Below are 115,343 nucleotides of genomic sequence, written 5' to 3' on the forward strand. Positions count from 1 at the left end.
CTGGAGAATAAAAAAATGGAAATGGAAAAAGAACTGCACAGAGTGGAATATTTACAGCTTAGTCAGCAAATCCAGCCCCACTTTTTATTTAACTCTTTGAATGCAATGCTCTCGCTGAACAGGCTTGGAAGGACAAAAGATTTAACGCATGCACTTGAGGAATTTTCAAAGTTTTTGCGTTACAAATATACGGAAAAAGATGCGCTTGTCGCTTTCGAAGAAGAACTGGCTTATACAAGTCACTATATTTCCATTCAACAAATCCGGTTCGGTAACCGCCTGAAAGTAAAGATAGATATTCAGGAAGATGCGAGGCGAACCTATATGCCTCCTTATATGATGCAAACCTTGGTGGAAAATGCTTTCAAACACGGGTTGGAGAAACAGCCCGGCGAGAAGTATTTGCAAATTGGATTGGAAAGAGAAGGAAATTGGGTGATACTGTTTGTGGCAGATAACGGGCCAGGGTCAGAAAATGCCAGTTTCGGCGTTTTAGGGGTAGGGCTTATCAATGTTAAGAGGCGATTAGAATTAATCTATGATTTACATTCAGAATTATCTATCAACAGAGAGGCTGGGAGTACGATTTTAACAGTCAAATGGCCGTATACACCGGAGGGAAAAGTATGAATATATTAATTGTTGATGATGAAATACTTGAATTGGAGCAACTCGTGTTTTTAATCCGGCAACGTTATCCAGAGTGGGAGCTGTTTGAAGCCGAAGATGCAGTGCAGGCAAAAAAGATGCTGGAAAATCATCCGATTGATTTATCTTTCTTGGATATCCGTTTGCCAGGGGAAAGTGGATTGGAATTATGTGCATATATAAGGGAGAATTATAAATCGGAATGTGTGATGATAACAGCTCATGCAGATTTCCAATATGCACAGCATGCCATTAAACTGCATGTTTTTGATTATCTTGTTAAACCGATTATCACAGAAGAACTGTACCGGATGCTTGAAAACTATGTGAATAAATATGGTTATATTGAAGGATTGTCCTCTGACATACAGGAAGTAATTCGAATTATCCGGGAAGACTTTCATTCAAAAATCAATTTGGCTGATCTTGCAAGCCAGGTGCATGTTTCCCCAAATTATTTAAGCCGGAAATTTTCCAAAGAACTTGGGATGAGTTTTCAGGAGTATTTGATTAAATACCGGATTGAGATGGCGAAAGTTTTTCTTAAAGCACACCCCGAATGGTCCATTCAAAAAATAGCGGAAGAAACAGGTTTTGCTTCGATTTATCATTTTAGCCAATCCTTTAAAAAACACGTGCTGGAAACACCAACACAATACAGGGAGAAATTGCATCATGATTGATTGGTACATCATTTTGTTTACATTTGCTGCGGTTATCGTTTTTAACCTTGAGGAAATTAACCGCCAGGGCTTTCTTCAATCAATATTTCCGGCCGTGGGTTTTGGCATGAAAAAAGGCACCGTTTTGTTGTGGATATCCTTATTTACGCAAACGTTGCTGGCTGTTCCGATCTTTAGCATCTTCCACTTTGGTTTCATTAATAGTTTCTTTGCTTTTACAATCATTTTATATTTGGCTTATCTATGTGTGCAGCATTTGACTAAACGTATTCAATTAAACAGCCGGAGTGTGCCGACATTATTGGACGCCTATAAAAACAGATTAACACCTAAAGGCTTTAAATTTGCATTCTTTATACTACTGGTTGCAAACCTTGAAGGGCTCATATTGCAGCTATCTATTGGTGGGCATATTTTTTTCGAGTATTTTCACATGCCTTCTTACATGCTTACCGGGTTTGCAGCACTATTTTGTTTTATTGTTGCCGGATTGGGCGGCATGCATGTTATTTACAGAACTGGCTATTCATTTTTGATCTTGTGCGGGTTCATTCTTTTTTTTATCCCATCGTTTTTCTATCTAAGGGAAGGGATTCACCATGTTTATCAAGACTACGGTACAATGCTTTTTCCGCATTCACCAAATATCTTTCTTTTTGCAGTAGCTTTTCTTATGGCCTTAATTGGATTGTTAATCTCCCATTTGTTTTTATGGCAAGTCATTTGTTCGACCAAGCAAAATTACAAGCAAAACTCAGTGCGGCTGGCTTTTTTCTGCTTTTCTAGTGTGCCGCTTTCGGCCATGATCTTTACCGTATATTTATTAAGCCGGTTTCATATCACGACATTAACAGAGCTGGGCCAAGCCATTTTTTCCGCTCCGTTTTCCCCTTTCATTCGGACAATGATTACGATTGTCTGGTTGTTCAGTATGTTAAATGAAACCATGATTTCGATCTTTTCTCTAGCTATTATATTTGTATATATTTTTGGGGAAAAATGGATCATTCAAAATCGCAAAAAATATTTTTTTGTTTTTCTCCTTTTTGTCCTGTTGGTTTTGCTCTGTTCAACCATATTGGTAAATCACATGGTCTATTTATGGAAATTTTACTTTTTGTTTTATGTAGCTGTATCGTTTCCATTTTATGCTTTGCTTGTCGGGGAAAAAAGGAGGACGGTCCGGGTTCCGGTATCCGGTTGTATTACCGGGATGCTTGGTTATGGAATTGCTGTCTGTACCGGTAAGTTTACTGCCGGGCTTGCAGTGACTGTAGCAGGCACCCTTATAACAGGCTTGGCAGTGTTTCTGACAGCAAAGAGTAAAGATTTAATAAAATAATGTAAAGATTTTATAAAAAATAATCTTCGAAATATTTTAAGATGTAACACAAGGAGGCTGAGAATATGGAACATCTACTTACAAAAGAGACGTATGTCTATTCAATGAGCGCAAAAAACAAACCTGCTCTGTGTGTTGAATCAGGAGAGAAGATTGTGGTGGAAACGTACGATTGCTTTTTGAATCAAATTGAAAGCGAAAAAACAGCTTATCATGCTATTGATTGGAATCAGATTAATCCGGCAACCGGTCCGGTCTATGTGGAAGGTGCAGCACCTGGAGATATTTTAAAGGTAGAAATTAAGAAAATTGAACTGGGTCAAGAAGGCACGATGGTAACGGGACCGGAACTTGGCGTTTTAGGGAATGAAATTACAGACTTTTCGATTAAAAAAATTCAAATTGAAAATGACATGGTAGCTTTTAATGAAAATATTCATTTCCCATTGAGGCCAATGATTGGTGTGATTGGGGTTGCCCCCCATGAAGGAGAAGTAAATTGTGGTACACCGGGAGAACATGGCGGCAATATGGATACCACTTTAATTACGGAGGGTGCAACGTTGTACTTCCCGGTATTCCATGAAGGTGCGTTGTTTTCTTTAGGGGATGTCCACGCTTCAATGGGAGATGGAGAAGTGTGCGTATCCGGCGTTGAGATTCCAGCGAGGGTAACCGTCGTTCTGACTGTCATAAAAGGGCAAACCATTCATACCCCTGTTGTTGAAAATCAAGACGGCTTTGCTTTTATCGTGTCAAAGCCGACGCTGGATGAAGCAGCAGAGGGGGCGGTAAAAGAAATGGTTCATTATTTGGCCAAGCGATCCGGCTTACCGGTTAGTGATGTTACGATGTTATTAAGCGCAGCCGGGGACGTACAGGTCAGCCAGATTGTTGACCCGCTGAGAACAGCGAGAATGTTCGTGCCAAAATTGATCGTTCATCAACTAGGAATAAAAGAAATCTTTTAGGAGGCGGGCAAATGGCAGAACAAGCAGTTGCAAGCTTGGAACAGCAGCCTGTTTATAAGCAGGAGCTGAAACGGTCTTTATCTTTCTGGGATTTACTCATATACGGTATGGTATTTATGGTGCCGATTGCGCCATTTGGCATTTACGGTTCGGTTGCTCAAGGTTCAAACGGTATGGTGGCGCTGACTTACTTAATTGGAATGGTGGGAATGATTTTTACCGCATTCAGTTATGCACGGATGTCAGAAGCTTTCCCCATCGCCGGGTCTGTTTACTCTTATGCACAAAGAGGCATCAATGATTCAGTGGGCTTTATTGCAGGCTGGCTGATTTTACTGGACTATATTTTTGTGCCGGCATTGCTATACCTCGTCAGTGCTTCTGCCTTGCATGATATTGTTCCACAAATTCCGATTGTAGTTTGGGCTGTACTGTTTATTGCAATTAATACGGTAATTAATGTTCGGGGGATAGAGTTCACAGCAAAAGCCAATAAAATTATTGTAATACTTGAATTAATTGTGCTGGCAATTTTTCTAGCGGTAGGCGTTACGGCAATTATTAAGGGCATTAACGGTGCGGACTTTACAATGAAGCCACTGTATGACCATAGCCATTTCAGCATGAATGTGGTAATGGGAGCGGTGTCCATTGCCGTATTAAGTTTTCTAGGATTTGACGGGATTTCCACGTTGGCAGAAGAAACAAAGGATGGAAGCAAATCGATTGGAAAAGCTTGTGTTTATTCATTGTTAGCCGTTGGTGCACTTTTTATCATCCAAACATGGGTGGCTGCTTTAATATGGCCAGATTATCATGCGTTTAAAAACCCCGATACAGCATTTTATCAAATCGCTGAGATTGCAGGCGGAACATGGCTCAAAGTATTGACGATTGTCGCAACCGCTTTTTCATGGGGGATTGCCAATGCGCTTGTTGCACAGGCGGCCATTTCGCGCATTTTATACAGTATGGCCCGTGACCGAAAACTGCCTGGTTTTCTTGCAAAGGTTCACCCGAAATTCCAGACGCCGTATCTTAGTACACTTTTGATTGCGGTCGTTTCTGTCATTGTCACGGCATTCTTTTCATCACAAATTGGAAAGCTATCTTCCGTTGTAAACTTTGGTGCACTTTCATCATTCCTGTTTCTGCATTTATCAGTCATGAATTACTTTCTGAGGAAGAAAAAAAGCAAAAACTATGTGGCACATTTGCTAATGCCGTTGATTGGGTTTGCGGTTATCGGCTATGTATGGATTAACCTTGATCCGCTCTCCAAGAAACTTGGCTTTATTTGGCTGGCAATCGGCATTGTCTATCTTATTGTACTGAAACTGTTTAAAAAAGACACTGCTTTAAATTTAGAATAACCATCTGTAAAAGAGCAGCTGCATGATGACAGCTGCTCTTTGTATGATTTTTCCATTTTTCACGCTTCCGTATACTCCGTTTCGTGGCAGTTCGGGCATGGAGGGAGCCTGTCCTTATCTTCATCGAGCGTAATCTGTTCCCCGCAGTTTTTGCATTTATACTCGCCTTTTCCCGGTGTTTCACCTGTATGTGGCATCGGCCATGCTCCTTTCGTTTCGTGTTGTCATTTGAATACCCGCGCGAAAAAGTTTCTAAACATCGGCCGTCATACGCGTGCAAAACCGCCCGTTCGCTACAGAGCTTCATCAAAACGTCCCGCCACGGGTTTTCCACCGAGTCATAATCCCACTGGCTGCCTGGAATCCTGCAATCGAACACAAAATCTGGCTATCTGCCATTTGGGAAGCGCCTTCAATTGCTTGCCGGAATCCTGTGACCGAAGACAAAACACCCCGCCGCGAAATGTCCGCAGCGGGGTTTCTGATTAAGGCACCATCCAGGAAAGGATGTTGGATTGCAGGAAGGTGAGCAGGCAAATGATGAAAAGCAAAAACATACTGTGCTTGACTGTGAATCTCAGCAGTTGTGCTTCCCTCCCAATCAGCCCGGTTGCAGCGCAGGCAACGGCAATCGACTGCGGAGAAATCATTTTTCCCGTGACACCCCCGGATGAATTGGCCGCAATGGCAAGCAGCGGGTTCATGCCGACAGACTGAGCTGAAACTTGCTGAAGCGTGCCAAACAAAACATTGGACGAGGTGTCCGATCCGGTAATGAAAACGCCGAGCCAGCCAAGTACCGGCGAGAAAAACGGGAACAAAGCGGCTGTTTTGGCGAGCGCCAATGCCAATGTAGTAATCATGCCGGAAGCATTCATGACATACGCAAAGCCGACAATGAACAAAATGGTAAGAATCGGAAACTTCAATTCTTTTAACGTTTCAAAGAATGCGGCAAACCAGGCTTTCCATGTAATTTTTAAAAGAAACTTCGTGACAATGGCTGCGATAAAAATCGCTGTGCCTGCAGTGCCAAGCAGATCCAGCTTATACATGGCCGCAATCGGGGTGTGCGAGCCATTGATAATATGATTGTTTAAAAATGGCACATTCCCGCTGAACGAAGCCGCTCCGCCGATCGGGTTTAGAGCCTTTAAAACCGGGTTCGCTCCGGCATACTGCCCGGTGAGCGCAAGTTTGATCTGCGGGATGCCCCAGATGGTGATCAAAACCGTCAGGACAATAAATGGCGACCATGCTTTCGCAATTTGCCCGCCTGTATTGGAAACAGGCGGCGTTTCGAGCGCGGCGGCAGCCTCTTCATGCTCAAAATAGAATATGTTTTTCGGCTTCCAAAATTTTAGGAAGACGGCAAGGACAACCAAAGATACGAGTGCTGATAAAACGTCCGGCAGTTCCGGCCCCAGAAAATTGGAAGCAAAGAACTGCGTCAAGGCAAAGGACAAGCCTGATACAATAAGCGCCGGCAGCACTTCCATTGCTTTTTTAAAGCCCGCCATGACAATGATGAGATAAAGCGGAATGAACATGGAAATAAGCGGCAATTGTCGCCCGATCATTTTTGAAATTTCCAGTGCAGAAACACCGGTCGGCCCTGCCATCGCAATTACAGGGGACCCGATTGCGCCAAATGCTACCGGTGCAGTGTTGGCCAATAAGCAGATGCCGGCTGCATAAAGCGGATTGAATCCGAGCCCGACAAGCAGGGCAGCGGTAATCGCAACCGGCGCGCCAAACCCGGCACAACCTTCCAAAAAAGCGCCAAATGAAAACGCAATCAATAAAGCTTGCAATCTCCTGTCTTCCGTGATCGATACGACCGAGTTGCGGATCACATCAAACTGGCCGGTTTTGACCGTCAATTTATATAAAAACACAGAATTGATAATGATCCAGGCAATCGGTAGAATCCCATACACAATCCCCTGGGTAGCTGACATAACCGGCAGTACGGCCGGCATTCTGTAAACGATTACAGAAATCAGCAGCGCAATCACCAGCGTGGCAAGGCTTGCAAGATGTGCCGCCATTTTTTTAATGGCGAGTGCCCAGAAGAAAAACAGAATCGGAAAGGCAGCAATCAGTGCGGATAAAAACAAATGCCCCTTAAGCGGAATAAAATTTTGTACGTACTCCAACAATCTCCACTCCTTTTTGAAAAATTTTCTCCAATCCATCCCAATTGCAATTTTTAAGGTCATTAGATGAAATAGTCATCAGATGATAAGGTTTACACGTTAAAAAGTATAAGTATAATAAAAAGAAAAAACAACTCTTTTTTTAAAATTTTTGTTTGCTATTTTTCCGGATTGCTGTTATTCATAAAATATAGAAAAGGGATAAGAGGAGAAAACATGAAATATAAAAAAATTAAACCTGCAAAAATTTATGAACAAGTGGCAAATGAATTGATAGAGATGATCCAAAACGGGGAGCTTAAGCCCGGGGATAAGCTTGATCCGGTGCCACTTTTGGCAGAAAAGTTTTCCGTGGGGAGATCGGCTATAAGAGAAGCGTTAACGTCACTAAGGGCGCTCGGCTATATTGAGCTAAAACAGGGAGAGGGAACATTTGTCCGTAACTTTGATGCGAGCGGGATTTCGTATCCCATTTCGCAGGCAGTCCTGATGAATCAGGAAGATGTGGCAAATCTGCTTGAAGTCCGGAAGATTCTCGAAGCCGGAGCAGCCGCCACGGCCGCTGTCAAACGGACCGAAGCTGATCTGGAAAGGATAAGGCAGGCGCTCGCAGATATGAAGCGGGCGACGGGGAACGAAGAACTCGGTGAAAAAGCAGATCTTGCCTTCCATCTTGCCATTGTCCAGGCTGTACAAAATCCGATTCTTGCCGGGCTGATGAACCAGGTTGCCGAGACGATGGAGGATGCAATGAAAGAAACGCGCAGAATGCTTCTTTTTTCTGATCCTTCCACATTGGGCGCCTTGTATGAGCAACATGAAAGAATCAGGGTAGCCATCGAAGAAAAGGACAGCGAAAAAGCGCGCAAGGCCATGATCGACCATTTGCAGTTTGTGGAAAACAGTCTAAAGGATTTTCTGCGTTAGCCAATCTGTTTTCATGAATGCAAATCCGGCCCTTATCTTCAGCAGGGGATCTGTTTTGGGGTAGTCCGGCTCCCTTGATATTGGCACCTGAGAATGAGAGGAAATTTAAAGCCTGTTCCGCTTTGAAAGATTTTTCAAGCGGGACAGGCTTTTGTATTGCGCCGATTCTTATGACTTCGGGCTTTCGATGACAGGATAATACCGAAGCACAACAGCTGGAAACATGAGGTGGTGTGAATTTCTCGGCTGATGTTCCGGGTGGATGACAAGGGCATGCGGCTTGGATATACTATAGCCTTGTCTTCTTGTCTGATTTCATGCTTTATTTTTTGTGTCACTTTCCTCCGCGCTTTCCCATATACATAGGGTATAGGCAATTTTTCAGCAAATGGAAAGCGGGGTGCGGCGGCGATGAAGCAAATGTTTTCAGCGTTGAGCGGCAAGATTAAAGAAAATGCGATTGATGTGTATATGGACAGCATCGAGCCGGCTGTCCGGGATCCGGTATTTTTCAGCGTCGGCATGCCAAATGGCGGCATGATCCCGAAAAAAGAACTGCAGCGCATCATGAATGAAATCTTTGAGGCAGACCCGGCACGCCTGTATGAGTATTGCAGTGCAAAAGGGTTTGGGCCGTATGTGGATGTTATCTCTAAAACGGAAAATATTCCGGAAAGCTATATCATGGCGACAAACGGCAATACACAGGGGGTTGACCTTGTCTGCAGAATGCTGCTGGATGAAGGGGACGGTTTTGCAATGGAAATGTACACGTATTCCATTGCCTTTTCGGCGGTGCACCAGTACCGGCTCAAGGCGGTCGGCATTCCGCTTGAACAAGACGGTTTGGATGTCGATTTTCTTGAAAAAACATTGCAAACAAGAAGATTGAAAGCGCTTTATATTATTCCGAATGCTCAAAACCCAACCGGCGTCACCACCTCTCTCGAAAAACGGAAAAAACTCATTGAACTCGCTTACCAGTATGATTTTATCATTATAGAAGATGATCCGTACCGTGATCTGCTGTTTCACGGCCGCCCTCCTTCCTTGTTCGAACTCGATCCCTTAAAAGAAAGAACCATATACCTGTACAGTTTTTCAAAAGTTATGGCGCCGGCGATGCGGACCGGCTTTATTCTCGCGCACCCGGCCTTTCTGAAAAAACTCGAACAGTTTAAGCAGGTAACAGACGCCTGCACATCGCCCATGAACCAGATGCTGGCGGGAAAACTCATTTCTTCCGAAAACTGGACGCAGATTCTTGCAAAACAAAAACACTTTTATGAAAAACGGAAAGACTGGACAAAACGGTTTTTACAGCATATGCACGAGACGGAGCAATGGGAAGGAGCTGAACCGGCCGGCGGGCTGTTTTACTGGATCGATGTCAAAAAAGGCGGTGTAACGGAATGGATGAAAAAAGCGGCACAGGACGGCGCCGTGTTTGTGCCGGGTGATGCCTTTACGCTTGAGCGGGGGCGAAACACAAAAATCCGTCTTTGTTTCGCCTACTGCAGTGATGAGGAAATGAAAAAAGGGTTTTCCCGTCTGGAAGAAAGTTTTAAAAAGTGGAAGAAAACAAGCACTTAACGGGGAGGAACTGCAAAAGGGATTTCCGGGCATGTAAAAGTTCCGGGCTCCCGGGTTCTCCAAGCTTACCTGGCTGTTTGTCATTCGTATATTGGGATTTTTTTTTCACGCTCTTTAAAAAGAGGGCGGCGTCTCCTTATCACCCGGCGGTCTTCAATATCCCGTGTATGCCGGAATGTTTTATCAGCGGTATTCAATCCCATGTATCCCTGGAATGTTTCATGAATAGGCGTTTTGGCGCCCTTTACGGCCCGGGCGGCGTTCCTTGAAGCTGCTGAGTTTCGCAAGCTCCTTACCGGTCTTCAAAAGGCAGGCGCAACGGGAGGAAGAAACTGGTGATTCGGTTTTTAACCCACTCCGCTGCTATTTGCGGGTGGTAATTCTTTTCAAACCGCCAGCCGCGCACAAACACGGTATAGGAAAGGTCGTTCTGTTTGTAAAAGCGCATCTTTTTTCTGCCGGCTTCCCGTTTGACCTGAGCGAGGCAGGATGAAATTTGCAAGAGCATTTGGTCCGTCGCAAAAAGATAAGGCTCTTTAAATTTTAACAGGCTTGCCCGGATCGCTCTCTGGTCCCGTTCCAGCGTCCTTTTGGCAAGCGGCAGGAGGATAAATGCCTCGATCAGCTTTTCTTCTTCCTCGGTTAAGATTTGCGGCATACGGATCACCTGTTTTCATTATATAAACAAACGTACGTTCCTGTCAATACTTACTTGGTTTTAAGGAGATGGGTTGTTATAATAATGTTCACCCTATTCGCCAACGAGGCGAATGCATCCTATTACTTAAAAAGGAAAATGAAGAGATGAATGGAAAAGACGGAGATTTTGCGAAAGGCTGTCTGATTGGCATTGGCTTGTCCATTCCGGTATGGGCTTTTGTAATATGGGTTTTGTTCAGGCTGTTTTGAGCGTTCCGTTTTCCGCGGCTGCTTTTGTAAAAGCAGGTTGCCTTCGCTTCGGCCGGGGGGCAAGTGCCGGCAACGATCTGCGGCAGGTAACAGGTTATATTGCCTTTGCTCCCGTTTGAATGGAAAGCCGGTAAAAGAGCAAAAGCGGTGGCCGGATCACCTTCCATCTAAGCCCCTGGTTATCCGTTGCAGCTATAGGGATCCATTGCCTTCGCTTGTCCGAATAGACATTTTTTGTTCCGCCAAAGCGGGCAGCCTCTCCCCTTTGTTTAGCATATGCAGTTACCGGGTATTTTTACAATAGACAAGCAGTGATGCTAAGGAACATTAATCCAACCGGGAGGAGGGCACCAAATGGATTACAACAAGGACAAAAAAGGCGACTCGCCGGAACAACAGGAAAAACAGCATCATAACAAAGACATAGAGCCGGAAAGATCTCCGGTAAAACCGCAGGAAAAGCAAAAATAAAAATTGAAAAGGGCAGGCTCCGGACAACGGGGCCTGCCTGTCTTTATTGTTCCATATTGGTCACCATGTTGTGGACCTTGTCGCGTTCTGCCTGGCTAACATTAAGATAGTAAATGCCGTCAATGGTTGTACTGTTGCCTTTAACTTCATAGTCTGTCGTATTTTGGCGGCAGTCGCGGTAGTTCATCGCAATGTTTTTCATATCATCAAGTGTCAGGTTTGTTTTGACATTGTTCTGGATCGCAGCCAGGATTTCCTGATAACGCGAGAAAGACTGGATGGTCGCCGCTTTGTTAATGACGGCCATAATGACGTCACGCTGGCGCTGGTTACGGCCAAAGTCACCTTGAGGATCAAGGTGGCGCATTCTTACATAACCGAGCGCTTTTTTGCCGGTATCCAATGTAATGTTCCCTTTGGCATAATAGTAGCCTTTTTTATAATACCCTTCGTCATGCCAGCTGATTTTATTGTAGACGGTTACACCGCCGACAGCATCTACAAGGTCAGCCAATCCTTCCATATTCAAGCGTATGTACTGGTCAAGGTTTAAATTAGCAAATTTGTTTACCGTATCCAGTGCCATTTTTGGCCCGCCGTAAGCATAAGCCGCATTTATCTTATTCAATGTTCCTTTGCCCACGATTTCTGTCCTCGTGTCACGCGGAATGGAGATCATCTGCATGGCTTTCTTTTGCGGGTTCAGTGTAAGAATAATGAGCGTATCGGATCTTCCTACATCTCCGGCCCGCTCATCTACGCCGAGTAAAAGAATGGAAATTGGTTTTTCACTTTTGATTTTTTCAGTGTTTTTCTCGGATGGTTTCACGGATTTGCTGTCATACATTTTATCTGCGGCATTTTGGACAGAATGGTAGACGTAATAGGCGAACCCTCCGCCCCCGATCACGATGATCGCTAAGAGAATCCCGAGTGTGATGAATATTTTCTTCTTCATTTTTTCGACCCTTTTCTTTGAATTTTTTATTTAATCTAATCGCTATCATATCATGGTTTTTCCAAATTGTTAACGGGGATTTTTCGTTTATGCAATGGTCCGGCCTTTCTCTTGTTATTTATGGGGAAAAGAAGAGGAATTGGGCGTGAATGAAATGTAGCGAAAATGGCCGCAAGAAAAACGGTTTGGATTGGGACGCGTGAGGGAACGAAAAAGAGGAGAGGCACGTATGGAGACATGAAAATGCCAGGCCCGGGCGAAGCAGAATAGATGTCTGTTTTGAGTGCAGGCATGAGAAGGGACTGGACGAAGGAAAAAAGGAGCACGCGGCCAAATGCGCCGATTTTTTTCACCTTTTGCCTGCGGGCTTCCGTTTCCCAAGTTTGCATGCATTTTTTCGCACTCTGTTTTACACGGGTGCTTCTGTATTGCTTAAGGCTTTCAATTTCGGTATGATAATGGCACGATATGAGACAGATTTGACCAGAGGGGGGCGCTTGTGGGAGAGCTTTTGAGAAATCGGTTTGTCCGGATGGTATTTGTATCCGCGTTGTTTTTGCAGGTGGGCATTTGGGTGCGGAATTTTGCCGTCCTGTTGTTTGTGACAGAAAAAACAAACGGCGACCCGTTTGCCGTTTCCATGATTTCAGTGGCGGAGTTCCTGCCCATTTTCATTTTTAGCTTTATCGGCGGGACATTTGCGGACCGCTGGCAGCCGAAGAAAACAATGGTTTGGTGTGATTTGCTGAGTGCCGTGTCCATTTTTGGCGTCATCGGCGCGCTTGTTTTTGGCTCGTGGCAGTCCGTCTTTTTTGCAACACTGATTTCCTCGATTTTGTCGCAGTTTTCGCAACCGTCCGGGATGAAACTGTTTAAAATGCATCTTGAGGAACGCCTGATCCAGCAGGCAATGGCCGTTTACCAGACCATTTTTGCTGTTTTTATGATTCTTGGCCCGGTGGTCGGCACGTTTGCCTATGAAAGGTTTGGAATCGATTATTCTATTTTGATAACCGGTCTCGCTTTCCTGTTTTCCGCCGCGAGTTTGTCATTTATCCCGAAAGACCAGGCCATGAAAAAGAAGGAAAAATTGTCGAATATTTTCCAGGAAATGACGAGCGGGGTTCGCTATGTATTATCTAAAAAGGAATTGCGGCTGCTGGGACTTGGTTTTCTGGCGGCAGGGCTTGGCGTCGGTTTTATCCAACCGATGAATATTTTCCTCGTAACGGACCGTCTCGGCCTGCCGAAAGAGAACCTGCAATGGCTTGTGATGGTGAATGGCATTGGGATGATTACAGGCGGGGCTTTTTCCATGGCCTTTTCAAAATCTGCTTCACCGCAAAAAATGCTGTTCACCGGTATGCTTGCAAATGCCATTGGGCTTGCGGTAATCGGTGCTTCGACTTCGCTTTGGCTGACACTCGCCGCCGAACTCGTTTCAGGCTTTTTCATGCCGAGCATCCAGATCGGCATTAACACCCTGATCCTGCAAAATACGGAATCCGATTTTATTGGCAGGGTGAACGGCATTTTGAGCCCGCTTTTCACTGGCTCCATGGTGGTGACCATGAGCCTTGCGGGGGCATTGAAGGAATGGTTTTCGATCACGGCTGTTTTCGAACTTGCTGCGTTGTTTTTCATTATCGGGCTGTGCTTTGTTTTTCCAATGTTGAAAACAGGCGTGTCGGGGAATGCAGAATCGAAGGGAGAATAGCGGCAGCATGTGCCCGTTTGCTGCCCGCTGCCGTTAACCGGAAAAATTTGATGCAAATAGGAATGAGCGGCGTGCCCGCGGCCATTCGCTGAAAAAGTCAGTGATCAAACAGCAGTGACAAGTATCTCGAACGCCAGCGGAAAAAATTCGGAGGGCGTGCCCGATCTGTTCGCGTACAAATTAGCCAATCAAAAGGCAATGAGCTGTTTTCTCATTGCCTTTATTTTTTACCTTTCCCCATACAATGGCTTGGCACATTAGGTTAAAGCGATATGCCGTTCATTCACCCTCTGAAAATCACCAAGTTGAACGTATGTTGTTTATCTTTACCTTGCTTGGCGCAGCGGGGGCAGCAACGGAATAAGAATCTGATTTTAAGGGATGATAAAGCATTTCATTTTCATGCTTATGGTAAAATGAATATAATTGGGAGCGCTTTAACGGAGGGGATTAGAATGAAAACATACCATATCGCGGCGATCCCGGACGACGGGATTGGAAAAGAAGTGGTGCCGGCTGCCATCCGTGTGCTGCATGCGGCAGCGGAACGGCATGGCGGAATCCGGTTCGAATTCACGGCGTTCCCGTGGAGCTGTGATTATTATCTTGATCAGGGAAAAATGATGCCGGATAACGGGCTTGAGATTTTAAAAGATTATGAGGCTATTTTTCTCGGGGCAGTCGGCAATCCAAGGCTTGTGCCGGATCATGTGTCGCTTTGGGGCCTTTTGCTGAAAATCCGGCGCGGCTTCGAACAGGTGCTGAATATCCGGCCTGCAAAGTATTTCAAAGGGCTGCAGTCCCCGTTAAGGGACCCGAAAGATTTTGATTTCATTGTCGTGCGTGAAAACAGCGAGGGGGAGTACAGCGAGGTTGGCGGCAGAATTCATCGCGGTGAAGACGAAATTGCGATCCAGAATGCAATTTTTACAAGAAAAGGAACAGAGCGGGCGATGCGATATGCGTTTGAACTGGCGCAAAAACGCGTCCGACGCCTGACCAGTGCAACGAAATCAAACGGCATTTTCCACACAATGCCTTTTTGGGACGAGGTGTTCAGCCAGGTAAAGGCTGGCTATCCGGATGTGGCTGTAAACAGCATGCATATTGATGCGCTGTCTGCTTTTCTGGTGATGAAGCCGGAGACTTTTGATGTCATTGTTGCGAGCAATTTGTTCGGGGATATTTTAACAGATATTGGCGGCGCGATTATGGGTAGCATCGGCATTGCGCCGTCCGCGAACATCAATTTGGACGGGAAATATCCTTCCATGTTTGAACCTGTCCACGGCTCGGCGCCGGATATTGCAGGAAAAGGCATTGCCAACCCAATAGGCCAAATTTGGACAGCTAAAATGATGCTCGATCATTTTGGCGAAACAGAAATGGGTGAAACGATAATGGATGCAATCGAATGGACGATTGAAAAAGGCATCAAAACCTCGGACATCGGCGGAACGGCAACAACAGAAGAAGTAACAGAAGCAGTTTGCCGGCGCATTTTACAAGCTTAAAGAAAGCGAAGCCTGTATAAAAATAATCGGTCTGAGCCGGGAGCCCGCGGCTGAGCGTTACCGGAAGATGAGTGAAGAAGTGAAATGCAGGCTTGGTGGGCTGCCTTCGTCGAAATATATCCTTTGCAGCGTGGATTTTGCGGAAATGGAGCAATTGCAGGTATGTGACTAAACAAATGAATAACGACCGGACCGGGAAATGATCCATCCGGAAAAAGGGAGGGGCTTGCACATAAGCCCCTCCCTTTCAGATCCCCTTCATCCGTTCCGGCAGGTTTTGGATCGATTCAATCACCGCATCAAGCTTGGCCTCAATCCGGTACAGCAAAAAGACGGTGACAGCGACCGGAAACCCGACTTCACTGATGAGCGACACCATTTCATGCATTTCTCCTCTCCCCCTGTAAAATCAAGAGCCCCCGTTCCGAAAACGGGAACCGGGGGCAAAAGATTACGCCAGTGTATATTCAGTAATGTTTTGCTCAATAAGACGTGCACCTTTCACGCTGGAGAGCGCCGTGCCGGATGAGCTGACCAGCACGCCCGAGCCGAGCATCTGAGCCATGGCGTTTTTCACTTTCACCGTATCGATGGGTTCTGCCGGCTCATCGACTGCAACCCTCACTGTTTTGTTATCCTGCGTTAAAAACTGAAGTTCCAAAGTTTTCATCTATCCATTCCCCCTTTTTTTATTTCACTCACTGATATCGTTCAAGTCAGTGCGCGTTACACGGACCAGCGCTTTTTGCTGCAGTGAAGCATATGCGTCTGCAAATTGCCGGATCGCATCGGGTGTTGCAGAGGCAGCCACATTGGCGAACGACTTCGCTTTGGTTACCGGTTTTCCATTTTCATTCACCCCGTTATCAAAGATTAATGAAATGCGGGAACTTGTTAAATGGACTTGTGCCATTCCCGCTCACCCCCTTTCACTCCTTATATAGCGGCTGAATAGAAAAAAGGGTACTTTTTTGTTGAAAAGAGAGAAACAGGGAGAGGAGGCGGGCAGTGCAACAGAGGCAGGACAATCGTTTTAGAAAATAATCCTCTTGGTTAAACAAAGCCGAACCATATGACAGGACTTTTGTAAATGAAATGGAAACAGTAGCGCCAGGGCTACAGCCGCGGCCGAAAACTCCACCATCCAGCGGGAATATGAAAAATTTCCCGCTGCTTTAACAGACATGCCCCCAAAGTGTGCAGGGCGGCCCTTAAGAAATTCTCCCAAAGGTTGCACAAAAAACGTCTTTTCAAAAAGCGGTACGGCCCCTGCTGTTGCAAAAGAATCCGCTCAGCAGGATGAAACAGCCAAGCAAATGGGAACAAGGACGGTTAAAAAACTCCGCTCTTCTTTTTCCTGAACCGGACAGCCAAAATTCGGCCTGCTGTGCTAGAATGAAAGAAGCAACTTTTTAAAATTGCCGGGTTGCCCGGACAAAGGTGCAGGAGGAATTTCATTGAGAATGTTCAGACGGGCATTATCCTTGCCTATTATACTATCGCTATTGTTTATACTGCCGGCCGGGGTATTCGGTGCAGGCGGAAGCGCGTCGGCTCAGGATTATTATAAACTTGTCAGCAACGAGTCTGCCTCAAGCCTTTCGACAGAGCCGACTGGCACCTTCAAGGTTGTGAACCTGGCAGCGCTCCGTCAAAAGTTAAAGAGCAACATTTACCGGATTGATTACCAGAAGCCATTTGATCTATTAAAATATTTAAGCCTTCGGAAGTATTCCGTTCGCATGGATACGAAAAGGGCCCGTCTTCCCCGGGTGGGAGATACGAAAAAATTCTGGGTGTCCAATCTTGCCAGCAATAAAGATTATCAAATAAGTGCTAAGCTTTTATACAGCGGTCCGCATGCGGATGTCTGGGTATACAATAACCAGCTGAACGACGCCCAGGCTGCCCAGCTTGGAAAAGAATTTGACAACCGTATTTATGCGCTCGATACAAAATATTTCGGCATGCCGTCCGATGTTGATGGAAATGGGAAAGTGAATATTCTTTGTTATGATATCCAGGACGGGTTTGATGGCTCAGGCGGATATGTAGCTGGCTATTTTTACCCGCTTGACCTTTTTGATGCCGACACTTCCAACAAGTCGGAAATCTTTTATATTGACACATACCCGCTGATGGGCACCGGAACATCGAAAAATGTAACCGAAGCGTATTCGACACTCGCCCATGAGTTTCAGCATATGATCTCTTTTAACCAGAAAGTGTTCGTCCAGCACCATTGGGATACGTTTGATACATGGATTGACGAAGGGATGTCCATGGCCGCAGAGCAAATTTATACCGGAAAGCCGCTTTCCGATCGGATTGATGATTATAACAACGATGCTTCAATCCCAAACGGCCACTCGCTTCTCTACTGGGATAGTAACGGGGATGTGCTTGCCAATTATTCCTTGTCCTATTTGTTCATGGAGTATTTGAAAATTCAATGCGGACAAGGCGATGCCATTTTCAAAAAAATCATGGACGATCCGAATACAAATGAAAAAGCTATCGAGGATGTGATCCGAAAATACATTGACCCGAACCTGACTTTCGGGCAGTTTATGACCGATTTCCGGGCCGCGCTCGTCTTAAAGCAGACAAACGGATTATACGGGTTTAAAGGGGATGCCGCGTTCAAGCCGCTCCGAATTAAAACTTACAACGGCAGTTCATTGAAGCTAAAAGGCGGCGGGGCGGTTGTGAAAAAGCTGTCTTCACCAAGCCGCTTTTCCGTTCCGTCTGGAAAAGGACGGGATATGACATATACGCTCTTGTCGGGAAGTATCGGCGGCAAGGCGCAGCAACCGAAAACACCGAAAGTATGGACTGTCGGCGATAATAGCACATCCATTTCCGGCAGCTCCGACCCGGGGATCGAAGTAGCCATTATGAAGAACGGAAAAATACTTGCCCGCGGCACAGCGGACGGGAAAGGATATTTTAAAGTCCCGGTTTCAAAGCAAAAAGCCGGAACCGTCCTCTATGTTTATACAGAGGCCGGTTTAAAAAGCAGCAAAGTAAAAGTTATAGTAAAAGACAAAACGGCACCAGGCATGCCGACTGCCGGCAATGTCACAACGAAGTCCACGCATGTTGTGGGTAAAGCGGAAAAATCAGCAGTTGTCTATGTATACCGCGGCAGCAAACAGATCGGCAAAGCCACAGTAAATGCCAAAGGCGCATACAGTGTAAGAATCAGCAAACAGAAAAAAGGCACGAAGCTTTCCATTTTCGCGAAAGACAGAGCCGGAAACAAAAGCAAAACAAGAACGGTTACGGTAAGGTGAAAGAAAGTAAAAGTTTTGCTTGGCCGAAAAAATTGCGTAGTGATTAAAAAACTTGATGCTTGCCGATTGGATGATTTATTGATGAATGGTAAGTTTTTATAGGAATACGAAAAAACGGCAGCTCATCCGGCTGCCGTTTTTTCAATCAGTCACCGCCGTATCCGGTATATTCACGGTCAGGCGTGTGATGGAAAAGATGGTGTAAATATTTATGGAAGAACCATTCGCCGGCTGCAATGACGATGCTCGAAGCCAGCGCCGCCCATAACAGATTGTCCATGTCCGGGGCGAGTGATCTGCCCATCAGCCACACGACAAGGTACGCCAGAACAAAATCGGCGACGGTCGCCATGATATTTCTTTGCGTATCCTCTTCCCGTTCATTTTCCCGTTTGAAAATCATTAAATCTCCCAGGACATATGCGAGAATGGTCAGTACTACACTAGTGGCGATCATATCGCCAAACGGCATGTTGAAAATGGCGGATAAAATGATGCCCAACACAACTGCGACCATAATAAACTTTATCACTAACGCCTTTGCATGATCCATAACGGTCCCTCCTTTTGGTGTTTGTACTATATCATTACCCGCTTCTGCAGCCGTTAATCGGGAAATGAAGGCATTCTGTACAGAAAATCTTTCCAATTGTAACTTTTAATGCGGGTTCTTAAAATGCTGCAAATTGCCTTCTGCTTGCCGCACTTTCCTTTTTTGAAATGCCAGGCCGGGATTGGTAAGTACGATAAACAAAAAGGTATGTCTAAAAGCTTGATGCCATGCTTTATTGAAAAAGCGGCAATCATGTTAATGGCGAGAAAGCAGAAACTTGATCCCGGATTCCTTTTTCCGTTACTTCATTTTTTCCAGTAATGATTTCCGTTGCGCTAAGGAAAGAGTTTAGGTTAAAGTGAAACCGTTTCCATATTAATATTGAATTAAGGCAAGCGGCTGATAAAGCGGAGCATTAAACAGTGTTTAAGGATTACAGCAAGTTACTCTTTGTGATCAACAGTAAGTAACAATGATGGATATTATGCGACAAAAAGGGTGAAGAAACGACAATTTTTAAACTAAGGGTGATGACATTGAACATAGAAGAAATCAGTTTTCAAATTATTTTAAATGGTGGAAACGCCCGAAGCTTAGCTGCGGAGTCCATAAATCATGCTAAAGCTGGTGAGTTTAAATTAGCTGAACAAAAAATTGAAGAAGCCAACGAAGCCATGACAATCGCTCATCGTTTTCAAACAGACCTAATAAAGGGGGAGGCCAGTGGGGAAAAATTTGAAATCAGTATATTGCTGATACACGCACAGGACCATTTAATGAATGCCATGACAGTAATTGACCTGGCAAAAGAAATCATTGAACTTTATAAAAAAACAAATGAACTTGAATGTCGAAAGTGCTAACAAATTTGCCAAGTTTGCTGTTTGAAAAATGGATGATTGGCGGCACAAGCGGGCCATTAAAAGCAACGGAAGTCATTAATTCATTGATAAGCAAGTTTAAATCACAATAAAAAACCAATTGGAGGCATTTATGATGAAAAAAGCATTAATTATTTGTGCAGCAGGTATGTCATCTTCTTTAATGGCGAAGAAGACAACGGAATTTTTTAAAACAAAAGGTAAGGAAATTGAAGTCGATGCTGTTTCAGCAAATGAAGGCAATAAGATGATTGAAAAGGGGGACTTTGATTTATATTTAGTCAGCCCACAAACAAAGATGTATTTTCAAAAACTTAAGGAAGCCGGAGAACGCGTAGGAAAGCCAGTTGTAAACATTCCGCCACAAGCCTATATTCCGATTCCAATGGGTGTTGAAAAATTAGGAAATTTAATCTTACAAGAACTGCCAAAAGATTGATTTGCTTATGAGAAAATGGGTCTTCGCTATTTACAATGCACTCACCCGGAAATGCCAAAATTTATGGATAGTCGGAAGGAAGGTGATCTTCAAGCAAGATACCCGTTAAGATGTCTTTTGGATTGGAGGTAATGGATTGCTTAAGCTTTAACGAGTAGCGGGGAGCCATATTTTTAATAAATGAGGGATTTTTATGAATGACGTAGAAAGAGCATTATTTGAAAAAAATCAAAAAAACCAGATGCTTAAATCGATGTACTATAACCGATATTTGCTTGTCAGATATGTTACCGCAATCTTTTTCTTTACGAATGTATATTGGTTAATTTCATTGGTTATGAGTCATTCGTTACTATACCTTCTTCCATTGGCGTTGATCATCGTTGTCATATTGAGCGTTGCGGAACAAGTAAAGATTTATAGCAGCCCGACAAATCATGCTAAATACACAAAGTTTTGTTTCATGACTTTGCTCATTGCAAATGTGATTTTGCTGTTGCCGAGTTGTTTTTCGTCATCTTTCGCTCATTTATATCCATTTTTAATCAATCAAAACAAGTCAAAAGTATTAATTTTAACTGTTTTGATTGCCGGGATATTTTTAAGCGCTTTTATCCTTTATCGGTTATACCAAATTACACATGATGAAGACAAGCATTTTCAACGCATCATGGAGTATGAAAAAGCGATTCGTTAATAATAGAAAAGAGGGGTCTTTATGTCAGAACAAAATAAGGCATTTACTTTTCTTGAAAAGTATCTGATGGGTCCTATGGGGAAAGTAGCATCTTTTCGATTTGTCCGGGCGGTAATGGCTGCCGGGATGGCTTCAATACCATTTACAATCGTAGGATCCATGTTCTTGGTGTTGAACGTATTGCCACAGACTTTAACATTTTTGCAAGGCTTTTTCGATAATACTTTCTTTAGAATTAGTGACTTGTATATGCTGGCAAATAAAGCAACAATGGGAATTTTAGCATTATATTTCAACCTTGTTATTGGTTATGAGTATACAAAAATATATGCTGAAGAAGAAGGGATAAATGTAAACCCGCTAAACGGGGCTTTATTATCCATGTTTGCTTTCTTTATGACGATTCCGGAATTGGTTGCAGGCAATGGAAAAATGTCACTTATCCAAAAAATGAATGATACGACTCATATTATTTTCGGTTGGGAAATGGGCGACAGTGGTGTAAGCCGTTTAGGTTCTTCAGGTATATTTACGGCCATTATTGTTTCTGTTATTGCTGTCCAGTTGTACCGGTTATGTGTAAAACAAAATTGGGTGATTAAAATGCCGGAAGCTGTTCCGGAAGGGGTATCCAGATCGTTCACAGCTTTAATCCCTGCATTTTTAGTCGCTTTTGTGATCTTAATCATCAATGGTATTTTTGTAGCTTTAGGTACAGATATATTTAAAGTTGTCGCTGTTCCATTTAGCTTTGTTACGAATATCGCAAGCAGCTGGCTGGGATTGATGGTGATTTACTTCTTAATCCATGCACTCTGGATCGTAGGTATTCACGGGGCGAATATTATCGGAGCCTTCCTGACGCCAATTACTTTGGCAAATATGGAAGCCAATATTCATGGGGCAAATATTCCATTCGCCGGCGAGTTCCAAAATTCATTTGTCATTATGGGCGGTTCCGGGTCGACTTTAGGATTATGTATCTTTATTGCATTTTTGGCCCGGTCACAGCAATTGAGAATACTAGGAAAAGCGTCCCTTGCTCCTGGCATCTTTAATATTAATGAACCAATATTGTTTGGATTACCAATTGTTTATAATCCATACCTGGCTATCCCGTTTTTCTTAGCGCCTATGGCTACAGCTACAATTGGTTATTTTGCAATTAAATTGCACATTGTTGCGCCACTTATTGCACAAGTGCCATGGCCAACGCCAATCGGTATTGGGGCTTTCATTGGAACAGGTGGGAGCATTATGGCGCCAGTTGTCTCACTCATTTGTGGTGTGGTCGCGTTTATCATATATCTTCCGTTCATCAGAATATATGATAAGAAGTTAGTTGAGCAAGAAAAAGGCGGAGAATCTGTACTCTGATCCTCATCTTGAAATAGAAAAATAAGATGTAGAAATATCCTATGAAAACGATGTTGCACTGCGGGTGAATGAAAGAAGGCGGTTCTTCATAGGAAAATCGCCTTCTTATTTAACTTTTCTCGTTCAGGAAACCAAATAAGATAAATGATGGAGGGTTTACAATGTCAAAAGGCGTTTTACCGGAAAACTTTTTATGGGGCGGAGCAGTAGCAGCCCACCAGCTTGAAGGCGGCTGGAATAAAGGCGGAAAAGGTGTAAGTGTTGCTGATGTAATGACTGCAGGAAGACATGGTGTTCCACGGCAAATTACGGATGGTGTATTAGGAGGTTACTATTATCCTAACCATGAAGCAATCGACTTCTATTCCCGTTATAAAAAAGATATTAAACTGTTCGCAGAAATGGGGTTTAAATGTTTCCGTACTTCTATTGCTTGGACAAGAATTTTTCCAAACGGGGACGATGATGAGCCAAATGAAGAAGGCTTGCAATTTTACGATGATTTGTTTGATGAATTATTAAAATATCATATCGAACCTGTTATTACCCTATCTCATTTTGAATTGCCTTATCATCTTGTGAAAAAATATGGGGGTTTTAGAAACCGGAAATGTATTGATTTTTTTGTGAAATTTTCTGAGACAGTCATGAAACGTTATAAAGATAAAGTAAAATACTGGATGACCTTTAACGAAATCAATAATCAAGCAGATACGAGCATGGATTTTGCAAGCTTCACAAACTCAGGAATTAAATATGAAGAAGGTGAAAACCGGAAACAAACCATGTACCAGGCAGCGCTTTATGAATTAATTGCCAGCGCAAAAGTCGTTAAATTAGGCCACAAAATTAATCCTGACTTTAAGATTGGTTGCATGCTTTCTTTCGTACCTGTATATCCATATTCTTGTCATCCGGACGATGTGATGCTTGCCACGGAAGCGATGCATAATCGTTGGTTCTTTGGTGATGTACATGTTCGTGGGACGATTCCTGATTATACGAAAAAATACTGGGAAAGAAACGGATTTGAAATTGAATATACAAAGGAAGATGAACAAATTCTTAAAGAAGGAACAGTAGATTACATTGGATTTAGCTATTATATGTCTAAAGTAGTCAGCGCCCGTGAAGTAGAAGACAGCCAGCCTGATGGAGAGTTTGGCCGCGTCGTTCGCAATCCTTATGTTCAAGCCAGTGATTGGGGTTGGCAAATTGATCCGGTCGGCCTTCGTTACTCGTTAAATGCTTTATATGAAAGGTACAATATCCCTCTATTTATTGTAGAAAATGGCCTTGGCGCGCGGGATGTCGTTGAAGAGGATGGCACGATTAACGATGATTACCGTATTCAATATTTTCGCGATCATATTCTGGAAATGAAAAAGGCGGTTGAACTGGATGGTGTTGATTTAATGGGTTACACACCGTGGGGATGTATAGATTTAGTGAGTGCTGGAACAGGAGAAATGGAAAAACGTTACGGTTTTATTTATGTGGACAAAGATAATGAAGGGAACGGAACTTTAGAAAGAAAAAAGAAAAAGTCATTTGAATGGTATAGGCATGTCATAAAAACAAATGGAGAAGAGCTTTAACTTTTAGGACGGTCGTTTTTCTAACGTTTACAATAAGAATCATATTCAATCATGGCGTGAAAAAATGGAGTTACAATAAAACTCCATTTTTTCATATACGGGAAGAAAATAGAAATCCCCGGTGAAAAAGCAATAGTTATAAGGAAAGCTACGATATGACAGGCTGCAAAGTATCAAGTATTGGTTTTTTCAACGATTACATCACAGCCCGAAAAAATGGTTGGTTTCCCGAAAACTACAGCTCTTCCTTTGCCAAAAATCTTAGTAATCCATGTAAAAGGGAGTTGTTGGCAGTGGCTATCCTATCAAAACGGCAGAAAGATATATTAATCCTTTTATCTAAGTCAAAAGAACCCGTTACTGCAAGCTGGATGGCAAGAGAATTAGGCGTCAGTGACCGAACGATTCGAAACGAAATTAAGCTCATGCAAAATAATACAGCATCACACGGATTTCAAATTGAATCAACCAGAGGATTGGGATATAGCGTAAAAGTATTAGATGCCGGGCTTTTTTCAAAAATACTCAATGAGATTTCTACGGAGGAACATCATTTAGCGGGTGACTTCACTGATAAAGATACGAGAGTTCTCTATATTTTACGCCGGTTATTGTTAGAAACCGATTTTATTAAAATTGAAAGTTTTATAGATGAGATGTTCGTCTCTTTATCGACATTGCAAAATGACTTAAAGATGGTAAAAGAAATTCTTGATCAATATCATTTAAAGCTAATCAACCGCCCGCACTATGGTTCAAAGGTTGAAGGCGATGAATATATGAAACGTTTGTGTTTATCTAATTTATTGTTGGAGCGGAACCAGGAGGCATTTTTGAAGGAGGATTGTTTACAACTCATTGATCCGGAACTATTTAAAAAGATTAAAGAAGTAATCGTCCAAAAGGTTAATAAATATAAAATTGAAATCTCTGATATATCTTTGGAAAATTTAGCAACGCATATTGCTATCGCCTGCAGAAGAATTCAGGAAGGCTTTGTTATTGAAGAGCTGGCTGATGTTCTGGTCGATGATCATCCATTTGAAAAAATTGTGGCGAACGAAATCATAAAAGAAGTTGAAGATTTTACTTCGTTAACTTTTCCTGAGACAGAAATCGATTATATTATTGTTCATTTATTAGGAACCAAACTTTTACACAAGAAGGAGCTGGCCGAGTTTAGTAAATTTGATGAAGCCGGAACAATTATAAATTGTATGTTAGCTCGTTTAAAGGCTGAATTGAATTGGGACTTTCGCCAAGACCGCGAGTTTATTCAGGCGCTAACGCTGCATATCCGTCCTGCAATGAACCGATTGCGGTACAAAATGAATATCCGGAATCCGTTATTAAACGATATAAAGAAAAAATACCCGGCTGCGTTTGAAGGCGCCATTATTGCCAGCAAATGTATAGAAGAGTATTTGCAAATGGAAGTGGTTGAAGATGAAATTGCCTATATTGCGCTGCATATCGGTGTTGCTCTTGAACGAATGAAATTAAACAAGAAAAAAATAAAAAAAGTACTAATCGTTTGCGCATCGGGCGTAGGGAGTGCAAAATTACTATCCTACCGATTGCAAAATTTGTATGGCCAAGAAATTGAAATTGCCGATACGATTAATTATTACAATTTATCATCATATGATTTATCTTTTATTGACTTGATCATTAGCACTGTGCCTATAAAGGAGGATTTTGGCGTCCCGGTCCAAGTTGTGAATACTTTTTTGGAAGACAAAGACATTCAAGCTATAAATGGTTTTTTATCTAGGACGCAAAATGTGGCAGAAAAATATTTACATCCTTCAAGAATTTTTCTCCAACTGGCATTGCAGGATAAGGAAAGCGTGATTCGATTTTTATGTGATGAACTGTATAAGCAGAAGCTTGTACCGAAGGATTATGTAAACCTTGTTTTAGAAAGGGAGTCGATTACGCCAACCTGTTTTGGAAATCTCGTAGCCATTCCCCATCCAATGGTGCCCGTAACGAAGGAAACGTTTTGGACAGTATGTACGCTAAAAAGCCCTATCCATTGGCATGGACAGCAAATGGTTCAATTTGTTTGTTTGTTGAATATTAAAGAAGGCACGCAAACGGATTTAGATGATATGTATAAAAAGCTCATTTCGATTATCGAAAACAGGTCTGTTGTGCAAAAAATCATCAAAAGCAAAACGGCTGATGAGTTAATGGCATTTATAAAATAATTGAGCCCCGTATCGCCACCATTTGTAAGAAGAATATTTTTCCCAGCCATTTCCCCGAAGGAGACTTTACCCGCCATCCGCGTTATAAAGCACAAAACTTGTCCGGTTTTGTGCTTTATATTTCCTGGAGAAAACCTTACATAAAAACAAAAAGTTTGTGAATATTCTTTACATCTTCCTTGCCCTGTGCGGTTTTCTAAAGGATAATATTTGTAACCTGCAGCAGAAGGAGTAAAGACACGTGAAAACTTAAAAATGAGGAGTGAGCAAATGAAAACGGTCCAACTGAACAGCCGGATAGCTTTCGGCCAACGTCTACCGCTTGTATTGATTGCCGGCCCGTGCGTAATTGAAAGTGAAACGATGGCCATGGAAACAGCCGCAACCCTTCAAACCATTGCCGGAAAACTCGGCATTCCTTTCGTTTTTAAAGCTTCTTTCGACAAAGCCAACCGATCATCCATTTTTTCCAAACGGGGCCCGGGACTGGAAAAAGGGCTCGAAATACTTGACCGGATTAAAAATGTATTTGGCGTACCGGTCACGTCCGATATTCATGAGCCGCACCAGGCAAAAGCAGCCGGGGAAGTGCTCGACATACTGCAAATCCCCGCTTTCCTTTGCCGCCAGACCGATTTGCTGCTTGCCGCCGCCGCGACGGGCAAAATCGTGAATGTCAAAAAAGGGCAGTTTTTGGCGCCTTGGGATATGAAAAACGTCATTCAAAAACTGGAGGAATCCGGCACCGACAAAATTCTTCTTACAGAACGCGGTTCGACATTCGGCTACAATAACCTGGTGGTGGATATGCGTGCACTTCCGGAAATGCGCAGATTAGGGTATCCGGTCGTGTTTGACGCCACCCATAGTGTCCAAATACCGGGCGGAAATGGGACTTCAACAGGCGGAAAGCGTGCGTTTGTCCCGTATCTCGCAAGGGCAGCGGCGGCTTGCGGGATCGATGCGTTGTTTCTAGAAGCCCATCCTGATCCGGACCAGGCCTGGTCGGATGGCCCGAATATGGTGAAACTGGATGATCTTGAAGAAATGTTAAAGCCAGTTATTGAAATTGATCGCATGATAAAAGAACAAACGGCAGCAAACATTCATTAACGGAGGTGAATAGGATGTTAAAAGATTTCAAACGAAGCATCAATTATGTCGAAAGCGTCCGTGAAGTGCTGGAAAAAGAGGCCAATGAGATTTTAAAGCTGAAGGACCGGATCAATTTTCGTATAAATGAAGGCATTGAAATGATATTGGCGTGCGAAGGCAGAGTCATTTTTACAGGAATGGGGAAATCGGGCATCATCGGCCGGAAACTTGCTTCCACATTTGCAAGCACCGGTACCCCGGCATTTTTCCTTCACCCGGGAGAAGCACTGCACGGCGATCTTGGAAAAATAACAAAAGAAGACATCCTCATTGCCATTTCCAACAGCGGGGAAACGTCGGAAATATTAAATATGATCCCTTCCATCAAAAGGATCGGCGCAAAAATGATTGCCATTTCCGGTTCACGCAAGTCGACACTGGCGCGGCGTTCGAATCTGGTGATGGATATCGGTGAAGTTGAGGAAGCGTGCCCGCTCGGCCTTGCCCCGACTTCTACAACTACCGTCACGCTTGCACTCGGGGATGCGATTGCGGTTGCCCTTTTGAAGGCAAGGGATTTTAAACCTGAAAACTTTGCGCTTTTCCATCCCGGTGGCTCGCTTGGCCGGCGTTTGCTTCTCACGGTTGGCCATGTGGCTAAACGGAAAAGGATGAACCCGGTTGCCGGAATGGACACCGGCATAAAGGAAGCATTATTTATGATGACGGAAGCGGGGGCGGGGGCTGTTTCAGTTATTGACGATCGGGGACGGCTGGCCGGCATTTTAACGGACGGCGATATCCGGCGTGAGCTTTTAAACGGCCATGAAGTACTGGATAAAAAAGTAGCAGATTTGTATACAAAATATCCGGTTTGCGTCAGTGAGCATCAGCTGGCAGCGGAAGCATTGCGGATAATGGAAGACCACGCTTTCAAAGTGCTTCCGGTTGTTGCCGGCCAGAACCCGGTTGCCATGCTCCATATTCAGGATTTGGTCCAGACTATATAAGCAAAAGAACAAGAAAAAAATTTTTTTGAATGGATAGAGCGGATTCATAAAGAATACCGCTTTTTTTGGTGTTTGCCGCCAATATTTGCGCAGCAGCAGTTTGTTTTTTCGGTGACACCACGCAAAAATTTCGGTGACAATGGCGCTGCGGCCTATTAAAATAGGTGATAAGATCTTGTGAATTAACGGGGGAGGGATTGTTTTGTTAAGGGTAAACAATGTGTCAGTAGAGATAGAGAAGACGAAAATTTTGGAAGATATAAGTTTCTCTGCTGAACCAGGGGAGATTATTGGCCTGGTTGCTCCAAATGGATCCGGCAAGACGACGCTTTTAAATGCGATATCCAACCTGATTCCTGCTTCAAAAGGCGAAATCAGTATTTACGGCATGAACTATAAGATGCATCGGGAAAAAATCCTTAAAAAAATATTTTTTTTGCAAGACCATACAGTATTGTATCCAAATTTAACAGGGAGAGAGCATTTAAAACTTGTACAAAGATTATGGGAGAGCAAACAAGAATGTGACGCTGTTATAGAAAAATTAAGCATGGGTTCCTATATCGACAAAAGGGTTTCAAAATATTCACTTGGCATGCAGCAAAGGCTGCTATTTGGGATGTGCTTGATCAGTTCTTGTGATTTGCTATTGATGGACGAGCCGATGAATGGGCTGGACCCATCCAATATTAAACTGATAAGCAAATCCATTAAGCAACTTAGAGACGAAAATAAAATTGTATTATTTTCTTCCCATATTCTGAACAATGTTGATGAATTATGTGATCGTGTCATCTTTTTAAAGCAAGGAAGAATGGTTTACGAAAGCAGAAAAAATAATCCGGACTTTAATAAATACATCATCATTAAGCTAGAGAATGGGAATGATGCAGATAAAGTTCTTTCCCTGTTTAAAGATGAAGAGATTAAAAATGCCACAGCCAATGAAGTATGGGCGGAGATAGATTCAAGTAAAAGCTCCTTTGTGGTAAATCAGGCATTCGAACAAGACATGAAATTTAAATCATTTTTCATTGGGCAAAAAGGCAGCCAACAAATTTATGAGGAAATATACGAAGGTGAAGATAAATGGGGCTAATCAAGTTAGAGACATTGCGATTCATTAGAAATAAAAAAAATATGACTGTTTTTATTGCTGCTATTTTGATTGTTTTCATTTTGTTTGCAATTACTTTTGTAGGAGCAAAGAGAACGGACCCGCTCAATGAATATCAGCATAACAAATCCTCACTGGAAAATGCCATTTCACACATGGAATCAAATCCAAATAAGAGTGAAGCAAAGAAGAAAGCGATTGCGGGTTTGCAGGAGGAATTACGCCTTCGAACCGAACAAATACAAGCTCATGAAGCAGGGGATTGGAAGCAAGAACTAAAATTGCAGATCGCTTTAGATAAAAAATTAATTGCCAATATTAATGCTGGAAAAATGGTTTTCAGTGATAAAAAAATTGTTCCGCAGACAGAAAAAGCAATACAGCTCAATACCATTCTGCTTCAACAAAATATTCATCCGGTAATAGAGTCATACGAAACCCCGGGTATTAACTTTACATATCGCATTCTTTTTTACGTATTCCCGTTCTTAATGCCTCTTCTCATTGCTGTTTTAATTGGTGATATTTCAACAAGAGACAAACAAGGCGGTATTAATCAATTTGTAAATGTTTTGCCAGTGAAACTCAAGAAAATATTGGATACGAGAATCTTCACTTCATTTGTTTACAGCCTTGCCATTACGATTGTTATCCTGGTTGTTGCGCTCATTATTGGTAGCATCATAAGCCATTTGGGCAGTTGGAAGTACCCTGTGGCGATCAATTTAAACGGGACAGAAGTATTGTGGATTTCAATAACCCGGTTTTTGGGCAGATCGCTTTTATTGATTCTATGTCTTCTATTATTTATTTCTGTTTTCACACAGTTTTTAAATACCTTTATTCGAAATCAATTGCTTCTGATGCTCGTTTTGGTGGCTTGTTTTTGTTTTGAGGAAATGATGAGCGGATTTAAGACAAAGTTGTATGCTGTTATGCATATTATCCCTTTTACATTTGTGGATGTGCCGAATATAGTGAATGGAGAAAGTGCAGCAAAATTCAGGAATGAGTATATCAATACTACAGACGGAGTCATTACGCTTCTCCTTTCATCATTGCTGTTTTATTTTCTCACCATATGGATTATCCATAAGAAAAACAAAATTTAAAAAAAGCTTGACGAATCCGAAAAAAAGGGATAAATTGAACGTAAGCAATTTTTAGGTTCGTTGTGTAATTTCTTTTGCGGCGTTGATGGCAAATTTCATATTGGTATTTTCTTATCAAGAGAGGTTGAGGGAATGGCCCGATGAAGCCTCAGCAACCTTCAATGCTTTTACGCATTGAAAAGGTGCTAAGTCCTGCAAGTTATGGGATCATAACTTGAAAGATAAGAAGATGGTTCATGCACGAAAGGAATGGCCTTCTTCTTATTGGAGAAGGCTTTTTGATTTTAAGTGAGGGAGTGTCCATCATGTATCATACAGAAACAAAACTTGCACAAATCGGAAATCGCAGTGACCGCGTGACAGGTGCGGTGAACCCGCCTGTTTATTTTTCTACCGCTTACCGCCACGAAGGCATTGGGCAGTCAACCGGTTTCGATTATTCCCGTACCGGCAACCCGACGCGCCAGTTGCTTGAAGAAGCGATTGCGGATCTGGAGGGCGGGGACCGCGGGTTTGCGTGCAGTTCCGGCATGGCTGCGATTTTCACTGTTTTATCTTTGTTCCAGGCCGGCGATGAGTGGATTGTGAGTGATGATTTATATGGCGGCACCTACCGCCTGCTGGAGCAGGGATATAAAAAATGGGGGCTTTGTTGTAAGTACGTGAATACGTGCAACCCGGAAAATATTGAACAAGAAATCACCCCGAAAACGAAAGCCATTTTCCTCGAAACGCCGACAAACCCCCTCATGCAGCAGACGGATATCGGCGCAGTGGCTGAAATTGCGAAAAGGCACGGAATCCTGCTGATTGTAGACAATACTTTTTACACCCCGCTTTTGCAGCAGCCGATTAAAGAAGGCGCTGATATTGTAGTCCATAGCGCGACGAAATATCTTGGCGGGCATAACGACGTGCTGGCCGGTCTGATCGTGGCAAAGGGTGCTGAACTTTGCGAGCAGCTTTTTCTGTACCATAACGGTGCCGGCGCCACCCTCAGTCCGTTTGATTCGTGGCTTCTGATGCGCGGCATGAAAACGCTGGCGCTTAGGATGGAAAAACACGAAAAAAATGCAAAAGCTGTGGCGGCATTTTTAAGCGCGCATCCGGATGTAAAAGATGTGCTGTATCCGGGCCGCGGCGGGATGCTTTCTTTCCGTGTAAAAGAAGAATCATGGGTCGACCCGTTTTTACGCGGCCTGTCTTTGATTACATTTGCCGAAAGCCTCGGTGGGACGGAAAGTTTTATCACTTACCCGGCTACACAGACGCATGCCGACATTCCGGAAGAAAAACGGATTGCTTCAGGCGTAGACAATTGCCTTTTGCGCTTTTCAGTCGGAATTGAAAATGAACGCGATTTGCTTGCAGATATTGAAAAAGCTTTTGCCAACATTCACGAAGGGGTGCAAACACGATGACAAATGAAGATTATTCTTTTCAAACGAGGCTTTTACATAACAGCCATAAAATAGACCCGGCGACCGGTGCTGTGAGTGTACCGATCCAGCATGCTTCGACATACCACCAGGCGGACATTGACCAGTTCGGTAAATACGATTACAGCCGCTCGCTCAATCCAACGAGGGAAGCGCTCGAGGATGTCATCGCCGAACTCGAAGGCGGTGTCAAAGGTTTCGCGTTTGCTTCCGGGATGGCGGCGATTTCAACCGCGTTTCTGCTTTTGTCGGCGGGCGACCATGTTGTCATCACCGAAGATGTGTATGGCGGCACGTTCCGGATGGTGACAGAAGTCCTGACCCGGCTTGGTATTGAACATACATTTGTAGATATGACCAACCTTGAAGAAGTGCGGCAGGCCGTCCGCCCGAACACGAAGGCTTTTTATGTGGAAACCCCTTCAAACCCGCTTTTAAAAGTGACGGATATCCGTGCGGTGAGTGAACTGGCAAAGGAAACCGGGGCGCTCACCTTTGTCGACAACACCTTTTTAACGCCTGCCCTGCAGCGCCCGCTTGAACTCGGGGCGGATATCGTGCTGCACAGCGCGACGAAATTTTTAGCAGGGCACAGCGATGTCGTTGCTGGGCTTGCGGTTGTAAAAGATGAAGCATTGGCAGCGCGCCTCGGATTTTTGCAAAATTCATTCGGGGCGGTGCTCGGCGTCCAGGATGCATGGCTCGTTTTGCGCGGGTTGAAAACGTTGCATGTGCGGCTGCTCCAATCGCAGCAGTCAGCGGTGAAAATCGCACATTTTCTTGATGCGCATCCGCTTGTGCGAAACGTGTATTATCCGGGGCTCGGGCACCATCCGCAGCATGCGCTTCAAAAGCTAGAGGCACAAGGGCCGGGCGCGGTATTGTCGTTTGAACTGGAAGATGAGGAAGCGCTCCGGACATTCGTCAGCCATGTGAAAATTCCGGTCTTTGCCGTCAGCCTCGGCGCTGTAGAATCGATTCTGTCCTATCCGGCAAAAATGTCCCACGCCGCAATGCCGCCTGAGGACCGAAGAAAACGCGGCATCTCCGACAGCTTGTTGCGCTTATCGGTTGGCCTCGAAAATCCGGATGATCTGATTGCCGATTTCGAGCAGGCTTTTTCGTACACGAAAGCGGGCACAACCGTGAAATAATGGACAAACGGCTGCAGGGAATCCGCCCTGATCGGCGGGATTCCCCGTTTCAAAATAGACGCCCGGGCTTATTTTGAAACGCGAATGGAGGCACGCCCCGTCCGTACGTATGACAAAAAACTGCACCACAGAAGCCGCTGAAAAAGCCCGAAAGAAAACATAAAAACGGCGGGAAACCACTGTAAAAAGTGTCCCGCCGCTTTTTTCTGTTTTTTGTGTAAAGGAAAGGAACGCCTGCATTCACAATCCGGAAATCGGCCGGGTAACCGTCCTGCCTGGTTTCAACGTTTCTGTACGGCCGCCTATATGGATGTCCAGCGCATCTCCTTCCAGCAATGTCACTTTAAACGCATGGCGCGCCACTTCCACCTGAAACTTGCGGTTTTGGTAGGTGAGGCGAAATAAATAGCGGTCCCATTGTTCCGGAATGGTAGGATTTAGAAAAAACCCGTTTTCTTTGATCCGGACGCCGCCGAATCCGTACACGATTGATAGCCATGTCCCGCCCATATTGGCCATATGCAGGCCGTCCTTTGTATTGCCATGTGTGTTATCAAGATCAAGGCGGGCTGTTTCGATAAAATAATGATACGCTTTTTCCGCTTCGCCGAGCCTAGACGCCATTATGCTGAAAATGCATGTGGACAGTGATGAATCGTGTGTCGTGACTTTTTCATAATAATGATACGAGTTTCGGATCGTTTCCGGATTTGCCTCGTCTTCCAGCAAAAAATGCGCGAGCACCGTGTCTGCCTGTTTGCATACTTGGTACCGGTAAATCGTGAGCGGATGGTAATGCAAAAGGAGCGGGTAATGGTCTTTCGGCGTATGTTCAAAGTCCCAGACCGCTTTATCGAGAAAGCTGTCATCCTGTTTGTGGATGCCGCGTTTTTCATCATAAGGGAGATACATCGCATCCGCCGCTTTCAGCCAGCTTGCCGCTTCTTCGTCCGTTAAACCAAGCCGTGCAGCAAATGCCGCAAAATAGGCATCATCTGTTTCTTTCAGCCAGTGATAAAATTTGTGAGCTGATTTCAAATTATATTTTGCCATCACATTTGTATAGTAATTGTTGTTGACGATGGCTGTGTACTCATCCGGCCCGGTCACATCTTCAATCGCAAATTTGCCGTCTTTTTCCCGGTAATGGCCAACCTCAAGCCAAAGCCGCGCCGTTTCCACGAGAATTTCGACGCCGTATTGCTTCATAAAGTCCTGATCTTGGGTGGCATACCAGTATTGCATATAACTGTAAGCGATGTCCGCGCTGATATGATACTGCGCTGTGCCGGCAGGGAAATACGGGGAGCATTCCGTGCCGGAAATCGTCCGCCACGGAAATAGCGCACCTTTTTGATGGCCCATCTCTTTTGCCCTTGCCAGTGCGTGGTCAAGGATATGGTAGCGGTACAGCAGCAAATGCCGCGCGAGTTCCGGATGGATCAACAGAAACACCGGGAAAATGTAAATCTCCGTGTCCCAAAAGTAATGCCCTTCATAACCTTCCCCGGACAGCCCTTTTGCCGCAATATTGCTGGCGGTGTCTTTTCCGACAGATTGCAGGAGCTGGTACAGATTGAAACGGATCCCTTCCTGCAGTTTCGGATCGCCGTCAATTTCAATGTCCGCTGCTTGCCAGTAAGTGGCTAAATATTGCTCCTGCTCCCGTAATAGTGCTGAAAAATCTTTGCCTTGCATGCTTTTTAGGATGGCCGCCGCCTTTTCTGCGATATGGTCCCCGTGGCGGAGCGTGTCCGTATAGATCGCAAATTTTGTAAGGGACACCGGCTCGCCGTGTTTGAAATCGATGATTGCGTGCACTTTTTGTTCGTCTTGTTCATAATGGCATTCGCAAGAGACGGAAACGGCGTGGGTTGCGGCACAAGCCATTTCAAGCCCGGAAGCAAATGTGCGGACACGCAGTACAATCGTGCCTCTGTCCTCTGCCACTTTTGTCACAGCCAGCTTTTTTGCATGGGCAGATCCGGTCCGCGGGTCGTTTTTATCGACATAATTTTGCACATCACCGTTGACAGTGGAAATCACCCGCACCGGCCCGGAAAAGTTTACCGGCTCCATTTTCACTTGAATCGCAAACAGTTCCCGCTGTGTAAAAGAAACCAACCGTGAAAAAGTGAGCTTGATTTCTTTTCCGGAAGGCGATTTCCAATGGATGGCGCGTTCGGAAAACCCGCGTTTCATGTGCAAAGTTTGGGAAAAACCGAGAACTTCCCCTTCAAAAAGAGAAAAGCGTTCTTTTTCTTCTCCAAGAAAAATTTCGATGGTCTGCGCATCGATCACATTCAGCATTTTCTGACCGGTTTCCGGGAATCCGTACGCTTTTTCCCCGTACTGGATTTCTGTAATGTCATAAAAAGCATTCAAATATGTGCCGCGGATAGAAGGGATTTCTTCCGGGTAGCCTTCTTCAAAGTTTCCGCGCACGCCAAGATAGCCATTCCCGAGTGCAAATAAGCTTTCATTGACCAGCAGCATTTGTTTGTCCAATTCGTGTTTCGTGATTTCCCATGTCATACGCTGTTCCTCCAAAAATTCCAAATTCGAAGATGGCATGGTGCCAAGCGCCCTTTTTTCTTATGGTCCGGCCGGGAAGCCCTTTTTTCGCTCATATCGGATCGACCGCCGGCTCATGTATTCATCCAGGGGTCACACACCGGCAGGCAGGATTCCGGAAAATGTCGCGCGTTATACCGAGGGAAAACTTTTCCACTGCCGGAAATTTTTATTCTTTCACCCCACCTGTTGTAAGGCCGGAGACGATTTGTTTCTGGAACAGAAGGACGATGATCAAAGTCGGGACCGTGACGACTGTGGTAGCGGCAGCGACCTGTCCCCAAAGTATTTCGAACTGGGTGCGGAGGAAAGAAATCGCGACCGGCACAGTATGATAATTAGCGTCCGAATTTAAGGTAATCGTCAGCAAAAATTCGTTCCACGCGGCAATGAATGTAATAATCGCAGTTGTAAAAACACCTGGCGCGGCAAGCGGGAAGACAATCCGGAACAGCGTCTGGACCGGCGTCGCACCGTCAATTTTTGCCGATTCTTCAAGTGCGAGCGGAATCTGGTTGAAATGCGTCACCAGGATCCATACCGCAGTCGGCAGGGTGATCGTCGAATACGGCAGGACAATCGCATACGAGTTCGTTAAATGCAAATGCAGGAACAAATTATAAATCGGCCCGGTGACAATCATTTGCGGGAACATCGAAACCGCCAGAATCAGCCCGAGCAACAGGTTTTTCCCTTTGAAATCAAAGCGTGAAATCGCGTAAGCCGTAAACGTGGCAATTAAAATAATGTAAACCGTTGTCGTTGTCGCAACGATAAAACTGTTTTTCACCGATGTCAGGATCCCTTTTTGGAAAATCTGCGTGTAATTTTCCCATGTCGGATGATGGGCAAAGACCCGAAAAGCCCCGTCGCCAAAAATTTCCCCGGAAGGTTTAAAGGAGGTGATAAAAATCCAGAAAAACGGAAATATCATCCCAAATAAAAATACGGCAATCAGGGCGATGATGAGCACATTCCATTTGCGGTTCGTTTTCATGGCCATCCCTCCTTAGTTTTTATCCATCAAATTGGCGCCGAGCACTTTAATGTAAATGGTTGCGATGATGGCGACGCAAATAAACATGATGATGACAATGACGGAGCCGTAGCCGAAGTTGGTTTGCCCGAACATCGTTTTGTAACCGTAGACAGACATGGTTTCTGTTGCCCCGCCCGGACCGCCGCCTGTCAGAACGTAAATCAGGTCGAAAACGCGAAAAGCGTCAAGTGTCCTGAACAGCAGTGCGACTAAAATAGAAGGCTTCAGCATTGGTAGCGTAATTTTGAAAAATTGCTGGATTTTTGTTGCGCCGTCAATGGATGCGGCTTCATACAACCCTTTGGAAATGTTTTGCAGGCCGGCAAGCAGCAAAAGGGCCATATAAGGTGTTGTTTTCCAAACGTCGGCTAAGATCGTGGATACCATCGCGCCGGATCCCGTTAATAGCAGAATGCGCGAATCGCTGATTAGCCCTATGGATTGGAAAAAATGCGCGACAACACCGCTTGTGCCGTCATACAAATAACTCCACATGAGCGCGGCAACCGCGGTCGGAATTGCCCACGGGATCAGCGAAGTTGTCCTTACAATGCCTTGCCCTCTGAACGCTTTGTTCATAATCATGGCGAGGCCGAGGCCGAGGACGAACTCAAGGAAAACCGAAACGACGGTAAAGAGCACGGTATTCCATAAGGCATGCCCGAGTCGTTTGTCATGCAATGCTTCTTTATAAGACTTGAAGCCGATGAAGTTGGAGGGTACAAAGCTGCTTTTAAAATCTTTTACAATTTTTGATAAATTTTTTCCGTTTTGCGTATTGTATTTGGCGTTGATTTCCTTTACCAGTTTGGATGAGTCGGTATAAAGGCCCATCAGCTTTTTCTGGTCGGCCTGGCTGATTTTTTGGACGCCTTTTCTGCCTTTATACTGCTTGGCAACATTGGCAACGCGATGGACCAGCTTGTCGACTTTTTGCCGGTCGGCCGGGTCGGTGATTTTTTCCCGGTCTTCTGTTAGAAACAGCCTGACATACGTTTGCGTTTCGTCAAATAAATCGAAATTATAGCGCGGGCTCATGTACAGCCCCGATTTTTGCTGGTTATTCAGCTGATAATCAAAAAAGGTATAGCGGAGTGACTGAAAAATCGGCCACAGCGAGAATACGCCGATAAACAGCAGGGCTGGAAGGATAAATAAAAAAGCCTGCAAGCGGTTCTTCTTCATGATGCTGGCACCTCTTTTCACTGTAATGTTTCTTCCCGTACGGAGGATGCACAGTTTATGCAGCGCCCCCTCATTTCTTTTTAAAAAAGGCTCTATGGAATAGAGCCTTTCGCCGATATCAAACCATTATGAAAAGCAGGCGCCCGGGGACGGAAAGGGAGTAAAACGCGTTCCCGGACGGTTGCTTATTCGCCTGTTGCGTCCTGGATCGTTTTGACTGCATCATCCAGATTTTGGCTTGTGCTTAAATATTTGTGGGCCGCAATTTGGATCGTGTCGGATACTTTGCTGTACTTCGCGGATACCGGGCGGGCAATCGTCGTTTTCAACGCTTTTTGGAAGCCCGGCATGGTCAGCATTTTGTTTTGTTTTTGGACATCAGGATCATTCAGCAAATCATTATATCCCGGCAGGTAACCGCCTTTTGTGGACATAATCTTCTGCCCTTTTTTGCCGGCTACGAATTTTACAAACTCCCATGCGCCTTCTACATGTTTTGAGTTTTTGTTGATGCCGAGAAGCCAGCCGCCGACAGCGCCGCCGTTTGGAAGCGGGGCAATGCCAACATTTTTGATGTCTACTTTTACGCCTTCTCCGCCTGTTTTAATGGTGCCATACTGGTACGGCCAGTTCCGCGCGAAGACAGATTTTCCTTGTGCAAAGCTGTCCAGCGTTTGTTGTTCCATATAGTTCAGCAAATCTTTTGGCGCCCATGATGCTTTTGTAAATTGATACATCGCCTCAAGGCCGCCTTTGATATCTTTGTAATGATTCGTGAATTCTGTCACATTGACGGTTAAGCCTTCATATTGTTTGGACTGATAAACAAAGCCGTTTGTCGTTCCGTTTTTGCCGGCATATTTTGCAGCCATATCCCCGAGTTCTTTATAGGTGTAGTCCCCGCTTTCGAGTTTCGCTGCATCTTCCTTGCTGACAATATCGGAACGGTAATACAGAATGCCGAGGTCCGGGAAGAATGGAAGTGTGTATTGTTTCCCTTCATAGTTTCCGGAAGCCATTGAGCCGGCATTGAACTGGTCTTTCGTCAAATTGGCATCCATCATTTTCTTGTCAATCGGGACAAGGTATCCGGCACCGGCAAATTCGCCGCCCCACACAACGTCCATGGACATGATGTCATATTCACTTGATCCACTGGAGAGCGATGTCAGCAATTGGTCGTGCATTTGTGCCGAGTCATTCGTCATTTGTACCCACTTCACCTGGTACTTTTTCGATTGTTTGTTAAAAGCCGCAATGACTGCTTTTGTCGCAGGTGTGCTGTCATTTTGTGCCGCGAATTTTAACACAATCTTTTTCGAGGAACTGCCGCTTTTGCTTGATTTCGAGTTTGAATTGCTGCCGCAGCCGGCCAGCACGCCGATAACAAGCGTAAGCGCTGCCAAAATCACGCCCGCTTTTTTCCACATACGAAAGCCCCCTTTAATTTTGATGATTACACTTGAATATTACCCTGTATGCGCATACAATGATATTAGAATCTTTAGATCTATAATAAAATTTTTAGGTATTGGGGCGGCTCCGATGAAACAGTCTGCCATCAGCAAATCCATTATTGAACGCTACCTTTCATACCGCGTTGAGCACCAGCGCGAGTATTTTCTTCATCCGCCTTATATGATGGAAAAGCAGTTGTTGAATGCCGTAAAAGAAGGGAGAGTGGAAGCAGCCGAATCCGTTTTGAAAACTATCAATACGCTGGAGCGGGCAAAACTTGCGGAAGAACCGATCCGCTCGCTCCGTAATTCACTCATCTGTATTTGCACGCTGTTTACAAGGGCGGCGATCGAAGCGGGCGTGCCGCCGGAAACTGCTTTTAACATCAGCGATGCGCATATTTTGGAGATTGAAAGGATAAAGACGCAGGAAAAGCTGTTTGAACTCGAGTACAGCATGCTGCGCAATTTTACGGAAGCCGTGCAGCAGGCAAGGAAACAAGAACATCGCTACAGCCATGCGATTCATATGGCTGTGGCATATATTCATGAAAATATTTTACAGGTGATCACGCTTGAATCGCTGGCGAAACATGTTTACCTGAATCCGAGCTACTTGTCCCACTTGTTTAAAAAAGAGACCGGCGTATCGGTGACGGATTATATTAATAAAAAGCGGATTGAAGAATCAATTTATTTTTTGCTCCATACAAATATTACTATTTCCGAAATTGCGCTTCTGTTCCATTTTTGCAACCAAAGCTACTATACTTTGCTTTTTAAAAAATATATGGGGCTCACCCCAAAAGAATTCAGGGAGCAGAACCAGCACTAGCTTTGCCGGCATGTATCCGTTTTTTAACGGTCGGCTGGCGCTTCCTTGCAATTTTCCAATGTTTAACACATGGCAGCACCGTTTCACGTCCGGATTTCCATCAAGTTCCTTTCCTTAGCCCGTCTACCGCACTCGAACAAAACCGTATATCGCCCTTGCTGCAAAAAACACGGTATCAGCAAAGGGCGCCTTTTTATGACCACAAGCCGGGTTTTCCCTTTTTGCCCAGGCATTGGCGGACCGGGATTTTACATTGCCGGCGGTGCACGGAACGTATATACTAAACATGGAAACATTTCACCGTGCTAAGGAGAAAATTGTTTTGAAAAAGGCATTTGGCAATATCGATTTGACCGTAATTACAGAAGAACAATTTTTGGACGAATTTGAGAGCCGGGTACACGAAGGGATCAAAACCAATGTGTTCTTTTTGAATGCGCACTGCTACAATATCGCCCAAACCGACCGCGACTACTACCGAATTATCAATGAAGCCGACTATCTGCTCAACGATGGGGTCGGGATTGAAATCGGCGCAAAACTGTTTGACATTCCGCTTGCCGGCAATTTAAACGGTACCGACTTGACGCCGAAAATATTAAAGCGCTGTGAAAAAAACGGCTTCTCCGTATTTGTGCTCGGTGCTACCGAAACGAATCTGCAAAGTGCGATACAACATTTCCGCAAAGATTATCCCGATTTGAAAATTGCCGGCTGCCACCACGGGTATTTTCAATCAAAACATGAGATTGTGGCGATGATTAACCGCTCGCATGCCGATGTGCTGCTCGTCGGAATGGGCGTTCCGCTGCAGGAAAAATTCATTGCCGGCTTCGATCAGGAACTTTCTTGCACAGCACGGCTCGGCGTCGGCGCATTTATTGATTTTGCATCCGGAAACGTACCGCGCGCCCCGTATTTGTTCCGGAAATTGCGGATCGAGTGGCTGTTCCGATTGTTGCGCGAACCGAAACGGCTGTGGAAGCGAAATTTCGGCAGCCTCATCTTTTTGTGCCGGATTTTGCGATATAAATGGAAACATTCATAGCCTCCTTTTTCCGGCGCTGAAAGGAACAGGGCGTGCAGGACGGGAATTCAGACACGTGCCAAAAAAAGAAGGAAATACCCGGTACTTGCCGACAATAAAAGATGTGCTATTTTTGTTTTACAAAAGGGAAAAGCGGGTACGATAATGAAATCATTTGTAAAAGAAAGGTGAGAAATATGGAAATTGATATCAAACCCGCTGCACTCTCCCAATTTAAACAAATTGAATTTCAAGAAGGCGAAGGCATCCGGATTGAGGCGGTCTTTGTCGGGAGCTGTACAATTGCCGCTGAACATTCTTTGAAAATTGACCATAAACGGGAAGATGACGATTTGTTTAACAGCTTTCCGAAAGAAGTCTCCCATCCTCAAGGAATGTGAAGGTGCGAATAGCACCAATGAGTAGGTGGGAGATGAATTTCGGTTGGCTTTAGCCAAAGTTATTTTTCCAATCCTTTTCTCAACAATTCTAAGATTGCGCCTGTTCTAGTTGGAATCCCATTTTCTTTTTGATATTGCTCCAATTTTTCTAATATCGTCTTAGGCATACGAATTTCTACACGTTCTTTCTCTTCTCTCATGATTATCACCTCATATTGATTGTACGGATTTTTTACGGTATAATCAATATATACGAAATTTTTCCGCACAAAGTGAGGTGAATTGATATGGCCAAGCAAAACAAAGCTTTCAAGTTTCGTTTGTTACCAAACAAAGAACAATCCGCATTATTAGCTAAGACATTTGGTTGTGTTCGCTTTGTCTACAATAAGATGTTAGCTGAACGCAAAGAAACGTATGAAAAGTTCAAGGATGATAAAGAATTGCTTAAAAAGCAAAAGTTTCCGACTCCTGCAAAATATAAAAGTGAATTTCCATTCCTAAAAGAAGTGGATTCTTTAGCTTTGGCAAATGCACAAATGAACTTACAGACTGCTTATAAGAATTTCTTTGAAGGAAATGCGGATTTTCCAAAGTTCAAAAATCGTAAAGCAAAACAATCCTATACAACTAATATGGTCAACGGAAATATTAAGCTAGAAAATGGTCATATCAAACTGCCAAAAATCAAAAAGCCAATAAAAATGAAACAGCATAGAGAGATACCTGCTGATTATAAAATCAAATCTTGCACTATTTCTAAAACAAAGACAGGCAAATACTACATTTCAATTTTGACAGAATATGAGAAAGATATTCGTCCAGTTAAAATACAGAAAGTTGTTGGTTTGGATTTTGCTATGGATGGTCTATATGTCGAGAGTGAACAGGGTAAGAAAGCCAATTACCCACGTTACTATCGGCAAGCCTTAGATAAATTAGCAAAAGCACAACGAATTCTTTCTCGAAGAAAGAAAGGTTCTGCACGTTGGAACAAGCAACGACTAGTAGTGGCTAAATTACATGAGAAAGTGGCGAACCAACGCATGAATTTTCTTCATCATAAGTCAAAAGAATTAGCTTCTAACTTTGATGCTGTCGTGATTGAGGACTTGAACATGAAAGGGATGTCTCAAGCCCTTCACTTTGGGAAAAGCGTTCATGATAACGGCTGGGGAATGTTCACTACTTTCTTAGCGTATAAGCTAAAAGAACAAGGGAAACAACTTGTGAAAATTGATAAGTGGTTTCCCTCCACTAAGAAGTGTTCATGTTGCGGCAAGGAAAAAGAAATGCCATTATCTGAACGTGTATATAAATGTTCTTGCGGCTTTGTATTAGATCGCGATCACAATTCAGCAATCAATATCAAAAATGAGGGATTACGCTTATTAGCGTTATCATAAGTAACAAAACTCTTGGAACAAGAGGGTTAGCTCGGTCAGTTTTCGTTGGCTAGTAAAAGCAACGATAAGTCGAGAAGCCCCCACTTCAATCAAACCGTAAGGTTGATAAGTGGAGGGTAGTTCACTGTTTATGGCATTCCGCTCCTTGTATCGAAGGCAAGCCAAAAACAGCTCGGTGAGAAAGTCATCATCGATTACAATCCGAATAAAGGGTACAAACTTTCTTCAGATCAGGAAGTTTACCAATACAATCTTGACTTGACAAGAGCCGAGTAAAAAGAGGTGCTTTGCATTGAAAGAAACTTTTCGTGCATTGGTCATGGAAAATGCATCACAGCCGGCACGCTCCGTACAGGAATGGGATACGGGCCGGCTGCCGGCAGCGGAAGTCACCGTAAAAGTCGCCTATTCAAGTGTCAATTACAAAGATGCGCTTGTTGGCGTGAAAGGGGACTTTGTCAAATCGTATCCATTTATACCGGGAATTGATTTGGCAGGGACGGTGCTTGCATCCGCTGACAGCCGCTTTAAAGAAGGCGATGAAGTGATCGTCACAAGCTATAAGCTGGGCACCGGGCATTTCGGCGGATTCAGTGAAATGGCGCGCGTGCCGGCTGCCTGGGTGGTACCGCTTCCGAAAGGGCTGACATTAAGAGAATCCATGATTTTAGGGACAGCCGGCTTTACGGCAGCGCTGTCCGTGCAAAAACTGGAAGACCACGGGCTCAAACCGGGACAAGGGCCGGTGCTTGTTGCCGGAGCAAGCGGCGGTGTCGGCAGTGTCGCTGTCGATATTTTGGCAAAAAGGGGTTATGAAGTCACGGCCTCAACCGGGAAAAAAGAGGCACACGCTTATTTGAAACGGCTCGGTGCGGCCCGCATCCTTGATAGGGAGGCCGTTATGGACCATGAAGACCGGCCGATCCGCAAAACGGAATGGGCAGCGGCTGTCGATCCCGTCGGCGGGAAAACGACACAATACATCATCAGCTCCCTGCAGTACGGCGGGGCGGTGGCAACGAGCGGCCTCACCGGCGGAAGGGAAGTCAAAACAACCGTAACCCCGTTTCTCGGGCGGGCCGTCAGCTGGATCGGGATTGATTCTGTTTTTTGCCCGATGGATCTCCGCGTGAAAGTTTGGGAAAAACTTGCTGGCGAATTCAAACCGGAACATTTGACAAGTGAAATTGTCCGGGAAATCAGCCTTGAGCAAGTTCCGGCCGCACTTTCGGATATTTTGGAAGGCAAGCTCCAGGGCCGGACAATTGTAAAAATGTAACAAAAAAGGATGCGTGGCACTCGCGCATCCTTTTTTACCATCCAGAAAAAGCGCTGGTTAAATGGATAAAGGCACCGGCTGGCGTGCTTTTATCCATTCCGGGTTTTACCTTTCCTTCGAATGCACCTCCATCACCGGCTGGCATGCATGCAGAGTCGGGTTTCAGCTTTCCGCCGGCTCTACATGCACAATGACCTCATATACTTCACAATCGCGGATCAGTGAATTCTCCACTTTTGTGGAAATGTCATGGGCATGACGCAAATCAAGAGACGGATCAACGCCGATGACAAGATCAATGACCGTATTGTTTCCGTACTGCCGCGCTTTAATATCCTTCACGCTTTGGACGCCGGCTACACTTAATACTTTCGCTTTATAATTTTCCAGCTCCGACTCATCAAATCCGTCTGTTAAAAGATGGGAAGTATCACGGAAAATTTCCCAGGCGGTTTTGCAAATCAATAAGCCGACAACAATCGCAGCCGCCGGGTCAAGCCACGGAAGATGGAACTGCGAACCGATGATGCCGATGCTCGCGCCGATACTCACCCAGGCATCGGACAAATTATCCATCGCGCTTGCCCGCACCGCCTGACTATTGATGCGCTTTGATAATCGTTTATTGTACAAATAGACAAAAAACATGACGGCGGCACAAAGGAATCCGGTCCATGCCGCAGCCATATCCGGGGATTCGGATTTTCCATGTATGATCGAGAGAATGGCATCATAGAGCACCTGGATGCCGACCGCCATCATAATGAGAGAAGCAACCATGGAGGCGACATTTTCCGCTTTCCAATGCCCGTAAGGATGGTCGCGGTCCGCCGGTTTCCGGGAGAGGCGGAGCCCGATCAGGACGGCGATCGAAGACAGGATGTCCGTAATATTGTTCAGCCCGTCTGCCTTCAGGGCGCTTGAATCCGTATAGAAGGCAATTACCAATTTCAGCACCGACAGGCTTAAATAGGCCGCCATGCTGACCATAATGCCATACTCGCCTAATTTTAAATTTTGGTATTTTTCTTCATTCATTGCATTCACTTCCAATTGGTTTACTTCTCTATCATAACAATGAAGGGCAGGGTGGGTCTACAGCAACGTTTTTTCCGGCCACTATAAAAGTTAGATGCGGGAAAATTCGCCTTCACATTCATTAAGGTCTGGGATTTCAACAAATTTATGCTAATATGGAAATAGAAAAATTTTTACAGGAGGCCAACATGAGCACTGATTGGAAAACTTCTTATGAAAAATGGAACCGCTTTGCAGAGCTGGATGCCGCATTAAAAGCAGAATTATCCGGTGTAAGCGGGGATGAAAAAAATCTGGAAGACCGCTTTTATAAAAACCTCGAGTTCGGAACGGGTGGTATGCGCGGGGAGCTGGGCGCCGGCACGAACCGCATGAATATTTATACAGTCCGGAAAGCATCAGAAGGGCTGGCAAACTTCATTCTCGACCAAGGGGAAGAAGCCGTAAACCGCGGGGTCGCGATTGCCTACGATTCAAGACGCAAGTCGCCGGAGTTTGCGCTTGAAACCGCAAAAACGCTTGGCAAGCACGGGATCAAAGCCTATTTATTTGATTCCCTCCATCCGACGCCGCTTTTGTCCTTTGCGGTCCGGTACTTGAACGCTTATGCCGGCGTTGTCATCACAGCGAGCCATAACCCGAAAGAATACAACGGCTACAAAGTTTACGGGCCGGATGGCGGGCAGATGCCGCCGAAAGAAGCGGACGAACTGACAGGCTATGTGAACCGTGTCGAAAATGAGCTGCTTGTCGAAGTCGGCGAAGAAAAGGATCTGATCGAAAAAGGCTTGCTCGTTTATATCGGCGAAAATGTAGACAAAGCTTACCAGGACCAGCTCATCAAACTCCGTCAAAACAAGGAAGTGATCAGCTCGGTTGCAGATTCTTTCAAAATCGTCTATACGCCGCTGCATGGGACAGGCAATCTCCCGGTCCGCCGCGGCCTTAAAAATTTCGGTTTTCAAAACGTCACCGTTGTAAAAGAACAGGAATTGCCGGATTCCGAGTTCTCAACAGTAAAATCGCCAAATCCGGAAGAACATGCCGCTTTTGAACTTGCCATCCGCTACGGCGAAGAAATCGGCGCTGACATTTTGCTTGGCACCGACCCGGACACTGACCGCCTTGGCGTTGCCGTAAAAAACCCGGAAGGAAAATACGAGGTTTTAACTGGTAACCAAACAGGTGCATTACTGCTTCATTATCTTTTAACACAAAAACAAAAGCAAGGGACATTGCCTGAAAACGGTATTGTCATCAAAACGATTGTGACGTCAGAAATCGGCCGCGATATTGCCCGGTCTTTCGGCATCCCGACGATCGACACTTTGACCGGTTTTAAATTCATCGGTGAAAAAATCAAAGAGTTTGAAAAAACCGGTGCCCATACTTTCTTATTCGGGTATGAAGAAAGCTATGGTTATTTAATCGGCGATTTTGTGCGCGATAAAGATGCGGTGCAGTCGGCGGTCCTTGCTGCTGAAGTGGCCGCTTACTATAAGTCGATGGGAAAAACATTGTATGAAGGCCTGCTTGACATTTTCGAACAGTACGGCTACTATAAGGAATCCTTAACATCGCTCACTTTGAAAGGAAAAGAAGGATCGGAAAAAATCGCCGGCATCCTTGCCAACTTCCGTGCCCATCCGTTAACAGAAGTGGCGGGCATCCCGGTATCCGCCCGCGAGGATTATCAATCACAAGTGCGGACCAACGCGAAAACGGGAGAAACGTCAAAAATTGAACTGCCAAAGTCCAATGTGCTGAAATTTTTCCTTGAAGACGGTTCATGGTTCTGCATGCGCCCGTCCGGAACAGAACCGAAAGTGAAGTTCTACTTTGGTGTGAAAGCGGACAGCCTCGCGGAGAGCGAACAACGGAACAAACGCTTAAGCGATGAAGTTATGAATCTCGTAAATCGTATGCTTGAATAGTATTCATGGAGTGCCCCGGGCGGATTTGACGTCCGGGGCTTTTTTTCGCGCACTGGCAGAATACTGCCGGACTACCGCAGCCCAGGCGGAACAACATTTTCACTGATCCGGCCATCTCTCCGGAACCGCCCGTATTGCTGCCGCCCCCGTATTTGTACCGGTCCTTCTTTCCCGTTTCATGCAGGTTCAGTACGATTTTCCCTTTCTGCAAAAGCAGGCGTAGCTTGCAGAAATTTGCCGAAAAAATGAGCCTGATTTTTCTTTACTTTAAAAATAAGGCATGATATATTCTGGGCAGATGCACCTTTCGGCAAAAAAATCCAAAAAATATTGATACCGGTTTTATTTCAGCCGGATCAGCCATTTGGTTGCCTTTGGATGTGCAATTAAGGGGGAAAGAGAATGAAAAATGCCGGTACGGCTAAAAAACTAGTATTCTTGCTTTTAACGGTTGTACTCATTTTTTCAAACGGGATCCTGTTGGCGCCATCGAAATCAAAAGCCGCCGGAAAAGAGAAAACGAATCCATTGGTGAAAATGCCTGACCGCAAGAAACCGGACGGGCTCGATCAGGCGGAAAAATATAAAGAGGACCGGCAAGTGCGCGTCATCATTGAGCTCGCCGGCTCGCCGGCCATTACTTACGCAACAAAGCGCGGCATCCGCTATAAAGATCTCTCCAAAGACAAAAAAACAGAACTCCAGCAACAAATCAAAAACCAGCAATCTGGTGTTCTTTCAGCCATCCGGTCCAAAAAACTGCCGCTTAAGGTAGAAAACCAGTTTACAACAGTGGCTAACGGCATCAGCGGCACCATCCCATACGGCAAAATAAAAGAATTAAAGAAAATTGAAAATGTATCCCATGTTTATATCGTCAACCGGTATAAACGGCCGCAGGACAAGCTACAATCCGTATCCAGCAACGGCCTTACCGGCGCGCCTGAAACGTGGAATTTAAAGTATAAAGGGCAAGGCATGGTCATCGGCGTCATTGATACAGGGATCGACTATCGCCACAAAGATATGGTGCTGTCGGAAGGCACGGTGCCGAAACTGACCCAGGCAAAAGTCTCCGATCTCGTAAAAAAAGATGCCCTTCCCGGGAAATATTTTACGGCAAAAGTCCCGTATGGCTATAACTATGCAGATAAAAATACCAACATTATAGATGAAGGGGACGGTGCTTCCATGCACGGCATGCACGTCTCGGGCATTGCGGCGGCAAACGGCAATGAATCGGAAGGCGGCGTGAAAGGAATTGCACCGGAGGCCCAGCTTTTGGCGCTAAAAGTGTACAGCAATGACCAGGATCAAGCATATACGTACGGCGATATTTACATGAAAGCCATTGATGATGCCATTAAACTCGGTGCGGACGTATTAAACATGAGTTTTGGCACGCCGGATGTTTCTACGGACGGGAATGATCCGGAGCAAAAAGCGGTCAGCCGCGCAGTCGACAATGGGATCTTCATGTCCGTTGCAGCCGGAAACGAAGGCCAAATTGGCGGGGAAGAACATAGCCCGTTCGCATCCAACCCGGACATTGGCACCGTCAATGCACCGGGTACCGCACCGAATGCTATGTCTGTTGCCTCGATGGAAAATACGAATGTCCATGCTGATCTGCTTGATTATACAGTTGCAGGTGGAAAGACGGCCTCCATTCCATTTTTCTCGGCAGGAAGCAGGCACCCGAACGATGTCGTAAACAAAACATACGATGTTGTGGATTGCGGGTATGGCACAGCAGAAGATTTTGCAGGGAAAGATCTATCGGGCAAATACGCTTTGATGGCGCGCGGCGGCAATACAAATCTTATTGAAAAAACAGCCAATGCCCAAAGTGCTGGCGCTAATGGGGCCATCATTTACAATAATGAAAGCGGTATTCTCGAAATGGCTTCAGACCGGTTCATCAAGATTCCGCAAATTTCGGTATTGCAGGCGGACGGGGAAGCGATGAAAGCCGCTTTATCGGAAGGAAAACAGGTAAGCCTCACCTTTACCGGAAAGAAAGCCGAAATCCAAAATCCAGAAGCCGGAAAAATGAGCTTTTTCTCCTCTTGGGGAACGGCGTCCAACTTGGACTTCAAGCCGGAAATCACGGCACCTGGCGGGGAAATTTATTCGACATTAAACAATGACCAGTACGGCACCATGAGCGGCACATCGATGGCCACCCCGCATGTTGCGGGCGGCGCTGCGCTTGTATTGCAGTACATCCAGTCTGCATTTCCGTCACTAAAAGGCGCAGATAAAATAAAACTGGCAAAGACACTGCTCATGAACACGGCAATGCCGCTAACAGACCCGGATTCCAAAACGTTTTATTCGCCGCGGAAGCAAGGCGCAGGGCTGATGCAAATCGACAGGGCGGTGACAACGCCGGTGTATATTGTCCGGAAAGGGACAAGCGACGGAAAAGTGGCGCTTAAAGAAATCAGCGCCAACAAATTTTCTTTTACCTTAACAGCAACCAACTTTGGCAATCGGGATGTAGAATTATCAGTCAGCACAAAACCGCTCGCGGACAGGGTTGATGCGCAAGGCAAGCTGGCGTTATCTTCCGCGGAAATTGAAGACGCCGCTGTCACGATAGACAATCCGTCTGTGAACATTCCAAAAGGCGGGTCAAAAGACATCATGATTACGATTGACTTGTCCAGGGCGGATGCAAGTTTGGCAAAGAAAATGAAAAACGGCTACTTTGTTGACGGTTTTGTCACGTTCCATGAAGAAGGATCAGGGCTTCCGGATTTGTCCGTCCCTTATTCCGGTTTTAAAGGGGACTGGGGAAAGGCACCTGTACTTGACCAGATGGTGTATAACTGGAAACAGTCATTTTTCCAAATCTCCGGCATGGTGGATGGAGACGGTTACTATCTCGGCGAGGATTTATTTGAAGAAAACCGTTTCGACCAAAATAAAATTGCCATTTCGCCGGACGAGGATGGTTCGGGCGATACTGCAACACCGGTCCTGTCTTTCTTGCGGAACAGCAAAATGGCCGAATTCAGCATTTTGGACAGGAATAAAAAAGAAATCCGGAAGCTCTATACCGAATATGATTTGCCGAAAAACATCTGGGATGACCTGCCGTATACTTATATTCCGGATGATACGGCATGGGACGGCACCGTGAACAATAAAAAAGTAGCGGACGGAAAGTATTATTACCGGATCAGGACAGCACCGGGCGGTTCCGAAAAACCGGGGCAGACGGTACAAATTCCTGTACGGGTCGACACAAGAGCGCCGGAGATCAGCCATATCAGCTATGATCATGACGCCGATGAGCTCAGTTTTTCCGCCATGGACAACGGGGGAAGCGGCGTTCGATATATCCTGCTGTTCGTTGACGGGAATTTGGAAGGCGCAGTGGAGCCGGACGCCGGACAAACGTACCGTGTCCCGCTCAGCGTGAAGGCCAATCAATCGATTACCGTAACAGCATACGATTATGCCGGCAACCATGCCACAAACACCGTAAAGGGGAAAAACGCTGTATCCGGCTTCCATTTGGAAGAGCCGTTTCCGCTGACGCCGTATGATTCAAGGGATATAGATGTATACGGAACGATTACGAATCCGTATAAAGTCGGATTCGTTACGGTGGAAGGAAAAGATTTGGCGGTTTCCCCGGTGAAAATACCGGCAGAAGCGGATGTTGACGGGACGTATCTGTTTGATTCAACAGAGTCCGGTCAACCGGTCCGGTTCAAAAAAGACGGCGTATTTGACCTGAAGATTTCCGCAATCGATGAAAAACAAAATAAAATGGAATTCAACAGGAAAGTGATCATTGACTCGACAGAACCGGGCATCAAAGCGGACGGTTTGCCGGACGACAATCGGACAGAATCAGGGGCTGTCAAGGTGACGGTAACGGACAATTTTGACCGGCTCCGTCTTACGGAAAACGGGAATGAAATTTTCAATCATCCATTCGGCAAAGACGTAAAGAGCGGGGACCAGTTTGCCATGCGGAAATTCAGCAAAACGATGGCGCTCAAACTGGCGGACGGGAAAAATGTGTTTAAAGCGGAAGATTTTGCCGGCAATACCACTGAACTGGCAGTCATTAAAATTCCGCCGAAGCCATCGCGTGTGGACAAAGTGGGTGACCGGGATACGAAAGTGACGGGCTCCGCCAAAAGCGGCCTTGTTGTCGAAGTAAAAGCCGGTTCTAAAAAGCTTGGCAGCGCGGCTGCAAAAAACGGAAAATTCTCCGTCCCGATTCCGAAACAAAAAGCGGGCACTGTATTATCCGTCTCGGCCAAACAAACAAGCACCGGTTATGCCAGCAGAACGGTGCAAGTGAAAGTAGCGGATGAAACACCGCCACCTCCGCCAAAAGTGCGGACTGTCACCAATTTTTCGAAAAAGGTAACCGGCACAGCAGAGCCATATGCGAAAATCACGGTGAAAGCCGGCAAAACAACGATCGGAACCGGCAAGGCCGGTAAAAACGGGGAATTTGCGGCCAAGATACAACCGCAAAGCATCGGCAGAAAACTGTATGTCTATGCAACCGATGCAGCGCGCCATACAGGAAAGGCCGCAGCCACAACCGTAAAACCGCCGGCACCGTCCGCACAGGGCGTTAAAGCAGGCGCAACGAAAGTGACCGGAACTGCACTTAGCGGGTACAAAGTCTATGTCAAAACCGGAAAAACGGCAATCGGCCATGCTGTTGCCGGAAAAAATGGCAGGTTCACCGTGAAAATCAAAAAGCAAAAGGCAGGCGCAAAATTGTCGTTGTATGCTGTTAAAAACGGCATTTGGAGCGACGCTAAAACGATTACGGTACAAAAATAGGAGAGCGGATCACCCCATTCAAAACGATATCGCTTTTCAAAAGGAGCATAACGTTTCAGGGCCAAAAAGGCCGGGAGCCGTCCCGGTTTTTTTGCTTATGATAAAGGGCAAATGCCATGCTTTTTTCTTCCGCGGAAACGGCTGAAAAGGGCGGCTTCTTTTTTTGTCCGTTGGAAGAAAAACGTCCAAAAAGGATGCAACATTTTTCTTACTCATGTAAAATGGAAAGAGCGAATAGGAGGCTTTGCCATTGCTCATGAAGAAAAAACAAAGCGCGCTGGTGCTTGCAGGTCTCTGCATCCTGTTTATGGCTGCCATGTTTCTTTTCTCCAACCAGCCCTATAAGGAACAGGACATGCGGCCGGAACTGAAAAAGCTGGTACGCCTCGATGCAAACACATTGCCGAAAATCGAATTTTATTACGGGGGTGCGCTTGTCACGTCAACGCTGCCGTATGATTTTATTGAATTCTGGATCCGGAAATCCTGCCATGTGGCGGAATATGCCGTCTGTACTTTGCTGATCCTTCTAACTTTGCGCACGGTTTTGGTTCCTGTCCGTTTTGCAGTTCCGGCCGGCTTTCTGGCAAGTTTTCTCTATGCCAATCTTGACGAATGGCATCAAAGTTTTGTCAGCGGCAGAACAGGGCATTTTATAGATGTCATCACTTTTGACAGCTTCGGAATCATGATTGGCGTCTGTCTGTTTTTATGGTTTACGCGAAGGAAAAAATCCCGATAATGCTTAACGAACGGCATTTGTTTCTTTATAATAATCGTATTGAATATACAACAGGGAGTTCTAATCTATGAGCATATCTGTCAGATTTAAAAACGTTTCGAAAAAGTATAAAATGTACCGGAGCAATTCGGAAAAAATTCTCGACATCATTTTGCCGGGCGGTTACGGGGATGATTTTTACGCTCTGCAGAATATTTCTTTTGAGGCAAGCACCGGGGATGTCATCGGCGTGATCGGCGTTAACGGCGCCGGCAAATCAACCTTGTCCAATCTGATTACCGGTATTATTCCGCCCACAACCGGAACGATTGAATTAAACGGCGAAACATCGCTGATTGCCATCAACTCCGGCTTAAACAATGAATTGTCGGGCCTTGAAAATATTGAACTGAAATGCCTGATGCTTGGGTTCACAAAAAAGCAGATTAAAGAGCTGACCCCTCAGATTATTGAATTTGCGGATATCGGGCAGTTCATTGACCAGCCTGTTAAAAAATATTCAAGCGGGATGAAGTCACGGCTCGGATTTGCCATCTCGGTCAACGTTGACCCTGATATTCTTGTCATTGACGAGGCGTTATCGGTCGGCGACCAGACATTTGCCGATAAATGTTTTGAGAAGATGAATGAATTCAAGGATGCGGGCAAAACGATCTTTTTCATCAGCCACTCGATGGGCCAGGTAAAGAAATTTTGCGAGAAAGCGATGTGGCTGGAAGCAGGGGAAATTAAGCAATACGGCGCGATCGATGATGTCCTGCCAAATTACGAAAAGTTCCTGAAAGAATTCAAATCATGGCCAAAAGACAAACAGAAAAACTTCAAACAGATGATTCTCGAAAAACGGAGCAAAGAAAGAAAAGAAAAAGTGGCAGAATAAGGAGGCGGCTGCCCGGAATGCTTGTTGCGTGCCGGGCAGCCGCTTTTTGCTTACCGGGATTTTCGCTGGAAAACCGGGAGTGGCGGCTGAAGAACGATTCCAGCCAGGCAAAATGTTTTTCGTAAAAAAGATATCAAGAATTGACAGCGCTTACTTTTTAGCGGTATAGTGAAAATGTGTACATACTCACAATGGGAGGGAATCATAATGGCCAGCTTAGAAAATAAAATTGCAATTGTCACAGGCGGCGCTTCCGGGATCGGGCTTGCAACCGCAAAAGCTTTTACGGAAAAAGGGGCGAAAGTGGTCATTTCCGATTACAACGAAGAAAGCGGCAAAGCGGTTGAAAAGGAACTTAAAGAAAAAGGAGCGGATGTATGCTTTATTCGCGCCGATGCATCTGATGAACAGTCCGTCGCCGGTCTTGTCGCAGAAACCGTCAACCGGTACGGCAGAGTGGATATTATGGTGAATAATGCCGGCATCGGCGTCATGGCCACAACCCATGAATTGAGCTTTGAAGACTATCAAAAGGTCATTTCCGTCAATCAAAACGGTGTATTTTTCGGTTCAAAATATGCCATCCGTGAAATGTTGAAAACAGGCGGGGGCTGCATTGTCAATACATCCTCTATTTTAGGGTACGTCGGCGAACCGGGCGCTTTTGCCTACAATGCAAGCAAAGGCGCCGTCAACCTGATGACAAAGTCGCTGGCCCTTGAATATGCATCAAAAGGCATTCGCGTGAATGCGGTGAACCCGGGGTATGTTAAAACCGGCATGGTGAATAAGGAAGCACTCGGCGATTTTTATGACGGCCTTGTCGCAAGGCATCCGATCGGCCGGCTCGGGCGTGCGGATGAAATCGCCCATGCCATCGTGTTCCTGTGCGAAAATGAATTTGTAACCGGCATTGCCCTGCTCGTGGACGGCGGTTATACAGCGCAATAAGTGCGGCATAACCAGCGCCAAAAGGCATCCATCCGGTCCGGGTTGATACCGGTTGATGCGTTCAAGCCATAAACCGGCCCTCGGGAAGAATCGCCGATTTGGCCGTATTTGCAAATGCGTCTGTCCGGACAAGCCATAAAAAAACCTGCATCCGCTAAAAGGATGCAGGTTTTTTTGGTTAAAAGTGCATAACCCAGATGGTTCCGTAAACAACGACGATCGCAATGATGATGCTGTAGATCATATTGCTGACATTGATCTTTCCGTTTTCGCCTTCTTTGACGTGCATGAACATAAATAATTGCACGCCAGCCTGGAGGAAGGCAAACAATCCGATTGTCCAGATGATCGCCGTTTTAGAAAGGTTGGTATACAAAGCAACATACAGTGCCACAAGGGTCAATACGATTGAAAGCAGAAAACCGATGACATGGCCGATCGGATATTTTGAATGATGCTCCATTATTTCATCAACCCTCCTAAATAAACGAAAGTGAAGATAAAGATCCAGACAACATCAAGGAAGTGCCAGTAAATACTTACAACGAAAAATTTGCGTGCCGTCATCGGCGTTAAACCGCGGCGGATCAGTTGTATAATAATCGATATTCCCCATAAAATCCCGAGGGAAACGTGGCATCCGTGCGTTCCGAGCAATACATAGAATGCGGAAAGGAATGCGCTTGTCGGCAGTGTTGCCCCATCATGAACGTACGTGACAAATTCATTGATTTCAAAGCCGACGAAAGTTAAACCGAGAAGAAGGGTAACGATAAACCAGCCGAGCATCGCGCCTTTATTCCGGTTGCGCATATTGAAGACGGCAATTCCGCATGTAAAACTGCTTGTCAAAAGGACAAAGGTTTCAATCAGGACACCTTTGAGCTCAAAGATGTCCTGCTGAACAGGCCCGCCTGCTGTTTGGTGCTGGAGTGTAAAATACGTTGCAAACAGCGTTGCAAACAAAGTGATTTCAGCCGCCAGGAAAACCCAGAAACCGAAAATGGTTAAACGGTCCTGATTGCGCTGGTATTCGAGGGGCAATGATGTATCCAAATGTTCGTCGCTCATCGTTTTACACCTCCTGCTCTTGTATTTTCTGTGCGAATGATTTCTTCTACACTGATATAGTGCCCTTTATCCGGGTCAAACGATCTCCACGCAAGGCAGCCGAGCATCATCAAACCGCCGAGAATGGCGAGCCACCACCAGGACCAGACAAGGCCGAAACCTGCAAGGCCCATCGATACAGCGGAGAAAAATGGCATTGCCGAGTTATTTGGCATATGGATCGGTTTGTACTCTTCATCCCGGTAAATCGGTGTGCCGTTTTCTTTGTATTCTGCGAACGCATCAAGTGTAGAGACAACCGGCTGTTTCGCAAAGTTATATTCCGGAACCGGTGTAGGGGTTGCCCAATCTAATGTGCGGCCATCCCAAGGATCACCGGTCGTGTCGCGAACGCCATGTTTAATGCTGTAAACAATGTTCCAAGCCAGGACGAGGAACCCAATCCCCATGATATAGGCACCTACTGTAGAGGCGAAGTTCCAACCTGTCCAGCCAAGTCCTGCTTCATAAGTGTACATCCGGCGCGCCATTCCGTCGAGGCCGACAAAGAATTGCGGCAGGAAGCAAAGGTTAAAGCCGACCATCCACAACCAGAACGTAATTTTGCCCAGTTTTTCATTCAGCATATAGCCGAACATTTTCGGATACCAGTAGTGGAGCCCTGCGAAACATGCATAGGCGACTGCCGGAATCAATGTATAGTGGAAGTGGGCAATCAGGAAATATGAATTGTGATATTGATAGTCTGCTGCTGCCATGGAAAGCATAACACCCGTAACCCCGCCGATCAAAAATGTCGGGATAAAGGCAAGCGACCAAAGCATAGGCGTTGTTGTTCTAATTTTCCCTTTATGCAATGTAAAGATTTCGTTAAATAATTTGACACCCGTTGGTATCGCGATAATCATCGTTGAGATCGAGAAGAACGAGTTTACGACTGCTGTGTTCCCCATTGTAAAGAAGTGGTGAACCCATGTGAAATAACTGAAGAATGCGATACCAGCCATCGCAACGACCATGGAGGCATATCCAAACAATCGTTTACCCGAGAATGTAGCGATAATGTCCGCGTAAATCCCAAGAGATGGCAGCAACACAATGTACACTTCCGGGTGGCCCCAGATCCAGAACAAGTTTGCCCATAACATCGGGCTGCCGCCTGAACCCATGGTAAAGAAGTGTGCGCCGAAAGTACGGTCAAACGTTACTTCTGCCAAAGCCACTGTCAAAACAGGGAAAGCAAAAAGCACGATGATAAAAGTAATCAAAGTAGACCATACGAACATCGGCATTTTCATTAATGTCATGCCCGGCGCCCTCATTTTCAGAATCGTGACAATGAAGTTCACGGCTGTTGCCAGTGTCCCGATCCCGGAAAGCTGCAGGCCCATTGCATAATAGTTGTTTCCGACACCTTTTGTAAATTCCGTGCCTGCAAGCGGGAAGTAGTTCGTCCAGCCGGCAGTAGGGGAACCCCCGATAATAAATGAAATATTAAAGAGGCACATCCCTGCAACCATTGCCCAGAAGCTGAATGCGTTCAAAAGCGGGAAGGCAACATCGCGCGCCCCGATTTGGAGCGGAACAGCAACGTTAATCAGGCCGAACAAAAACGGCATCGCCATAAATAAGATCATGACAACCCCGTGGGTCGTAAAGATCCCGTCATAATGGTTGGCATCAAGCAGATGCTGGTTCGGCAGTGCAAGCTGTGTTCTCATCATTAAAGCATCGACACCGCCGCGGAATAACATTAATACCGCAACGATAATGTACATAATCCCGATTTTTTTATGGTCAACGGTTGTCAGCCATTCTTTCCATAACCATTTCCATTTCTTGAAATAGGTTAGAGAAAAGATCACAGCGGCCGCGCCAAGTGCCATGCCAACTTCGGCGGCATATATGGCCGGTTCACCGGTGACGAAAAAATCACTAAGTTTCACACTGTTTTCCTCCTATTCCAATGATTATTTTCCGCCCATATCCATACCGGACATATCGTGGTGGTGATGGTGATTTTGTTTCTCACCTTTTTCCGATTCTTCATAATAGCTTTTTTGTTCATCCGGTTTATCCCATTTTAAATGGGTTCCCGTGTAAGTCTGTCTTCCTACGAGGCCTTCTTTTTTAATCAGTTTTTCATAATCCGATTTTTTCATTTGAGGCGCTCTGCTTTTGACTTCCTTCACCCACGCATTAAAATCTTTCGGTGTTTGGGCCAACACATCGAAGTCCATCTTTGCAAAGCCTTCCCCGTTGAAGTTTGCGTTTCTTCCTGTATATTCGCCAGGGTGGTCTGCAGCCAGAATCAGCCTCATCGTCATGTTCGGCATCGTATATTTCTGTCCGCCAAGTTCAGGGATCCAGAAAGATGCCATCGTACCGGATGATGTCAATTCGAAATTGATTGGCCGCCCAGCCGGGATGTTTACATAGTTAACGGTTTCAATGCCCTGTTCCGGATAACTGAAAATCCATTTCCATTCCGATGACGTGACATAAATCGTTAAAGGTTTTTCGCTTTTCATGGATTTTGGCGTTTCTTCAACCGAATAGTTTGCTTTAACGGTTGGAATGGCAATGGCGATAATAATCAGCACCGGGATAATGGTCCACACCGTTTCCAGCACTTTATGGCCGTGGATTTGCGGCGGTTTATAATCAGCCGGCAGACGCGACGCCCTGTATTTTATCACCATATAAAGATACAACCCAAGGACAACGACGAATACAAAGGCCATTAAGATGGATGAGTAAACAATCAAATGATATTGTTCCCGCGCCATTGGGCCTTGTGGGTCGAGCACTGCAAATTTGGTGTCACATCCGCCGAGCAAAAAGAGCGATGTGAGGGACAAAAGCAGCACCAGTTTCCAAGGTAGTTTCCTCAACACATTTTTTCTCTCCTTCCGGTTTGGTAAAATAGTGTACAAATAAAAGCAAATGAAAAAAAGGTGGTACTTTTATTTTTTCACCTTTATTATGGTGCTAACCTATTTTACATTAAAAAAATATAGATGTATTGTCTTTTACCCTTATTCCGCCATGTTTCATAAAAATTTCATAAAAAGTTCATATATTTTTCATAGAATTGTCAAATACTGGCATTATCCAGAAATAATTTACAACTTTGTGAAGGAATACGGTATTTAATATTTTGGAAAAGATTTCAAAACCATTTTGGGAGGAAAAGTGTTTTTAACGTATAATGTTAAGGGAAACAGAAAGGGGTTTTACGGATGATAAAAGCTGTGATTTTTGATTTCGACGGGCTGATTATGGATACGGAATCGGAACACTATGAAGCGCTTTGTGAAATTTTTCGCGGCTACAATTGCGAGATGCCGCTTGAACTATGGGGAAAGGGGGTAGGCACGCATTCGGGTTTTAAGCCGTTTAAATATCTTGAAGAGCAGATCAAAAAGCCGCTTGATACAGAAAAACTGGACCACGAGCTGGAGGAAATGTTTTTAAAACGGCTCGAAAAAGGCGCGGCCCGCGAAGGCGTGGAAGATTATTTAAAGTCGGCCAAGAACCTCGGGCTTAAAGTCGGGCTGGCTTCAAGCTCCGACAGGAAATGGCTGCACCGCTATTTGCGCCAGCTTGGCCTTCTCGCTTATTTTGACTGCATCAAATCTTCCGATGACGTTGAAAAAGTCAAACCGGACCCTGCTTTGTATTTGAAAGCGGCCGGCTGTCTCGGCGTGGAACCGGAACAATGCCTCGTCTTCGAAGATTCGCCAAACGGGTCGCTTGCGGCAAAACGCGCCGGTATGGCATGCGTAGTCGTCCCGAACCGGGTAACAAAAGACCTCAAGTTCGGCGAGATTGACCACCGCCTCGGGTCAATGGCAGAAACGCCGCTTGAAGAAGTAATCCGGTTTATTGAAAGCCGTTGACAGAACAACCCGCTTCTGCATGCCGGAAGCGGGTTGTTTGTTTCCACTATTCCTTAGTCACCAGACAGATTTTCTTCCAGCATTTGCGTGACTTTTTCTTTTTCAGCATCTGACACCGCCAAATAATAGATCCCGTCAAAGTTGGCATCGGTGCCTTTTACTTCATACTCGGTAATGTTTTTGGCGGCATTCCGGTAATTTTTCTCAATCGTAAGCATGTCATTAAACGTCATATTTGTTTTGACATTGTCGCCAAGCGTATCAAGGATACTGCTGTATTTTGCCACAGAAGAAATGCTGGTTGCTTTCCGGATCAGCGCCTCGATCACTTTCCGCTGCCGTTTATTGCGGCCAAAATCGCCTTCCGGATCAAGATGGCGCATTCTGACATAGCCGAGCGCCTGGGCTCCGTTCAGATGAATTTCCCCTTTTTTGTAATGGTACCCTTTTTTATAGTACCCTTCGTCATGCCAGTCAATTGTGTTGTTGACGGTAATGCCGCCAACCGCATTGACCAGTTTTTTCAGGGCCTGCATGTTGATTTTCACATAATAATCCATTTGGATACCGGTAAAGTCCTCAACGGTCTGCAGTGCCATACTGGTTCCGCCATATGCATACGCAGCATTGATTTTGTCATATGTGCCGCGTCCGGCGATCAGCGTCCTTGTATCCCGCGGGATGCTGACCAGCTGTGTCGTGCTTTTTTTCGGATTAATGGTCATCACAATGATGGCATCGGAACGGCCGCTGTCATTTGCACGTTCATCCACACCAAGCAGCAAAACGGAAATCGGCTGCCCGTTCTGGCTTGAGATGCTTTCATTTGAAGTGCCTGCCAACGATTCATGCATTTTATTAGCCGCAGCTTTTGCCGAGTGATAAACATAGTAGGCATAACCGCCACAGGCGATGACCAGGATCCCAATTAAGCTTAAAAAAGACATCAGGATTTTTTTCTTCATCGGCGGCCCTCTCTTTTTTCGTCATATAATTGTTTATTATAGCATGATTCGCTACGCTTGAATATCCTTTTTTGTCGATTCCCATCATATCCCGGTTGTATCAGGCATGGCTGTGCTGCCGCTTTATAATCATCCGCATTTTGAAAAGAAAGCATTAAGAAAAATTTAAGTTTGCGCCCCATAATGAAGCCGGAAAGCAGAACAGATGGTTCCTGTTAAAATTGGAAAACAAAAAAGGAGAACATAATGATGAAGAAGTGGATATTGCAGCCGTTTTGATTGTTGCGGCCATCGGGGGAGGGCCGCTTTTCTATGTAAAAAGCAAGGCAGACCGTGCAGACGCAAGCACAAAGACAGTCCAGACGGCCACAGTGGAGAAAGGGATGGCCGTGCCCAGCATCTTCCGGCACAGCTTTCCGGCGGCCAGCAGCAGGTGAAATAGAGCGGCAAATGAGCAGCCGCTCTTTTAGCTGTTTTACATTTACCGGTCCCGGCTTATTACCCACTCATCCTTGGGCCCGTCCAGCTCCATTTTTTGCAATTCCAGCCTCATTTTTTCTGTTTCCAGCAGGAAGTTTTCGTTTTTTAACTTTTCGAGCTCCAGTTCTTTCTCCAAAACTTGTACTCTTATTTTTTCACGCGACTTAAAAAAATTCGTTACAATTGCGACAATCGGCACAGAAAAAATTAAAATGACTGAAATCAATCCGATAAAGTCATCCATTAGCACACCCCCGGCATATTCTTAAACCCATTATACAATAAGTGCTGCATTCTTTTTACCATTTCCGTCAAAAAAGGGGGCTCCCGCCAGCCTTTTCGGGGCAGCCCTTCAGAAAAACATCCGGAAAATGAGAAAAACCGCCGGGAAAAAATGATTTTCCCAACGGTTTTTTTGTTTTAAAAAGAGCTTTTGGGATTGCTATCAGCCTGTATTCCGGAGCCCTGCGGCGATGCCGTTGATCGTAAGCAGGACCTCCATCAGCAGGTGCCGGGCTTTTTCATCTTTGTTTTCGCGTTCACGCAGTTGCGAAATAAGATAGACCTGGAACAGGTTCAGCGGGTCGACATACGGGTTGCGGAGGCGCACTGATTCTTTAATGTTCGGCGTGTAATCCAGCAACTCTTTTTGGTCCGCAATCTTTAAAACCATTTCCTTCGTCAGTTCATATTCCGCTTTGATCAGGCCGAAAATCCGGCCGGCAACTTCAGGATCTTTCACCAGTCTCGTATACTCTTCAGCCGTGGAAAGCTCCGCCTTGATCAATGCCATTTGCAGGTTATTGATCGTTGCATGGAAGAACGGCCATGATGCATACATTTCCCGAAGCAACTTGAAATTGCCGGTTTCTTCCACATATTTGCTCAGGCCTGTCCCGGCTGCGTACCAGGCGGGAAGGAGCTGGCGGCTTTGCGTCCAGGAAAATACCCACGGAATGGCGCGCAAGTCTTCAAAACGGGCGCTCCCTTTCCGGCTCATCGGGCGGGAGCCGATGTTGAGTTCGCCGATCTCATTTAAAGGCGTGGCCTGCTTGAAATAGGAAAGGAAATCAGGGTCGCGAAAGACGAGTTCCTGATATTTTTCAAGCGCATATTCGGAAATTTTATCCATTGCCGTGACGGCTTCTTCGTTTGGCGTTTTGCCATTTTTCTCGTTCTGTTTTTGTTCTGTGATGGCACACATCATCGTGGATGTCGCCTGCTCAAGGCTCCGGTAGGCAATGTCGCGCAGCAAATAGCGCGATGACAGCACTTCGCCCTGCTCGGTGATTTTCACGCCGTCGCCAAGTGTAACCGGCGGCTGGGACAAAAGGCTTGAATAAAGCGGGCCACCGCCGCGTCCGAGCGAACCGCCGCGCCCGTGGAAAAATTTCAGCTTGATGCCGTATTTGGCGCCCATTTCGTGAATTTCTTTCTGTGCTTTGTACAGCTGCCAGTTCGCTGTCATCGTGCCGCCGTCTTTGCTGCCGTCGGAATAGCCGAGCATGACTTCCTGCAGATTGCCTCGCACCTTTAAATGGTTCCGGTAAATGGGCATTTGGAAAAGGGTTTCGAGCATTTTCGCGCCGTTCCGCAAGTCCGCGATCGTTTCCAGAAGCGGGGCGATATGGATCTCGCTTAAAATATCCCCGCTCGGGTAGACGCGGTACAGGCCGGCTTCTTTCGCGAGCACGAGCACTTCCAGCACGTCGCTGACCGAGTGTGCCATGCTGATCAAATATACCTGGATGGACCGTTCGCCGAATGTTTGGTGGGCGCGTTTGATCATCCGGAATGTATTGATGACTTCCTGCGTTTCCGGCGTAAACGTATCATAGATTGAAATCATCGGCCGCGGGTCGTTTAGAGCCTTCAGGAGCACCGCGACTTTTTCATCTTCGGACAGATTTTTATAGTCCTTCGCAATATTGACGTTATAAAGCACCTCGGCAAGGGCCGATTCATGCTCGCCGCTATGGTTGCGGATATCGAGTGATGCCAGGTGGAAACCGAACAACTCGACCTGGCGGATGACTTTGCGGAGCAATTTAATCGGATGCCCGGCCGGATGGTGCTGGTTCACGCTGTCCCGGATCATATACAGATCGGCAAGGAGCTCCTCTGTGGAGTGATAGCCGCCATTGTTTTTCCCCACACATTCCAGTTTATGGATCATAATCGTCAGTTTTCTGCGGTAAATTTCATCTTTTGTCGGCCATAATTTTGCAGCCGGCATTGTATTTTCTTCGCTTTCCACAGACGCAAGCAGGGCATGGCTGGCGCTTATTTTTTTGGAAGAATGGCTGAGGAGCTCCCGGAGTGTTGTAAGCGACTTTTTATATTTTTCCAATACGAGTTCACGTTGCATTTCGAGCGTTTTCCAGGTGATGTCCGCGGTCACGTTCGGGTTTCCGTCCCGGTCGCCGCCGATCCACGAGCCAAAATGAAGATAGGAAGGGACTTTAAATCGCTGTCCGTACGATTCGTGCAGATAGTCTTCCAAGTCTTCGTGTATGCGCGGCAGCACGTCGAACAGGACATTGTCGAAATAGTAAAGCCCGTTTTTCACTTCGTCGAGAACGGACGGTTTTTTCTCGCGGATTTCGGAACTTTGCCATAAAATGGTAATCTCATTCAAAATCGTTTCTTCAATGACTTTTTTCTCATAACGGGTGTTGGCATATTCGAGCGCTTTTAAAAGGTCTGCAATACGTTTGTGGATTTGCAGAATGGTCCGCCTCGTTGCTTCTGTCGGGTGTGCCGTTATAATCAGTTCAAGCGATAAACTGTCCAGCAGTTCTGCAACCATTTCAGCCGGCACTTTTTCTTTCCGCAGCGTTTCGATGCCATCTTCAAGTGAACGCGGTTGGACCTGGTCTGTATCTTCCGACTGGTACTCCCGCCGGCGCTTAATTCTGAAATTTTGCTCGGTAATATTAAATAATTGCAGATAGGTAGAGAAAGCGCGGATGACTTCCTGCCGTTCTGGCGGATTCAGGTCTGTAATTTCTTTTTTTAATTGAAGGTAGAAAGCCTCATCGCCGGTTTCCCTCGCTTTTTGTGCCAGGGAGCGAATATTTTGGATTGTTTTGAGCAATGCTTCGCCGCCTTCAAATAGGATCACTTTATCCAGCAGCCCGGCGAGAAAATCCATGTCTGCCTGCAGGGCCATCCGGGGGGCTTTCTTTTCATCAATTTGATGCAAGGATAATCGCTCCTTTCATTTGGTCAGAAAAATGCACAAAGAAAATGATACTTATTATTATACTTGTAAAATGAAAAAAGTCTAATACTTTATAAAATTAAAAACCAGTAAAGGAACATTTCCCGCATAAAGGGATAAATTAAGGATAAAATGCGAACGATTGAAAGTCAATGATGAATATCATTCGTGTTTTTAATGTGGCAAGTACCGGAGATGGAAAGAAAAGAATTGGCAGTGAAACCGTTCTCTTCTTCTTTGATAATAAATGAAAGCAGCCGGTATGGAGAGAAAAAATTTACTTATATAAAATTGATTTTATGGCCGGCTTTATTATGCCCGTCGTACTGGCTGTCCGCACGGTGTCCATTTATGATGCAGACATGAATGGCTGGGCAGTTGCGTTTTTGTCGATGCCTGGCGTGCACGCCTCCATGCATGTGAAGCGGGTTTTTTTAAGCGGGCAGCACCCGCTTTTTTGGAGGGCAGGCATTCAGGAGCAAAAATGGCAGAGATCATTTGGGCGGGATCAGCCATTTATTCCTCCATCCGGGGCACTTTGTGAAAATCAGCACAAGAATGAATAACGCTTACATATCTGGCTCTTTCAAATAAAGCCATTTGTGAAAAATGTAAACGGATAATTTTGAAAAACCGTCATTTTCCTTTAAAACCGGGCATTTGGGCAGATAAATTTTCAAATTTTCGCCATAAAATATGTGAATCTGATCACAAAAATAGTGGTATACTTACCCATGTGGAATGAAGGAAAATGAACGGAACAGTCAATTTCAGCCATAAAAGGGCATGCCGTCCATCTATTTCACAAACCGCACGGCAGCAATTGCTGCAAAAGTTTAATTGTCCTGCTTTAAAGGAAAAGCAGTATGGAATCCATTAGGAGTTGGCACAATATCCATAGACTGGATAGGGGCCCGCCATGCCGGGCTTGCAAAACTGCTTTCATACAGTGGATATATTTTTTACTTTTGATGGGAAGGAAGATTATACATGAAAAAAGTCAATCGTATTGCAGTGGTTGGAACGGGTGCAGTTGGTACAAGTTACTGCTACGCCATGATTAATCAGGGTGTTGCAGAAGAGCTTGTTTTAATCGATATTAACGAAGCAAAAGCAGAAGGGGAAGCCATGGACCTGAACCACGGCCTGCCATTTGCGCCTACGCCGACCCGCGTTTGGAAAGGCGATTATTCCGATTGCGGCACTGCCGATCTTGTTGTCATTACGGCAGGTTCCCCGCAAAAACCGGGCGAAACAAGGCTTGATCTTGTTGCCAAAAACGCAAAAATTTTTAAAGGCATGATTAAGAGCATCATGGACAGCGGCTTTAACGGGATTTTTCTTGTTGCCAGCAACCCGGTTGACATTTTGACATATGTAACTTGGAAAGAGTCCGGCCTGCCGAAAGAACATGTTATCGGTTCGGGCACAGTGCTTGACTCCGCGCGTCTCCGCAACTCTTTGAGCGCCCAATTTGGAATTGACCCGCGCAATGTGCATGCTGCGATTATCGGCGAACACGGCGATACGGAACTTCCGGTATGGAGCCATACAAATATCGGTTACGATACGATTGAAAGCTATCTACAAAAAGGAATTATTGACGAAAAGACGTTAGATGACATTTTTGTCAATACGAGAGATGCGGCTTATCATATTATTGAACGAAAAGGGGCCACATTTTACGGCATCGGGATGTCCCTGACCCGGATTACAAGGGCAATCCTGAACAATGAAAACAGCGTATTGACGGTCTCTGCATTTCTTGAAGGCCAATACGGAAACAGCGATGTGTACGTTGGCGTTCCGGCCATCATCAATCGCCAGGGCATCCGTGAAGTGGTTGAAATCAAACTGAACGAAAAAGAACAGGAACAGTTCAATCATTCTGTAAAAGTGCTAAAAGAAACAATGGCACCGGTATTGTAAGCATTTGTGCCGGCCGGGCTTCATGGGAGGCCCGGCTTTTTCTTTGAAAAAAATCCCGGCGCCTGCTTAAGGCGGACTGCCGAAAAAAGTGCCCATGCTTGCCCCGCTTTCCGGGAAAAGCATGGGCCTGTTTTTTGCCGGGGTTAGGAGCGGGCCTGCCATAGGCGGATATAAAAAAGCAGCCTTGAATCGATTCAAGGCTGCTTTTTCTTAATTCAATATGATCACTTTGACCGTACGGCGCCCCCATGCGATGGAAGCTTTTTTGTTCGGCATCAGGACATCGATGATATGGCCCTTAATGGCACCGCCGGTATCGGCTGCGATGGCAACCCCGTATCCTTCAACCCAGACTTTGCTGCCGAGCGGGATGACCGATGGATCGACAGCGATCAATTTCATGTTCGGGTTTTTCTTAATGTTATATCCCAAAGCGGTAATATCCAGCTTCGTATCTTCATGGTTATAAGATGTCGCCGTCACATAAAAGGATTTGCCTTGTGGCGTGCTGTGGCCGGAAGATGCGGCGGATTTGGTTCCGGCCGTTTTCCCGGCACCGGCTTCCGCTGGTTTTTTCGCTTGTGTTTCTGCTGTTTTTTCAGCTTGCGCTTCCGCTGCCTTTTCGGCTTCAGCTTCGCTCGCTTGTTTTGCGAGGGCTTCTTCCCTTGCTTTTGCGGCCGCCTGCTGTGCCTTTATTTCTTTTTGCAGGTTGCTGATTTTCGTATTCAAGTCGGTTTGTTTTTGTTCCGCTTTTGACAGCTCATTTTGAATGCTGTCATACTTCGATTTTAATCCCGACAATGCTTTTTCCTTTTCTTTTAAATTTGTTTGCAGTTTTGCCTGGCTGCTTTTCAAGTTTGCCTGCTCCTGTTCGAGCACTTTTTCCTGGTCTGCAATGGCTTTTTTATCGGCTTCAATTTTCGCAAGGTCCGCTTTTTGCTGATCCAAAAGGCTTGTATCAGCGTTCAGCAGTGTCGCGACTGCACTGACCCGGTTGATCAGGTCGCCAATGCTTTCCGCGTTTAAAATCGTTTCAATCACATAGTCGTATTGGTTGTTTTTTTGCATGGCAACGAGGCGTTTTTTAATCACGCCTTCCCGTGCAGAAACTTGGTCCTCCAGCTTTACGATTTCCTCTTTTTTCTTTTCAATCAAATCTTTTGCTGACTGGATTTTCGCTTCAGTTGCTGCGATATTTTCTTTATTTTTCTGAATGGATGATTGCAATGCGTTCCAGTCTTTTTGCAAATTTTCCATTTTGCTTTCGACGGCTTTTTTCTCCGATTCTTTCTTTTGAATGGTTTGCGTATTTTCATCCAATTTTTTCTGTAAGGAACCTTGATCTGTTTCTGCATAGGCATTTAGTTGTGCCGTGCCAACGAATATGGCAAACGCCATAACTGCAATTCGCCTTTTTAAGTGCATAAGACAACTCCCTTCTCCGTACTCTTGTTATAACACAAATAGGCAGAAAGGAAGATTACAATACGATTAAATTCATATTACGAGAATGAAAACGGACTCAAATCATGCGAAAAAGGGAAAAGATAGATTTGGGTGCTTTTTCGCATGATGATGGGCAGTTATAAGACTTCTGCCTCCAGGCGTATGAAAAGCAGCAAAAAGAAATAAAGCGGGTACAGCGGCAAATCACTGTGCTCAAGCAATGGTCGGATAAAGCATATCGAGAAGTGGGAAAAAGTGATAACATAAAAGAATTCGCGGGGGTAAAGGCAAAGAAAGTAGATAAAAAGAAGCAAGGATCTGCTTCTTTTTCAATTCAGACAGGACAGGAAGGAATATTCTGCCGACTAAGGATCCATTTTGATGTTTAAGAAGCCAAAAAAGTGCTGAACTTTTCGATTTTCATTCATGTATAGCCGCGCCGTTTTGGTATGATGATAGGAATAGGTTTTGAATGAGAAGAGAGGAATTTCTTATGGAAATGGTGGAAAAAGCAATTGAATTTGCGGCAAAAGCACATGAAGGCCAATACCGGAAAGCGTCCGACCTTCCGTATATTGCGCATCCGTATGCGGTTGCCATGATGCTTTTAACAGAAGGCTGCCGCAAAGAAGTGGTCACAGCAGGGCTTCTTCATGATACGGTTGAAGATACTGCGGTGACAAACGAGGAGATAGAAGCTGAATTTGGAAGCGATGTTGCCCGCATTGTTGCAGCCTGCACCGAACCGCCTAAAAATGTGCGGTGGGAGGAACGAAAACAGCATACCATCGAGCTATTAAAAACGGCAGAAGAGGAAATTTGTATGCTCATATGTGCAGATAAACTCCACAATTTGAAAACGATACACGAAGGATTGCGAAAAAATGGGGAGAGCGTGTGGAACGCGTTCAGCCGTGGGAAAGAAAAGCAGGAATGGTACTATCGAAGTATTGCAGAAAGTATTGCGTTGCACCACTCTTTTCCATTACTGGAGCAGCTGCAGGCGGAAATAAAGCAGGTTTTTGGACATGAATAAGGTGCAGGGGAAACGGACATTGCCTGTGAAATAACGGACTTGCTGCTTGTAAAACCGCAAAGTGAGGGCACCGGCTTTCATCCGTAATATTTACGTTACTGCAGACGCCTGCTTGTGCGGGCCGCAAATCAATTACATAAGGAAAATGGCTTGTTTGACGCTAGCCTGTGCGTGTCCTGAGACGCACAGGCTTTTTTGCGTGTACATGACAGTTCAAACGGTTGGAAAACATAAAGGTACAACAACATTTGGAGGCTGCCAATGGAAAAAGTATGGAAGATTTATGCAACTGATTTGAAAAAAATGACAACAAACTGGGCAGCAAGCCTGATCATTGCCGCCTTGATTATTCTTCCATCATTGTATGCCTGGTTTAACATCAAGGCATCCTGGGACCCATACGGCCACACAAAAGGAATTGCAGTAGCCGTTGTGAATCTGGACCGGGGGACAGCGATCAACGGAAAAAAAGTACACGCCGGCAATGAAGTCATGAAAAAGTTGAAACAAAATAAAACGCTCGGCTGGAGGTTTGTGCAGGAAAAGGAAGCCACACGCGGCGTAAAGACCGGAGAATATTATGCGAGCCTGACCATCCCGGAAAATTTTTCGGAAAAACTGGCTTCCATCCTGGGTGATAAGCCGGAGAAACCGGTCATTACTTATACCGTTAATGAAAAAATCAATGCGATTGCGCCTAAAATAACAGGGTCGGGTGCGTCTGCCATTACACAGCAAATTAGTGCGCAATTTGTAAAAACCGTTAGCAAAGCGATTTTTACAATGTTTAATCAAATCGGCATTGAACTTGAAAGGGATTTGCCGGATATTGAAAATTTTAAAGCATGGGTTTTTAGATTGGAGGGAGACATTCCGGAGCTTAACCGGATCATCAGGACGGCAGATCGGGACATTACGAAAGCAGACGCAGTAAGAAAACAGGCAGAAAGCGCGATGCCCGATGTCCAGCGGCTTGCAAAACGCGGCAAAACCGTCTCAGGGGACATGGCCCGCTTTTTTGGAAGCACCGGAAGTTTGCTTGAGCAGACGGATACCGTGATCAAAACCGGACTGGAAGCGCTGAATGCCGCTCCTGCAGTCTCGAACCAGGTGAGTATGCTGGCAGACAAAACGAAAATTGCAGAAACAGCGCCAAAAAATACGATGATTTTGCAAAATAGTAAACAAATCTCTGACGCGTTCAGTGATTTGCTGAGAACCGCTGCTGAAGAAACAGGTTCTCAGCATCTCATCACTGTTGCCGCTCGGTTTACTGCCCTAAGCCAGTCCTTTCAAAAACAGCAGGACCTAAACGGGAAAATTCTCCAACAGGTCAATGACGGGTTGCTGCCGGAAACATTGCAGGCAGATCTAAAGCAGGAAGCCGGCCGTGCCGGGGCCATCGCCGGCAGCCTGCTTGAAAACGATGGTGCAGCCATCGCCGCGGATTTAAAAACATTTGTGGCACAAGCCGGGCAGGACAGTGCAAAAGCAAACAAGCTGTTTCAAAAATTGGAAGGCAGCCTGCCGGATATCCAGGCGATTCTCCGCGATACGAAAACCGGGCTTGCAATCGGGAAAGCAAAATTGAAAACGGCTGAAACGGAACTGCCGGCTGCTGAGAGAAAAATCAGGGAACTGGCTGGTAAAATCCGGGCGTTTGAAAAACAGGGAAATATAGACCGGTGGATTCAACTGCTGAAGAACGATGCACAAGAAGAAAGCGGGTTTTTAAAACAGCCGGTATCGCTGAAGGAAGAAGTTCTATATCCAATCAAAAATTACGGTGCGGGCATGGCTCCGTTTTATACAGTCCTGTCTTTTTGGGTGGGGGCAATGCTATTGGTATCCCTGCTGTCGGTTGAACACCACCATGGCGGCGCATATGCCAGCTGGCAAGTCTATTTCGGCAAGCTGCTCCTGTTTTTAACGATTGCGTTTTTCCAGTCGGCGATAACGGCGGCGGGCGATCTTTTTATTTTACATGTGGATGTGCAGGAAAAAGCCTGGTTTATTTTGTTCGGTATCGGGATTGGTGCTGTTTTTACCGTGATGGTCTATACACTCGTTTCTGTTTTTGGCAATGTGGGAAAAGCACTTGGGATTGTCCTGCTTGTCCTGCAAATTTCCGGTTCGGGCGGCACTTTTCCAATCCAGATGGAACCGTCTTTCTTTCAACATATCCATCCGCTCCTGCCATTTACTTACGGAATTGGCTTAATGCGTGAAGCTGTTGGCGGGATGCTGATGGAGGCTGTGATCACAGATATCATTTATCTGGCAGGATTTCTGGCAATTGCGCTTATTTTCGGGACCGCAGCCAAGAAACTGCTCAGCCGTATGACCGAACGTTTTACAAGAAAAGGGAAAGAAAGCGGGCTATTCGAATGAAAAAAGCGGAATAGACAAGAAAAATGAGAAGGAAGACATGAAAAATAAAGTTGGTTTATAATAAGAAAGAAGAATATTAGGAGGGGATTGCATTGGCGATTGCCGATATTACCATATTTCCGGTCGGAACGGATTCAACAAGCATCAGCAAATATGTGGCGGAGATTGAGAAGGCGCTGGGAAAAGAACAGGGAAGGGTGAAAATCAAGCTGACCCCGATGAGCACTTTAATAGAAGGGGACATCCATGACCTGTTTGAAATCATTGAAAAACTGCATGAAATCCCTTTTTCAAATGGCGTAAAGCGTGTTGAAACGAATATCCGCATCGACGACCGCAGGGACAAACAGCTCACGATGGAAGGAAAACTGGCCTCCGTCGCCGAAAAACTCGGCCAATAAAAAACCGGCACAAGGCCGGTATGATAAAAGGAGGTTTGGCCAGGCTCTGGGGGAAGCCCGGCCAAATATGGTTTGCTGCAATTCCTTGCCGCTGTCCTAAATGTAAAACATGAAAAAGAAAAACTTGTGAAATGAAAATGATAAAATGATGAGAATTTCCCCGGAAAAAGCAAAAAGCGGACCGGGACCCGCCTTTTGAATCGCTAAAATTTTACCCGTGCAAAAATTTTACACAAACCGCTTCCGGAACCGGGACGTCTTTTTGCAGCAAAGTGAGGATCCCGGTTTCCGGATCGCGGGCGTATAAAACGAGCGTGCCCGATTCTTGGTTTGCGGCAACGACAAATTTTTCGGTCGGGTCAAGCACAAAGTCGCGCGGCCAGCTTCCTTCGGTTGAAGTGTATTCAACAAGGGACAGTTTGCCGTCCGGGCCGGCTGCAAACACGGCAATGCTGTCATGGCCGCGGTTTCCGGCATAAACAAAACGGCCGTCGGAAGAGAGATGGATTGCGCTTCCCTGGCTGTTTTCCGTAAAATCTTCCGGAATCGTTTTGATATACTGGACATCTTTAAACGTGCCGGAAGCTTCGTCAAATTCGAGCACAATCACTTCATTGCTCAATTCTGTCATGCAGTAGGCCAATTTCCGGCCCGGATGAAAGGCAAGATGGCGCGGGCCGCTTCCCGGGCGGACGGAAAGGACGGCTTTTTCCGTTAATTTGCCGCCATCATGCGCGTACGTTGTAATCGTATCATTGCCGAGGTCCACCGCGACGACATATTTTTTATCCGGGGTAAAGCCTGCGAAATGGACGTGCGGTTTTTCCTGGCGTTCAGGGTTCGGGCCGGAGCCGGTATGTTCGATAACACTTACTGCCGGCTGCAGGCTGCCGTCTTTGTTTGTCAGATAGGCGCTGACCGTCCCGTTATGGTAGTTGGCGGAGACGACCGTTTTCTTGGCTGAATCCACGCTGACATGGCACGGGGAGGCGCCGCCGGATAACTGGCGGTTCAACTCTGTTAGAGCACCGCTTTCCGCATCAATTGAAAAAGCCGCAACCCCGCCCTGGCTGCCTTCTTTGACAACGGCATACAGATTGCGGTTGTCTGCCGTGATATTGAGATAAGTCGGATTGTCCAGTTTGGCGGCAACTTTCACATCTTCAATTTGCTTTTTTTCTGTATTGAGGGTGAAGGTGTAAATCCCTTCGCTGGCGCCTTTTGTATAGGTGCCGGCATACCCTGTCCATTTTGTTTTTCCCATGGCTGATGCTCCTTCCAATCTGTAATGTGAATATTATAACATAGAAAACGTTTCCCGTTCATTCAGGCGCATTTCCGGGTACGATGTCATGAGCGAAAAACAGGGTGATAAACGGGAAACATGCTCAAAATTGCTCCAAGCAAGCGAAAATATGGTAAATGTTTCATTTTTGTATCAAAATTGAAAGCGAACTGAAATTTTTTGTTGGAGATGTTTTGATAAAATAAAGTAATCGACAAAATTCTACACATCGCTGCATCCCGGATGCAATATGATAGAGATATAAAAGGCCGTGTGAGGAGGAAAATCATGAAGCCGGAAGACCAGTTTGTTCAAAAATCTTATTATGAAACGTTTATCAAAGAAGGGGAAGAGCGCCATCCGCTTGAAGTGCTCGGTGAAGCGTTCGAAAAAGAAAATGCCCTTGAAAATGCCGATCTTTCCTATATCCGCTTTGCACAAGGGGAAATTTATTTTCATTATAAAGATTATGAAGCGGCCGTTTTTAAATGGGAAAGCATACATAACGACTTTGAACCGTGGGCGCAAAAAAACATGGGGGATGCTTATTTTGAACTCGGTCTCAGCAGCATGGCCGAAGAAATTTACAAGTCGGTTCAAACAGACTCTATCGTGTTAAAGACGGAGATCGCGCTTCAGCTCATCTCACTTTATATGGAGGAGCAAAAGCATGACCAGGCTGTCCAGACAATCAAACAAGCGGTCGCTATGAACCCGGACTATCCGAATGTGACGAAAATCGCCCGTGCCTACTTTGAAAAAAACGAAGACTGGATGAATGCGGTTGAACTGGCTGTCAATGAATCCATCCGCACTGAATCGCTGTTTTGGTTTCAAATTTTAAAGTCGTATATTGAAAAAGGGCATACCAAGACGATTGCGCCGGATTATTTTCGGGATGCGCTGTCCGTTTTATACAAGGTGGATCAAATTCAGTTTGAACAACTGGCGGTTGCGCTTTGGCGGTCCTACGAAACGGAGGGCGCGTATCTCGGCTGGCTCCGCGAATTCAATGACCTATTTGCCGGGCTTGAACTCCATTCGCTTGAAACTTGGCACGAGCTGTCTGCCATTTACGGGGAAACCTATTTTTCTTTAATCAGCGGCAGCTATCTGTTAAAACAACTGGCACCGGTGATGCCGGGCATTTTAACGAACTGGCTGCGGATCACGGACCAGGCGCACGCCCTTCAAGCATCCACTGCGGTTCTCGCATGGGGCGATCTTTTTCCGGGCAGCATCGGGCCGCAGCAAATTGCCGATGCGGAAACGATTCTGAATCATGCGGAGCAAACATTGGATCAGCTTGAATATGCGCTCCGGCTCTTTGATTCCATTATGCAATGGGCAAAAAGGAACGGGCTATCCGTCAGCACCCGTTTGAAATGGATGGCGAGGGAGCTGATTGACTTTGATGTCCAGCACATTCTCGTTACCGGCATGAACGGCAGCGGCAAGACGGCCTTTATCCAGTCGGTGCTGGCCGACCCGCTCCCCGAACGGCCGACACAGTTTGTGATGGCGGTGCGCCATGATGATGAACATGCGCTTTCTGTGATCTCGGACAAAGGCATTTCGCCTGTAACGGAAGAGGACAATGCGGCGCCGGAGCCCGGAGACATGCTTGAATGGCGGGGTCCGAGCCGGTTTTTGGAAGAAAATGCGCTTATTTTCATCGATACACCCGGGCTGAACGGGCCGGGGCGGGGAAAGGCATACGAGTATTTGCGTTTTGTTGACGGCGTTTTATTCGTTTTAAATGCAAATGATCCCCTTACAGACAAAGAAGCGGATATGTTGTTGAAAATGAAGGAACAAGTGCCCGGGTTAACGATTCACTTTTTGCTGTCCAAAATGGATATGATATACAGCAAGCAGGAAGCGGCAGATTTAGTGGAAGAAACAGTACAAAAGGTGAAAACGATTTTTCCAGAGGCAAACTTGCACCCTTATACGTCCAATTATGCATCCCGGGAAGCAGGGCTGGATCTTGCCCGCTTTTTCCGGCAAAATTTCAAGCCGGAAAACCTGGAAGAAAGCCGGATTGACAAACTTTCGCACTGCATTCGGGAATCGATTGCCGATCTGCTGAAACAAAGGCTGCAAAATGAACAGCATCTGGTAGAGTCAATCAACCGGCATGAAGATCTGTACGCAAAATTAAACGGAGCGGCAAACCAGCTTCAGGATGTCATCCATGAACAAACCGAGCTTGTCCGCTCGTCCTATCACAGCATGACGCGGAAAATCCGCGATGAACTGCAAAATAAGATTCCGGAAATTTTACGGAAAAGCGCCGATTTTATTAAGCCGGACAGTGATTTTCGGAAAATTCATCTCGAGTTGAATGAAGAAATGAACAACCGGATCCGGCACTTTTTGCAGACGTCCATTTCCCCGAAATACGAGGAGCTGGTGACGGAGTGGATAGAAGCGTCGGAAAGGGAATTGCAGCAAAGCCAGGATTATCTTGATGAAATGGCGGAAGGGTTTAACAAGTTGTACGGGGAAGAGATTCTTGCGCTTGCCTGCGATTTTAAAATTATGGAGGACTGGCGGCGTGATGCGGATCGGATGGCAAACGGAATTCCTTTTGAACCGGTCAATATATTGTTGCGCCATACGCCGCAGCAGGTCCTGTTAAAGAGCGCGGGCAAATTGTTTGGTGTGCTTTCGCAAAACAAAACAATGCTGTATAACCGCTATAAAAAATTTATCGAAAGCGAAGATTATACGGAAATTGCAAACCTTGTCACGAATAAAGTGATGCTGCAATTCGAGCTGTTTGAACAAGGGCTTGAGCGCGATGTCCGCCTGTTCTTTAAAAATCCGGAAACGGTTCTCCGCGAAACGATTGCGGAAACAGGGGCGGCCATTGCCGAGACAAAAGAGATGCTGGAGAATATGAAAGAAAATCCGGAAGTGTATCAGGATCCGCTGAAATTATTCGAACTGAAACTCCGCCAGTTTGAATGGATGCAGCTCGGACAGAAAACAAGCGGGAAAGTGTAAACTTTTCGCAAGACGATGACGGGGCAGGCACAGGGCTTAAGGGGAAACAGGGCTTGCTGAACGCATGGCGAAAGTGCGGATTCAGTAAGCCCCAATATGATCAATAAATGAACCGCCTGAATTTCGCCGGAAACACATGCATGAACCGGTTTGGGAACAGAAAATGAACCGCCGGATGTTGCGGAAAGCAGATGGATGGAAGCGGCCGAAAATTGTTGAATGAACAGCGCCCATATGCGGCGTTGTTTTTTTATCCTATTTTTCGGGTGTACCGGGCGTTTTCACCTGAAGCAGCGTGGGTTCTAAAAGTGTATTAAAGATAAGCTCCTTTTGGCAAAAACTTGACACTTGTTCGCAATATATTCCTGCTATGATGGATGATACATTCGTGATACTATTAAGATACAGTTTATACTTAGAAATGGGGTGGCATTTTGAAAAGGATTGACCGCATTTACGCGTATCTTGTTGAACAGTCGCAAGGCAAAACGCTTGATGAATGGATCCGTATAGAAGGATTTACAGCTTCGGATATCGCAAAAGACCTTGGCATTTTAAGAAACAATGTCAGTGCCGAGCTGAACAAGCTGTTGCGGCAGAAACGGATTATCAAAATAAAAGGCCGCCCGGTTCATTACTTGGTCAAACAAATCATGGAAGACCTTCTCGGAACGAAATTGCCGGAAGATCAATATGAATATGAAAATATACTTGAAGTGACGGGCGGGCAATCCCCGGATCCGGGCAACGGTCCGTCCGCAAATCATGATACCGCCTGGGAAACGAATCCCTTTGATGACCTGATCGGTTCGAAAACAAGCCTGAAAGTGCAGGTCGAACAGGCAAAGGCGGCCGTCCTCTATCCCCCGCACGGCCTTCATACGCTCATTGTCGGCCAGACTGGTGTCGGGAAAACGCTGTTTGCCAATTTGATGTTCAATTATGCAAAACTGGCAGCCCCGTTTATGGACGAAGACGCCCAATTTATTGTCTTTAACTGCGCGGATTATGCGAATAACCCGCAGCTCCTCATTTCCCACATTTTCGGTCATATTAAAGGCGCCTTTACGGGTGCGGACAGCGAAAAAGACGGCCTTGTTTCCAAAGCGGACGGCGGCATGCTGTTTCTCGATGAAATCCACCGGCTCCCGCCTGAAGGACAGGAAATGCTCTTTTACTTTATGGATACGGGGACATATGCAAAGCTTGGGGAAACCGAACGGAATCGCAACGCCAATGTCCTGATCGTCGGGGCGACAACGGAAGACCCGGAATCTTCCTTGTTGAAAACGTTTGTCCGCCGTATTCCGATCCTGATCCGGATTCCGTCTTTTGAAGAACGGCCGGCAATTGACAAGATTGAGATTCTGAAATTCCTGCTTGCCATTGAAGCAAACCGCGTCCAAAAACCGATTAAAATTGATGCGGAATCGATGAAGGCGTTAATTGGCAATACGTCATACGGTAACGTCGGGCAGTTGAAATCCAACATCCAGCTTGTCTGCGCCAACGGTTTTCTGCACTGCCTGCACGATGATGTCATTACCATCCACTTTAAAGATCTGCCATCCGAACTGAAAAACGGTTTCTTCTATTTTAGTAGAAAACGCCAGGAAATCCAGGAGCTTTCCGATTTAATTGATTCCTATTTAACGGTTTATCCGGAAGGGGAAAACAAGGCGCTCTTTGAAGAAGACCCGTACGAACCGGATTTTAACCTGTACAACATCATCGAGGACAAAGTCAGTTTTATGATGGAACAGGACGTGTCGGATGAAGACATTAACCGGTTTCTGAAATTGGACATCGATATCCATTTAAACAAGTTTTACAACAAGTTTTCAAGCTATGCGCTGAACCGTGAGAAAATCTTAAAAATTGTCAGCGAAGATATCCTTAATTTCAGCGAAGAAGTGCAGGATATTGTGGAAAAACGGCTGAAGTGCAAAGTAAATGAACGTTTTTTGCTGGCGTTCAGCCTGCACTTGACTTCCTTCCTGAAGCGGGTAAAAAACCAGCAGGTGGCCAATTATACGAATATCGAAAATGTCATCAATGACCGACCGCAGGAGTATCAGCTGTCACTTGATATTTGCAAAATGATCGGGGAAAAATACCGCGTGCATGTACCGGTAAAAGAAGCCATGTACTTAACGATTTTGCTCACATCTCTTATAGACGAACAAAAGGCCGAGCAGGTGGCGATCCTCGTTGCCGCGCACGGGTTCAGCACCGCAAGCAGCATGGTAAGTGTTGTGAAAAGCCTCCTCGGTGAATCGAATGTGGACTGCATTGATATGCCGCTTGATATGGACCCGAAATATGTTTTGGAGGAAATGAAGAGGCGGGTAAAAGAAATTGATATGGGAAAAGGCGTCCTGCTGCTTGTCGATATGGGCTCGCTGACCGGGTTTGGCGATGTGATTACACAGGAAACGGGCATCAAAACGCGGACCATCGATATGGTGACAACGGCGCTCGTCATTGAAGCGATCCGCAAAGCGACGATTATGGAAATGGATCTCGACGATATTTATGAGTCATTAAAGGAATTCCGCGGCTACGGATCTTACCAGATGGAAAGCAAACCGCGGGAAACAGGGAAGCCCGTGAAACCGCAGGCCATTCTTTCCGTCTGTTCAACAGGGGAAGGGACGGCGGAAAAATTAAAGCAGCTGATTACAAGACTGCTCAAAAACATCGGCAAAACCAATATTGCCGTTATCCCGCTGCCAATCAACGAAGTAGAAGAAAAGAAAGAAATGCTGATGCAGAAATATGACATTTTGCTCGCTGTCGGGATTGCCGATCCGAAAGTCCAGGCCCCGTTTGTTCCGCTTGAATCTTTGTTTATGGGCGACGGGGAAACGCAGGTCACCCATCTCATTCAAAACCACCAGTTGCTGAAACAACCGCCAAGGTCTCCGGCAATGGTGCGGGAAATGACGGAAGAAAGCCTGAATGAATTTTTAACCTTTTTAAATCCAAAGAAAGTGATCACAGCGATTACGGCGTTTGTCACTGCCCTTGAAAAAATAGCGGAAAGGCCGTTTAACAACGCATCGAAAATCAATATGAATATTCATATCGGTTGTGCGCTCGAAAGAATGGTCACCCAGTCTGGCCTCATTTACAAAAATGACATCACGCCGGAAAAAACTGCTAAAATCAAAAAATATAAAAAGGCGGCGCAAATTTTTGAAGACCAGCTGAAATTGAAGCTGTCGGATGATGAACTTTATTATATTGCCGACATGATCGACCATTTATCTGCCGAGCAAACTGCAGCCGTGCGGTAATTTTTACCTGCAAATAGATTCTCACTATTTGCAGGCTTTTTTTATGCCGGGGAAAAAGACGGAGAGATATCCCTGATACGGAATGCACATGCAGGTCAAAAGTATCAAAATGATACAGGTATTGCAGAACTTTTTAATACAGTAGCGAAATGGAAAATAAAACCCTTTTTCAATGTGTATTAAACAAACGGTTTGTGTATCATAAGCATAAAAGGATTTCTGAAAACGCTTATTTGACAACGGTTGTTTTTTGATACTCAAAAGTTGGCACACATCTTGCATTATAATAGGCGGAAAGGCAAGTTTTTTACGATTGATTAGCAGGAGGTGGTCGGATGGCATTGGATATACGGCTTGCGCGCATTGATGATCGTTTGATTCATGGCCAGGTTGCCACGGTTTGGTCGAGGGCAGTGGGGATTGACCGGATTTTAGTGGCCAATGATGAAGCCGCCAATGACGAGCTGCGAAAGCTTTTATTGAAGCAAGCGACACCACCGAGCATCAAATCACATGTCATTACGAAGCAAAAACTGCTTGAACTTTACCAAAACCGGCTGTTTGACGAAATGAAAGTGATGCTGCTGTTTGTTTCGCCGCAGGATGTACTGGAAGTTGTCCAGGCAGGGGTTGGTTTGAAATCGGTCAATATCGGCGGCATGCGTTTTACGGAAGGCAAGAAGATGATCACCAATTTTATTTCAGTCAATGAGGATGATATCCAGGCCTTTGCGAAGCTGGCTGCACGCGGCATCGAATTGGAAATCCGCCAAGTGCCCGCCGACCGGAAAATCGATTTGATGCAGCTGATCAAAAAGGAAAAACGGCTACATCCATGAATTTAGTTACAGGTTCTTTAGAACTTATTTATAAGATTGATACTGTAACAATACGATTAGGGAGGTAAGAAGATGGTAGGAATTATCATTGCCAGTCACGGCGATTTCGCCAATGGTGTCTTGCAATCCGGAGAGATGATCTTCGGAAAGCAGGAAAATGTAAAAGCTGTTACATTGATGCCGAGCGAAGGCCCTGATAACGTAAAGGCAAAAATGAAAGAAGCAGTCGCCTCTTTCGACAACCAGGATGAAGTCCTCTTCTTAGTCGATCTTTGGGGCGGAACACCTTTCAACCAGGCCAACAGCTTGTTTGAAGAACACAAAGACAAGTGGGCCATCGTCTCAGGCATGAACTTGCCAATGCTCATTGAAGCATTTGCAGCACGCGCCACGATGAACAAAGCCCAGGACATTGCCGCGCATATTTTAGGCGCAGCGAAAGAAGGCGTGAAAGTAAGGCCTGAAGCATTACAGCCGGCCGCACCTTCCAAGCCTGCCGGAAAACCGTTAACGGCAGGGGCTCCTGGCAAGTTTGAATACGTGCTGGCACGGATCGACTCTCGCCTGCTCCACGGACAAGTCGCAACATCTTGGACAAAAACGACACGGCCTACACGTATCATCGTTGTATCGGATGCGGTAGCGAAGGACGAACTTCGGAAGAAACTGATTCAACAGGCTGCGCCCCCTGGTGTAAAGGCACACGTTGTTCCTATCCGTAAAATGATTGAACTTGCGAAAGATGACCAGCATTTCGGTGGCCAGCGCGCCCTGCTTCTTTTTGAAAACCCGCAGGATGTGCTCCGTGCAGTCGAGGGCGGCGTTCCATTGAAAACAATCAACGTCGGTTCCATGGCACACTCGCCGGGCAAAGTTCAGCCAAACAAGGTGCTGGCATTTAGCCAGAATGATATTGATGCTTTCAAAAAAATGAAAGAACTGGGGCTAAAGTTTGATGTGCGCAAAGTTCCGGGCGATGCAAAAGGCGACATGGACGAAATTCTCAAAAGGGCTCAGGAAGAGCTGAACAAACAAAAATAATCCTGCCCATCAGGAGAAAAGGGAGGACGACTCGTTATGGATTTAAATATTGTCCAAATGATACTAGTCTTTATCGTAGCATTTTTAGCTGGTATGGAAGGGATTTTGGACCAATTCCAGTTCCATCAGCCACTCGTTGCTTGTACGTTAATTGGCCTCGTTACAGGTAACTTAGTGCCATGTATTATCTTAGGCGGTACCCTGCAAATGATCGCTTTAGGCTGGGCAAACATCGGGGCTGCCGTAGCGCCGGATGCTGCGCTTGCATCCGTTGCATCTGCCATTATCTTAGTTTTAAGCGGCGCAGGCAAAGCCGGTGTATCTTCTGCAATCGCGATTGCCGTTCCGCTTGCGGTTGCCGGCCTCTTATTGACGATCATCGTTCGTACCATTGCAACAGGGATTGTCCACTTAATGGATGCCGCAGCGCGGGAAGGAAACATCAGAACAGTTGAGTTTTGGCATATTGTTGCGATTTGCCTGCAAGGGCTGCGTATTGCGATTCCGGCAGTCCTGGTTTTAGCCATTGGTGCAGGACCGGTGCGTGACTTGTTATCCGCCATGCCGACCTGGTTGACAGACGGCCTTGCAATCGGCGGGGGAATGGTCGTTGCTGTTGGTTATGCAATGGTCATTAATATGATGGCGACAAGAGAAGTATGGCCGTTCTTCGCCATTGGGTTCGTTTTGGCAACTGTTTCGCAAATTACCCTTATCGGCCTTGGCGGTATCGGTGTGTCACTTGCACTGATTTATTTGGCGCTCTCCAAACAAGGCGGCTCCGGTAAAGGCGGCGGAAATGCAAACACCGGCGATCCGTTAGGCGATATTATTGACAATTACTAAGAAGGAGGCGGACAGAAAAATGGCACAAGAACTAAAATTATCTAGAAAAGATCGTATTTCTGTATGGTGGCGTTCAACTTTCCTTCAAGGTTCCTGGAACTATGAACGGATGCAAAACGGCGGCTGGGCATATACCATGATTCCGGCCATCAAAAAATTATATAAAACGAAAGAAGACCGTTCTGCTGCCCTGCAGCGCCACTTGGAATTTTTTAACACTCACCCTTATGTCGCTGCACCGATTGTTGGTGTAACTTTAGCGCTTGAAGAAGAACGTGCAAACGGCGCTCCCGTTGACGACACAGCCATTCAAGGTGTGAAAGTCGGGATGATGGGGCCTTTGGCAGGGATCGGGGATCCGGTATTCTGGTTCACGGTCAGGCCAATCCTTGGTGCGTTAGGTGCTTCTCTGGCATTGAACGGCAACATTCTCGGGCCAATTATTTTCTTCGTTGCATGGAACCTCATCCGGATGGGATTCCTGTGGTATACACAAGAATTCGGCTACAGAGCTGGTTCAAGAATTACGGAGGACTTATCGGGCGGCATTCTTCAGGATATTACAAAAGGCGCATCGATCCTTGGGATGTTTATCCTTGGCGCGCTGGTTAACAGATGGGTATCGATTAAGTTTACACCAGTTGTATCACAAGTAAAACTTTCTAAAGGCGCTTATATTGACTGGAATCATTTGCCTGCCGGAGCACAGGGGATTAAAACGGCGCTTGAACAGCAAGCTGCCGGCCTCTCATTGGAACCGGTCAAAGTCACGACATTGCAAAACAACCTGGACAGCTTAATTCCGGGCCTTGCCGCATTGCTTTTGACGCTGTTCTGCATGTGGCTTTTGAAAAAGAAAGTGTCTCCGATCGTTATGATTCTTGGATTGTTTGTTGTTGGTATCGTATTCCATTTAATTCACTTAATGTAAGAAAAGGCAAATGCCCGGGCTTTCTGGCCTGGGCTTTTTTCAAAAAAACCGCCAGCCCCTGGGTTGTATACGGGTTCTGAGTATGTTTTGCTTCAGGCGGTAAAACTTCGTATAATAAGGGAGAGGCCAGCCGGGGAAGATTTGCCCCGGATTTACAAATACGGTTGCGGGAAGAATTGCGATGTACAGCCGTTTCACCGGTCAACCAGGACCCTTTTTAGAAGCGAAGATCCGGAAATCAAGATAAGCTGTATAGATATGAATTTTTGAAACCACAAAAAGAAAAGAACGGGGTGGATCAAATGGTCCAATCAATCAATACAAAAGTGGATTTGGTGATAAAGGCAGCCGCGCATATGGGATTGACAGATTACGGCAAAATCATGATCGGCGATAAAGGATTTGAATTTTTCAATGAGCGCGATGTGCGCAAATACATTCAAATTCCTTGGGAAGAAGTCGATTACGTGATCGCTTCCGTCATGTTTAAAGGAAAATGGATCCCGCGTTATGCGATCAAAACGAAGAAAAACGGGACATACACCTTTTCTTCCAAAGATCCGAAAAGGGTGTTGCGGGCGGTCCGCCAATATGTGGATCCGAATCGGATGGTTCAGTCACTGAGTTTCTTCGATGTTGTGAAGCGCAGTTTTAAGAGAAAACCGAAAAAGCAATAGTTTTAAAAGACAAGGCAGGTTAAACTTGTCTTTTTTTGTTGGCTGTTCCGGGGAAATGGCAGGAAGAGCACGGAAAGTTTCCCTGAAGCCGGGCTGTTTGAAAAGCCGGATCACAGGACCGTTCTGAATCGTCGTCCAAAGCCTGTGGGCGTTGTCATTTTGTAAATATTATGATATGTTTTTTTATGAAAGCATCAGGGGTATTGGCAACTTTGTTTTACATAAAACTGTAAGTGCTTACAGTTTTGGCAAAATACAGAAACGGAGGATGGATGGAGATGGGAAATACGACACAGTTTGTGCCGGGGCTTGAAGGGGTTGTCGCTGTTGAAACGGAGCTTTCTTTTCTTGACACGGCCCAAGGCGAGATCGTTTTAAAGGGGTATGACTTGATTGAGTTGTCGAAAACGAAAAGCTATCTGGACATCGTGCATTTGCTTCTTGAAGGCACGCTCCCGAATGATGCCGAGAAAAAAGCGTTGGAAGAAAGTTTAAAGAAAAACTACCGGATTCCAGACGCCGTGCTGGACATTTTGAAGCTATTGCCGGCATCCACCCACCCGATGGATGCGCTCCGTACAGGGGTTTCAGCGCTGGCGGGGTATGATGAAAACCTGCTGGACCGCTCCCGTAAAGCCAATTTAAACCGTGCATACCATTTGCTCGGGAATGTGCCGAACATTGTTGCAAACAGCTACCATCTTTTAAATGGCGAGGACCCGGTTGAACCGCGGCAGGATTTGTCGTACAGCGCCAATTTCCTGTACATGATCACCGGGAAAGTCCCTTCGGAAAAGGAAGAAAAGATTTTCGACCGTTCCCTTGTCCTGTACAGCGAACATGAACTGCCGAATTCGACTTTTACGGCAAGGGTCATTGCGTCCACCTTGTCCGATTTATACGGGGCGTTAACAGGCGCAGTGGCATCGCTCAAGGGCCATCTGCACGGGGGCGCCAATGAAGCGGTGATGGAGATGCTGAAAGAAGCCGGCACGGTGGAAAAATTTGAAGAAATGCTTTATACGAAACTGAAAAACAAAGAAAAAGTAATGGGGTTCGGCCACCGCGTCTACATGAAAAAGATGGACCCGCGCGCCTTGATGATGAAAGAAGCGCTGAAAGAACTTTGTGCGGAAAAAGGGGATCATTCGCTGCTTGAAATGTGCGAAGCCGGGGAAAAAATCATGGCGCAGGAAAAAGGGCTCTATCCGAACCTCGATTATTATGCAGCCCCGGTTTATTGGATGCTCGGCATTCCGATTCCGCTTTATACGCCGATCTTTTTCAGTTCAAGAACGGTCGGGCTGTGCGCACATGTGATGGAGCAGCATGAAAACAACCGCCTGTTCCGTCCGCGCGTCCAATACAAAGGCCCGCGCGGTTTGCATCCGCAAGATTAAGTTTTAAAAAGGCCTGCGACCGGATGGCTTGCATTCGCAAGATGAGGTTTTAAAAAGGCGGGACCATTAAGAGATAAAGTGAACAAAAAGCTGGGGTAAAACGCTGTCTTAAGGACCCGGTGTTGCACTGCAGATGAAGTTTGGAAAGGGGAATGTTTAAATTGGCCGGTACAACAGCTGTAAATGAAAAAACAGGGGAGCGGGATGCCCTGATAGAAGAAATTGCCCGTTATGTGCTAGACAAAGAGATTACGAGTTCCGAAGCTTTTGAGACTGCGCGTTACGGGCTTTTGGATACGCTCGGCTGCGGCATTCTCGCCCTCCGTTTTCCGGAGTGTGCAAAAATGCTCGGTCCGATCGTTCCGGGTACAACCGTGCCGAACGGGACGCATGTGCCGGGCACTTCCTATGTGCTCGATCCGGTTGCGGGGGCGTTTAATATTGGCTGCATGATCCGCTGGCTCGATTATAACGATACGTGGCTCGCGGCGGAGTGGGGGCACCCTTCCGACAACCTCGGCGGCATCCTTGCTGTTGCGGATTTTTTGAGCCGGACGCGCGTTGCCAACGGGAAAGCACCGCTAAAAGTGCGCGATGTGCTCGAGGGCATGATCAAAGCCCATGAAATCCAAGGTGTGCTTGCTTTGGAAAACAGTTTGAACCGCGTCGGGCTTGACCATGTTTTATTTGTCAAAGTGGCTACAGCTGCTGTTGCGACAAAAATGCTCGGCGGCGGGAAAAACGAAATCATGAACGCCGTTTCCCACGCCTGGATTGATAACGGCCCGTTGCGCACATACCGGCATGCGCCGAATACCGGTTCGCGCAAATCATGGGCGGCCGGCGATGCAACCAGCAGGGGCGTGGCGCTTGCGCTGATTGCGATGAAAGGGGAGATGGGTTATCAAACGCCGCTTTCCGCACCCGGGTGGGGATTCCAGGACGTGATGTTCAAAGGGAAAGAACTGAAACTGGCCCGCCCGCTCGGTTCCTATGTGATGGAAAATGTTTTATTTAAAGTATCGTATCCGGCAGAATTCCATGCACAGACGGCAGCAGAAGCCGCAGTTAAACTCCATCCGGTTGTCGCCGGGAAACTGGATCAAATCAAGCATATTACCATTACAACGCATGAATCTGCCATCCGCATCATTGATAAAAAAGGGCCGCTTTATAACCCTGCTGACCGCGACCATTGCATCCAGTATGTGACGGCTGTCGGCCTGATCAAAGGCAATATTACGGCGGACGATTATGAAGACGCAGTCGCCGCTGACCCGCGCATTGATGCATTGAGGGAAAAAATGGCAGTTGTTGAAAACAAACAATACAGCATCGATTACCTTGATCCGGATAAACGTTCCATCGCGAATGCCGTACAAGTCTTTTTTGAAGACGGCACATCAACTGAAAATGTGGAAGTCGAGTATCCGCTTGGCCACCGCTTCAGAAGGGAAGAAGCGATCCCGAAAATTATCACCAAGTTTTCGGATAATATCGCCACCCACTATTCCGCGAAGCAGCAGGAAAGGATCAAAGAAGCCTGCCTTGCGGGAGAAGCGCTTGAAAAAATGGCCGTTCATGAATTCGTCAATTTATTCACCTTGTAGAAAGGATGTTGCACCATGGTTTGGATTGTCAATCACCCGTCTTCACAGGAGGCGCTTGCCAAACGGTTTAAGGAACGCATACAGGCGCCAGGCATTTTGCAAATCCCCGGCGCGCATGATGCAATGGCGGCACTCATTGCAAAAAACACAGGGTTTGAGGCGCTTTATTTATCAGGCGCTGCCTATACCGCGAGCAAAGGGATTCCGGATCTTGGCATGATCACATTGACGGAAATGGCGGAACGTGCACGCGATCTCGTGCGTGCCACCGATTTACCGGTTCTTGTTGACATTGACACCGGCTTTGGCGGCGTGCTGAACGTTGCCCGCACCGCCCGCGAAATGGTTGAAGCAGGGGTTGCGGCTGTTCAGATTGAAGACCAGCAGCTTCCGAAAAAATGCGGGCATTTAAACGGCAAACAGCTTGTGGAGACATCCGACATGCGCGAAAAAATCCGGGCGCTCAAAAGTGTGGCACCGCACCTCGTAGTTGTCGCACGTACGGACGCAAGAGGCGTCGAAGGGCTGGATTCCGCCTTGACGCGAGCTGAGGCGTATGTGGAAGCGGGGGCGGATGCGATTTTTCCGGAAGCGCTCGAGTCCCGTGATGAATTCCGGCTGTTTGCGAAAAAAATAAAAGCGCCGCTCCTTGCCAATATGACCGAATTCGGTAAAACCCCGTATTATACGGCGGAAGAATTTCAGGAAATGGGATACGCGATGGTCATTTATCCGGTTACTTCGCTGCGCGTTGCCGCAAAAGCTTATGAAAGGGTGTTTGAAAAAATCAAAAACGAAGGCACGCAAAAAAATGCCCTTTCCGACATGCAGACGAGAAAAGAGCTTTACAGCACGATTTCTTTAGAGGAATTTGAAGCGCTCGACCAGTCGATCGCTAAAACGATTCTGCCTGTTACGCCTGATCCTTCCTCATCAACGTAAAGAAAAAGGGCAAACCCGCCTTTTCCGTGCGGGTTTGCCCTTTTAAACTTAGCGGCCGGCCTATTTGGGGCTTACTCAATAAGCAAAATGGATACTGACAGCTTTGGCAAAAATTTTAAATGCAAGGGTTTTTTTCGACATCCAGCACTTTTTCGCGAACATCTACCTTTTTTCTTGCGACGTTGAGTAGTTTTCGCCAAATTCGTTTTTCAACCCGGATGCCGTTGTTTGGCCGGAAACTTCTGTGGCAGGATCGGCTGTTCTGGGAGCGGCCGTTTCATTGAGGGCAGAAGCATCATTGTCTACGAGCACAAGATAGTGTCCGGCATCAATTTCAGTCGAATAGCGGTCCAGTTCGTCCTGCGGGAGATCCAGATTGGTCAGTTTTCTTGTCGTTTCATCATAATAGTCCGGCTTGAAGAACCCTTTGATTTTCTCCCAGACAGAGCTGTTTTGTTCATCCTGGACAGTGGTGGTGTGGTCCACATTTGCGCCGGTCTGCTTTTTCAATAAAGTTCCATCATTCCCGTTTGAAATAATAGAAATATTGGAAGTGCTGTAGCCTTGTGCGGTCAACCGGTCTACTACGTCAATCGTTTCCTGCAACGTTGTGTAAATACCAACTACTTCTTTTGCCATCTCTATCTGCCTCCTAATGGTGATAGTGCATTTTTACCCGGTAGAAAAAGGGTTAAACGAGTTTCATAGGTTTTGACATCTCCATAAAATTCAGTCAATATAGAATTAAATGGAGGGAGAGAGATGGAAGAATCTGCATATCTATCGTATGATGCAACAGGGCTGGCCGGATTCGTAAAGCGAAAAGAAGTAAGTGTGGAAGAAGTGCTTGAGGCGGCAATGGCCCGGATTGAAAAAACAAACAGGCGTTTAAATGCCGTCATCCGGACACGGTTTGAGAAAGCAAAAAAGGAAGCGGCCACGCTCCGTACAGATGAGCAGCCATTTGCCGGCGTGCCGATTTTGCTGAAAGACCTTTCTCAGGCAGTAAAGGGCGAGCTGCTCACATCCGGATCAAAACTGCTCCAGCAAAACCGTGCCAGAGAAGATGCTTTTTTTACGGCAAAATTGAAGGAAGCGGGGTTTATCATTCTCGGACATACAAACGTACCGGAATTTGGATTAAAAAATATTACGGAACCTGAACTTTATGGTCCGGCGCGCAATCCGTGGAATCCCCATTTTTCACCCGGCGGATCAAGCGGTGGTTCCGCGGCTGCGGTGGCTTCCGGGATGGTACCGGTTGCCGGTGCAAGTGACGGCGGCGGATCGATCCGCATCCCAGCTTCTTTTACAAGTTTAACAGGATTAAAGCCGACAAGGGGAAGGACACCGGTCGGGCCGGGCCGTGGACGGCAATGGCAAGGGGCGGCTATTGACTTTGTGCTGGCAAAAACAGTCAGAGACAGTGCAGCGCTCCTCGATGTGCTACAAACGGTAGAGCCCGCCGCTGCTTTTCAAACGCCGCTTTTTCCGGGATATGTAAAGGAACTAGAGCGGAGTGGAACGAAAAAATACCGGATCGCGTTTTCGGTTGAATCGCCGGTCGGGACGCCTGTCAGCCGCGATGCAAAACAGGCTGTCTATAAAACGGCAAAATGGCTGGAGCAGGAGGGCCATCTTGTGGAAGAAGCCAAAAACGGTGTTGACGGCAGGCGGCTGATGGAAAACTATTATTTAATGAACTGCGGGGAAATGGCGGCGGAACTTTCGGATTTGGAAAGCGCACTTAGACGCCCGCTTACGGAAAAAGATATGGAGCCGGTTTCGTGGGTCTTGTATGCTGCCGGGAAAAATGTCACGGCGGCGGAATACGCAAAGAGCCTTGCGGAGTGGGATAAAGCCGCAGCACAAATGGCTGCTTTCCATGAGACTTATGACCTGTATATCACGCCTTCAACCGCGTTTCCGGCACCGAAAATCGGGGAACTTACCCAAACCGGGAAAGAGCGGGATCGCTTGTTTGGCGTTACCGGACTTCCGAAAGAAAAGCAGCAGGCACTTGTCTATGATATGTTTGAACCGAGCTTAACGTTTTCCCCGTTTACGCAGCTGGCCAATTTAACCGGGCAGCCGGCGATCAGCCTGCCGGTTCATGTAACAGCGGCCGGGCTTCCTTTAGGGGTACAGCTGGTTGCGCCGAAAGGAAATGAACATTGGCTGCTGGATGTCGCTTATGCGCTCGAACAGTCGGAACTTTGGGTTGGCATGCAGGGAAACCCTTGCCTTTAAAGCATGAATAAGCGGCGTTACTTACGCACGGGTTGGAACTCTACGTTAAGGAAGGCCGCGAAAAATCCTCGCTACCTTAACGTAGAGTCACTCTACGTTAAGGAAGGAGACCAAAAATCCCCGCTATCTTAACGTAGGGCGTTCTATGTTAAGGAAGGGTGAAAAAAGCAGGATTTATCTTAACATAGAAAGGAAGCTCGACAAAAAGACATGCTTTCTTAATGTAGAGACGTCCTATGTTAAGGCTGCCCAAAAGTCCCGCTTCCTTAACGTAGAGGCGTTCTACGTTAAGGAAGCTCGAAAAAAATGCCCGCTTTCTTAATGTAGAGGCGTTCTATGTTGAGGAATGCCGGCAAAAAGTTCCGCTATCTTAACGTAGAACTCTCTATGTTAAGGAAGGTCGTCCAAAAGTCCCGCTTCCTTAACGTAGAGGCGTTCTACGTTAAGGAAGCTCGAAAAAAATGCCCGCTATCTTAACGTAGAGGCGTTCTATGTTAAGGAAGCCCGCCCAAAAGTCATGCTTTCTTAATGTAGAGACGTCCTATGTTAAGGAAGGCTGCCCAAAAGTTCCGCTATCTTAACATAGAGGCGCTCTATGTTAAGGAAGCCCGAAAAAAAGACATGCTATCTTAACGTAGAGGCGTTCTACGTTAAGGAAGTCCGAAAAAAAGACATGCTATCTTAACGTAGAGGCGTTCTATGTTAAGGAAGGCCGTCAAAAATCCCCGCTATCTTAACGCCCCAATCTTTACCAAGGCAGGCAAAGGCCGGCTTGCGCACCGCACCATCCTATTGAAAATTTTTTGCCAAAAAGGATGGCTTTCATGTTACAATAAAATTACAAGGAAAAAAAGCAGGGGAGCCGGTTTGGCTGAGAGGATGCCGCTTTGCATCGACCCTTCACCTGATCTGGATAATGCCAGCGTAGGGAGTCTCATATTGAAGCATGTTTCGGCATGTTTTGGATGGACAGGCTTTCTTGCGCATGCAATGAAAGCTTTTTTATTTGAAAAAAAGGAGGAGAATTTGATGGAAAAATCGAATCAAGTAACGGTTTCTTTTTCAGTTGTTCCGCATATTAAAAGTGATGACTTATACGGTGTCGTCGACCGCGCGATCGAAGTCGTCCAAAACGCCGGCGTACGTTATGAAGTCGGGGCAATGGAAACGACGATGGAAGGCGATCTTGACGAGCTGCTTGAGATCATCAAAAAAGCGCAGGATGCTTGCGTCCAAGCCGGTGCGATTGATGTCCTCACATCGATCAAAATCCATTACCGGCCAAGCACCGGGGTGACAATGGATGAAAAAATTGCAAAATATCGCGAACAAACGCCGCAGCCGGTTCGTTAACACGGCGCTCACGGCTGCCTGGCTCATTTTTTTGCTCTTCGTCTGGCAAGGGGTAACGGCCGGCTTTCATATCAGTGAATGGATGCTGCCAAAACCGACGGAAGTATGGCAGGAATTGAAAAGCCTGCAATGGATGGTTTGGCCCAATATTTGGCAAACTGCAAAAGAAGTATTGATCGGGTTAGCCTTTTCCATTGTGATTGGCGCAGCGATTGCCGTTTTTATGGATATGGTTCCCGTTTTCCGGATGCTGGTCCGGCCGCTTTTGGTCGTTTCGCAAACGATTCCGATTGTGGCAATTGCGCCGCTTTTAATCGTCTGGTTCGGATTCGGGCTCCAGTCCAAAATCATTGTGGTCATTTTAATCTGCTTTTTCCCGCTGGCATTGAGCATCCTGGAAGGGTTTCAAACGGTGGATGATGACCTGGTGAAACTGTTAAAGACCATGCATGCTTCAAAATGGCAGCTATACCGGAAAGTCAAATTTCCGGCTGTGCTCCCTTACTTTTTTTCCGGTTTAAAAATTGCCGTTACATATAGTGTGATGGGCGCTATTATCGGTGAGTGGCTCGGCGCAAGCGAAGGGCTCGGCGTCATGCTGACAAGGGCGACGAAATCTTTTATGACGGCCCGCCTGTTTGCCATCTCTGCTGTCATCATTGGGCTCACATTTCTTTTATACGGCGCTGTTGAATGTTTGCAAAGGCTATCCGCACCATGGGTATACCGAAAGGAAGATCATCAATGAGGAAAATGTTAATCATCTTGCAGGCGGCCATGTTGCTGCTTGCTGCTGGATGCACCAGCAGCGGGCAGAAAGAAAACAGCAAAAAAGCGCTGCAAAAGGTGACGGTTGTGCTGGACTGGTTTCCGAACACCAATCATACCGGCCTGTATGTAGCTAAAACAAAACACTATTTTCAAAAGCAGGGCCTGGATGTGAAAATCATCCAGCCGGGGGACAATATTACGGCTGAACAAATGGTGGCTTCCGGGAAAGCGGATTTCGGGGTCAGCTATCAGGAAAATGTCACCACGGCAAGGACGGAAGGAATTCCGATTGTGTCCATTGCCGCGATTATCCAGCACAATACTTCTGGCTTTGCTTCTTTGAAAAAAGACAACATCACTTCTCCGAAAGACTTTGAAGGAAAACGTTACGGCGGCTGGGGTTCGCCGTCTGAAGAAGCCGTCATCAAAACGGTCATGGAAAAATATGGCGCCGACTACAGCAAAGTAAAAAATATTGTGCTCGGCCAGACGGATTTTTTCAAATCAATCGGGCGTGAAGCGGATTTTGAATGGATTTATTACGGCTGGGACGGCATCCAGGCAGAGCGGAGCGGGAAAAAACTGAATCTTATCATGGTCAAAGATCTCGACCCTGCGCTTGATTATTACAGCCCGGTCATCATTACAAGCGAAAAACTGGCCAAAGGGGATAAACCTCTTGTCAAATCTTTTATGAAGGCTACGGCTCAAGGCTATACATTTGCAATCAAGCACCCGGAACAGGCCGCCGATATCCTGATTAAGGACGTGCCGGATACAAATAAAGGGCTTGTCCGCGCCAGCCAGAAGTGGCTAAGCACGAAGTACCAGGACGATGCCGCGGAATGGGGGGTACAGAAGGAAGAAGTGTGGCGCCGTTATATGGACTTCCTTTATGACCATAAAGTCATTAAGAAAAAAATCAACATCAAGGCTGCCTACACAAACGAATTTCTTCCAAACCGGCCATGACGTATTTGCAATTGGAAGGTATTACGAAAACATTTGGCGGGAAAAAAGTGCTGGAAGGCATTTCCGCAACGATCCGGAAAGGTGAATTCTGTACTTTTATCGGGCCGAGCGGATGCGGAAAAAGCACGCTGTTAAATATCATTGCCGGGATTGAAAAGGCGAATGGCGGCAAAGTGCTGCTTGACGGCAAACCGGATGGGGTTCAGGATGCCGCCGGTTTCATGCCGCAGCAGGATTTGCTTCTGCCTTGGCGGACGGCACTGCAAAACATTGTTTTGCCGCTTGAAATAAAAGGGGTGCGGAAACGGGAACGGGTTTTGCGGGGGATGGAGGTGCTCCGGCAGTTTGGCCTTGAGGATTACGCCGGCCACTATCCCGCCTCGCTCTCCGGCGGCATGCGGCAGCGGATCAGCTTTTTGCGCACGTATTTATGCGAAAAACCGGTTATGCTGCTAGACGAACCGTTCGGGAAGCTCGATGCTTTTACTAAAATGGATGTCCACCGCTGGCTGCTCGAATCATGGGAGAAAGGAAACCAGACGATTCTTATGGTTACCCATGATCTTGATGAAGCCGTGCTGCTATCGGACCGTGTTTTTGTCATGTCGCAGCAGCCGTCCGCCATCATTCACGAATTGAAGGTGCATTTGCCGCGCCCGCGGAAATGGGAGATGCTCTCTTCGGATGCGTTGAAAAAAGACAAAGATGAACTGTTAAGAGAACTTGCCTCATTTTTGGGGAAATAAAAAAAGGTTTGGAGATGCTCCAAACCTTTTTTATAAGTTCAGCATATTGGATGCCGCATATTTTTCGACGGAAAGGCCGGTCCGGTCAATTTTGGCCGGTTCAACCAGCACATGCGGAAAATGGGCGTGGATCGTTTCTGCCATGGCCTCTGCCTGCCCGGACGGCACAAGCGAAATAACCGTCGGGCCGGCGCCGCTAATGACCGTCCCGTACGCGCCGAGTGATTTGGCCAGCCGGCGGATCTCCAAAAATTCGGGGATCAATTTTGTCCGGTACGGCTCGTGAAAACGGTCCTGTTCCATCATTTTTCCGGCCAGTTCGTACTGGCCGCTTATGAGCGCCGCAATAAAAAGATTGCTGGCCGCACTTCCTTTTACCGCCTCTTTCCGTGCATAAAAATCAGGAAGCACTTTGCGCGCATCTTCCGTTTTTAACTCATAACCGGGAATAAACAGGAGCAAATCCGCCATAATGTCAAAAAACGGCACGACTTCGACTCGTCCGTCCCCTTGCTCGGCTGAAACAACGAGCCCGCCGAACAAAGATGCTGCGACATTATCCGGATGCCCCTCGATCCGGGAGGCAATGTCCAGCTTTTCCGCAAGCGAAAGCCCGAGATTTCCGGCAAAGTTAGCCAGTTCAATGCCGGCCACAACGGCTGAGGCGCTGCTGCCAAGCCCGCGGGCAAGCGGAATTTCGCTGTCAACAATGACTTTGCACGGGGCAAGCTGCACGCCGTATAAATCCGCAACCTGCCGCGCAATTTTTAAGATAAAAGGGTCGCTGTCTTTCGGAAGCGGCGGCAAAAGGGGTGATACTTGTTCAAAAACCCATTCCTCGCTATCGCGTACTTCAAGCGTTAAAAAACGGTTGAGCGCCATGCCGACTGAGTCAAATCCGGGCCCGAGATTTGCCGTGCTTGCGGGGACGCGGATAACCAGCCTGTTCATACATGGATCACATTTGAAAGATAATCTGTCACAGCTTCTTCCGTTGCCGGCAGCACGGCAGGCCGGACTTCGACTTGGGACATGGCGGTTTGCGGGTCTTTTAGCCCGTTTCCGGTCAGGACAGCAACCACTTTGCTCCCTTTTTTGATCTGTCCCGTTTTGACCTGCTTGATGACACCGGCGATGGACGCACATGAACCCGGTTCGGCGAACGTTCCTTCATTGCGGGCGAGCAGCCGGAACGCATCAAGGATTTCCGGGTCTGACACTGAGTCAATCACGCCGCCTGATTCATCGCGGGCGTTGACAGCCAGTTTCCAGCTTGCCGGGTTGCCGATCCGGATCGCGGTTGCGACCGTTTCCGGGTTTTCGATCACCCGATCCCGGACGATGGCAGCTGCGCCTTCCGCTTCAAAGCCGTGCATTTCCGGCAGGCCGGTTTCGAATTTCTCATTGAACTCTTTGAATCCTTTCCAATACGCGCTGATGTTTCCGGCATTGCCGACCGGGATGGCAAGGACATCGGGTGCTGAACCCAGCTGCTCACAAATCTCGAAAGCTGCCGTTTTTTGGCCTTCCAGCCGGTAAGGGTTAACCGAGTTTACAAGTGTAACAGGCGAAGTTTCGCTTACTTTCCTGACGATTTTAAGCGCCTGGTCAAAATTGCCATCAATTTCCACGATTTCAGCGCCGTACATAACGGCCTGTGCCAGTTTGCCAAGCGCGATTTTTCCGCTCGGGATCACGATGATTGCCCGGATTCCGGCTTTTGCGGCATAGGCGGCCGCAGAAGCGGAAGTGTTGCCGGTGGAGGCGCAGATAACGGACCTGCTGCCGTTTTCGATCGCTTTCGCAACCGCCATCACCATGCCGCGGTCTTTAAAAGAGCCGGTTGGGTTCAAACCTTCAAATTTTCCGTACAATTCCACGCCGAGCTTTTCCGAGAGGCGGGCAAACGGGATAAGCGGCGTATTGCCTTCAAATAATGTCAGTTCCGGTGTTTTGTCTGTGACGGGTAAAAATGATTTGTACTGTTTGAGTAATCCTGGCCATTGATTCATGTTTTTATGCCTCTCCTTCAACACGGTAGTAGCTGTTCACTTCTTTGACAACAGGCATTTCATTTAACTGTTCGAGCGCCTTTTGGAAACGGTCGAGCGACACTTTGTGGGTAACAATGATGATTTCCGCAAGCTCATCGCGTTTATCAGGCGTCTGCAAAATCCGTTTAAAGCTGATATTGAGCGCGCTGAAGGCGGCTGTAATTTTTGAAAATGCGCCGACCTGGTCTTTTAAATGCATACGGATATAAAATTGCCCGTAGCGCTGCTCAGGCGGCATGAGTTTCCGTTCAAAGCGCGGGCCCCTGAGGTTCCGGCCGTTCACGCCGAGCTGCATGTTTTTAATCGCGGCAATACAATCGCTCACGACCGCGGTCGCAGTCGGCATGCTTCCGGCGCCGGGCCCGTAAAACATTGCCTCGCCGATTGCTTCCCCGTTAATATAAACGGCATTGAATTCGTTTTTCACGGAAGCAAGCGGGTGGTTTTGGGCGATAAACGCCGGCTGCACGCTCACTTCAATATGTTCATCCTGGCATTCCGCCAAGCCGATCAGCTTCATCGTATACCCGAGCGTTTTCCCATAATGCAAATCTGCGGATGAAAGATGGGTAATGCCTTCCACTTCCACATCTTCAAGTTTCACATTTGTATAGAATGCGAGCCTTGCCAAAATCGCCATTTTCCTTGCCGCATCCAGGCCTTCCACATCTGATGTCGGGTCAGCTTCGGCAAAACCAAGTTCCTGTGCCTCTTTCAGCGCCTCGTCATAAGAAACGCCTTCATCCATCATTTTGGTCAAAATAAAATTGGTTGTCCCGTTGACGATCCCCATCACTTTTTGGATCCGGTCGGAAACAAGGCCGTCTGTAAGCCCCCTGATAATCGGGATGCCGCCGCCGACGCTTGCCTCATACAGCAAGTCACACTGGTTTTTCCAGGCCAGTTCCTGAAGCTCCGGGCCATAGAGAGCAATTAAATCTTTGTTCGCGGTCACGACATGTTTTTTATTTTCAATCGCCTTGACAATGTACCGGCGGGCTTCATCAATTCCGCCCATCACTTCAACGACGACATCGATTTCCGGGTCATTTAGTATCTCATCGGGATTTGTAGTGACAGAGGCGGGATCAATGTCTACACCGCGGTCCTTTTCGGTGTCGCGCACGAGAATTCGTTTCACCTTTACTTCACGCCCAAGCTGATGGACGAGTTCCTCCTGATGCTGCCGGATCAGTTTGACAACGCCGCAGCCAACGGTTCCGAGTCCAAGCAGTCCGATTGAAACGTCCGATTTCATTTGATCACACCTCTTTATGTATTTTTACAGAAAACAAATGTCTTTGTATAATAGACATTAAAGCATGATTACAGAGGAAGATCAAGTCTTTCTTTTTTAAAAAGTAAGAAAAAGAATCAGACGTGCAGTGCTGGTTGCGGGTGCCGCTCCAGGCAAACTTCGAGGATTTCAGCATTCATGGCGTCGTTTTTTTGGCTTATTTCAAATGCATGCGGGAGAAAGCGTTCAGCCGGCGAGACTGCGGTTTCCCCGCATATATCGATGCCGAATACTTGCTTTTGATCGAGAATGGCCGAAATACAGGACAGCAATTCCTGCTTGCCCATCCTCCCCTGATCCCAGTTTGTCTCGGCAAAAGCCGGGGAAAGGACGTCTTTGTCAATGCTGATATAGACGGTATCTGTTGGAATGGCGGATAAAATCCGTTTCCGGTTTTCAAGATTCCGGCCGTTAAAAGGAAAAATTTGGACGGTTTGTGGCGGGCGGCGATGTGTTTTGAAAGAAGTCGGGCCGATGATGACAACTCTTTTCAGCAGCGGGTTCGTTTTTAAGGCGTAGGATACCCACGACCCGCATGATAGCAGTGTCTGTTCAAAGCTGTCGTCCATGTCCGGATGGTTGTCGAACAGCACAAGGGTGAACGGTTTCGGCGCTTTTTTTAAAAGCAGGGAGGTCACATAATGGTAGTTGCCACTTCCAAGAAAGGTGATGCCTTTTTGTTTGCGGCGGTCCAGTGCCGTTTCAATTTGGAAAAGCGCCTGTTTTTCACAAAAAAGATTGGTATGGCGGATATGTTTCAGATTAATAGTTTCATGGGGAAAAGACTGGATCCTTTTTTGTTCATCATACGTTTCGTCAAAAGCCAATATCGTGACACCTTTATGCAATAAACCCATCTCTTTCATCTCCTTTAAGAATTCACAGAACGGGTTGAAGCAGGTTCCTTTGAATGGCGGAATATTGAAACGATTTATTATGATTTTATCACATTTTTTTGAAACACGCATCGTTTCCGGCTCAGGCGGGAAGGAGCGGGAAGATGATGATACAGGTAAATTTTTGAAACGGCCACCGGCAAACGCCGTGCTCCCGTGTTCCGTTTGACAGGAAATCTTCATCCGGCTTTTTTAATTGCCGGATTAGCTGGCATGAAAGGCGGAATCGCGCTTGGCCGTATTTATTTTTTGCATCAAAATAAGCCTCCCTCATGCAGGAAGGCTCATGCTCTATTAAACGATTAAACGATGACCGGCGGTTTGCGCACGAGGCTCAAAATGCCCGCAATCAGGTAAAGCAGCGCCGGGAGCACCCCGAATCCGACGGTGAAAAAGAACACAAGCAATGCACCGATAATAAGCAAAATGCCTGACAGCTTCGGCCTTTTGTTATTCCTCAGTTGAACAGCGGCGACAATGCCGATCACCGTTCCGATGATAAGCACCACAGCAATTCCCCAGCCGAGCGCCTGGATCGTATGAAGGACTGTTTGAAAGTCGGCTTCCCGTATGGAGGCATCATTTTTCAGCTGGTCGATAATACTTTGGCTTTTCATGGCTATCGTAAAGAAGATAACGAGGATTGTGGCAAGTCCGTTTAGCACCGCGCCAATGATGCTCAGTACAATTTCAGCAGTTCGTTTCATTTTTACCACCCCTTTCTTTCTTGTCTATAAAACCCATTCCCTTCCATAAATACGAAAAAAACAAAAAAAGGATTCGGAAATTAGAAATTTTATGTTGTCGCATTCAAGCAGTGTTACAATAAAACTATGAGAACGGGGGTGTTTGGCCATGCAAATTTATACAAGCAAAGAAATTAAGGAAGCCGATGCAAATGCAGCTTCTTTCGGCATGGATACGTTTACGCTGATGGAAAATGCCGGAAGCGGTCTGTACCGCGCCCTTGCGCCGCTCCTTTCCAAACGCGACACGATTGCGGTGCTTTCCGGCAAAGGGAATAACGGTGGGGACGGGATCGTACTTGCCCGCTATTTAAAACTGAACGGATACAACGCGGATTTGATCTTTCCTTTAGGCCCGCCGCAAACGAAAGAGGCTGCGCAGCATTTTTCCTATTTTCAATCGTGCGGCTTTGAAGCAGCCCCTTTTGACCGTGAGAAACATTATGACTGGATCGCAGACGGGCTGCTTGGCGTTGGTACAAGGCTGCCGCTCAGGGATGATCTTGCAGAAGTAACCGATTGGATCAATACCCGGAAGGCAAAAGTGGCCGCCATTGACGTACCGACGGGAGTGGCGGGGGATACGGGTGATGCCGATCCGCATACCGTACACGCAGATTATACGTTTTCTCTTCATGGTTTGAAACCGTCCAGCCTGTTATTCCCTTCTTCCGCTTATTTCGGCGAAACAAAGGCTGTCGGGATCGGTCTGCCGCATACTTCAAAATGGAAAATTTGGTCAGAAGAAGATGTCATCCGTTCGCTCCCCGAAAGAAGCGGCAATGTCCATAAAGGCACATTCGGGACCGGGCTTTTGGTTGCCGGGAGTGACGGTATGCCGGGCAGTGCGGCACTGGCTGCGATCGGCGCCATGCGGATGGGGATCGGGAAACTCTCCGTTTTTACGGAAAGCGGTGCCCGGAATGTGATCGCTACACTCGTTCCGGAAGCGACTTATTTAAAAAGGGATTTTTCAAAGCGGCTTAACGATTTGGGGCAGAAATTTGCCGGGGTGGCCATCGGTCCCGGGATTGAGCCGGATGAGCAGCTGGAGTCTTTCATTCACGGCGTTTTAAAAGAACCACTTCCTGTTGTCCTCGATGCCGGGGCATTACATAAAAGGGCATACCCGAAACGTACGGCGCCGGTCGTTTTAACGCCGCATCCGGGGGAATTTTCAAGGATGGCGGACATACCGACCGGGCAAATCGCTGCAGATAGGATCAGGCTTGCTTCCGCATATGCACAGGAACACGGGGTCATCGTTGTTTTAAAAGGGCAGTACACGGTGATGGCTTTTCCGGATGGCAGCGGCTATGTAAACACAACCGGCAACAGCAGCCTGGCAAAAGGCGGAAGCGGTGATACATTAACCGGCATGCTCTTGGCAAATATATGCACGTATGCTAATATCAAGGAAGCGGTTGCCAATGCCGTTTATATTCACGGGGCATGCGCAGACTTGTGGATCCGGGAAAACGGGTCCGCTACACTCACTGCCCATGAATTTTCCCGGCTGCTTCCCAAAGTGATGCACCAATTGGAAACGGCCGCAAAAGATGCAGGGAAAGCGCCGGGTTTAGGAAACGGTGACCGTTTTATAAAGAGGTGACAAATGATGCAAAAAATCAAGAAGGCGATTATCCCGGCAGCGGGGCTTGGAACACGTTTCCTGCCGGCGACGAAGGCAATGCCGAAAGAAATGCTGCCGATTGTCGATAAGCCGACAATCCAATATATTGTGGAAGAGGCCATTGATTCCGGCATTGAAGATATCATCATCGTAACCGGGAAAGGGAAACGGGCGATTGAAGACCATTTTGACCACGCATTTGAGCTTGAGGACAATTTGATCGCAAAGAAAAAATTTGATCTGCTTGAAAAAGTGCGCCAGCCTGCAGAAGTGGATATCCATTATATCCGGCAAAAGGAACCGAAAGGACTGGGCCACGCGATTTGGTGTGCGCGCAAATTTATCGGGAATGAGCCGTTCGCCGTGCTCCTTGGCGATGATATTATCCAAGCTGAACCGCCTTGCCTGAAACAAATGATCGATGTTTATGAACAGGTCCATTCCAGCGTGATTGCCGTCATGGAAGTCGCGCGTGAGGAAACAAACCGTTACGGGATTATTGACCCGCTCGATCAAAAGGGAAGAATTTATGATGTGAAAGGCTTTGTAGAAAAGCCGAAAGTGGAGGAAGCGCCGTCAAATGTCGCCATTATCGGGCGGTATATTTTAACACCGGAGATTTTTGATTTCCTTTCATTGCAGAAGACGGGATCAGGCGGTGAAATCCAGCTGACCGATGCCATTGAACAATTGAATGAAATCCAAAAAGTGTATGCCTATGCTTATGAAGGGAAACGCTACGACGTCGGCGAAAAATTCGGGTTTATCAAATCGACGATTGAAATGGCGCTTTCCCGGGAAGATCTGCGCGATGATTTGCTCCGGTATTTGGAAGATTTGCAATGGAGAATTCAAAACCATCAGATCTGAAACTTGCAGGTCTGCCGGTAAAAACGCCTGTTTCGCGAAATATGCGAACGCAGGCGTTTTTTATCGGGCTGTGCGATGGGGATCGGGATACAACCCGAAGTTCCAGCTAAAATATCGCAGCTTTTGTTGCCTGCTGTAAAAAATCGTCATCGTGCAAATTGGCGCTCGGGCTTGATGTAACTTAAGCTCAACTTATATAGAATGAAATGAAGTTTTTCGCGTCAAAATCAATGACGATCAGAAGAGAGGTTGTTTCTGGCAACCATGAAAAGGAATCCAGTTTCGTTCGGCTTATTTTGCAAGTTCCAGTGCTTTTATGCAAAACAAACCTGATTCATGGTGAAAATCACACGGCCGGATGAAAAAGATGTAAGATAGTAGCAAAAGTAAGGAAAGGATGGCACATTTTGAAAACAGATGACAAAAGATTTAAACAGGCGCACAAAGAAGCATGGATCGGCGTCGGGCTTGTGCTGTTCAATTTTCTCTGGTGGTACGGTTTTGCTTACGGCCTCGGTTCACGGCCGGCCAAACAGTATCATTATATATTTGGCATGCCATCATGGTTTTTTTACAGCTGCATTGCCGGGTATATTGTCGTGACGGCGCTTGTCATCTTCATTGTGAAGTTCTTTTTTAAGGATATCCCTTTCGATGATGAAGAGGGGGATAAGCCATGAACTGGCCGGTATTGGCACCACTGCTCATTTTTTTGCTCATTATTTTTGCCGTTGGTTTTTGGGCCAATCAATACGTGATCAAAACGCAATCTTTTGTACAGGAATATTTTCTCGGAAAACGGCAGCTCGGCGGTTTTATCCTCGCGATGACGATGGTGGCGACATACGGGAGCGCCAGCAGCTTTATCGGCGGCCCGGGCGTGGCGTACACACAGGGGCTTGGCTGGGTGCTTCTTTCTATGGCACAGCTTTCAACCGGCTATTTTGTCCTGATGGTGCTCGGGAAAAAATTTGCGATTATGGCACGCAAATATGAGGCGGTGACGCTGATTGACTTTTTAAAAAGCCGTTATCAAAGTGATGCCGTCGTCATTTTGGCGGCAGCAAGCATTATTATTTTTCTGTTTTCATCGATGACGGCACAGTGGATCGGCGGTGCGCGCCTTGTTGAATCGCTGACCGGATTGTCGTATACGGCGTCGCTCCTAATTTTTGCCGCTTCTGTTACGCTGTTTGTCGTAGTCGGGGGATTTCGCGCAGTGGCGGTGACAGATGCAGTCCAGGGCACGGTCATGTTTCTCGGCACGCTTATTTTACTGGTGGCAACCATTAAAGCGGGCGGCGGGATGGAACCGATTATGCACAAACTTGCTGCAGAGGACCCGGATCTGATTACGCCGTTCGGACATGGGCACAGCCTGAGCCCTGCCTATGTGTCGTCGTTTTGGATTTTGGTCGGGATTGGTGTCGTCGGCCTGCCGCAAATTACGGTCCGTGCGATGTCCTACAAAGATTCCCGGGCGATGCACAGGGCGATCATCATCGGTACCATTGTCATTGGGTTTATTATGTTCGGCATGCATTTTATTGGCGTGATGGCACGTGCTGTCATGCCGGGTGTGAAAGTGCCCGATACGGTTATGCCGCTGTTAACGATGAAAGTGCTGCCGCCTGTGCCGGCCGGTATCGTGCTTGCCGCCCCGATGGCCGCGATTATGTCCACCGTTGATGCACTGCTTATTCTCGTCGGCTCTGCGCTCGTCAAAGACCTTTATTTGAATTACGTGAAGCCGGACGCATCCGAAAAACAGATGAAAGCGGCAAGTTTCAGCGTGACCGCAGCGATTGCCGTCATTGTCGTGCTGTTGTCGCTCAGCCCGCCGAAATTGATCATATGGCTCAACTTGTTTTCCTTTGGCGGCCTGGAATCCGTTTTTATATGGCCGGTGATTTTCGGCTTGTACTGGAATAAAGGAAACAAGTACGGCGCGGTTTGTTCTATGATACTCGGCATGGGCTCGTACATTCTGCTGGACCGCTTGCATCCAAACCCGTTCGGATTGCATACAGTGGTGCTGCCGGTCCTTATTTCCTGCGCCGGGTTTATCGCGGCGAGCCTTCTCTTCGGGCGCAAGAGAGCTGCCATTCGGGCTGAACGCGATGGGGCATAAAGTAAAAGTACCGGTTCAATTGACACGCGTCATTGCGACTTATTGGGGCCGAGTAAACAGGCGCCTCAAATTGAAATTTTTAGCTAAAAATGTGCGATGTCCGGAAAAAGCTGCAAAATAAGAATCAATCGGGCCGGGACGAATCATCCTCTCGGCCCAGATCTAAAAAATTTTTCGTTGCATCTTTCCCGGATTTGTGATAATATAATGATTGTCATCTGCGGGACATTAGCTCAGTTGGAAGAGCAGCTGACTCTTAATCAGCGGGTCGTGGGTTCGAGCCCCTCATGTCCCATCACGAAGCAATATGATGCACAATTGTGCCATTATATTGCTTTTTTATTTTTATAGAAGTTTTTTTCGCGGATAATCCGGCTAAAAAATAACAAGCGGACATATTCAGGCATACTATATTGTGGTATAATATAATGGTTGCAGGTTTCGCAGCTATTTATGAATCGAAGAAAAAAGGAGATGATAACTGATGGATTCTGACGCGCATCCGAGGTCGTGCATGAAACATAAGCAAGAGGAAGTCTTCATACTGGCCTCGACCAATCCTACAGGTTATCAGTCTCTGGAAGAGTAAAGTATGCTTGAGCTTCCTCAAAAGTGAAGAGGAGGTGGCCTGCATGTTAAATATGTATTTAACGGACGAAAACGGCAAACTGAAGGAAACAGAAACTTTGTCAAAAGGATGCTGGGTGAACCTGGTGAACCCGACAGAGGAAGAAATCAACCAGGTTGTCCAGCAAACGAATATACCGGCCGATTTTATTAAAGACCCGCTGGATGTCGATGAACGCTCCCGTATTGAAAAAGAAGACGATGATATTTTAATCATTGTCGGCCTTCCCGTTAAGGTAAAGGACGATGTGGACTCCGCGCTGTATGATACGATTCCGCTCGGGATTATCGTCACGCCTTTTTATTTCATCACGGTCTGCCTAGAGGACAATCCGATTATCGGAAAATTTATTCACAGACGGGTGCGCGGGTTTTACACCTACATGAAAACCAGATTTACCCTTCAAATTCTATATGAAGTTGCAAGTTATTATTTAAACTATTTAAAATATATCGACCGCAGATCAAGCCTGATCGAACGCGAATTGCACGAATCGATGCGAAACGAGGAACTGTTCGAACTGTTGAGCCTTGAAAAAACGCTCGTGTATTTCACTACCTCATTAAAAGCCAATAAAATCGTCATGGAAAAAATGACACGGCAGCATTTTCTAAAAGTATATGAAGATGACATGGACTTACTGGATGACGTCATGATTGAAGTCAAACAGGCAATCGAAATGTGTGAAGTGCACAGCAATATTTTAAGCGGCATGATGGATGCCTATGCTTCTGTCATTTCCAATAACGTGAACGGCGTGATGAAATTTTTGACGACGGTCACGATTATCCTTTCCCTGCCAACGATGGTATCCAGCTTTTTCGGAATGAATCTTCACGGCCTGCCATGGCAATCAAGCCCCCATGGGTTTTGGCTGGCGTTTTTGGCCTCTCTGGTTCTTTCCAGTGTTACAGCCCTTATTTTTTGGAAAAAAAGATATTTCTAACACACCTGGGAGATGGATTTGCATAAAATTCATCTCCTTTTCCGTTTCTGCCTTGTGAATGTGCAGGTTTCACAAGCGAGAAGCGGTTTTTTTACGGCAATTTCTATACGTAATTTTGCATAAATATTCAAATATAAAATGTAAGCACTTACAATGTAAAAAGGCGGAAAAAACTTATTTTAATTGAATCATGGCTGGAAAGCAATATTTTAAAGAAAAAAGTTTATAAATGATTTATTCATTTGTCACCAATCTGACACAGCCATAGCATGTGAAATCGCCTATAATAAAGCCATAAAGAAAAGAAACAAATGTAAAACGGCAGAAAATCATGTGAAATACTTCACAAATTATATTTTTTAGTCTATCATGTGAAATTATTCACAAAAACATTTAGAATGGGGGCCACGAACATGGCAATCGATGAAAAAGTTGTTGGCAAATCTGCGCAAATCACGGAAATGGTCGATTCCCTCGTCGCAAAAGGGCAAAAAGCACTGCGTGAATTTATGGAACTGGATCAGGCACAAGTGGACAATATCGTAAAACAAATGGCACTTGCCGGGTTGGAACAGCATATGGTGCTCGCCAAAATGGCCGTGGAAGAAACAGGGCGCGGCGTATATGAAGATAAAATGACAAAAAACTTGTTTGCAACAGAATACATCTATCACAACATTAAATATAACAAAACAGTCGGCATCATTGACGAAAACAATAATGAAGGGATTGTTAAATTTGCGGAACCGGTCGGCGTGATTGCCGGGGTCACTCCTGTAACGAACCCGACATCAACCACGATGTTTAAAGCATTAATTGCCATTAAAACACGCAACCCAATTATTTTCGCATTCCATCCGTCCGCGCAAAAATGCAGCAGCCATGCCGCAAAAGTCATGCTTGACGCTGCTGTGAAAGCCGGCGCGCCGGAAAACTGCATCCAATGGATCGAAAAACCGGCCATTGAAGCGACACAGCAATTGATGAACCATGCGGGTATTTCACTGATTCTTGCCACGGGCGGTTCCGGCATGGTAAAGTCCGCCTATTCGAGCGGGAAACCTGCGCTTGGCGTCGGGCCGGGAAACGTCCCTTGCTATATTGAAAAATCTGCTGATATCAAACGCGCCGTCAATGACCTGATTTTGTCCAAAACGTTTGACAACGGCATGATCTGTGCGTCGGAACAGGCTGTCATCATCGACAAAGAAATTTATGACAATGTGAAAAACGAATTGATTGCAAATCACTGCTACTTCCTGAATGAAGCGGAGAAGAAAAAGGTTGAGAAAACCGTCATCAATGAAAAGACGCAATCCGTCAACAGCGCCATTGTCGGCAAACCGGCCTATGAAATTGCGAAAATGGCAGGCGTGGACGTTCCGGAAGATACCAAAATTTTAATCGCTGAACTTACAGGTGTCGGCCCGGACTACCCGCTTTCCAGAGAAAAATTAAGCCCGGTTTTGGCCTGTTACAAAGCCAACAGCACAAAACAAGGTTTCGAATTTGCAGAAGCCATGCTCGAATTCGGCGGGCTTGGCCACTCGGCTGTGATCCATTCGACAAACGATGAAGTCATTGAACAATACGGCTTAAAAATGAAAGCCGGCCGGATCATTGTCAACTCCCCGTCTTCGCAAGGGGCAATCGGCGACATTTACAATGCCTATATGCCTTCTTTGACACTCGGCTGCGGCACGTTCGGCGGCAACTCGGTGTCCACAAACGTCGGTGTCATCAATCTTTACAATGTAAAAACAATGGCGAAACGGAGAGTCAATATGCAATGGTTTAAAATTCCACCACGTGTGTATTTTGAAAAGAACTCGGTCCAATACTTGGAAAAAATGCCGGATATCTCGAGTGCCTTTATTGTCACCGATCCGGATATGGTCAGGCTCGGATTTGTTGAGAAAGTGCTGTACTACTTGCGGAAACGCCCGGACTATGTCCACTGTGAAATTTTCTCAGAAGTCGAACCGGATCCGTCCATTGAAACGGTACGGAAAGGCGCCGCAGCAATGGAAAGCTTCCAGCCGGATGTCATTATCGCGCTTGGCGGCGGTTCGGCGATGGACGCTGCAAAGGGCATGTGGCTGTTCTATGAGCATCCGGATGTCGATTTCAACGAATTAAAGCAAAAATTTATGGATATCCGGAAACGGGTTGCCAAATTCCCGAAACTGGGTGAAAAAGCGCAGCTGGTCTGCATTCCGACCACATCGGGCACCGGTTCTGAAGTGACTTCTTTCGCCGTCATTTCGGATAAAAAGAACAACACAAAATATCCGCTCGCAGACTATGAACTGACACCGGATGTTGCGATCATTGACCCGCAGTTTGTTATGACCGTTCCGAAATCCGTAACAGCCGATACCGGGATGGACGTTTTGACCCATGCGATTGAAGCCTATGTATCCAACATGGCCAACGACTATACGGACGGCCTGGCAATTAAGGCCATCCAGCTTGTTCACGAATACTTGCCGAAAGCATACGCAAATGGCAATGATGCACTGGCACGCGAAAAAATGCACAATGCATCGACTTTGGCAGGGATGGCGTTCTCGAATGCATTCCTTGGCATCAACCATTCACTTGCCCATAAAATCGGCGCTGAATTCCATATTCCGCACGGCCGGGCTAACGCGATTCTGTTGCCGCATGTCATCCGCTATAACGCGCAAAAGCCGAAAAAATTTGCGGCATTCCCGAAATACGAACATTTTATTGCGGATCAACGCTACGCGGAAATCGCGCGCGTACTTGGTCTTCCGGCAAGCACGACAGAAGAAGGTGTCGAAAGCCTTTGCCAGGAAATCATCCGGATGTGCAAACTGTTCAATATTCCGCTTAGCCTAAAAGCAGCCGGCGTGAACCGGGCGGACTTTGAAAAACGGGTTGCCATTATTGCAGACCGCGCATTTGAAGACCAATGCACACCTGCAAACCCTAAATTGCCGCTTGTCAGCGAATTGGAAGACATTTTACGCAAAGCTTTTGAAGGCGTTGAAGCAAAATAATGGCTTTCATTTTGGAAGAGGCGCACTTTACGTGAAGGGAACCGAAGAGGTTTTGGCGAAAACGCTCATGTAGCCCGTGTCTATGAAAAAGAAGCAATTTAAAAATTGTTGATCCGTTAACATAGAGCCCGTCTAAGTGAAGGAAATAGCCAGAATTTTGGCGATCACTTCACTTAGACGGGTTTTTAAGGTAAGGAACGAGGATCTACGTTAAGATAGGGATGATTTCTGGCGGTCTTTCTTAACGTAGAATGGCTCTACGTTAAGAAAGGGACGATTTTTTTCGATCTTCCTTAACATAGAACGCCTTTAAGTTAAGAAAGCGTGACTTTTTGGTTGTCTTCCTTAACGTAGAATGGGTCTACGTTAAGAAAGGGGCGATTTTTTTCGATCTTCCTTAATATAGAGCGGGTCTACGTTAAGAAAGCATGACTTTTTTTCGGTCTTCCTTAACATAGAACACCTCTACGTTAAGATAGGGACGATTTTTGGCGGTCTTCCTTAACATAGAACGCCTCTACGTTAAGATAGGGGCGATATTAAGCGATCTTCCTTAACATAGAACGGGTCTACGTTAGATAACTTTTCTTTTCCATACGGGATAGTGTATGATAAAAGAACTGGAAAAGGAAGGTTAGGGAAAAAACAATGGAACCTACATTCATTCATCATTTACAGCCTTTTTTACAACAGGCATGGAAAAATTCAACGTTTGAACATCCTGCTTCTGTACAGGAAAAAGTGATTCCTGCTGTGCTGGACGGCCGGGATGTGATTGCTGCAGCACCGACAGGATCGGGAAAAACACTCGCCTACCTGCTGCCTGTGCTCGACCGGATGGACCCCGGAAAACAAACGGTTCAAGCTGTCATTCTGGCGCCTTCTAAAGAACTGGTCATGCAAATCCAAGAGGAAGCCGGAAAATGGTCACAGGGAAGCGGAATCCGGAGCATCCCGCTGATCGGCGGCGCGAATGTGAAACGGCAAATTGAAAAACTGAAAAAACACCCGCACCTTGTTATCGGGACGCCTGGACGCATCCTTGAATTGATCCACCAGAAAAAACTGAAAATGCATGAAGTGAAAATGATGGTGCTCGATGAAGGGGACCAGCTGCTCGGAAAGGAATACAGCCGCACGGTCGGACAAATTGTAAAATCCGCCATGCGTGACTGCCAGCTCCTTTTGTTTTCAGCCACTTTGCCTGATGCTGCAGCCCATAAGGCTATGGAACAGATGAAAGAACCCCTGTTGATTCGCATTGCAAAAGAGGAGGCGCGGAGCCCGGTTGAACATATTTATATCGTAAGCAGCGATCCGCGCGACAAAATCGAGCAGTTGCGAAAGATAGCCCGAATGGGGGTCCGGGGACTCGTGTTTTTTAATAATAAATGGGATGTTTCGGTTGCAGTGGAAAAACTCCGGTTCAAAGGGCTGGCCATCGCCGAATTGCATGGCGATATGCGCAAGGAAGAAAGAGAAAAAAGTATCCGGTTGTTCCAAAACGGCGATGTCCCGCTCCTTTTGGCAACGGATGTCGCTGCCCGCGGCCTGGACATTCCGGCGATTACGCATGTGATTCAATTTGATTTGCCGGAAGATGGTTCCGCATATGTCCACCGTTCGGGACGGACAGGCCGGCTCGGTTCAAACCCCGGCACAGTTGTCTCTCTTGTCACGCCGAAAGAAGAAACGGTGTTGAAAAAATATGCAAAAGCGCAGCATGTGGAATTGAGGCGAAAAGACATAAAGCGCGGTGAGCTGGTAGATCCCGAATAGGCAAATCAGTTTTTTTGAATGCGAAAAATTTGTCCGGAGGATGGCTTCATTCCCTGGGCGGATTCCAAAAGCGGGAAGATTATTCTGCTTTAAAAAGATGAAATACAAAGTTTCGTTGTCTTTCATGCCGCAGAAGGCCTGCCGGAAATCGATTCTCCGGCAGGCCTTCTGTTTTGGACTTCCTTTTAATTGGGCATAGGCAATCGTCCAGCTGTGTATTGAGACTTCCTTTTGAATAGGTACCGGCCATCGCCTGGTCGTGTTTTGAGACTTTTATTTGAATGAGTATCAGCAATCGCCCGGTCGTATTTTGAAACTTCCCTTTGAATGGGCATTGGCCATCGCCCGATTGTATTTCGAAACTTCCCTCTGAATGGACATCAGCGGAAGCCGTTTGGGTCGGCAATCGCCCGATTATATTTTGAAACTTCCTTATGAATTAACATCGTCCGGGAGGCTGGCCGGTGACAAGCCGGCTTTTTTAAATACTTTGCCGAGTTCATCGTTGGCTTGTTCCAGTTTTTTGTTCGCAGCATCCAGCGAAGGGTTCGTTTTTTTCAACTCATCCGCTTTCATTTGGTAGGACTGTTGCAAATCTTTTACAGCCGTTTTGATCTCCGATTGATAGCTACTTATTTTGGATGGGATTTTCGTATTTTTAATTTCTTTCACTACATTTTCTGCGGATGACTGCGCTTCCTTCTGCATGGTGGCAAGCTCAGTTTTCGGCGGTTTTTCGTCCGTCTTCGCGATCGCCTGTTCATACGTATTTAAATCCCTGTCCTGGGCATTGATATGATTGGTGAGATTCATATAAAAATTCATCAAAGCTGTTTTTGTGCTGCTTTTTGCCGGTTTCTTTGCCCCGGACTGCCCTGAATTTCCGGAACATGCGCCAAGTGCAAGCACAAGGGCAAGGCTAAAAGTTGCAAACCAAATTTTTTTCATGCTGTAACCCCTTCCTAAATCTGTAAATTTTTAATAGACTTGCAGCACGATCATAGCATTTTTTGTTTCTTATGGTAAATAGGGGAGGAAAAAATAAGATTTATGGAAAAATTTTAATTCATATTTTTGTATCCCGGTTTAGATTTCCGGGGAAGGGGTAGAGGTAGGAAAAAGTGCAAAAAAAACATCGGGAGTTTCCGAAGTTTTTTGATCTCAAAGTCTTTTTGCCCCGACGTACCGCGGTTTCCAGTAAGGATTGCTCAGGCTGTCGATCTTTACGCCCTGCGATACGGAGTGGATGACTTGGTTATGGCCGATATAAATGGCGACATGTGAAACGCCTTTTGAATAAGTATGGAAGAAAACCAGATCGCCCGGTTTTAAATTTGACTTGCTGACTTTTTTTCCTTTTTTGTAAATGCTTGCTGCTGTTCTCGGCAAGCTTTTTCCGTTCTTTTTAAATGTATAACCTACAAAGCCGGAACAATCAAAACCTGATGGGCTTGTGCCGCCCCACCTGTACGGGGTCCCTATATATTTCTTTGCCGTACTGATGACTTTTGACGGGGAATAGGATGCAGCAGCCGCTTGTTTAGCAGGCAGTAAAAAACCGGTTCCCAGCATGAATGCAAGCAGTATTGGAGCTACTTTCTTCAAATTTCCCACCTCTGTCTATGAATCTTGTAATCCCACTATACCAATATTTGTCGATTCTTTGGTTACGCTCACATTAAATAATATTACAAAAACATTACGTATACGACAAAAGTGTGAAAAGTTTGACGGCGTCCGGCATGCGGGGCACGGCATCCTTTTTTGTTCGGGTGAACCATGGATTTTGATATCTAACGTTATTTCTATATAATGGAGTCATGACTTTAAAGCAGAAAGGAACGTTCAACATGATCGTCAAGTCAGAAGCGGATTTGGAAGGACTGAAAAAAATCGGGAGGCTTGTTGCCAGCATTCGCGATGAGCTGAAGGAAAAAGCCAGGCCCGGCATCACAACAAAAGAGCTGGATGAATGGGCAGGCAAGAGGTTTGCAGAAAACGGGGCGGTCTCCGGGCCAAAAGGAGAGTATGATTTCCCGGGTTACACCTGTATCAGTGTTAATGAAGAAGTGGCGCACGGCATTCCGGGAGACCGCGTGTTAAAAGAAGGGGATCTTGTGAATGTGGATGTATCCGGATCGCTGGATGGATATTATGCGGATACAGGCATCTCTTTTGTTGTCGGAAAAGGAGATCCCGAATTATTTGCGCTGTGCGAATGTGCGCAGCTGGCGTTTGACAGCGGCCTGAAAAAAATCCGGGCCGGCAATCGGCAGAATCAAATCGGCCGGGCGGTTGAAAAAGCAGTGTACGACAATGGTTTTGAAGTACTCTTGAATTTGACGGGCCACGGTGTCGGGAAGGCCCTGCATGAGGATCCCGAGTATATTTTAAATTACTATGACCCAGACGATACAGGTTTGTTACAGGACGGCATGGTCATTGCGTTTGAACCGTTTGTCTCGACCGGCGCTGATGAAGTGGTAGAATCGGGCGACGGCTGGACGTATGTAACGCCGGACGGAAGCTTTGTAGCGCAAGTGGAACATACCGTCATTGTAACAAAAGGAACCCCCATCGTTCTAACGCGATAAGCGGTGCGCCGGAGCATTGTCCTCCCTAGAGAATCACCGTTTCGGGCGGCTACAGTGGAATAAATAGCCCGCCTCGTTTTAATCATCAAGCGGGGGTCTGAAGTATGCATTTGGAAAGATCCCGTCGTTTTAACGCAGTAAACGGGGAAATGCCCTGCTCCGGAATACTGTCCCACCCGAAGAATGCACCGTTTCAGGCGGCTGCAGCGGGATCGGATTTAATCGTCAAGCGGGGGTCTGAAGTATGCATTTGGAAAGATCCCGTCGTTTTAACGCAGTAAACGGGGAAATGCCCTGCTCCGAAATACTGTCCCGCCTGAAAAATCACCATATCGGGCGGGGCAGTATAAGCGGGGCCATTCTACCGTTTTAACGCAATTAGCGGGGAAACGGCTTTAATCCGGTGTGCCAGCCAGCCCGCAACCAAGGACAAAATGATGTCTTTTGGCAGGGGCACCGCCATCCACACCCAGGCAATTTTGTAGCTGAACGCTTGTGGGGCCTGCGCCCATATTTTGTACGCGGCGTACATCCAGTTGGTCCCAATCAAATAGTTTAAAATCAGGCCAATGATTGCCGCAATAAAGTACGTTGTCAAGTTTTGGCGTTTTTCCACAATCTTGCCCGTTGCCCAGGCTGCGGGGATAAAGCTAAGAATAAATCCGAATGTTGGGCTTAAAACGGTTTGAAACCCGCCGCTGAACTGCGCAAAAACCGGTGCTCCCAGTAAGCCGATCAGCATATAGGCGACCATCGAGATCGCTCCAAGCCTGCTGCCGAGCACTAAACCTGCCAGCACGGCAAAAAAAGTTTGCAATGTGATCGGCACCCCGCCGATAACAAGAAACGGCGCAATGGATGTAATATTTGCCCCAATGGCCATCAGCGCCGCAAACATACCCGCATAACAAAGATCAATGGCACGGAATTTTTTCGCTGCCATTTTTTCACTCCCCTTTTTTCCTTTATCTATTAATAGATTAAAAAACTGCGGCATATATGTCAACCTAAAAATAAAATTGGTTTACATATTTCGGGCTTTGTGTCTTGAAGTTTACTGTAACGTAGAGGGGAGTGACATGGTTCCAAAACACCGAGTGTTGTCAATAATATAGTGAATCAAATCAGTGGGGAGGTCTTCTTCTCTCACTAAAGGCGAAGGTCTTTGTCATCCTAATCGGATTTTTATCCACCCTAAAAGGTTTAATTGTGTCTTGACTATTGGATTTATATATGGAATAATTTGTCTATTAAGAAGATGATCTGTATATTTTTTGAAATTTTTTCAAAACGATTCTTCGTTCAGTACCGGGAAGTTTTTTAAATAGTATTTTTAAAAACTTAAAAAAGTTTGGTGATATCAATGGGTCAATCCTCAACACGTAGAAGCTTTTCATCCGTTATATATTTAGTTGTCGGTTTACTGGTTACTTTTATTCAGCGTACACCAGTGTACTGGGGTGCATTCATCGTCCTGTTTTTTATGTCCTTGTATAATATTTATAAAAAACCAAGCTTAGGGAATATTCTTTTCTACATCATTGCTTATTTACTCCTTTTTGCTTATCTATGGTTTTTTATATTACATTAAGTTAAAAACAGGGCAGGTAGAGGGACTGGCGACAAAATGATTAGGATGGAAGAGGTGTTCTTACAATTCCCACTTCCACTCCTTATGAAGAATACGGGTATGTTGCTGCTTCTTGCGCTGTTTAATTCCATTTTCTGAACGGTGTTTGAACTTCCTCTGGTCACTTCCTTAAAAACTTCCTTCAAAAACCAACCAATTATTCCTTAGCATTCGCTTCGGCAACTTTTCAATACATTTAGGGAAATATAGGCTGGCATAATCAACCAAATCCATGACATGCAATCCCAAAATGGCTCATTCCTGTATAATCGTATTCCCCTCTAATTGTTTCATAATGATAAAAGGAATTCACGCTTTATATCTTGAAGTTTACGTTAACGTAAATTGTATGATAGAGGCAAATGGGAAGGAGAGGGGTGTATGACCTGCAAAATTTCTGAACTGGCAGCCGAATTCGGGGTATCCACGAGGACCATCCGCTATTATGAAGAGCTTGGGCTGTTCAAGCCAAAAAGAAGCCAAAATGGCAGGAGGTGCTATTCGAAAAAGGACTACACCAGGTTAAAGCTCATTTTCCGCGGGAAACAACTGGATTTTTCTTTGGATGAGATTAAAGAAATGATCGAACTGTTCGATTGCGACCGCTCCGGCATAAAACAACTCGAAAAAACGATCGAGTATGGCAAACAAAAACGCCGGGAAGTTGCACAGCAAATTCAAAACCTCCAGGAACTTCAATCCGAACTGGAAAAATATCTGGCAGAATTTGAAACTCGTTTAAAACGCTTAAAGGAGGAGCAGGGATGAATATTTCTGAACTGTTGGCGCGGAATGCAAGAAAGTACCCACAGCAGGAAGCATTGGTTTCGCCTCGTGAACGGCTGAATTATCAGGAATTAAATGTCAGAGTAAACCGTTTGGCGCATGCCCTCCAAAATTGTAACTTTAAGCAGGGAGACAGGGCAGTCATCGTGATGCCGAATACAAATGCGTTTATCATTGCTTATTTTGCCGTGATGCGGCTTGGCGGCATTGCCGTGCCGGTCAATGCCAAATCAAGCCGCGCGGAACTGGAGTATATGTTGGACGATAGCGGAGCAAACGTGTTATTTGTCCATGAACAGCTTTTCGGGGAATTCAAAGAGGCAACTTTTCCTCCCCATCTCGCAAAAATAAAAACAGGCGAACGTGCGGCAGGCTGGCAAATTTTCGGGGAAATGATTAACCGTTCGCCTGAAACGGAGATCCGGTGCCGGCTCAAAGAAGACGATGATGCTTCTATTCTTTACACATCGGGCACCACTGGAAAGCCAAAAGGTGTTTTGTTCACCAACCGCAATATTTTGTCCGCCGCCTGGATGATGTGTGTGGAAATGTCAATGAAACCGGAAAGCAGAATCCTGCACATGATGCCGCTCAGCCATTCAGCGCCTCTTCATCTCTTTTTGGTTGCAGGCACGGTTGCAGGCGCCACACATGTGCTTTCGCCTGTATTTACACCGGAAGCATTGGTAGA

The 115,343-nt window shown here is 46.2% G+C and carries 96 protein-coding genes, 1 tRNA gene and 2 riboswitches (2 of these 99 running past the window's edge); of the genes, 65 read left to right on the forward strand and 32 right to left on the reverse strand.

All coding sequences use genetic code 11. The features are described 5' to 3' along the window. From NST70_RS02925 to NST70_RS02945, 5 genes are all read left to right on the forward strand, one after another. Nucleotides 1-630 carry the 3' portion of a histidine kinase gene (locus tag NST70_RS02925; protein ID WP_225620958.1) on the forward strand. Its footprint begins 123 nt before the window's first position, so only the last 630 of its 753 coding nucleotides appear in the window; its start codon lies beyond the left edge, outside the window; its stop codon occupies nt 628-630. After that, complete coding sequence (locus NST70_RS02930) at nt 627-1,331, forward strand: response regulator (protein WP_014096079.1); 705 nt, start codon at nt 627-629, stop codon at nt 1,329-1,331. The genes NST70_RS02925 and NST70_RS02930 overlap by 4 nt, the downstream gene beginning before the upstream one ends. Nucleotides 1,332-2,004: 673 nt before the next feature. After that, a complete protein-coding gene (locus NST70_RS02935; RefSeq protein ID WP_230090522.1) occupies nt 2,005-2,673 on the forward strand; it encodes a hypothetical protein in 669 nt (222 codons plus the stop codon). A 65-nt stretch (nt 2,674-2,738) separates the two neighbouring features. After that, entirely contained in the window at nt 2,739-3,644 is a 906-nt protein-coding gene (locus tag NST70_RS02940; protein ID WP_014096077.1) for an acetamidase/formamidase family protein, read from the forward strand. Nucleotides 3,645-3,655: 11 nt separating this feature from the next. Then, the gene (locus NST70_RS02945) at nt 3,656-5,017 is read left to right on the forward strand and encodes an APC family permease (protein WP_014096076.1); all 1,362 of its coding nucleotides are present in this window, start codon (nt 3,656-3,658) and stop codon (nt 5,015-5,017) included. Nucleotides 5,018-5,076: 59 nt separating this feature from the next. Here the strand turns inward: NST70_RS02945 and NST70_RS02950 are convergent, their stop codons facing one another. Both NST70_RS02950 and NST70_RS02955 read right to left on the reverse strand, forming a co-directional pair. Beyond that, nucleotides 5,077-5,214 (reverse strand): hypothetical protein, encoded by a 138-nt coding sequence (locus tag NST70_RS02950; RefSeq protein WP_014096075.1) that lies wholly within the window; start codon nt 5,212-5,214, stop codon nt 5,077-5,079. 288 nt (nt 5,215-5,502) lie between these two features. Next, the gene (locus tag NST70_RS02955; protein WP_014096074.1) at nt 5,503-7,176 is read right to left on the reverse strand and encodes an L-lactate permease; all 1,674 of its coding nucleotides are present in this window, start codon (nt 7,174-7,176) and stop codon (nt 5,503-5,505) included. A gap of 216 nt (nt 7,177-7,392) precedes the next feature. Between NST70_RS02955 and NST70_RS02960 the strand changes: the two genes are divergently transcribed. Together NST70_RS02960 and NST70_RS02965 are read left to right on the forward strand one after the other, a co-directional pair. After that, on the forward strand, nt 7,393-8,103 hold the full coding sequence (locus tag NST70_RS02960; RefSeq protein WP_014096073.1) for a FadR/GntR family transcriptional regulator: 711 nt from the start codon (nt 7,393-7,395) through the stop codon (nt 8,101-8,103). Between the two features lie 411 nt (nt 8,104-8,514). Next, complete coding sequence (locus tag NST70_RS02965) at nt 8,515-9,696, forward strand: PLP-dependent aminotransferase family protein (protein WP_061087061.1); 1,182 nt, start codon at nt 8,515-8,517, stop codon at nt 9,694-9,696. A gap of 292 nt (nt 9,697-9,988) precedes the next feature. Here NST70_RS02965 and NST70_RS02970 read toward each other — a convergent pair whose 3' ends face one another. Continuing rightward, entirely contained in the window at nt 9,989-10,354 is a 366-nt protein-coding gene (locus tag NST70_RS02970) for a hypothetical protein (protein WP_035190882.1), read from the reverse strand. Between the two features lie 765 nt (nt 10,355-11,119). After that, complete coding sequence (locus NST70_RS02975; RefSeq protein ID WP_017551945.1) at nt 11,120-12,034, reverse strand: LCP family protein; 915 nt, start codon at nt 12,032-12,034, stop codon at nt 11,120-11,122. A gap of 499 nt (nt 12,035-12,533) precedes the next feature. On the opposite strand from NST70_RS02975, the gene NST70_RS02980 reads away from it, so the two are divergent. Together NST70_RS02980 and NST70_RS02985 are read left to right on the forward strand one after the other, a co-directional pair. Then, nucleotides 12,534-13,751, forward strand: coding sequence for an MFS transporter (locus tag NST70_RS02980; protein ID WP_061565673.1), 1,218 nt, complete (start codon nt 12,534-12,536; stop codon nt 13,749-13,751). A gap of 455 nt (nt 13,752-14,206) precedes the next feature. Further along, the gene (locus tag NST70_RS02985; protein ID WP_061565672.1) at nt 14,207-15,265 is read left to right on the forward strand and encodes a tartrate dehydrogenase; all 1,059 of its coding nucleotides are present in this window, start codon (nt 14,207-14,209) and stop codon (nt 15,263-15,265) included. A gap of 247 nt (nt 15,266-15,512) precedes the next feature. Here the strand turns inward: NST70_RS02985 and NST70_RS02990 are convergent, their stop codons facing one another. The 3 genes from NST70_RS02990 to NST70_RS03000 all read right to left on the reverse strand — a co-directional run bounded on the left by NST70_RS02990 (nt 15,513) and on the right by NST70_RS03000 (nt 16,178). Beyond that, nucleotides 15,513-15,653, reverse strand: coding sequence for a YvrJ family protein (locus tag NST70_RS02990; protein ID WP_013858438.1), 141 nt, complete (start codon nt 15,651-15,653; stop codon nt 15,513-15,515). Between the two features lie 63 nt (nt 15,654-15,716). Further along, nucleotides 15,717-15,935, reverse strand: coding sequence for a DUF2922 domain-containing protein (locus NST70_RS02995; protein ID WP_017551950.1), 219 nt, complete (start codon nt 15,933-15,935; stop codon nt 15,717-15,719). 24 nt (nt 15,936-15,959) lie between these two features. Continuing rightward, entirely contained in the window at nt 15,960-16,178 is a 219-nt protein-coding gene (locus NST70_RS03000; RefSeq protein WP_017551951.1) for a DUF1659 domain-containing protein, read from the reverse strand. A 550-nt stretch (nt 16,179-16,728) separates the two neighbouring features. Between NST70_RS03000 and NST70_RS03005 the strand changes: the two genes are divergently transcribed. Next, nucleotides 16,729-18,561 (forward strand): Ig-like domain-containing protein, encoded by a 1,833-nt coding sequence (locus NST70_RS03005; protein ID WP_342476182.1) that lies wholly within the window; start codon nt 16,729-16,731, stop codon nt 18,559-18,561. A 145-nt stretch (nt 18,562-18,706) separates the two neighbouring features. Here the strand turns inward: NST70_RS03005 and NST70_RS03010 are convergent, their stop codons facing one another. Further along, complete coding sequence (locus NST70_RS03010) at nt 18,707-19,114, reverse strand: YndM family protein (protein WP_014096061.1); 408 nt, start codon at nt 19,112-19,114, stop codon at nt 18,707-18,709. A 123-nt stretch (nt 19,115-19,237) separates the two neighbouring features. Here NST70_RS03010 and NST70_RS03015 point away from each other — a divergent pair, with 123 nt between their 5' ends. From NST70_RS03015 to metC, 13 genes are all read left to right on the forward strand, one after another. Further along, a complete protein-coding gene (locus NST70_RS03015) occupies nt 19,238-19,435 on the forward strand; it encodes a hypothetical protein (RefSeq protein WP_342475706.1) in 198 nt (65 codons plus the stop codon). Between the two features lie 209 nt (nt 19,436-19,644). Continuing rightward, nucleotides 19,645-19,977, forward strand: a complete 333-nt coding sequence (locus tag NST70_RS03020; protein WP_035317082.1) for a PTS lactose/cellobiose transporter subunit IIA — start codon at nt 19,645-19,647, stop codon at nt 19,975-19,977. Between the two features lie 133 nt (nt 19,978-20,110). After that, nucleotides 20,111-20,434: a PTS cellobiose transporter subunit IIB gene (locus tag NST70_RS03025; RefSeq protein WP_017552257.1), complete on the forward strand. Its 324-nt coding sequence runs from the start codon at nt 20,111-20,113 to the stop codon at nt 20,432-20,434. 193 nt (nt 20,435-20,627) lie between these two features. After that, entirely contained in the window at nt 20,628-21,131 is a 504-nt protein-coding gene (locus tag NST70_RS03030) for a hypothetical protein (protein WP_017552256.1), read from the forward strand. Nucleotides 21,132-21,152: 21 nt separating this feature from the next. Next, complete coding sequence (celB, locus tag NST70_RS03035; protein ID WP_017552255.1) at nt 21,153-22,508, forward strand: PTS cellobiose transporter subunit IIC; 1,356 nt, start codon at nt 21,153-21,155, stop codon at nt 22,506-22,508. Nucleotides 22,509-22,669: 161 nt separating this feature from the next. Beyond that, on the forward strand, nt 22,670-24,106 hold the full coding sequence (locus NST70_RS03040; protein WP_017552254.1) for a 6-phospho-beta-glucosidase: 1,437 nt from the start codon (nt 22,670-22,672) through the stop codon (nt 24,104-24,106). 155 nt (nt 24,107-24,261) lie between these two features. Beyond that, the gene (locus NST70_RS03045; RefSeq protein WP_237340463.1) at nt 24,262-26,319 is read left to right on the forward strand and encodes a BglG family transcription antiterminator; all 2,058 of its coding nucleotides are present in this window, start codon (nt 24,262-24,264) and stop codon (nt 26,317-26,319) included. Between the two features lie 270 nt (nt 26,320-26,589). Continuing rightward, nucleotides 26,590-27,432, forward strand: coding sequence for a 3-deoxy-8-phosphooctulonate synthase (gene kdsA, locus NST70_RS03050; RefSeq protein ID WP_014096054.1), 843 nt, complete (start codon nt 26,590-26,592; stop codon nt 27,430-27,432). Between the two features lie 14 nt (nt 27,433-27,446). Further along, nucleotides 27,447-28,424, forward strand: coding sequence for a KpsF/GutQ family sugar-phosphate isomerase (locus NST70_RS03055; protein WP_342475712.1), 978 nt, complete (start codon nt 27,447-27,449; stop codon nt 28,422-28,424). A gap of 202 nt (nt 28,425-28,626) precedes the next feature. Continuing rightward, the gene (locus tag NST70_RS03060; RefSeq protein WP_342475714.1) at nt 28,627-29,523 is read left to right on the forward strand and encodes an ABC transporter ATP-binding protein; all 897 of its coding nucleotides are present in this window, start codon (nt 28,627-28,629) and stop codon (nt 29,521-29,523) included. Beyond that, nucleotides 29,514-30,653, forward strand: a complete 1,140-nt coding sequence (locus NST70_RS03065; RefSeq protein WP_342475716.1) for an ABC transporter permease — start codon at nt 29,514-29,516, stop codon at nt 30,651-30,653. The genes NST70_RS03060 and NST70_RS03065 overlap by 10 nt, the downstream gene beginning before the upstream one ends. A gap of 108 nt (nt 30,654-30,761) precedes the next feature. Further along, nucleotides 30,762-30,881: riboswitch (SAM riboswitch) on the forward strand. Nucleotides 30,882-30,958: 77 nt separating this feature from the next. Beyond that, nucleotides 30,959-32,074, forward strand: coding sequence for a methionine biosynthesis PLP-dependent protein (locus NST70_RS03070; RefSeq protein WP_026104684.1), 1,116 nt, complete (start codon nt 30,959-30,961; stop codon nt 32,072-32,074). Continuing rightward, nucleotides 32,071-33,246, forward strand: coding sequence for a cystathionine beta-lyase (gene metC / locus NST70_RS03075; protein WP_017552247.1), 1,176 nt, complete (start codon nt 32,071-32,073; stop codon nt 33,244-33,246). Before NST70_RS03070 ends, metC begins: the two co-directional genes overlap by 4 nt. Before the next feature lie 240 nt (nt 33,247-33,486). On the opposite strand, the gene NST70_RS03080 is transcribed toward metC, so the two are convergent. The 4 genes from NST70_RS03080 to NST70_RS03095 all read right to left on the reverse strand — a co-directional run bounded on the left by NST70_RS03080 (nt 33,487) and on the right by NST70_RS03095 (nt 39,474). Beyond that, nucleotides 33,487-35,781 carry a glycosyl hydrolase family 65 protein gene (locus tag NST70_RS03080; protein ID WP_046721866.1) on the reverse strand — a complete coding sequence of 765 codons (2,295 nt, stop codon included), beginning with the start codon at nt 35,779-35,781 and terminating at the stop codon, nt 33,487-33,489. A gap of 208 nt (nt 35,782-35,989) precedes the next feature. After that, nucleotides 35,990-36,817 (reverse strand): carbohydrate ABC transporter permease, encoded by an 828-nt coding sequence (locus NST70_RS03085; protein WP_013858456.1) that lies wholly within the window; start codon nt 36,815-36,817, stop codon nt 35,990-35,992. Nucleotides 36,818-36,829: 12 nt separating this feature from the next. Continuing rightward, the gene (locus NST70_RS03090) at nt 36,830-38,044 is read right to left on the reverse strand and encodes a sugar ABC transporter permease (RefSeq protein ID WP_104851228.1); all 1,215 of its coding nucleotides are present in this window, start codon (nt 38,042-38,044) and stop codon (nt 36,830-36,832) included. Between the two features lie 185 nt (nt 38,045-38,229). Beyond that, nucleotides 38,230-39,474 (reverse strand): extracellular solute-binding protein, encoded by a 1,245-nt coding sequence (locus tag NST70_RS03095; protein ID WP_342475721.1) that lies wholly within the window; start codon nt 39,472-39,474, stop codon nt 38,230-38,232. A gap of 115 nt (nt 39,475-39,589) precedes the next feature. Between NST70_RS03095 and NST70_RS03100 the strand changes: the two genes are divergently transcribed. The 3 genes from NST70_RS03100 (at nt 39,590) to NST70_RS03110 (ending at nt 41,764) form a co-directional block, all read left to right on the forward strand. Continuing rightward, complete coding sequence (locus NST70_RS03100) at nt 39,590-40,336, forward strand: AraC family transcriptional regulator (RefSeq protein WP_035182402.1); 747 nt, start codon at nt 39,590-39,592, stop codon at nt 40,334-40,336. Nucleotides 40,337-40,658: 322 nt separating this feature from the next. Further along, nucleotides 40,659-41,384 carry a WecB/TagA/CpsF family glycosyltransferase gene (locus NST70_RS03105; protein WP_014096043.1) on the forward strand — a complete coding sequence of 242 codons (726 nt, stop codon included), beginning with the start codon at nt 40,659-40,661 and terminating at the stop codon, nt 41,382-41,384. A gap of 176 nt (nt 41,385-41,560) precedes the next feature. Further along, nucleotides 41,561-41,764, forward strand: coding sequence for a hypothetical protein (locus NST70_RS03110; protein WP_235601916.1), 204 nt, complete (start codon nt 41,561-41,563; stop codon nt 41,762-41,764). A gap of 59 nt (nt 41,765-41,823) precedes the next feature. Here NST70_RS03110 and NST70_RS03115 read toward each other — a convergent pair whose 3' ends face one another. After that, nucleotides 41,824-41,964: a hypothetical protein gene (locus tag NST70_RS03115; RefSeq protein WP_014095675.1), complete on the reverse strand. Its 141-nt coding sequence runs from the start codon at nt 41,962-41,964 to the stop codon at nt 41,824-41,826. A gap of 87 nt (nt 41,965-42,051) precedes the next feature. On the opposite strand from NST70_RS03115, the gene NST70_RS03120 reads away from it, so the two are divergent. Next, entirely contained in the window at nt 42,052-43,170 is a 1,119-nt protein-coding gene (locus NST70_RS03120; RefSeq protein WP_014095882.1) for an RNA-guided endonuclease TnpB family protein, read from the forward strand. A 292-nt stretch (nt 43,171-43,462) separates the two neighbouring features. Beyond that, the gene (locus NST70_RS03125) at nt 43,463-44,449 is read left to right on the forward strand and encodes an acryloyl-CoA reductase (RefSeq protein ID WP_035189414.1); all 987 of its coding nucleotides are present in this window, start codon (nt 43,463-43,465) and stop codon (nt 44,447-44,449) included. Between the two features lie 162 nt (nt 44,450-44,611). Here NST70_RS03125 and NST70_RS03130 read toward each other — a convergent pair whose 3' ends face one another. Next, a complete protein-coding gene (locus tag NST70_RS03130; RefSeq protein ID WP_035189452.1) occupies nt 44,612-45,487 on the reverse strand; it encodes a cation diffusion facilitator family transporter in 876 nt (291 codons plus the stop codon). A gap of 188 nt (nt 45,488-45,675) precedes the next feature. Here NST70_RS03130 and NST70_RS03135 point away from each other — a divergent pair, with 188 nt between their 5' ends. From NST70_RS03135 to NST70_RS03155, 5 genes are all read left to right on the forward strand, one after another. Continuing rightward, nucleotides 45,676-47,421 (forward strand): phospho-sugar mutase, encoded by a 1,746-nt coding sequence (locus NST70_RS03135; RefSeq protein WP_035189416.1) that lies wholly within the window; start codon nt 45,676-45,678, stop codon nt 47,419-47,421. 402 nt (nt 47,422-47,823) lie between these two features. After that, on the forward strand, nt 47,824-52,245 hold the full coding sequence (locus tag NST70_RS03140) for a S8 family serine peptidase (RefSeq protein ID WP_328229670.1): 4,422 nt from the start codon (nt 47,824-47,826) through the stop codon (nt 52,243-52,245). 256 nt (nt 52,246-52,501) lie between these two features. Then, on the forward strand, nt 52,502-52,987 hold the full coding sequence (locus tag NST70_RS03145; RefSeq protein WP_035189421.1) for a VanZ family protein: 486 nt from the start codon (nt 52,502-52,504) through the stop codon (nt 52,985-52,987). A gap of 67 nt (nt 52,988-53,054) precedes the next feature. After that, complete coding sequence (gene tagH, locus NST70_RS03150; RefSeq protein WP_035189422.1) at nt 53,055-53,867, forward strand: teichoic acids export ABC transporter ATP-binding subunit TagH; 813 nt, start codon at nt 53,055-53,057, stop codon at nt 53,865-53,867. Between the two features lie 207 nt (nt 53,868-54,074). Further along, entirely contained in the window at nt 54,075-54,818 is a 744-nt protein-coding gene (locus NST70_RS03155; protein ID WP_035189424.1) for an SDR family oxidoreductase, read from the forward strand. A 178-nt stretch (nt 54,819-54,996) separates the two neighbouring features. On the opposite strand, the gene qoxD is transcribed toward NST70_RS03155, so the two are convergent. The 4 genes from qoxD to qoxA are packed head-to-tail and all read right to left on the reverse strand — an operon-like array spanning nt 54,997 to nt 58,786. Continuing rightward, nucleotides 54,997-55,281, reverse strand: a complete 285-nt coding sequence (qoxD, locus tag NST70_RS03160; protein ID WP_029141973.1) for a cytochrome aa3 quinol oxidase subunit IV — start codon at nt 55,279-55,281, stop codon at nt 54,997-54,999. Next, a complete protein-coding gene (gene qoxC / locus NST70_RS03165) occupies nt 55,281-55,889 on the reverse strand; it encodes a cytochrome aa3 quinol oxidase subunit III (RefSeq protein WP_017553873.1) in 609 nt (202 codons plus the stop codon). The genes qoxD and qoxC overlap by 1 nt, the downstream gene beginning before the upstream one ends. Beyond that, the gene (gene qoxB / locus NST70_RS03170) at nt 55,886-57,835 is read right to left on the reverse strand and encodes a cytochrome aa3 quinol oxidase subunit I (RefSeq protein WP_035189426.1); all 1,950 of its coding nucleotides are present in this window, start codon (nt 57,833-57,835) and stop codon (nt 55,886-55,888) included. The genes qoxC and qoxB overlap by 4 nt, the downstream gene beginning before the upstream one ends. 24 nt (nt 57,836-57,859) lie before the next feature. Further along, nucleotides 57,860-58,786: a cytochrome aa3 quinol oxidase subunit II gene (gene qoxA, locus NST70_RS03175; RefSeq protein ID WP_035189427.1), complete on the reverse strand. Its 927-nt coding sequence runs from the start codon at nt 58,784-58,786 to the stop codon at nt 57,860-57,862. Between the two features lie 345 nt (nt 58,787-59,131). Between qoxA and NST70_RS03180 the strand changes: the two genes are divergently transcribed. After that, the gene (locus NST70_RS03180; RefSeq protein WP_035189428.1) at nt 59,132-59,791 is read left to right on the forward strand and encodes an HAD family hydrolase; all 660 of its coding nucleotides are present in this window, start codon (nt 59,132-59,134) and stop codon (nt 59,789-59,791) included. A gap of 53 nt (nt 59,792-59,844) precedes the next feature. Here the strand turns inward: NST70_RS03180 and NST70_RS03185 are convergent, their stop codons facing one another. After that, a complete protein-coding gene (locus NST70_RS03185; protein WP_046721202.1) occupies nt 59,845-60,756 on the reverse strand; it encodes an LCP family protein in 912 nt (303 codons plus the stop codon). A 221-nt stretch (nt 60,757-60,977) separates the two neighbouring features. Between NST70_RS03185 and NST70_RS03190 the strand changes: the two genes are divergently transcribed. Next, nucleotides 60,978-61,193: a hypothetical protein gene (locus NST70_RS03190; protein ID WP_046721203.1), complete on the forward strand. Its 216-nt coding sequence runs from the start codon at nt 60,978-60,980 to the stop codon at nt 61,191-61,193. A gap of 44 nt (nt 61,194-61,237) precedes the next feature. On the opposite strand, the gene NST70_RS03195 is transcribed toward NST70_RS03190, so the two are convergent. Next, nucleotides 61,238-61,480 carry a hypothetical protein gene (locus tag NST70_RS03195; RefSeq protein WP_035189433.1) on the reverse strand — a complete coding sequence of 81 codons (243 nt, stop codon included), beginning with the start codon at nt 61,478-61,480 and terminating at the stop codon, nt 61,238-61,240. A 201-nt stretch (nt 61,481-61,681) separates the two neighbouring features. Continuing rightward, entirely contained in the window at nt 61,682-64,441 is a 2,760-nt protein-coding gene (ppc, locus tag NST70_RS03200; protein ID WP_211062528.1) for a phosphoenolpyruvate carboxylase, read from the reverse strand. A gap of 1,008 nt (nt 64,442-65,449) precedes the next feature. Between ppc and NST70_RS03205 the strand changes: the two genes are divergently transcribed. Beyond that, nucleotides 65,450-66,388, forward strand: a complete 939-nt coding sequence (locus tag NST70_RS03205) for an L-lactate dehydrogenase (RefSeq protein WP_046721206.1) — start codon at nt 65,450-65,452, stop codon at nt 66,386-66,388. Nucleotides 66,389-66,598: 210 nt separating this feature from the next. On the opposite strand, the gene NST70_RS03210 is transcribed toward NST70_RS03205, so the two are convergent. Then, on the reverse strand, nt 66,599-67,786 hold the full coding sequence (locus NST70_RS03210; RefSeq protein WP_342475732.1) for a 3D domain-containing protein: 1,188 nt from the start codon (nt 67,784-67,786) through the stop codon (nt 66,599-66,601). A 541-nt stretch (nt 67,787-68,327) separates the two neighbouring features. Here NST70_RS03210 and NST70_RS03215 point away from each other — a divergent pair. The 3 genes from NST70_RS03215 to NST70_RS03225 all read left to right on the forward strand — a co-directional run bounded on the left by NST70_RS03215 (nt 68,328) and on the right by NST70_RS03225 (nt 71,662). Beyond that, entirely contained in the window at nt 68,328-68,870 is a 543-nt protein-coding gene (locus NST70_RS03215; protein WP_035189438.1) for an HD domain-containing protein, read from the forward strand. 261 nt (nt 68,871-69,131) lie between these two features. Next, complete coding sequence (locus tag NST70_RS03220) at nt 69,132-71,261, forward strand: YhgE/Pip domain-containing protein (RefSeq protein WP_035189440.1); 2,130 nt, start codon at nt 69,132-69,134, stop codon at nt 71,259-71,261. A gap of 92 nt (nt 71,262-71,353) precedes the next feature. After that, the gene (locus tag NST70_RS03225) at nt 71,354-71,662 is read left to right on the forward strand and encodes an MTH1187 family thiamine-binding protein (RefSeq protein WP_013858492.1); all 309 of its coding nucleotides are present in this window, start codon (nt 71,354-71,356) and stop codon (nt 71,660-71,662) included. 211 nt (nt 71,663-71,873) lie between these two features. On the opposite strand, the gene NST70_RS03230 is transcribed toward NST70_RS03225, so the two are convergent. Then, nucleotides 71,874-72,926 carry a lactonase family protein gene (locus NST70_RS03230; RefSeq protein ID WP_035189441.1) on the reverse strand — a complete coding sequence of 351 codons (1,053 nt, stop codon included), beginning with the start codon at nt 72,924-72,926 and terminating at the stop codon, nt 71,874-71,876. A gap of 309 nt (nt 72,927-73,235) precedes the next feature. On the opposite strand from NST70_RS03230, the gene NST70_RS03235 reads away from it, so the two are divergent. The 10 genes from NST70_RS03235 (at nt 73,236) to prpB (ending at nt 87,544) form a co-directional block, all read left to right on the forward strand. After that, the gene (locus NST70_RS03235) at nt 73,236-75,959 is read left to right on the forward strand and encodes a GTP-binding protein (protein ID WP_342475734.1); all 2,724 of its coding nucleotides are present in this window, start codon (nt 73,236-73,238) and stop codon (nt 75,957-75,959) included. Nucleotides 75,960-76,393: 434 nt separating this feature from the next. Beyond that, nucleotides 76,394-79,258: a sigma-54-dependent transcriptional regulator gene (locus NST70_RS03240; RefSeq protein WP_014096013.1), complete on the forward strand. Its 2,865-nt coding sequence runs from the start codon at nt 76,394-76,396 to the stop codon at nt 79,256-79,258. 335 nt (nt 79,259-79,593) lie between these two features. Next, nucleotides 79,594-80,097: a mannose/fructose/sorbose PTS transporter subunit IIB gene (locus tag NST70_RS03245; protein ID WP_014096012.1), complete on the forward strand. Its 504-nt coding sequence runs from the start codon at nt 79,594-79,596 to the stop codon at nt 80,095-80,097. Nucleotides 80,098-80,169: 72 nt separating this feature from the next. After that, a complete protein-coding gene (locus tag NST70_RS03250) occupies nt 80,170-81,138 on the forward strand; it encodes a mannose/fructose/sorbose PTS transporter subunit IIA (RefSeq protein WP_014096011.1) in 969 nt (322 codons plus the stop codon). Nucleotides 81,139-81,174: 36 nt separating this feature from the next. After that, a complete protein-coding gene (locus NST70_RS03255; RefSeq protein WP_014096010.1) occupies nt 81,175-81,984 on the forward strand; it encodes a PTS mannose/fructose/sorbose transporter subunit IIC in 810 nt (269 codons plus the stop codon). A gap of 19 nt (nt 81,985-82,003) precedes the next feature. Next, nucleotides 82,004-82,915, forward strand: coding sequence for a PTS system mannose/fructose/sorbose family transporter subunit IID (locus NST70_RS03260; protein ID WP_014096009.1), 912 nt, complete (start codon nt 82,004-82,006; stop codon nt 82,913-82,915). A 302-nt stretch (nt 82,916-83,217) separates the two neighbouring features. Further along, entirely contained in the window at nt 83,218-83,592 is a 375-nt protein-coding gene (locus NST70_RS03265; RefSeq protein ID WP_014096008.1) for a DUF956 family protein, read from the forward strand. A gap of 278 nt (nt 83,593-83,870) precedes the next feature. After that, nucleotides 83,871-84,992, forward strand: a complete 1,122-nt coding sequence (gene mmgD / locus NST70_RS03270) for a citrate synthase (protein WP_017551979.1) — start codon at nt 83,871-83,873, stop codon at nt 84,990-84,992. Between the two features lie 152 nt (nt 84,993-85,144). After that, a complete protein-coding gene (gene prpD / locus NST70_RS03275) occupies nt 85,145-86,602 on the forward strand; it encodes a 2-methylcitrate dehydratase (RefSeq protein WP_014096006.1) in 1,458 nt (485 codons plus the stop codon). A gap of 15 nt (nt 86,603-86,617) precedes the next feature. Next, nucleotides 86,618-87,544, forward strand: a complete 927-nt coding sequence (gene prpB, locus NST70_RS03280; protein ID WP_014096005.1) for a methylisocitrate lyase — start codon at nt 86,618-86,620, stop codon at nt 87,542-87,544. A 162-nt stretch (nt 87,545-87,706) separates the two neighbouring features. Here prpB and NST70_RS03285 read toward each other — a convergent pair whose 3' ends face one another. Next, on the reverse strand, nt 87,707-88,183 hold the full coding sequence (locus NST70_RS03285; protein ID WP_014096004.1) for a general stress protein: 477 nt from the start codon (nt 88,181-88,183) through the stop codon (nt 87,707-87,709). 123 nt (nt 88,184-88,306) lie between these two features. On the opposite strand from NST70_RS03285, the gene NST70_RS03290 reads away from it, so the two are divergent. From NST70_RS03290 to NST70_RS03310, 5 genes are all read left to right on the forward strand, one after another. After that, entirely contained in the window at nt 88,307-89,794 is a 1,488-nt protein-coding gene (locus NST70_RS03290; protein WP_342475737.1) for an amidase, read from the forward strand. Between the two features lie 845 nt (nt 89,795-90,639). Then, a riboswitch (TPP riboswitch) is annotated at nt 90,640-90,742 on the forward strand. An 81-nt stretch (nt 90,743-90,823) separates the two neighbouring features. Then, a complete protein-coding gene (locus NST70_RS03295) occupies nt 90,824-91,147 on the forward strand; it encodes an MTH1187 family thiamine-binding protein (RefSeq protein ID WP_013858509.1) in 324 nt (107 codons plus the stop codon). Further along, complete coding sequence (locus NST70_RS03300; protein ID WP_035182360.1) at nt 91,098-91,895, forward strand: ABC transporter permease; 798 nt, start codon at nt 91,098-91,100, stop codon at nt 91,893-91,895. The genes NST70_RS03295 and NST70_RS03300 overlap by 50 nt, the downstream gene beginning before the upstream one ends. Further along, entirely contained in the window at nt 91,892-92,890 is a 999-nt protein-coding gene (locus tag NST70_RS03305) for an ABC transporter substrate-binding protein (protein ID WP_035189444.1), read from the forward strand. The genes NST70_RS03300 and NST70_RS03305 overlap by 4 nt, the downstream gene beginning before the upstream one ends. Beyond that, a complete protein-coding gene (locus NST70_RS03310) occupies nt 92,887-93,636 on the forward strand; it encodes an ABC transporter ATP-binding protein (protein WP_013858512.1) in 750 nt (249 codons plus the stop codon). The genes NST70_RS03305 and NST70_RS03310 overlap by 4 nt, the downstream gene beginning before the upstream one ends. Nucleotides 93,637-93,666: 30 nt before the next feature. Here the strand turns inward: NST70_RS03310 and thrB are convergent, their stop codons facing one another. The 5 genes from thrB to NST70_RS03335 form a co-directional block, all read right to left on the reverse strand. Continuing rightward, a complete protein-coding gene (gene thrB, locus NST70_RS03315) occupies nt 93,667-94,587 on the reverse strand; it encodes a homoserine kinase (protein ID WP_110133845.1) in 921 nt (306 codons plus the stop codon). Continuing rightward, a complete protein-coding gene (gene thrC / locus NST70_RS03320; protein ID WP_014095998.1) occupies nt 94,584-95,648 on the reverse strand; it encodes a threonine synthase in 1,065 nt (354 codons plus the stop codon). Before thrC ends, thrB begins: the two co-directional genes overlap by 4 nt. A 4-nt stretch (nt 95,649-95,652) precedes the next feature. Next, nucleotides 95,653-96,948, reverse strand: coding sequence for a homoserine dehydrogenase (locus NST70_RS03325; RefSeq protein WP_014095997.1), 1,296 nt, complete (start codon nt 96,946-96,948; stop codon nt 95,653-95,655). 116 nt (nt 96,949-97,064) lie between these two features. Further along, nucleotides 97,065-97,844, reverse strand: a complete 780-nt coding sequence (locus NST70_RS03330; protein WP_035182353.1) for an arginase family protein — start codon at nt 97,842-97,844, stop codon at nt 97,065-97,067. A gap of 341 nt (nt 97,845-98,185) precedes the next feature. Further along, nucleotides 98,186-98,590, reverse strand: a complete 405-nt coding sequence (locus tag NST70_RS03335; RefSeq protein ID WP_035189447.1) for a DUF4064 domain-containing protein — start codon at nt 98,588-98,590, stop codon at nt 98,186-98,188. Nucleotides 98,591-98,738: 148 nt separating this feature from the next. Here NST70_RS03335 and NST70_RS03340 point away from each other — a divergent pair, with 148 nt between their 5' ends. From NST70_RS03340 to NST70_RS03375, 8 genes are all read left to right on the forward strand, one after another. Then, entirely contained in the window at nt 98,739-100,241 is a 1,503-nt protein-coding gene (locus tag NST70_RS03340; protein ID WP_168985919.1) for an NAD(P)H-hydrate dehydratase, read from the forward strand. A 3-nt stretch (nt 100,242-100,244) separates the two neighbouring features. Next, on the forward strand, nt 100,245-101,132 hold the full coding sequence (gene galU, locus NST70_RS03345) for a UTP--glucose-1-phosphate uridylyltransferase GalU (RefSeq protein WP_013858519.1): 888 nt from the start codon (nt 100,245-100,247) through the stop codon (nt 101,130-101,132). Between the two features lie 407 nt (nt 101,133-101,539). After that, nucleotides 101,540-101,812, forward strand: a complete 273-nt coding sequence (locus tag NST70_RS03350) for a YhdT family protein (protein ID WP_017551968.1) — start codon at nt 101,540-101,542, stop codon at nt 101,810-101,812. After that, nucleotides 101,809-103,263, forward strand: coding sequence for a sodium/pantothenate symporter (panF, locus tag NST70_RS03355; protein WP_342475741.1), 1,455 nt, complete (start codon nt 101,809-101,811; stop codon nt 103,261-103,263). The genes NST70_RS03350 and panF overlap by 4 nt, the downstream gene beginning before the upstream one ends. Before the next feature lie 222 nt (nt 103,264-103,485). Continuing rightward, nucleotides 103,486-103,558 (forward strand) — tRNA-Lys (locus NST70_RS03360). Between the two features lie 337 nt (nt 103,559-103,895). Beyond that, the gene (locus NST70_RS03365; protein ID WP_061565700.1) at nt 103,896-104,837 is read left to right on the forward strand and encodes a magnesium transporter CorA family protein; all 942 of its coding nucleotides are present in this window, start codon (nt 103,896-103,898) and stop codon (nt 104,835-104,837) included. A gap of 413 nt (nt 104,838-105,250) precedes the next feature. After that, entirely contained in the window at nt 105,251-107,863 is a 2,613-nt protein-coding gene (gene adhE / locus NST70_RS03370; protein ID WP_328230212.1) for a bifunctional acetaldehyde-CoA/alcohol dehydrogenase, read from the forward strand. Nucleotides 107,864-108,511: 648 nt separating this feature from the next. Next, entirely contained in the window at nt 108,512-109,642 is a 1,131-nt protein-coding gene (locus tag NST70_RS03375) for a DEAD/DEAH box helicase (RefSeq protein WP_014095986.1), read from the forward strand. 432 nt (nt 109,643-110,074) lie between these two features. Here the strand turns inward: NST70_RS03375 and NST70_RS03380 are convergent, their stop codons facing one another. Then, nucleotides 110,075-110,590, reverse strand: coding sequence for a hypothetical protein (locus NST70_RS03380; RefSeq protein ID WP_014095985.1), 516 nt, complete (start codon nt 110,588-110,590; stop codon nt 110,075-110,077). 213 nt (nt 110,591-110,803) lie between these two features. Then, complete coding sequence (locus tag NST70_RS03385; RefSeq protein ID WP_014095984.1) at nt 110,804-111,247, reverse strand: C40 family peptidase; 444 nt, start codon at nt 111,245-111,247, stop codon at nt 110,804-110,806. 245 nt (nt 111,248-111,492) lie between these two features. On the opposite strand from NST70_RS03385, the gene map reads away from it, so the two are divergent. Next, nucleotides 111,493-112,236, forward strand: a complete 744-nt coding sequence (map, locus tag NST70_RS03390; RefSeq protein ID WP_014095983.1) for a type I methionyl aminopeptidase — start codon at nt 111,493-111,495, stop codon at nt 112,234-112,236. A gap of 361 nt (nt 112,237-112,597) precedes the next feature. On the opposite strand, the gene NST70_RS03395 is transcribed toward map, so the two are convergent. Continuing rightward, entirely contained in the window at nt 112,598-113,179 is a 582-nt protein-coding gene (locus tag NST70_RS03395; RefSeq protein WP_014095981.1) for a biotin transporter BioY, read from the reverse strand. 1,068 nt (nt 113,180-114,247) lie between these two features. Here NST70_RS03395 and NST70_RS03400 point away from each other — a divergent pair. Together NST70_RS03400 and NST70_RS03405 are read left to right on the forward strand one after the other, a co-directional pair. Beyond that, the gene (locus NST70_RS03400) at nt 114,248-114,634 is read left to right on the forward strand and encodes a MerR family DNA-binding transcriptional regulator (protein ID WP_014095980.1); all 387 of its coding nucleotides are present in this window, start codon (nt 114,248-114,250) and stop codon (nt 114,632-114,634) included. Next, nucleotides 114,631-115,343: the 5' portion of a long-chain-fatty-acid--CoA ligase gene (locus NST70_RS03405; RefSeq protein WP_342475744.1), read on the forward strand. The gene runs 811 nt beyond the window's last position; only the first 713 of its 1,524 coding nucleotides appear in the window; its start codon is at nt 114,631-114,633; its stop codon lies beyond the right edge, outside the window. Before NST70_RS03400 ends, NST70_RS03405 begins: the two co-directional genes overlap by 4 nt.

Origin of the sequence: Weizmannia sp. FSL K6-0777, assembly GCF_038593185.1 — a bacterium.
In the GTDB taxonomy this organism is placed as follows: Bacteria; Bacillota; Bacilli; order Bacillales; family Bacillaceae_C; genus Weizmannia; species Weizmannia faecalis.

Coding starts and splice junctions, on each gene's coding strand:
- NST70_RS02930 (WP_014096079.1), top strand. CDS start 627: ATGAATATATTAATTGTTGATGATGAAATACTTGAATTGGAGCAACTC.
- NST70_RS03300 (WP_035182360.1), top strand. CDS start 91,098: ATGAAAAAATTGCAAAATATCGCGAACAAACGCCGCAGCCGGTTCGTT.
- NST70_RS03365 (WP_061565700.1), top strand. CDS start 103,896: ATGTTAAATATGTATTTAACGGACGAAAACGGCAAACTGAAGGAAACA.
- NST70_RS02975 (WP_017551945.1), bottom strand. CDS start 12,034: ATGAAGAAGAAAATATTCATCACACTCGGGATTCTCTTAGCGATCATC.
- NST70_RS03310 (WP_013858512.1), top strand. CDS start 92,887: ATGACGTATTTGCAATTGGAAGGTATTACGAAAACATTTGGCGGGAAA.
- NST70_RS03265 (WP_014096008.1), top strand. CDS start 83,218: ATGGTCCAATCAATCAATACAAAAGTGGATTTGGTGATAAAGGCAGCC.
- NST70_RS02935 (WP_230090522.1), top strand. CDS start 2,005: ATGGCCTTAATTGGATTGTTAATCTCCCATTTGTTTTTATGGCAAGTC.
- galU (WP_013858519.1), top strand. CDS start 100,245: ATGATGCAAAAAATCAAGAAGGCGATTATCCCGGCAGCGGGGCTTGGA.
- NST70_RS03180 (WP_035189428.1), top strand. CDS start 59,132: ATGATAAAAGCTGTGATTTTTGATTTCGACGGGCTGATTATGGATACG.
- NST70_RS02940 (WP_014096077.1), top strand. CDS start 2,739: ATGGAACATCTACTTACAAAAGAGACGTATGTCTATTCAATGAGCGCA.
- prpD (WP_014096006.1), top strand. CDS start 85,145: ATGTTTAAATTGGCCGGTACAACAGCTGTAAATGAAAAAACAGGGGAG.
- kdsA (WP_014096054.1), top strand. CDS start 26,590: ATGAAAACGGTCCAACTGAACAGCCGGATAGCTTTCGGCCAACGTCTA.
- NST70_RS03330 (WP_035182353.1), bottom strand. CDS start 97,844: ATGGGTTTATTGCATAAAGGTGTCACGATATTGGCTTTTGACGAAACG.
- celB (WP_017552255.1), top strand. CDS start 21,153: ATGTCAGAACAAAATAAGGCATTTACTTTTCTTGAAAAGTATCTGATG.
- NST70_RS03065 (WP_342475716.1), top strand. CDS start 29,514: ATGGGGCTAATCAAGTTAGAGACATTGCGATTCATTAGAAATAAAAAA.
- NST70_RS03340 (WP_168985919.1), top strand. CDS start 98,739: ATGCAAATTTATACAAGCAAAGAAATTAAGGAAGCCGATGCAAATGCA.
- thrB (WP_110133845.1), bottom strand. CDS start 94,587: ATGAACAGGCTGGTTATCCGCGTCCCCGCAAGCACGGCAAATCTCGGG.
- NST70_RS02945 (WP_014096076.1), top strand. CDS start 3,656: ATGGCAGAACAAGCAGTTGCAAGCTTGGAACAGCAGCCTGTTTATAAG.
- thrC (WP_014095998.1), bottom strand. CDS start 95,648: ATGAATCAATGGCCAGGATTACTCAAACAGTACAAATCATTTTTACCC.
- NST70_RS03210 (WP_342475732.1), bottom strand. CDS start 67,786: ATGGCGTTTGCCATATTCGTTGGCACGGCACAACTAAATGCCTATGCA.
- NST70_RS03090 (WP_104851228.1), bottom strand. CDS start 38,044: ATGAAGAAGAACCGCTTGCAGGCTTTTTTATTTATCCTTCCAGCCCTG.
- NST70_RS03230 (WP_035189441.1), bottom strand. CDS start 72,926: ATGGGAAAAACAAAATGGACAGGGTATGCCGGCACCTATACAAAAGGC.
- NST70_RS03010 (WP_014096061.1), bottom strand. CDS start 19,114: ATGGATCATGCAAAGGCGTTAGTGATAAAGTTTATTATGGTCGCAGTT.
- NST70_RS03400 (WP_014095980.1), top strand. CDS start 114,248: ATGACCTGCAAAATTTCTGAACTGGCAGCCGAATTCGGGGTATCCACG.
- NST70_RS03055 (WP_342475712.1), top strand. CDS start 27,447: ATGTTAAAAGATTTCAAACGAAGCATCAATTATGTCGAAAGCGTCCGT.
- NST70_RS03155 (WP_035189424.1), top strand. CDS start 54,075: ATGGCCAGCTTAGAAAATAAAATTGCAATTGTCACAGGCGGCGCTTCC.
- NST70_RS03290 (WP_342475737.1), top strand. CDS start 88,307: ATGGAAGAATCTGCATATCTATCGTATGATGCAACAGGGCTGGCCGGA.
- NST70_RS02990 (WP_013858438.1), bottom strand. CDS start 15,653: ATGCATGAAATGGTGTCGCTCATCAGTGAAGTCGGGTTTCCGGTCGCT.
- NST70_RS03130 (WP_035189452.1), bottom strand. CDS start 45,487: ATGAATGAAGAAAAATACCAAAATTTAAAATTAGGCGAGTATGGCATT.
- NST70_RS03140 (WP_328229670.1), top strand. CDS start 47,824: ATGAAAAATGCCGGTACGGCTAAAAAACTAGTATTCTTGCTTTTAACG.
- NST70_RS02995 (WP_017551950.1), bottom strand. CDS start 15,935: ATGAAAACTTTGGAACTTCAGTTTTTAACGCAGGATAACAAAACAGTG.
- NST70_RS03110 (WP_235601916.1), top strand. CDS start 41,561: ATGGAAATTGATATCAAACCCGCTGCACTCTCCCAATTTAAACAAATT.
- NST70_RS02985 (WP_061565672.1), top strand. CDS start 14,207: ATGAAAACATACCATATCGCGGCGATCCCGGACGACGGGATTGGAAAA.
- NST70_RS03005 (WP_342476182.1), top strand. CDS start 16,729: ATGTTCAGACGGGCATTATCCTTGCCTATTATACTATCGCTATTGTTT.
- qoxC (WP_017553873.1), bottom strand. CDS start 55,889: ATGAGCGACGAACATTTGGATACATCATTGCCCCTCGAATACCAGCGC.
- NST70_RS03220 (WP_035189440.1), top strand. CDS start 69,132: ATGGAAAAAGTATGGAAGATTTATGCAACTGATTTGAAAAAAATGACA.
- NST70_RS02965 (WP_061087061.1), top strand. CDS start 8,515: ATGAAGCAAATGTTTTCAGCGTTGAGCGGCAAGATTAAAGAAAATGCG.
- NST70_RS03100 (WP_035182402.1), top strand. CDS start 39,590: ATGAAACAGTCTGCCATCAGCAAATCCATTATTGAACGCTACCTTTCA.
- NST70_RS03195 (WP_035189433.1), bottom strand. CDS start 61,480: ATGGATGACTTTATCGGATTGATTTCAGTCATTTTAATTTTTTCTGTG.
- NST70_RS03115 (WP_014095675.1), bottom strand. CDS start 41,964: ATGAGAGAAGAGAAAGAACGTGTAGAAATTCGTATGCCTAAGACGATA.
- NST70_RS03080 (WP_046721866.1), bottom strand. CDS start 35,781: ATGACATGGGAAATCACGAAACACGAATTGGACAAACAAATGCTGCTG.
- NST70_RS03335 (WP_035189447.1), bottom strand. CDS start 98,590: ATGAAACGAACTGCTGAAATTGTACTGAGCATCATTGGCGCGGTGCTA.
- NST70_RS03135 (WP_035189416.1), top strand. CDS start 45,676: ATGAGCACTGATTGGAAAACTTCTTATGAAAAATGGAACCGCTTTGCA.
- NST70_RS03255 (WP_014096010.1), top strand. CDS start 81,175: ATGGATTTAAATATTGTCCAAATGATACTAGTCTTTATCGTAGCATTT.
- NST70_RS03025 (WP_017552257.1), top strand. CDS start 20,111: ATGAAAAAAGCATTAATTATTTGTGCAGCAGGTATGTCATCTTCTTTA.
- NST70_RS03375 (WP_014095986.1), top strand. CDS start 108,512: ATGGAACCTACATTCATTCATCATTTACAGCCTTTTTTACAACAGGCA.
- NST70_RS03185 (WP_046721202.1), bottom strand. CDS start 60,756: ATGAAGAAAAAAATCCTGATGTCTTTTTTAAGCTTAATTGGGATCCTG.
- NST70_RS03235 (WP_342475734.1), top strand. CDS start 73,236: ATGAAGCCGGAAGACCAGTTTGTTCAAAAATCTTATTATGAAACGTTT.
- NST70_RS03145 (WP_035189421.1), top strand. CDS start 52,502: ATGAAGAAAAAACAAAGCGCGCTGGTGCTTGCAGGTCTCTGCATCCTG.
- NST70_RS03395 (WP_014095981.1), bottom strand. CDS start 113,179: ATGGCAGCGAAAAAATTCCGTGCCATTGATCTTTGTTATGCGGGTATG.
- NST70_RS03000 (WP_017551951.1), bottom strand. CDS start 16,178: ATGGCACAAGTCCATTTAACAAGTTCCCGCATTTCATTAATCTTTGAT.
- NST70_RS03045 (WP_237340463.1), top strand. CDS start 24,262: ATGACAGGCTGCAAAGTATCAAGTATTGGTTTTTTCAACGATTACATC.
- NST70_RS03040 (WP_017552254.1), top strand. CDS start 22,670: ATGTCAAAAGGCGTTTTACCGGAAAACTTTTTATGGGGCGGAGCAGTA.
- NST70_RS03120 (WP_014095882.1), top strand. CDS start 42,052: ATGGCCAAGCAAAACAAAGCTTTCAAGTTTCGTTTGTTACCAAACAAA.
- metC (WP_017552247.1), top strand. CDS start 32,071: ATGACAAATGAAGATTATTCTTTTCAAACGAGGCTTTTACATAACAGC.
- NST70_RS03325 (WP_014095997.1), bottom strand. CDS start 96,948: ATGAAATCGGACGTTTCAATCGGACTGCTTGGACTCGGAACCGTTGGC.
- NST70_RS03380 (WP_014095985.1), bottom strand. CDS start 110,590: ATGAAAAAAATTTGGTTTGCAACTTTTAGCCTTGCCCTTGTGCTTGCA.
- mmgD (WP_017551979.1), top strand. CDS start 83,871: ATGGGAAATACGACACAGTTTGTGCCGGGGCTTGAAGGGGTTGTCGCT.
- NST70_RS03085 (WP_013858456.1), bottom strand. CDS start 36,817: ATGAAAACGAACCGCAAATGGAATGTGCTCATCATCGCCCTGATTGCC.
- NST70_RS03015 (WP_342475706.1), top strand. CDS start 19,238: ATGCTGCAAATTGCCTTCTGCTTGCCGCACTTTCCTTTTTTGAAATGC.
- NST70_RS03215 (WP_035189438.1), top strand. CDS start 68,328: ATGGAAATGGTGGAAAAAGCAATTGAATTTGCGGCAAAAGCACATGAA.
- adhE (WP_328230212.1), top strand. CDS start 105,251: ATGGCAATCGATGAAAAAGTTGTTGGCAAATCTGCGCAAATCACGGAA.
- panF (WP_342475741.1), top strand. CDS start 101,809: ATGAACTGGCCGGTATTGGCACCACTGCTCATTTTTTTGCTCATTATT.
- tagH (WP_035189422.1), top strand. CDS start 53,055: ATGAGCATATCTGTCAGATTTAAAAACGTTTCGAAAAAGTATAAAATG.
- NST70_RS03070 (WP_026104684.1), top strand. CDS start 30,959: ATGTATCATACAGAAACAAAACTTGCACAAATCGGAAATCGCAGTGAC.
- NST70_RS03020 (WP_035317082.1), top strand. CDS start 19,645: ATGACATTGAACATAGAAGAAATCAGTTTTCAAATTATTTTAAATGGT.
- NST70_RS03095 (WP_342475721.1), bottom strand. CDS start 39,474: ATGTGGAAAAAAGCGGGCGTGATTTTGGCAGCGCTTACGCTTGTTATC.
- NST70_RS03245 (WP_014096012.1), top strand. CDS start 79,594: ATGGCATTGGATATACGGCTTGCGCGCATTGATGATCGTTTGATTCAT.
- NST70_RS02950 (WP_014096075.1), bottom strand. CDS start 5,214: ATGCCACATACAGGTGAAACACCGGGAAAAGGCGAGTATAAATGCAAA.
- NST70_RS02970 (WP_035190882.1), bottom strand. CDS start 10,354: ATGCCGCAAATCTTAACCGAGGAAGAAGAAAAGCTGATCGAGGCATTT.
- NST70_RS02960 (WP_014096073.1), top strand. CDS start 7,393: ATGAAATATAAAAAAATTAAACCTGCAAAAATTTATGAACAAGTGGCA.
- NST70_RS03250 (WP_014096011.1), top strand. CDS start 80,170: ATGGTAGGAATTATCATTGCCAGTCACGGCGATTTCGCCAATGGTGTC.
- qoxD (WP_029141973.1), bottom strand. CDS start 55,281: ATGGAGCATCATTCAAAATATCCGATCGGCCATGTCATCGGTTTTCTG.
- NST70_RS03030 (WP_017552256.1), top strand. CDS start 20,628: ATGAATGACGTAGAAAGAGCATTATTTGAAAAAAATCAAAAAAACCAG.
- NST70_RS03295 (WP_013858509.1), top strand. CDS start 90,824: ATGGAAAAATCGAATCAAGTAACGGTTTCTTTTTCAGTTGTTCCGCAT.
- NST70_RS03305 (WP_035189444.1), top strand. CDS start 91,892: ATGAGGAAAATGTTAATCATCTTGCAGGCGGCCATGTTGCTGCTTGCT.
- NST70_RS03285 (WP_014096004.1), bottom strand. CDS start 88,183: ATGGCAAAAGAAGTAGTTGGTATTTACACAACGTTGCAGGAAACGATT.
- NST70_RS03260 (WP_014096009.1), top strand. CDS start 82,004: ATGGCACAAGAACTAAAATTATCTAGAAAAGATCGTATTTCTGTATGG.
- prpB (WP_014096005.1), top strand. CDS start 86,618: ATGGTTTGGATTGTCAATCACCCGTCTTCACAGGAGGCGCTTGCCAAA.
- NST70_RS03205 (WP_046721206.1), top strand. CDS start 65,450: ATGAAAAAAGTCAATCGTATTGCAGTGGTTGGAACGGGTGCAGTTGGT.
- map (WP_014095983.1), top strand. CDS start 111,493: ATGATCGTCAAGTCAGAAGCGGATTTGGAAGGACTGAAAAAAATCGGG.